The sequence below is a fragment of the Halobacillus sp. Marseille-P3879 genome (assembly GCF_900240285.1).
Taxonomy (GTDB): Bacteria; Bacillota; Bacilli; order Bacillales; family Halobacillaceae; genus Halobacillus_A.
In genome coordinates, this window is the sequence record NZ_OESS01000002.1 from 286,568 (window position 1) to 401,910 (window position 115,343).

Sequence of the window (115,343 nt, forward strand, 5' to 3'; positions counted from 1 at the left end):
GTAGTATGCTTCTATTGTTTGAGCTGTGTGGTCGTGCCTTAATCAAACAATAAATTCCCCTTTTCATGTGGAGTAATAAACGTTACAATGATTGTAGGAAAAAGGAAGAACACTTTTTCCCTAAATAAGAAGTAATAATAAATCAAATGAATTCTAAATTAAATATTATTTGGTAAGAATGAGCTGGACAATAGAGCCGGACATAAGCCAAAAAAGGACAAGAGATTGCTCCTTTTTTGGCTTTTTTTATTGTAAAAATTTTGAAGATAGTTGTGTGCAGGAGGAAAACTGGATGAAAGAGATTAATAAATCAACATTTGACAAGTCTTTATTTGGGTTAACTGGCATTCATTATGCTAAAAAGAGTATGGAAGCCTATCATCATGCTAAGAATATGGTTGAACAGGAATCACCAATCGTTTTGGAAATTTGTGAGGCTTGTGCTCGGATATGCCATGATTGTGTACGGGAATTGCAGGACATGGAAGAAGATAATGATCTCGATGAAATCATCGAGATTTGCTTAGCTAACGCTTTACTGTGTGAAGAATTAATTAAAGATTTGAAGCAATAAAGTTTAGCATCTATAGATTAGTGGAAAAATTCATGAACTACCCGGCGGCCTCAGGAACCGGTATAAAGGATGAATATCTATGGAAAAAAATTCAGTACAAGCAGAAGTAGCCAGTTATACAGGGAAACTGTTCCGGGATAATTTCGGGAAAGGACCCTCGTCAGTTTATGTGTCGATTGAACATCCCTTTATTACGATCTATTTAAGTGATTTTCTAGCGCCCATGGAAAAAGTCTTAGTTGGTCAAAAAAACATTATGAAAGTTGAAGAGACAAGGGATCTTTTAATGAAGGAATTAATCCCGGAGATTAAAGCGACACTTCGCGTAACCGCAGATATTAATGTTGAAAATATTTATTACGACTGGTCGTTGAATAACCGCTCCGGGATCCTTGTCGGGGTGGTTAAGGAAGATAGGAAAGAGGAAGATTTTCTATCCTTAGCTGACTATCCAAAAAAAGATAAAGTTCACGATGAGATTATTAAGGTAAGTGAACAAGCTGAGAAGGTTCCAGAACGTGTGGATTCCCTGCTTTTAAATTCACGCACATTGGTTGTGGATCGTAAAGGAATTCTCGTGAGAATTGAAAAAGAATTAATTAATTCGGGGTTTAGCGAACAGTTACGATTAAGTAAAAGGCAGTTGGAGAAAAGGTTATTAGATCCGTCTGTGTTCGAAGCCATTCTTGAAACAAAAATTCAGGACATTTTCGTGGATTGGGATTTTGCTTTAGACAAGAGTTACATTATATTAATTTTAAAACCGAATAAGAAGTAACGGTGGAAATGAACTGGACAATAGAGCTGGACATAAGCCGAAGAGGAGATATCAGGATCCTTTTCGGCTTTTTTAATGGAAAAAAGTTCATAAACTCTAGTCTGGAAGGATGGCCGATATATAAGGCAAGTCCGAATCCAAAATTGGAATATGAAATTATTTAGTAAAAGGGAGATAATATGACTTATAAACTTATTGCAAAGGATGCGAATGAGACGATTATTGAATTTGCTAAAAATAATGAGGAGCTTACTTTCAGCAGGTTCGAGGAGGCAGAGGCGTTTGCCATTCGTGTGAAAAATGAAAACAGATGGGCGGCTGATTATGAATTCTCAATTATTGAAAATAATTAATCATTAAAACTGGTTTAACAAAATGTTTAGACCAGTTTTTTTATTTGTAAATGGGCAAATAAACTATGATGCTTGTGATACGATAGAATAAATAAAGAGAGCAAGGTGCTGCACTAATCCAGGAATAGAATTCAGGTTAACGACAGGCATTAACGGCATGCTTTTACCAAATCTAATATAGAAAACACAGAGTGATCAGGGAAACAGTCCCTATTGAAAGGATGAGGAAGATGTTTAAAGGTGAGCGGATAAAACTAAGAAAGTTAACTTCAGCAGATACTGAAACTTATCATAGATGGAGAAATAATGATGAGGTTATGAGGTTTACGAACCCTTCACTTGATAAGTATACATATAAAGAAACTGAAGAATATATTGAGAACCTCCTTGAGTCCCCTTCTTCAAAAAGCTACCTGATAGAACTTATTCAATCCAAGAAGCCTCTTGGTGTGACTTCATTAATTAATATTGATTATAAGAACCGCAACGCAGAATGCATCATTGATATTGGTGAGCATGAGTACTGGGGAAGTGGATATGGTACTGAAGCGTTACAGCTGCTGATCAATTACAGCTTTATGGAACTGAATCTCCATAAAGTGTATTTAAGAGTTTTTTCATTTAATGAACGAGCGATTTCTTTATATGAGAAAATGGGTTTTAGAATCGAAGGGGAACAATTAGATCAAATCTATAGAGAAGGAAGCTGGCATAATATTGTTATGATGGCGGTTTTTCAAAAGAATTTTTTGGATAAGGGAAATGATGATTAACGTTCGCTAAAAGGAAAATGTGGAAGAATTTGAGCAGGGGTTACGGTATCAAGAACTTTTTTATGGTTATGTAAATGGCCAACAAAGGTCACGAAGGTTTAATAAATCTTCTCGCTTTAAATTTTATAATGCAGGAGAGTTTTATGTATAACATAACGATCATTGGAGCAGGTGTGAGCAGTATTTTTCTCGCTTATTCATTAATGAAAAGTGACGAGGAGATTTCTATTCATATCATTGATAAGGGAAAGAAACTCGAAGAAAGAGTTTGCGGACTTGATGAAGGCAGAAATTGTACTTGTGAAGAAGGCTGTAGTAAATATTTAGGGTTTGCTGGTCTTGGAAAGTCCGAAGGCAAGTTCAATTACACGAATGACTTTGGAGGAGAGCTGGGACGGAAAATTGGCCATGAAGGAACATTGAGGTACATGGAAGAAGTAGATGATATTCTCTGTCGGTTCGGCGGCGGTAAGGCAGAGCCTTATAATACTGAAAATAAATCGCTTGTTGAAAAAGCAGCCCGGCATTCGCTGCAAGTTCTTTCCACCCGGGTTCGTCATTTAGGTACAGAGTTGGCACAGGAAGTCTTTCAAAATATGTATGAAGCAATGAAAAGCACTATCACGTTTACGTTCGAAGCCGATGTGAACTCTATTCAAAATCGCTCAGGGTTTACCATTTATACGAATAAGGGAACCTTCACCAGTGAAAAAATTGTATTTGCGACGGGTACAAGCGGAAGCCAATGGTTAAAACGTCAAAGCCATTCAATAGGTTTATACCCAGGTAAAACACGGCTTGACCTGGGTCTACGCGTAGAAATGAGAGGAAACCAGCTTGATTCAATTCTACGTGATACATTTGAAACGAAACTTATGCTAAAGGGCAGCGATTATACTGCTACTACTTATTGCATGAATCCCAAAGGGCGGATTATCCGCAAGTTTCAAAATGGACTTGTGATGCCTGACGGCCAGAATAAAGGGGAGAAGGATATCCCGGGTCAAAATTTAAATTTTACTTTATTTGTGCCTCAATATTTCGATAGCCATAGTGCTGCAATGAAAGAAGCTGAAACCATAATAGGGAGAATAAATCGTGCCAGAAATCGAATTGTGGTCCAGAGATTAGCTGATTTAACAAGGAAGAAGTTCTCCATTCGTCCGGTTGCCAGTCCAATCTCCCCTTCCCTTCACGCGGAATTTGGCAGCTTACATGAGGAAGTCCCGGAATTGTACACGAGAGCCTTACTTGATTTTTTTGAAGCATTAGAAGGGTTGCTGGAAGAGGAGATTGATCCGGACACTTTACTTTATGGAATCGACGCTAAGTTTTATGAACCAAAATTATATACTAATGAGCAGTTTGAGACGCAAGTTCCAGGTCTTTATCTTGTTGGTGATTGCTCTGGAGAAACTCATTCCTTGTCTCAGGCTGCAGCAAGTGGCCTATATTTAGGGAGCAGCCTGACAAAATCTCAGGATGAATAAATTCAAGGACTCTACAGGATAATAACAAAAAGTCGAGATTCGTTCAGAGACTTATCCTGAGAGGGGTCCTTGTTTTATGTTTAACAAATTCACTTCTGTGTTTAAAGTATCAGCAAGCATTATGCTTGTCCTCGTTGTTATTGGAGTATCCTGGCCAGATGGATTAGAGAGCGCCACGACGACTATCCAGGGTTTCATTTCAGATAAAATGGGCTGGTATTATTTAATCGTTGTCACTTTATTTGTTTTAGTCTGCCTTGTTTTCTTAATTACACCGTTAGGAAAAATAAAGCTTGGGAAGCAGGGGGAAAAACCCGAATTCTCCAGACCTACCTGGATTGCTATGTTATTTAGTGCGGGCATGGGTATCGGTCTTGTATTCTGGGGAACTGCTGAACCAATCAGTCATTATGCCGTTAGTTCTCCAACGGGGGAAACAGGTACTGATCAAGCTGTCAAAGATGCTTTGCGTTACACATTTTTTCACTGGGGTATTCATGCCTGGGCGATATATGGAATTGTTGCCCTTGTTCTGGCCTACTTTAACTTCAGACATGGCAGACCCGGTCTGATTAGTGCCACCTTATCTCCTATCATAGGTAAGAGTGCTGAAGGTTTAACAGGAAAGGTTATAGACGTGCTCGCTGTCATTGCTACTGTGATAGGCGTGGCCACTACTCTTGGATTTGGGGCTGTGCAGATTAATGGAGGACTGGCCTACTTATTTAATATACCCAATAATTTTCTTATGCAATTGACTATCGTTGTCATCGTTACTGTTCTATTTATGATTTCTGCATGGACTGGACTCGGTAGGGGAATTAAGATTTTAAGCAATGCTAATATGGTGTTGGCTGTTCTATTATTTGGCTTAATATTTGTGGTCGGGCCCACGATGTTTATATTAAATATGTATACAAATTCAATAGGCAGTTATTTACAAAATCTGCCTGCGATGAGTTTTCGGATTGCTCCTTTGGATGACAAAATAAGAGATTGGATAAATGAGTGGACTATCTTTTACTGGGCGTGGTGGATTGCATGGTCTCCGTTTGTCGGTGTATTTATAGCCAGAGTCTCCAGAGGACGAAGTATTAGAGAATTTGTCTTCACTGTATTAGTCGTGCCTTCCATTATAGGCTTCTTGTGGTTTGCCACTTTTGGAGGAACGGCAATCTCCCTGGAACATAACGGGATAGAGGATATTTCTTCTTTAGCAACCGAAGAGTCATTATTTGGAGTTTTTTCCAATTTTCCTTTGAGTATGGTTTCATCCATTGTCGCTATAACTCTGATATGTACGTTCTTTATCACTTCTGCTGACTCAGGCACATTTGTATTAGGAATGATGACTACTGGAGGTTCAGAAACGCCAGGCACCACTATTAAGTTAACCTGGGGAGTTTTACTTTCAGCAACAGCATTAGCCCTTTTATACACGGGCGGGCTTCAAGCTCTGCAGAATACTATGATTATTGCTGCTTTACCTTTTTCTATTATCATGCTGTTGATGACGATCAGTTTTATAAAATCTATCTATAAAGAAGGAAAAGAATTAGGTATTAGTAAAATTGAGAAAAATAATAAGTAACATAACAGTTGAATAACAAAACCTTTTCATTCTGAATCGGAAAAAACCTGAAAAGGAAAGGCATACGATCCTCAAGATCTAAAGCAAAGGTTCCGCCAACACTGAGAATTATTCTTAGGTTCCAGCTAAATATTTTTATGAATGCATCCAAATTCCCCAATATTTGGATGCATTTCTATTTACTTGAATTACGTCCTTTCTACCTATAACATAGTACTTAGAGGCTTTAAGGAGGTAAAGTATGTATAAAAGGATTTTTGGAATATTAGCCGGGTTAATTTCAGTACTTATCATAGGTTTTGGAGTTATTATTTTTCTTGATATTATGAAGGACGATACCCCTGCTAATTCTGCCGAAGAGGAAACGAAGAGTAACGAAGAAGAGGAAGTTGAAACTCAGGAAGTGAGTGAGCTTTCAGATGAAAAGTTCGAGAATGGAGAGGGGGAAGATTTAAATCCGTTCGGAGATACTACGGAAGCTGCGGATCTTCGAGATGCCGAATTTCAGGAATACATCCATAAAATGTCGCATCAAAAGGTAGAAGCCGATGATAAATGGGGGTTTTACCGGATTACTGACGAACGAGTTAATTGGTTAATTGCAGCTCTAGATGAAGCAAGCCCATCTCATAAAGATACGTACGAGCGGATCCTGTTGAAATGGCAGAAATCCGATTTTTCAACCGTAGATGAAGATCATAACGAAATGTGGAATCTGCAGGGAGGAAATGTAGGGAAAGCTACAGGAATACTGACGGAATCCGAAGAAAAGCAGTATATGGAAAGTGCAGAGTAACTATTTACTTAAAAAGGTCCCCTTTTATGGCGGACCTTTTTAATTTCCGGAAACTTATAACAAGGAATATCCTGTATGTTATTAGATCGCAGGAGGGCCAAATTTTCCATTGTGAAAATCACGGTAAGCCTGTTTGATTTCTTCCATTGTATTCATAACAAAAGGTCCGTACGGTACAATTTTCTCTCGAATGGGTGCCCCGGAGTATACAAGAAGTTTAGTTTGACGTTTATTCGATCTAATTGCTAGTTCACTTTGTTCTATATCACTGCCTTCCTCGTTATAGGTGAGGGTGGCCGCACTATGTTTCTTTAAGTTAGTGTGACCCGCAATTTCAACGTCGCCGGCTAACACGTATAAGAACGCATTATGGTTTTCAGGTAATTCAAGTGTGTATTCCGCCCCTTTGGCTAATGTGAGTTCACATAACGTGATGGGTACGACTGATTGAAGGGGGCCTTGAACACCGGCAACGTCTCCAGAGAATATTTTTATCGATCCGCCCTCAAAGGATACTGCTGGAGCATCTTCAGAATATACATTCTGGTAGATAGTTTCTGTATCCCTTTTACTCTTTGGTAAATTCACCCACAATTGTAGAGTGTGCGCAATGTCGTCTCCCACTCCATCTTCCGCATGACGGGCAGCCCGGCCGGCATTCATATACTGAACGTCTCCAGGTTCTAAGATATCACGGCCCCCCGCGTTATCAATATGTTCAAGTCTGCCATCCACCACATACGTCACCGTTTGAAAGCCACGGTGAGGGTGATCCGGGAAGGTCCCCTTTTTGAACCAGTCTTCTGCCATAAGTATGAAAGGGTCGAACTCGTCCCAGCGCTCAGCAGGCAGTACCCAGCCTTTCTGAATGGCCGGGAAGCTCATCTCTTCATACTGGACTTCCCATTGGTCTTTGATCTCACGCTGAAACTTACTCGTCATCGTTCTCATCCTTTCCTTCATATTGATTTTCAAGGTTATTAGTCATTTTCGTAAGAAGGGTATCCAGCTGTTTAAGCTCTTCTAATGATATCCCCTCACACACAATTTCATTAAATTTTTCAGCTACCGGCAGCACTTCTTCTTTTAACTTCTTTCCGGAATCAGTTAGATAAAGCTTAAGTGACCGTCGGTCGGTTGCAGAAGAGCTGCGTATTATAAAACCTTTTTTTTCTAGATTGGAAGCCATTCGAGCTATGTTGGTTTTATCTTTATTTAAGCGGGCGGCAAGCTGATTTTGTGATAACCCGTTTTCTTCCCATAGAAGCATCATGATTAAGTTCTGTTCGGGTGCCAGATTATATGGCTTCAGCTGGGATTTAATATATCCAGTAAGCTTTAAATCGGTTTTATGTATCTTGATGCTTATATAGTCCTGAAAGGCCAAATTCATATACATCCCTCTTTTAAAAAATAGTTGCTACACATACTATTTAACTGTGTTAAAGTATAGGCATTCCCTGCTGAATTGTCAATTATTTTGGAAGTCAACTACGTCTGTAATACGATAAAAATAAACCACATACAAAGGGATTTCATGAGAAAAGGCGAAGTTATCTTATATAGAGATAAGTGACCACTGACGTTAAAGGATGGGTATTCATATGCATAACAATTTGCGTATGTTGATCCCCGCAGTAGAAACACAAGAATCGATAACAACAGAAAAAGGAGGAAGGCAAAGTGATTGAGTGGCAGGAGGAAAGAGTAATAGAAACGAATATCGAGAATGTATGGGAACTTTTTTTAGATGAAAATATAAAACGGATTATGCCAAAGGTGGAGGAGCATACTCTGATTGAAAAAAACGAGGAGCAACCTGGGGCAAAACACCGACAAACGTATCGGGAAGGAAAAAGACTTGAAACCTATATTGTTGATACACTGGCATATGAGAATAAGGATGATGAGAAGTATAAAAAAGTAAGCTTTATTATAGGAAAAGCTTTTGAGATCACAGTTTCTTATCATTTAACAAAGCTTGATGAAAGTCGAACAAAATTTATATATGAAGGAACGAATAAAGGGGTAAACTTCATAGGCAGAGCCATGTTGAAGTTTGCGAACAAAAAAGGCAGTCGTGACGTTGTTGAACAATTCATGGATCGGGTAGAACAGGAGGCAGTACAGCAGGGGATCAAGACATAGTTTTAGTCAATACAGGGAAGAATTGTAGTACTATCGATAATGGAGGCAGACTTAAATGCACGTTAGAATTGAACTGGTCTATAAGACACCAAAACGTACAGAAACCAACTTTGTTTCAGATTTAATGCCTGCAGCACAGGCAATCCTATTAGCTGAAGACCTGGAGAAGACAGGAAGGGCAAAGTCAATCACTTTTACAGATGAAACAAACCGCAGCTGGAGATTAAAGGAATTAAGGCAGTACATGAAAGGGATTGAAACAGAGCCTCACAATATAAAAATATACTTTGATGGCGGATTTGATCATGATACGAAGCATTCCGGCTTAGGGTGTGCTGTTTATTATGACCAAAACGGCAAATCATTCCGCTTACGAAAAAATGCACTGATAGATGAACTGCATTCCAATAACGAAGCTGAATATGCTGCTCTTCACTTTGCATTAAAGGAGCTTGTTCTGCTCGGTGTTCATCATCTGCCTGTTATAATTATTGGCGATTCACAGGTAGTCATTAATCAGCTTAACGGAGAATGGCCCTGTTTAGAGGAAGAATTATCAAATTGGGCAGACCGGATTGAAGATAAGTTAAAAGAGATGGGGATACAGCCAGAATATACGCTTGTGTCGCGTAAATTGAATCGTGAAGCCGATAGACTTGCTACTCAGGCTCTCCAGGAAATAGAAATTACGAGTAACAGTGAAATTACTTAAAAAGGAAACTAGCCCGGGTTGAGAAAACCTTAATCTGTCCCAGGTTACGATATTTCCAAAAAATGATCCACCTTTAAACAAGGATACGGTGGCACTTAGTTTATAGGATAAGAGAGTACGAGAGAGCGGTTAAACCAGCCCCCCTCGTCTAAATGGCTGTAATTAATGGTATAGTTTCTCCGTATGAATCTTGCCCAATTTGTTACCTAACTGTACTTTAGACAAATTATCTGCTTTTGATCGTTGGATTTTCGTGACGATAGTTTTAGGAGAGGCATCCATAGTACAGTCCCCTTCATGCTCTTTGGTTTGATAATGGATCTTTTTTTCCTCAGTACGAAACTCTTCATTAATAATAGCATGGGGGCAGCTGCTTGATTCGTAAGCAGCTATAAACAATAATGAAGATTCTTTCCATTTTATAGGGGGGAGAGCTTCTGATAAGTTATAGTGTTCCCACAATTCTTCAAGTTCGTTTTGATTGAACGCTTTATGAGCAACTAAATCCTCTGTCAATAATTCATTAGGAGCGGTTTTTTCTTCATGAATTACCGCCTCGCTTAGTTTTTCACTGCTGCAGCCGACTAGTAACACAATAATGCTGATCCATAGTGCAGGTTTAATCGCTTAATCTCTCCCTTCATTAAAATTCCTTAATTATATTTTAACCTGAAGATCGTAAGAGAATACTTCTATAATTAATAGAGAAGGAGGGATCTCTTTGAAAGGTCTGGACGTAAAGTTAGCAGAATATTTATTAACGTTTTTCTTCTTTGTATTTTACTGGAGAATTTGTCAATTTATCTTTAATCGCTTTGTTCCTCTTTCTCCCGGTACACAAATATTTTCTTTAACTCTTACTTTTCTTCTAATCCCGGTTTCAATGATTTCCACAGCTGTTCTGGCACGAATATTGAGGAAATCTGCATAAAATTATATGACATTCGCAGGAGTACGGATATATAATTAAGATATTCGTATAGTAGATTTCTGCTTTTTAATATACGAAATAGAGGAGGGAAGAGGTATGGATCCATTAGATATCGTTAGTCATTTACATAAAATAAAACCTGTTTATCAGCCTGTAATAAGCGCAATTAAACATGATGTTATCGGCTATGAAGTACTGGGACGCTTTAAGCATATGGAAGAGTGGAAAAGTCTTGGAGAATTTTTTCATGATGGCGATGTCCCGGAGGAATTTAAAGTTGAAGTGGATCAGCATCTGCTGCAGCTGGCTATTTCAGATATGCTTGCTGACAATAAAGAAGGCTACCTCTTTATCAATCGTAACGCCAAACAACTTATGATTAATGATGGCGAGGATTTACTTGAGACTTTGCTGCTCTATAAACAAAAAGGGTTTGAAATGGACCGAATTGTGATAGAAGTGACGGAACATGATTTTGATGAGGAGTTTGAAGAGCTTAATCATTTGCTTCTTTACTATAAGACGTTCGGCATTCAAGTGGCGATTGATCATGTGGGTGCTAAAAGTTCGAATATTGATCGTATTCGTCAGCTTGAGCCTCACATTTTAAAGATCGATACGAAATCTATACGCAGGCACAATTCAGAGGGGTTTCAAGATATTATGTATTCCTTGTCTATGCTGGCACAGAGAATTGGTGCAGCATTGCTCTTTGAAAATATTGAAGATAATTTTCAACTCCATTTTGCCTGGAAACATGGAGGGCGGTACTATCAAGGGTTTTATTTAGCTAAGCCCGACTTCGATCTTCTATCAAAAACAGACCTTTCCATTAACCTTACGAACAAGGTAGCCAGTTATATTCAAAGGGAAAAGTCTTTAATTGAGCAGCGTCTTGAACTCGTTTCCGCCTGGGAAAATAAAGTGAAGGAGATTCTCTCGAAGTGGGAAGGCCCCAAAAAAGTAGATTTGTTTATAGATTGGGTAACAAGCCAATTTGATAATGAAAGCTTTAGAATGTTTGTGTGCAATAGTGACGGCCAGCAAATCTCTTCCAACTTCAGGAAGCACGAGAAATTATGGGAGCTCGAGCCGCACAAAAAAGGGTCCAACTGGGCATTCCGACCTTATTTCTTAGAAAATGTGATGCAAATGAAAACGGCCGGGAGAGGCATATTGTCGGATATTTATTCTGACATAGAGACAAAAGATATGATTCGGACTTTTAGTTTTCCCTTGACGGACCAACACTTTTTATTTATTGATCTTAAATATTCTTATATGTACAACCATGAGTGTCTGCTCATTTAAAAACATTAATGATAAGCAGGCTGTTTTCACTTGCATTAATTTGAAAGGCAGATAGTGGAAGCATAAGTCTGTTCAGGTAAACCAAAGGTTCAGCCGGAATTGCGGGCTGAACCTTTGTCTATTTAGAACCAGTGAAGCGGAGACGGGTTTGTGTTTTCATAGATATGTTTTACTTCCGTATATTCTTCCAGTCCTTGTTTCCCAAGTTCTCTCCCAATTCCAGAAGATTTATATCCTCCCCAGGGAGCCTGGGCGAAGTAAGGATGGAAGTCATTTATCCAAACAGTACCCATGCGTAGTTCGCCTGCTACTCGTTCAGCTTTTCTTATATTTGTTGTCCATACTGCCCCGGCAAGGCCGTAGATTGTATCATTGGCTAATGTAACGGCTTGTTCTTCTGTATCGAACCTTTCAATCGTCAATATAGGACCAAATGTTTCTTCCTGAACGATGCGCATAGAAGAATCACATTCGGTAAAAATGGTAGGTTCAAAGAAAAAACCTGCTTGTAATTCCTCAGCCTCAGGACGCTTCCCTCCTGTCATAAGACTGGCTCCTTCTTTAATTCCGATAGCTACATAGTTTTCTACTTTTTTAAGGTGGTCGTTTGAAATGAGCGGACCTGATTGAGTCGTGTCGTCGAAACCGCTGCCGAGCTTGATTTGCTTCGTTCGTTTCACGAGTTCTTCAACAAACCGGTCATGAATAGCATCGTGGACGAGCAGCCGTGCTCCAGCTGAACAGACTTGCCCGGCATGGAAGAACACAGCATTAAGTGCCTGGTCTAAGGCTGTATCAAAATCTGCATCTTCAAATACGATGTTTGGATTTTTGCCGCCAAGCTCCAGGGCAACCTTTTTAAAATTGCTTGAAGCAGCGGTCATTATTTTGCGGCCGGTTTCAATTCCACCGGTAAATGATATTAAGTCCACCTCATGGCTTTCAGCAAGGAGCTGTCCTGTTTTTGCCCCCGATCCTAACACTAAGTTAACTACACCCTTAGGTACACCAGCTTCTTCGATAAGCTCGGTCACTTTTATAGTTGTGAGCGGCGTAATTTCGCTCGGCTTGATGATCATTGTGTTCCCTGCAGCTAAAGCAGGTGCTATTTTCCAGGAAGCTTGTAACAGAGGATAATTCCATGGTGTAATCTGCCCGCAGACTCCCACAGGTTCTCTAACCACCTTGCTCCTGGAATCAGGGATGGGGGAAGCAATAACTTCTCCACCATCTTTGTCAGCGAGTCCTCCATAATAACGAAAAACTTCTGCAATATCGTTCATATCATCAATACTTTCAGTAAGGGTTTTACCTGAATCCAGTGTTTCCAGTTCAGCCAGTTCTTGCACATCGCGTTCGATAAGCTCGGCAATTTTTAATACAAGCTTTCCACGTGTAGAAGCCGGGATGTTACGCCATTCTCCCTCATCAAAGGCTTCTCTTGCTGCCTGTATGGCAGAGACTGTATCCGTTTCGTCCCCTTCAGGAACTTGCGCGATAGTCTCCTGATTAAATGGATTAATGATTGTGCGGGTATTTCCAGAAGCTGCTTCAACCCACTCACCATTAATATACATCTTTTCAATTCTCATTACGCTTACCTCCTAAAAATGATAGATGAGTATGCCTGCTATTCCCGATAAGGTGACTACCCAAACAGGCGATACTTTCTTATAAAGCAGGATGAATGCAGCCGCCATAATGATCAGCTGGGAATACTCAACTGAAAGCGAGAATAGTCCGTTCTGCCTCCCCATTCGGATTCCAGCGAATAAAATTAAAGCAGTGATCACAGGATGGATGCCATACATTCCAGAACTTAGTAGACTCGTATTCTGATACCGGGCTATTACTTTAATGAGCAGGAATACAATTATGAGGGAGGGTAGTAAAGTACTGACTCCTGCTATGACGGCCCCTCCAATACCAGAGGTTTGGTAACCTATAAATAAAGCTGAATTCGTTGCGATTGGTCCTGGAGCCGAGCCTGCGACTGCAACGATATCAGCAAACTGCTCAGGAGTAAGCCACTCATGTTTTTCGACGGCACGATCCATAAGCGGTATCATCGCATAGCCGCCCCCGAAACCAAATAATCCTATTTTAAAAAACTCGATGAAAAGTAGAATGGACTGCATATAAACTATCTCCTTTTACAACGATAAGTATAGGAGATCCATCCGATTAAGATGCCCCCGGCAATTAAAAATAGTGGGGAGGTGTCTAGGACGGCGAGTAAACCAATTGCAGATATAAACACCAACACGGTCAATCGATCTTGAAGAGCAATTCTTCCTATTTTAAAAGCAGCGAAGAAAATCAGCCCTACAATAGCGGGTCTAATTCCTTTAAATGCCTCCTGAATAATCGCCAGGTCATGGTAAGTTAGAAACAAGTATGTTAACAAGGTTACGATTAAGGCAGAAGGAAAGAGTAAACCCAGCATTGAAGCTACCGCACCGCTTAACCCTCTTAAACTAAAACCGATATATATCGCGGCATTGATTGCAATTGATCCCGGGGTGGATTGAGCAATTGTAACAATGCGGGGGATATCGTCTTTGACAAACCAGTTTTTCTTTTCCACCATAACTGACTCAATATGAGGAATTATGGCCAAGCCGCCGCCAAATGTAAGCGGACTGATTTTTATAAACGTAACAAAAAGTTCAAATAGAAAACTAAATGAATAATAATATTCTTTTTCCTGTGGATAAACGTTCAAAAGTTATTCTCCACCCAGTACTCTTGTACTGTGGGGCGGCTGCACCCTCGTTTCAGGATCAATGTAATGCTTAGCCTGACTGATTGCAGTTGGCGCTTCACCAAAACCGGTAGCTATTAGTTTGACTTTACCTGGATAAGTGGTAATATCACCAGCTGCATAAATCCCTGAAATGTTGGTTTCCATCTGCTGGTTTACGACAATGGAATTCTTCTCGAGCTCTAATCCCCATTCCTTAATGGCTCCAAGACTTGATAGAAACCCGTGGTTAACAATCAGTGAATCGACTTCGATGTTTTCTGAAACCTCTCCCTTCGGCTCTTTTAACACGACCGAATGAAGCGAGTCTTCCGTACCGATCAGATCTTCAATCGCCATAGGGGTTTTAATTTGCACGTTTGTTTCTTTTAATTGGTTTATACTGTGCTCATGGGCGCGGAATTGATTTCTCCGATGTACAAGAGTGGTTTCTGCTGCAATGTCAGATAGCATTAACGCCCAATCGACTGCAGAATCTCCTCCTCCTGAAATACACACTCTTTTTCCTTTATGAGCCTGCAGGTCGGTTACCGAATAGAATAGGTTTTTACCTTCATATTTAGATGCCGTCTCATGCTTCAGGCGTCTCGGCTGAAAGGCTCCCGCACCACTTGTTATTAATATCGTCTTCGCATAATGGACGGTTTCGGTTGTGGTTACTTTAAATAGGTGGTCGTCCAGCTTTTCTACGTCTTGAACATTCTCCTCAAGGCAGATCTCCGGATTAAATTGGCGGGCCTGTTCTTCTAATTGCTGGACTAAGTCTTTTGCCCGCACTTTTGGCCATCCGGCTACGTCATAAATATATTTTTCAGGATACAAGGCCATCAACTGACCCCCGGTTTGCGGCAGACTGTCTATAACCTTCACAGACATTTCACGCATACCGCCATAAAAGGCAGCAAATAACCCGGTTGGTCCTCCGCCGATAATAATGACATCAGATACGTTTTCTGTATGATTCATCTTTTTCACCTTCTTCATCGATTATTTATAAACAATAACGTTTTCTTCTTCAATTCTTACGTTAAAGCTCGGAATTTTTTTATTAGGATTGGCGAGCATTCTACCTTCATTTTTTATATCGAATTCTCTTCCGTGCCAGGGACACCGGATAATTTCTCCTTTATGACAGTAATCATAATCGCCTGGCTTACTTGAAGAGGTCGTTGCACCGCAGACCATGCCTTTATCAAGAGGGGCGCCCTGGTGTATGCATTGATTCATAAATGCATAGAATTCGCCGTCAGGAGTGCGGCATATTAATACATTTTGTTTTCCGAAATTTGATTTCATCATTCCACCTGGTTCTATATCCGAAGTTTTGCATACGATTTGTTCTCTCATAGCTGCTCCTCCTTAATCATTTGGTAATTTAGGATAAAAATTCTTCGCGTTATCTGAAAAAATCTTTTGCTTTAATTCTGCTTCCATATTTGGTAAAGCTCTGTGTGGAGAGTCATAGTCCCAGTGCGGGTAATCTGTAGAAAAACAGAGCATTTCGTCTGTCCCCATTTGTTCGAGAAGCGACATGAATTCTTTTTTAGTCAGCTCTTCGGCTGGTTGAGTAGTAAATCGTACCTGTTCTCTCATAATCTGGCTTGGTTTTCTTTTCAGCCACGGTACTTCGTGACGCAAATCACGGTATTGCTGATCCATCTTCCACATGAGGTGGGGAATAAAGGTAAACCCGCCTTCGATCATCATAAGCCCAAGGTTTGGGAATTTCTCAAATACTCCATTAAACATCATATTAGTAATCTGTTTCATATGAGCAGTCGGTATTAAAGTGTGCCATTCAATAAAATAACTAGGCCATTTTCCGTAATAAACCGGTGGTTCATTGTGGTGCATGCCGATCATCAAATTATGTTTTTCAGCTGCTTCAAAAATCGGGTGGTAGTAAGGTTGACCCCACATAATGTCATCAATGGGGAGGAGAACCTGCACCATTTTTGGATGAGGACCTACTCTTTCAATCTCTCTAACCGCTGCTTCAGGATCCTGAGCTGCAATGTGCACGGAACCATATAAGCGCTCATCCATCTCTAACCAATTTTCAATTTGCCAGTCGTTATAGGCTGTGGCTAAAGCACCTGCCATTTCATGCCAGCCGTGCATGGAAGAAGGGGAAGGATCAAGAGCACTGGTTAAAATCCCGTACTCATGACCTATCTCATCTAACAGCTGCTCCTGCATAAAAGAAAGATCTGAGCCTGCCGGGCGGCCATCTGGAAGTTTAGCATCTGCACGATCGACCCCTGCCACTGAGGGCTGAGTGTAGGGCATATGTTTTTCCTGGATCCAATGGCAGTTCTCAATGTAATGTCGAAACGGTTCTTCCAGTCTGTCCAGAATGTCTGTGTACTGTACGCGTTCATGAATGTCCGTATCGACAAGTGGGATTTTTTTGTTCGTCATAATTAATGCCTCCTCGAGTTGATGTCGCGAATAACTTAAATCATAGCAGGCTCTTTTTTTCTTCTCCAAATCTGCTGAGTACCACTCAGTGGCATTCAGATCGTTCAGTGAACGTCAGTGAAGCTCAGTGACGTTCAGTGATAACTTTTCATTTTGTATAAAAAGTTTTTTGTTTTATTGATTTTTTTGTCTAAATAGGGGTAAATATTGAAGAAACCTTGAAGAGAGGGGGCTTTTGGCATAGTGGAATAAAAGATAAACATGTCGAAAAATGCGGCATTTTCTCATATTTTAGACTAAGAGCGTTTGCAATAAGGCTGATTCGTATGTAATATATGAAACTGTTATTGCGTTCCATCCATTTAACATTGTTTTTTCTTGGAAATTTATTATTACATAAGAGGTGAATCTATGAAGAAAGTAACGTACGTTTTTTGGTATGGTCTTGCTGTTTGTGTGTTGTTTGTATTGTGGGGAGTAGTAGCACCCGAGAATTTAAAAAATGTCACGGCGGAAGCAACTTCTTTCATTTCTACTAGATTTGGCTGGTATTATTTGTTGATTATCATGATCATGCTGGTATTCTGCATATATTTAATTTTTTCGCGTTTTAACAAAATTAAACTTGGCAGGGAAAATGATACTCCCGAATTTAGTTTACCTGCGTGGTTTGCCATGCTGTTTAGTGCAGGCATGGGAATGGGTTTAGTTTTCTGGACAACTGCAGAACCTATTTCTCATGCTTTCTTAAGCAGTCCCCGTGCGGAAGCAGGAAGCGATCAAGCGATTAAAGAGTCGCTTCAGTTCTCGTTTTTCCACTGGGGAATTCATGCGTGGGCAGTATACGCACTTGTCGCATTAGTTCTCGCCTATTTTAAGTTTCACCGAGGATATCCTGGATTGGTAAGTGCTACACTTGTGCCGATTTTTGGCAAGAAACGGATGGAAGGTTTTGCTGGAAAGCTCGTTGACACTTTAGCCGTTGTCGCCACAGTAGTGGGGGTGGCAGCTACTTTAGGTTTTGGTACGGCACAAATAAATGAAGGGCTTGGTTTCCTGTTTAATACACCCAACAATTATTGGGTACAGCTGCTTATTTTAGTTATTGCCACAGGATTGTTTATATTCTCCGCATGGTCGGGAGTAAGCCGCGGTATTAAATATTTGAGTAATATTAATATGATTCTTGGATTTCTTCTGATGATCCTTTTACTCATTGTCGGGCCGACTTTGTATATTCTGAATATGTTTACTGATTCACTTGGAGGTTATATTACAAACTTTTTTAATATGAGTTTTCGTATCGCTCCATTAGATGAAGAAGGACGTACATGGATTGACAGTTGGACTATCTTTTATTGGGCATGGTGGATATCCTGGTCTCCATTTGTCGGTATTTTTATTGCACGTATTTCAAGAGGTCGTACAATCAAAGAATTCATGATGGGCGTCCTATTCGTGCCTTCTTTAGTATGTTTTATCTTTTTTGCTGTCTTCGGGGTTTCTGCTTTAGATCTCGAACAGCAGGGAGTTGCAACTATTTCAGACTTCCCGATGGAGACGGCCACATTCGCTATGCTTGAGCAATACCCGCTTGGGATGCTTATGTCATTCGTTACGATTGTCGTAATTGCGGTATTCTTTATTACATCTGCAGATTCGGCTACTTTCGTACTGGGTATGCTGTCAACGTCTGGTTCACTCAATCCTTCAGGAATGGTGAAAATTGTCTGGGGCTTAAGTCTTTCAGCTATGGCAGCCATCATTGTTTACTTTGGAGGAACCCAGGGATTGCAAAATGTTTTAATTATAGCTGCTTTCCCATTCTCTGTAGTTGTCTTATTAATGGGGTACTCATTCTTTAAATCAGCCAATCAGGAAATATCAGCGGAGAAAAAGAAACGAAGAAAGCAGGTTTAAAAAAATCAACCAGTCATTCGGCTGGTTGATTTTTTTGGTGAAAAAGCAGATTGGGTTTTTATGTTAAAATGATTACAGGACGTTCCTTCTTTATTGGGTCTCTCCCTGCTAATAAACCTTGAAATTATTGTACTGGGATAATAATTAGGGGAAGGGGTGACTGACCTTAAGAAGTTATTATATTATCAATAGCCAGGACTAACCGCGAAAAATTTAAAAAATTCCGTAACTATTGTAACCGTTGTCTTTTTTTATTTAAATCTAGAGAGAGGAGGGGGAGCGTGGTTATAGTTCAGGAAGTAAAACCCGAGGAAGAATTCATTTTACATAATCTAATGCAGTTTTACTCTTATGAGTTTAGTAAGTTTATACCAGCGATTCAGCTGGAAGAAGACGGGACCTATAAATGGTTTAACCTGGATAAGTACTGGGAGAATGATCACTTTCACGCTTATTTTATTAAACTCTATGATGAGCTGATCGGTTTTGCTTTAATTGAAGCTCAATCTGAAGAGCAGCCGAATACTATTGAAGAGTTCTTTATCGTGGCTAAGTACCATGGACAGGGCTTTGGCAAAACAGCAGCTGTTCAATTATTTAACAGATTTCCCGGGGTATGGACGGTCTATCAGATGGAGAAGAACAAACCATCACAGGCTTTCTGGAAGAAGCTGATTGACCGTCTGACTGATGGTTATTTCGTTCAAAGGATAGAACAAGGGAAGCATGTTCAGGAATTTCATACGAACTCCTTTAAAAAAGTTAAATAGAGGAAGGAGCTTGCACAAATTTTACAAAATGCAGAGTTGATTGAAAAAGGTAAAATAAAAACTCAAGAAGGCTGGAAAAACCAAATTGGTTTACCCTCTTATGCAAGAGAGGTCAACGATGAATAATTGTGGAACTATCTTCCTTTGTGGAGGAGGTAAAGCGGAACAAACTGAAGTGATCCATCAACACTTAGCAGCAAACATAAAGAAAGAGAAACCAGTATTGTATATCCCGCTTGCTGGTAATCCTAAATCCCGGCCCTACGAGGAATGCTGGGAATATGCGTATCAACTTCTTAGAAGAGCCGGTATTGAAAAGACAACGATGTGGACGGACATAAGGAATAGAAGCTTACAAGACTTACAACAGTTTTCTGCTGTATATTTTAGCGGTGGTGATTCTTTAGATTTACTGAAAAAGGTGGAGGAAGCACGATTTGCAAAAGTGTTGAGGTCTTATTTTTATAACGGGGGTATACTTTATGGTCAAAGTGCTGGAGCGATCATATTCGGAAGCTGGATTAGCAGATTAGAAGATCACTATAGTGGTATTAATCTCATAAAGCATATGGAGATTCATTGCCACTATAGACAGGAAGAAGATCCGTTTCTATTTAGACGTGTAAATAGAAACGGTTTTCCTGTACTTGCGATTCCTGAAGGTACCGCTGTGACCTTGCATGGTAATAGATGGAGTGTGGTAGGAGAGCGAACAGCATATGTCTTTAACCTATGTGGAGAAAAAGAGCGGGTCACGAGGAAATGAGCAAATTTAAAATTCGAATAGCGGTAGTAAATGATGCGGAAGGCATAGCCAAGGTAAGTACGAGCAGCTGGAAGACAACTTATAAGGAAATTCTGCCTCAATCCTTTCTTGATTCTCTAAATTCCGAAACAAAAATTGAGAAATGGCGGAGCATTTTAGAAGAGGATAACGAAGTCAGCTTTATTTACGTAGCTGTTAACAAAGCTGAAGAAATTGTGGGGTTTTGTCATTTCGGGAAGGAACGAACCGGGAATTATCCTTATGAGGGAGAATTGTATGCTCTTTATCTTTATAAAGAGGTCCAGGGACAGGGAATAGGCAAAGGTTTAGTTGAATTCTCAGCTGATAAACTAAATAAATCAGGGATCCGTAACTTAATGGTGTGGGTGCTCAAGGATAATCCTTCGTGGAAATTTTATCAACATCTTGGTGCCCGCTTAATAGATAAAAAGCAAATTGCCGTAGCAGGGGAATCCTTCATTGAAGCAGCCTATGCATGGGAAAGTACAGAATCTTTATTAATACGAGGTGAAGATGGATGAATAATGAGAAAGTCAAGCTGGATTTGGAAAAAATTATTTTTATAGGCAGAACCTATGAAGAATATTTGAGCATGTTTGCTTTATCAGAAAACGCACTTAAGAATAAAAGAATTCTCGACTGTCCTGCTGGTGCATGTTCCTTTACTGCAGTGGGAAGACAGAGGGGGCTTGATATTTCAGCAGCTGATATTGCGTACTGCCATTCTGCAGATCAACTTAAAAATAAAGGAATGAAAGATTTTAATCATGCAATGGAGAATATAGACAAAGCCAGGGAGAATTATGTATGGACTTATTTTAGCGGGGTTGAGAATTTACGAGAACATAGGATGAGGGCACTGGAGGAGTCTGTTAAGGATATGAACCGGGCTAAAGAAAACTACATACCAGTTACTCTGCCTGAACTGCCGTTTAAAGACCAAGAGTTTGATATTGTTTTATCTGCACACTTTCTATTTATGTATGCAGATCGGATGAGTGAAGATTTTCATTTGGCTGCGATTGAAGAGATGATCCGAGTCTCAAAAGAAGAAGTGCGTATTTTTCCCACGGTTGATTTAGAAGGAAAACGTTATGAAAATATGGATAGGTTAATCGCATATTTAACAGAAGAAGGTTACATGACACGAGAAGAAGATGTCCCTTATGAATTTCAAAGCAGCGCCAATAGAATGTTAATCATTAAAAAAACTGTATAGGGTAATAATTTGTATGAATCCCCACGGAAGAAATTCCTTTAAATAGGTCTTCCTCTCTATCCCTGAAATGAAAACATTAGGGTATATTAAAAATATCAAGGAATGACCACCTTATATATAACTATCTGGAATGGGCGGATAAGAAATGAAGAGAAAGAACGTTTTACTTATTCTATTACTATTGTTCGCTTTGTTTCCTTTTTCCAGGCTTTCCATATGTAGAGCACTTGTACAATATAACACAAGGTTCACTTCGACTGTTAATGATTCTTTTGCGGCAGTTACAGTGTTTTCTCAATCTACGCCTCTATTATGTAAGCACAAAGACATTCTATTTCTCCCTATAAAAGTGAATCAACAGTTATTCTTTATAAAGAACTATTTTTCTTTTTCCATTAAACCAAGTTCCTTCTATGCTGTTTATTACAAAAGTTCGCCTTGTGTGTTTCCATAATTCCCGGTTTAGTTTCTCAAAAAATTGAAGGAGGATTATGAAAAATAAGGAGAACGATTATGAAAAATAAATGGAATAGGGCCAGCAAACAAGACATAGAATGGATGGGACTTGCTGCTCTCTTAATGAGTGTATTCTTCGGGACAATCCTGCTTACCGGCACCTTGTCTGGAGTGAAATGGATGGAAGTTCTCCCTGACTTCTCGCGGAGCTTTGTCAACGTTGAGGTGTTTCGGGATCTAATTAATTTCCGGGAAGGTTAATTTATGGAGATTATTGCTTTTTTAAAAGTGATCGTTTTAGGAATGGTTGAAGGGCTGACTGAGTTTGCGCCGATCTCCTCAACAGGACATATGATTCTGGTAGATGATTTATGGCTTCATTCCGGGGAATTCCTTACAGAATATGTAGCCAACACATTTAAAATCGTTGTGCAATTAGGTTCAATATGTGCCGTGGTTTTTGTATTTAAAAAAAGGTTTCAAGAATTACTTAGTACCTTTATGAATTCGCATTCTAAACAGGTTAAAGGCTTAAAGGTCAGTCACATTGCAATAGGATTGTTACCAGCAGTTATACTCGGTTTTAGTTTTGAGAATTTTATCGATACCTACTTGTTTTCTGTGTCTACGGTAGTGATCGGTCTTATTCTCGGATCATTATTAATGGTAGCTGCAGACAGATGGCGTTTAAAAGCACCTGTTACTTTAACGGTAGATGATATTACCTATCGTCAGGCCTTTACAGTAGGGTTAATTCAGTGTTTTTCCTTGTGGCCTGGTTTTTCAAGATCTGGGGCCACGATCTCAGGGGGGGTTTTACTGGGTATGAGCTATCGCTCTGCAGCCGACTTTACGTTTATAATGGCTGTTCCTATTATGCTAGGGGCCAGCGGACTTTCCTTAGTTAAGAACTGGTCATATTTTAGTATGGAAGCCCTTCCCTTTTTCATAGCAGGATTTATAACAGCTTTCCTATTTGCTTTATTCTCGATACGTTTCTTCCTTAAAGTGATAGAGAAAGTAAAGCTTATGCCTTTTGCGGTTTACCGGCTTGTATTAGCAGCGGCTGTTTATTTTATTTACTTTTAATTAGTTAGAATTGGGTAGGGGAATGGAAACTACTCTAAATTAAGCTTTACGTAAATTCCTCAGAAAATAAAGAAGAAGCAGCCGGGATTTCAGGCTGCTTCTTCTTTATTAATTTAACTCTTCCTTTAATTGCTCAAGCATTGTAATGTTTTGAGGAGCTGTTCCTTTATAATTTTTTACGTTGTAGCTGGCTGCAACTTTACCTCTGAAAGAAAAACCTGCAGGGTATCCTTTAGATTTCAAATAATCTACTACACTCCACTCATTCCAGCCATTCGCAGGTGTTGCGTAGTTTTTATTGTTTTTGTTTTTCCATGTCATTTGCTTGTCTTTGTTATCCTTTTCGTTGTTCTCTGAGTGGTTTCCCAATTCCACCCCCATAGCGGAAGCCATTTTTTTAGGAATGTCCGTATTGTTGACGAGTCCGCTAAAGTCATTTGAGGCAGGGCCGTACGCATAAATCGGTACGTCCACTCCAGTGTGCACAGAGCTCGTCCAGCCTACAAGTGCGTGGTCGCTGACTGCATTATTTATAGCTTCATTCGGTTTTTCTGAGGAACGGATTGTTTCTATTTCTTCTTCAGATAACTCAACACTTGTATATTCTTCTACTACTTGAGCAACGTTTGAACGATCTTTATTTAATTGTTCAGCCATGTGGTCCCCTGTAGCACTGACACCCTGGATTACATCCTGCTTGACGTCATATTCTCCATTTGATCCTACAGTCATTCCGCCTGTTTCATGATCCCCCGCAATAACGACCAGAGTTTCTTTATCCTCCTTTGCGTATTCTATGGCTTCTTCTACTGCTTTCTCAAAGGCTGCAGTATCATTCATAGCCCATGCTGCATCATGAGCGTGCCCCGCCCAATCAATCTGGCTTCCTTCTACCATTAGGAAAAAGCCGTCTTCATCCTGAGAAAGTGAGTCTATGGCTGTAGAGGTCATATCTGATAAGCTTGGTTCTTCCGTTTCGCTGCGTTCTAATTCAGGACTAAGTGCTTCATCCGCAAAGAGCCCTAATATTCTATCTTTCTTCTTCAGATCCATAAGCTCATCTTTCGTTTCTGCAAAAGCATATCCATCTTCTTCCGCTTGTTGTATTAAGTTCTCAGCCTGCTGGCCACCTTCAGATTCAGGTAAAAACATTTCCTTGCCGCCGCCTAACAGGATGTCCACATCATTTTCAAGCAGCTGAGGAGCAATCCCTGCTTCGTTATCGCGATCCTCAACATGAGAAGCAAATACAGCAGGTGTGGCATGGGTGATCGTTGAGGTGGCTACTAGACCTGATGATTTTCCGGCATTTTCTGAAGCATTAAGTATACTATCTAGTTTTTCTCCGTCGGGCGTTACACCCACCATACCGTTGTTTGTTTTACTTCCGGTTGCCATAGCAGTTCCGGCGGCCGCAGAGTCTGTTACTTCAGTATCTTCTGAGTATGTTTTCATCATCCCTTTCAAATAAGGGTCAAATGAAGAATCCTCCCCTTTAAACCATCGATAATTCGTGGCGTAACCTGCAGAGTAACCATCTGGAATCATGTAGATAACATTTTTTACGTTTTCATTTCCGGAATTCGATTCCTCTGCATAAACAGAGCCTTTATCTCCCAAACTGGCACCTGAAAATAAAATGGTTGAGCTTACTAGTAATGCTGCGGATTTTTTCAACAAATTGATTCCTCCCTTTCTACTAAAAGCTTGTACATCCGCAATATTAATGAACGATTATTAATAGAACTAAAATTTTATGTAAATCTATTGAAAATATAGAAAAACAAGTATTTATGCCTAGTTCATTAGAAGGGTATAAGATTACTTGTTTAGCTGGATAAGAGATAAATAAAGAAGAATTGCAGAAACTTGAAGTAAGGCATAATACCGAGTTCTGATAACCTTTCGTGGAGGATGGATTTTAAGATGATTTTTTAACAAAAAACGAGCGCTTCATGATAAGCTAAGAAAGGAATTGTGCTTTTGAGGAGTGGTGTCATGAAGGAAAATCAAAAAATCTCGGTCAGCGGCAAATTGACATCAGCAGATTATAGAAGGCATAGCAATTATCATATGAAAAAGGTCAAGCTGTTCTATTTTGCAGCTGCATTCGCTTTATTCTTCTTTGTTAGCTTTCAGTCAATGGAAGCTCCGCTTTTGTTTTCTATTATTTTCACTGCTGTTGTTTCCTTTTTGTTAGCAGGGTTTATGGTGTTATTTCTCGTACTAATGATAAATTTAAGAGCTTCGAGAGAGTATAAAAAGAACTCAGCTCTTCAGCAGGAGGTCAATTATGTTTTCCGTCCGGGAATCATTCAGCAGAAAACAAGGAATTCAATGAACCGTTATGCCTGGACAGATATTATCTCTATTTATGAACAGCAGGATTTGTTTCAACTTTATCTTTCCAAGCAAAGTGCTATGATTCTGCCAAAATGGTTTTTCCAATCTAAGGAAGAAATCATTGCTTTTAAAAAAATGATTCAAAAATATGCCGACACTAAACAAATAAAATTAAAAGATTAACAAGTATGCAAAAAAGGCGGGTCTCACATATAGATCTGCCTTTGGTTTTTTAGTCAGGAAAAAAGTCATCTTGTGATTTTATGTGCCACCTCATCATGAGGAGGCAGTTTGAAATATAACCAATAGGTGTTACAATTAATTATAACACCTATTGGTTATATTTTTGAGGAGGAGAATAGCAGATGACACAATCTTCGAATGATAAGGTTCCTGAAATAAAAAAGAAAGCTTTGTTTGATGCTCCGATTGAACGCGTATGGAAAGCTGTAGCTACATCTGAAGGAATTGAGGAGTGGTTTATGCCGAACGATTTCAAACCTGTTGAAGGGTATAAGTTTACAATTAAGTCTCAATTTGAAGATTCGCCTTGTCAGGTGGTTACAGTGAATAAACCATATGAACTTTCCTTTACCTGGGGCGACCGGGGGTGGGTCGTCTCTTTTTATTTGAAAGAAGTAGAGAATAGGAAGACAGAATTTACATTAGTGCATTCCGGCTGGGGTCAGCCAGAAGAAGTTATGAGCGTAACATCAAAAACTCAGTTGGATACACGTAATACCATGAATAAAGGATGGGAAATGATTGTTCATGAGAAACTGAGAAAGGCAGTAGAAGGCTGATGGATGTCCGTCAATCACATGATGTATATCAGGCTATTGCTGATCCTGCGAGGCGAAAAATACTTCAGATGTTAGCCAATGAGGAGTATTCTATTAAGGCAATAAGTAAACATTTTGAATTTACTCGGACGGCCGTGGTAAAGCATTTAAATGTACTTGAAGAGGCACGGCTGGTAAAACCGAGAAAGTCCGGCAGGGAGAAAATTTATTCTCTGCAGCCTGATGAACTTATGGAAGTGAGGGATTGGTTGAGCTTCTTCGACCAATACTGGGATAATAAAATCGATAAACTTAAACATATTGTCGAGGAGGAATAATAATAGTCCAGTATCTGGAGTGAGCAGATACTGGACATTTTTTATTGATCGCTGGTTTCTTTGTGAAATGGCTGATCGCCTTCCCAGGCAATCAATACTTTCCCAATTTCTTTTTCTAAACTTGATAATTTTTCTCTTTCAGTTTCAGTAAGGCGGGCTAAATGATAGTCACCTTTGTTCATTTAAAGGAACCTCCTTATAGATATCTACTTTAAGTATTAACTAAATAAGGAGGTCTATTCGGAATTATTTAGAAACAAATTTATTATTGGTTACCCAGAAACGCCATGGAAAATCACGGGCTTCGCCTGAATTCTCAATCCCAATCCGGGTCCCTTGTGAAATACTGACAGGAGAGAAGCCGGAGGTTAGGTAAAGAGGAGGAGTGAGGTAGGAGCGGCCGTAATCCTCTTTTGTAATTCCCAGAGCTTTGGTTAATTTTCCTGGTCCGTTCGTTAAGTCTTTTTCCTTTTTATCTCCACGCCTTTCATACATGAGTTTGATTCCTTCTACCGGTTCTACGGCTCGTATGAGCACAGCTTCCGGGCTTCCCTCCACACCGCTGACTACGTTGACAAGACAATGAGTATGCATAACATACGTGTAAGCAAAGCCGGCAGGACCAAACATGACTTCTGTCCGTTTTGTTCTTTTATAGTTGTAGCTGTGCGCTGCACGATCAACAGGACCAATATACGCTTCAGTTTCAACTATATAACCTGAAGCTGTTCCTGATGTGGTTTCTTTCACCAGGCGGCACCCTAACAGGGATCTGGCCAGCTCAAGAGTAGGTTGATTATAAAATTCCTTTGGCAGGAGATCCATTACAAAACACACCTCTTTAATCGTTATAGTGTTGTCCCTTGAAATTTCTAAGGAGATCTCGGGTAGATCGTCAGGACGATAAAATAAGAAAAGTTCGTGTTATTCCCTCTTAGAATTCATGATTCATCGTATCATTGTATCATCATAAACTTATTTATGCTTATTTCGGATTGTTTATATTTATCCCATCAGGACCTTTATTCAAAATGAAAATGGTAAGGCAAAAAAGGATTTCCAGACGTCTGGGCTCATTACTAAAAGTGGGGGGGAATTAAGGAAGCTGAATGCAGAAGACATTTACTTTGAGGGAGCTACAGATTCTTCAAGAGAAGGAGCTGCAATTGGTTGAGATCAAGTCTCAGGGAATTAATAAACGTAACATATATAAAAACGGCATCCACAATTGAAGGGATGCCGTTTTTTAGTTTAATGCTCTAATTCCTTTAACTCGTATAGCGGAACTTCCTGGATGATATTAGGCTGATCCATTGGATGAACACGAGCTGTTTCATTTCTTTCAATGACTTCTTCAATATAGACTTCTCTTTCTTCATGCGTAACATTAATCATTTCGGGGGAGTGGAAAATCTCTTTAGCACGTTCCTTATTCATTCAAAAGACCTCCTTTAGAGTATATGTTTAATTTTGGCCCGAAGCTGGAATTATATGCAGGCAAAAAAAAGCACCTCCTATATAGAGGTGCGAGGGATAATTCATTCGTTATTTTCATTATTCTCTTCATTAAACCAAAGGGGATCGTTATTTTCGACTTCGCCATTATAGTTAATGAATATTTCTTCCCCTTCCTTGATGTCTGAGAATGCATAGAAATCAAATGAATCGTTATCAAAATTAATTCTGTAATCAGCATTAGGCTGATAAGAGTGATTAAACATCATTCCATACCCTAGGAGGAATGCTGTGTGGTTGGAACCATATTCAAACGCATAATCAGCAAGATATGTTTTCTCTATATGTTTATGTTCACTATTAGGATAAGGCAGTACTGGAGCTTGGTGAATAAGTTCATTTTTTTGTATGTTTCTGGTAGCAAATACACCTTTATTGGATTCATCTGCTGTGATTGAAGATTTTCTTACTTCGATCATATCCTCACCTGCATTTCTTTTTCAATTTGGTGGTTCCTCTACAGTCTGACATGTGCTTTGTAAGAATGCAATTGATGGAATATTCTATCAAATTAGATATGATAAAATTAATTAAAGCATGTTCTATCAGCTCTTATTAATACATATGGAAGTGAGTAATATGAAGAACTTAATTGAATCGTTGAAAAATTATCAACTTTTTGGCGGACGAACGCTGAAAACAGGCATATCCGTTTTTATTACGGCACTGATTTGCGGGTTTTTTAATTTACCTGTTGTTTTCGCAGTTATAACAGCAATTGTGACGATTGAGCATACAGCTGCTGACTCCATAAAAAAAGCGATGATTCGTTTTCCGGCTTCAGCCATCGGTGCTCTGCTAGCAACTTCCTTCTATGCTATATTTGGAAAAAGTGCAATCACCTTTGCGTTAGCCGCCATGCTGACAATTGCTATTTGTCACAAGTTAAAACTGGATGATGGAATTTTAGTAGCAGCCATAACTGCTACTGCCATGATTCCTGATTTTCAGGATCACCATTTTATCTCTTTTTTCACAAGATTAGGAACGACATCTATTGGAATTGTAGTGTCAACGGCGGTGAATTTTTTCCTGCTTCCCCCTAACTACACCCCCGGGATTTATCGAAATATAAATGCTTTATTTAATCAAGCAGCAAAACTGCTTGAACGTATAGTTATGGGAGGGAAAAAAGATTTAAAAGAAAGGAACTGGAATATAAGCCGCTCCTACCGTCAGTTAACAGCACGTTTAGAGAAGACTTATCAACTTTCTCAATTTCAACGGGAAGAGTGGAAATATCACAAACATACAAAAGACGAAATGCGATCCTTTCAATTTGCTCAAAGAAAGTTGGCCGCTCTACAGCAAATTGCTTATCACCTCGGTAATTTACAATATGTGAAAGTACAGCTTAAAGATTTTAATCAAAAGGAACGTGAATTGATAGAAACAGTGACGGCCTCTTACATTAAAATACTAGTCGATCCGGCGCACAATATAGGTGAAGAACATTTTCAGCTGGTGGAGAAGCTGGACCGTTTATTCTGGGAATGGAAAGAAAACCATGTGGTGAAGGAAGGCCGTTTCCGACAGCACCTGCCCCCTCAAACGATTTTAATCTATGAACTGCTTAGTTTTCATGATGTGCTTGAGGAGTTGACTGAGTTGTGTAAATCTCATCCAAAGACCATCGAACGATGTTATATTAAATCATAAAATCTTGGTTCCTGGGACATTTCCTTTGAGTTGGTCATTGGATCCCTTTAGTTGAATAGGTTTGTAATAATGAAAGTAATTATTCGATCAACGGAGGGGATTAAATGATTCAAATAGGAGGACGGCTTGTTGAACCAGATGAAATAAATGCAGCCAACAGTGAAGAAGAGATGATTGTTAGAATTATGAGCTCCTCCCAGAATGTGTATGCTTTTCATTCGATGGATGCCTTGAAGTTCGAGTTAAGAGTTCGCAGAAGCATTCTGAGAAGCGCAGAGTTAATGAACCAGAGTGAAGTGAAATTTGCTACTTTCGATACCACACGCAGTGATCCTCGGTATTGGATCGTAACGAATTATGGAGCCATTCGATTACGGCCGGGTGTAAAACCATCGGCGGCTATTCAAGATATATATTCCAACAGCCGCGAATATGCATTTGAATGTGCCGGGGCGATGTTGATTATTTATTATCACGCAGTATTAAATGTAATTGGTGAATCGGCTTTTAATTTTTTATTTCCTGATATTTATATTTACAGCTGGCATGCCGATAGTGACCTTGGGTTATATCCAGTGTATACACGGCGTTTCTTACCCGGAGATATCGTCTATTTTGATAATCCCGATTTTGATCCACAAGCACCACAGTGGAGAGGGGAAAATGCTGTATTTCTTGGGAATGACCTTTATTTTGGACATGGGCTGGGAATTTTATCTGCTGAGCAAATGGTGATAACACTTAACGAGCTGAGACGGCCGGATGCGGGCAGGTCTTCTTACTTAACAAATCTTGTCGTTCGTCTGAACTACACTCATATGCAGCAATTTGCCGGAAGTGGGAGAGCTTATCCTCGGCGTAAATACCAGCCGGCTTTGATTTTACACAACGAGAACTCTATTCCTTATGAACGCTACCGGTATTATATGAACAAAATTTTTAAAAGAATATAAAAGCAATAGGGAATGAATGGCTTATTAATGGCAATTCAGGTTGTTGAGAAGGTCTCTACAACCTGTTTTTTGCGTTTGGTATTTTTATGACAGAACTTCTATAATTGATTTAACAAGTCGGAGAGGGGAATCTTGACATGAATTTTACAATGAAGGAATCAGTGGAAGTGCTGGAACGAACGCCTCCCACTCTTAAAAATTTTATAACGGGATTATCTGTCGGCTGGCTGCAGTGTAACGAAGGAGAAGGAACATGGACAATTCGAGAGGTAATTGCTCATTTAATTGAAGCGGAGAAATATAACTGGATCCCTCGAATTTCATTTATTCTCAAGGAAGAAATGACCGTTCCTTTTCCTGCATTTGATCGCTTCTCTCATCTCCATCTTAAAAGAATAGAACCTATTGAGTATAAGTTAGAGGAGTTTGCCTCACTTCGAAAGGATAATCTTCGCAGACTTGAAGAGTTAGTAGATACAGAAGCAAAACTAGAACTTAAAGGAAGTCATCCTGCCTTCGGGGAAGTAAAGGTAAAAGAGTTGATCTCTACCTGGGCCGTACATGATTTAACCCATATTTCACAAATGGTAAGGGTGATGGCTGAAAGGTATCGAGAGGATGTGGGACCCTGGGCCTCATATTTAGGAATTTTACACAGAAAATCTTGAGCAGTGGCAGGGAGAAATGGCATGTGGCCATTGGAAGATCTTTGAGGAAGAGGGAGTAGAGGGGGATTTCTAAAAAAAGAAACCGGACAGGGTAAGGGATCAACCTGTCCGGTTTCTATGTAATAAAGGCTGCAAACTGTTTATTTATGGCGCGGCTGTTGTAGGATTTTGCTTTCACCAAAGTTGTTTAAAGGTGATTCAGAGGGGAAAGGGATGAACTCCTCGCTCTTTTTGGAATCAGAAAGGTTTTGTTTTCCTAAAGATTTGTACCTGATATGAAATTCTTCTTCAAATTCAGGAATCTCTTTTGCAGAGTCTGAGGAAGACTGTTCCATACCAGAAATCCAAGTTTCAAATTTGTACGTTCCCCGGTCAATGATTTCACACAGATCCTCAAGAGATAGAGTTAACTCAATCAGACAGTCCAAACCATTTCTTAAAATAATTCCTCTTTCTTTAGCCTGTTCGATTGAATGTTCTAATCGGTAAGGTTTATCGTGATAATTAAATTCGATAAAGCAGCTGCTGCGATCCCAATTAAAAGTGAAATCCTCAATTTTTAATCGTTTGATCACCTTTACAAGTTTTTTCTCGCAAATATACTGTTCCTTATGGGGCATCCATTTGTACAACGTGTTTTTAAAAAATCCTTTTTTAAACATCACTTTCTCCTTTCTTTTGTGTCTCGCGAAAAGTTGCATAGATTTATTGCTATTTACTCTATAACTTCTACAAAGACTTAAAGATCCCTGCAATAATCGTTTTACACTTATTGCGGTTTTTCTACAAAAATCGGGAAGAAGATGAAACCCTATCAAAGAAAAAGCGTGATACTGAAACACGATATTGCACTCAAAAACCAATACAGTAATTAGATATGATAAAGGAAACGTTTATTTTGATGACTTTATGAGATCCAAGAAAACCAGCAGAGATGCCGTCCGCTTTCGAATAGAAGGAATCGAATAGCAAAATTGAAGTCGGTCTTACCACAGTCTATCTGTTGCACCACAGAGTGCCTTCGAGCCGTATGGGTAACTTTGGATCCTCCACTATAACAGAGACTATTCGCCTTTTACATATATATCTTCATTAATTCTTTCACGAACACGATTGGCAGCTTCAACCATGTTGAGAAGCGCCTCAGTTGTTTCATGAACACCTCTTGTTTTTAGTCCACAATCCGGGTTGACCCAGAATTGGCGTGGATTAAGAACCTTTAATGCCCGCCAAATACTTTTTTCTATTTCTTCTACTGACGGAACTCTGGGGCTGTGGATATCATATACACCAAGCCCGATTTCTTTCCTGTAAGAAGTCTTTTCAAAGTCTGAAACTAATTCGCCGTGACTTCGTGCAGCTTCGATAGATATGACGTCGGCATCCAGTTGATTAATCGTATCCATGATTTCTCCAAATTCCGAATAACACATGTGTGTATGAATTTGGGTTTTATCTTTTACTTTTGAGGTGGCCAGTTTAAAAGCATAGACAGCTTCATTCAAGTACTCTTGTTGTTTATAAGGCTTAAGCGGCAAGCCTTCACGTAATGCTGGTTCATCTACTTGAATCATATGGACGTTATTTTCTTCTAAAGCTTTGATTTCTTTTTGTAAAGCTAAAGCAATTTGTTTAGTAACATCATATTTGCTTATATCTTCTCGAACGAATGACCAATTTAAAATTGTGATCGGCCCGGTGAGCATGCCTTTAACCGGTTTGTCTGTTAGCGATTGAGCAAAGGCGATTTCGTTGACAGTCATTGGCGAGTTTAAAGCGACATCACCGTAAATAACAGGAGGCTTTACACAGCGGGAACCATAGGATTGTACCCAGGCATATCGGGTAAAGGCAAATCCATCTAGTTTCTCACCAAAAAACTCTACCATATCGTTTCGTTCGAATTCCCCGTGAATTAATACATCTAAACCGATCTCTTCCTGACGGTCAATCCACTCTTCCATGCTTGAATTGATGAAATGTTGATATTCCTCATCGGACCACTCGTTTCTTCGCCACTTTAATCTCGCCTGGCGGATTTCAGAAGTTTGAGGCAGACTTCCGATTGTTGTAGTAGGTAAGAGGGGCAGCTTAAAATATGCCTGTTGTTTTTTTTGCCGTGTTTCATATGGGTGATCCCGGTTCGGTTCAACTCCTTTCCAAAACTCAACTTCTTTCTGTACGTTATGTTTATTTCTGCTGTCGGAATTCATAAGTCGATCGAGAGACTGTGCCTGGAGGCTTAATCTTTCTTTAATGATTTCTTCTCCTTTGTGCAAACCTTCCGACAATATTGATATTTCTTCTATTTTTTGATCAGCAAAAGCTAAAGCGTCTTTTAAATGTGGCTCCAGTTCTTTTTCAGTTTCTACAGTTACCGGAACATGCAGGAGACTGCAGGACGGCTGAATCAGAATATTTTTCTTATCTACAATTGAGGAAATGATGTTCAACTTCTCTAAGGCTGCCTGTAAGTCACTTTTCCAAATATTACGGCCATTGACTATGCCGGCGGCAAGTAATTTATTTTCAGGAAAACCATATTCCTTCAAAGAGTGAAGGTTGGCATCCTCATCATGAACAAAATCAAGTCCGATTCCTGCCACGGGAAGATTTACAATTTCTTTATAGTTTTCAATTGACTCAAAGTAGGTCTGAAGAATTACCTTTAGGGATGAAAGCTCCTTATCGAAAGCTTGATATACTTCCTTAAAATAAGAAAGATCTTCCTCGGACAGCGATGTAGATAAAATCGGTTCATCAACTTGTACCCAGTCTGCTCCTTCTCTTTCCAGTTCCTGAAGAACTTGAACATAAAGAGGGAGTAGTTTTCTTAGAATAGCAGGGAATTCTTTTTGTTCGTAACCTTTCGCTAACTTTAAAAAGGTTATAGGTCCTAATAGAACAGGTTTGCTCTTAATCCCTAGCTGTTCAGCTTCTTTAAAATAGGTAAGCAGCCGGTTCTCATCTAAAAATGGTTCGTCTTCAGGCTGTATTTCAGGGACAATATAATGATAATTGGTATTGAACCATTTGGTCATCTCTGAAGCGACTGCATCTTTATTTCCTCTGGCGATATCGAAATAGGTTTGTAAACTACTTTTATTCTCGTCTTTGAATCGTTCAGGGATCAATCCAAACATAAATGAAGTATCAAGAACGTGATCATAAAAGCTGAAATCACCTACAGGAATCAAATCAATTCCCTTGTCCTGCTGCTTTTTTAAGTTAATCAATCTAAGCTTCTTCAATTCCGTTTGAAGTTCGGATTCTGATAGATTTCCTTTCCAGAACTGTTCAAGTGCTTTTTTCCATTCCCGCATTTCTCCAATTCTGGGATAACCAATAGTAGATGTCTTAGGCATACTCATTCCTCCTGTTATTATTAAACAAATAAAAAATCTCTCCTAATAGAAGAGAGATTGTAAAGCCCATCTTTAATAAAGTCTGTAGAGACAGACTGGTCCAAATAAAGCGGCATACACCTCCCTATTCCTCGTAGGTAATAGTGTGAAATCGCCAGGCAGGTCTCCTGACTCAAGTTCTTCACACCCTGCGTCTTCCCATCTGCTTTGATAGTGACGTTCTCTGCAGGATGCTCCCTTTTACAGTGGCGGGACCGTGCCGGATTTTCACCGGTCTTCCCTTTTAAGCTGAATAAGCTGCCTTATGCTTATCCAACACCTGAGCGACTTTCGTTATTTTGTTTTATTCAGGATAGGTATGAAAAAAACCTCTCAAGCTGAGAGGTTTTCATACGCACCTCTCTTATCTTCCAAAGCCATAGCTTTGCTGGAATTAGCACCACAATCATAGATTGATCGGTTGCCGGGCTTCATTGGGCCAGTCCCTCCGCCTCTCTAAATAAGAGAATCTATTGAATTGTTATAAGCCTAGCATGAGAGGGGAAAGCTGTCAACGTAATTTAAGTGATTAAATTCGTTGCATACCATACTTTAAATCGCAACCTCTTTGCCGGACTTTTCCGTTTTTTCTTCGGCAGCTGGTACTTTCTCTTTACTATGTTCTTTGCCGGGCTCGTTTAAGAAGAAACAAGTGATGAAGCAGCAGAATGCCATAATTGATATTCCTAAGAAAAATAAAGATGGATTTAAGAGTCCAAGAATAGCAAGGAATAACACGGAACCGACACTTCCGTACGCACCGACCATTCCAGCCACTTGCCCTGTCAGTCGTTTTTTTACTAATGGAACCATAGAAAAAACAGCACCCTCACCAGCCTGTACAAAGAAAGAACAAGTCATTGTTAATAGGACGGCAGCAGCGATGGGCCAGTTAGATCCTATCTGTGACATACATAAGTAGGCAGCAGAAGTAGCAGCCAGTAGTATAATTAACGTCTTCTTTCTTCCAAATTTATCGCTCAGCCAGCCCCCGCCCGGCCGTGCTACAAGATTCATAAAAGCAAAAGAACTTGCAATCATCCCGGCACCGGCCACTCCCATGCTGAAGGTAGCTTCAAAAAACATGGGAAGCATAGAGATGACGGCCAGTTCGGATCCGAATGTGATAAAGTAAGCGAAATCTAAGATGGCTACTTGTTTAAATGAATACTGTTCTTTGGCAGGAACACCTTTTCTTAAGTGGTCACGGTTAACGGTCCAGATTTTATACAAGTTATATCCATATACAGCTGCTAAAGCTGTATAAACTGCCACAGCTATTTGATTTGAAATAAGAGATGTATTGCTTAACTGCCAGGTAATCAAAGCCAGGGCCGCATAAAGAGGAATTGACATGAGCATTAGGGCTGCCATGCTTTTGTAGCTTGTTACCTCCATAGCACCGCTTCTCCTGGGCTTTTTGAACTCTTTTTGGGACGGTGTGTTTTCTACTGATTTGAAATAAATAAATGAATAGACAATACATAGAACGCCTGTTAATGCTATGGCCATACGCCAGCCATTTTCACCGCCGAACAACAAGGCAAGAAGGGGAAGGGAAAAGGCTGCCGCTGAAGAACCGAAATTGCCCCATCCACCATAAATGCCTTCCGCTAAACCAAGATGTTTAGAAGGAAACCATTCAGATACCATGCGGATTCCTATAACAAAACCGGCTCCTACAACAGAGAGCAGGGCACGAGCCATAAATAACTGCCAAAATGAATCCGCAAACGCGAACCAGAAGCAGGGGATGCTCGCAAAGATAAGCAGCGCAGCGTACACGTGCTTTGGACCGAACCGATCCACAAGCATACCAATAATTATTCTTGCTGGAATCGTCAATGCAACGTTGATCGAGAGTAATACACCAATTTCTTCATTGGATAACTGTAATGCTTTCTGAATCGTTGAAGCAAAAGGAGCCATATTAAACCAGACAACGAAACTTAAAAAGAAAGCAAATGTTGTCATAAATAATATTTTTTTGTTTCCTTTGTAAATATTTTGTTCTTCAACCATAACCAAACCTCCAGTTTTTATAATATACTGATTATTTCAAAAAGAGGACATCATGTCACAGTTTGTGTTAGGTTTTCTTACATATAAAATAAAAATTAAGGCGTTTTTCCCATGACAAAAATGACCGTTTCCTTATGAGGAAACGGTCAGGTCAATTAGGCAGCTGCCTGCTTATATTTTTTTGTTAAAGTGAAAAAAGTAATTGAGCCAATCGCGGCGGTTGTAAACAATACAGTTCCCATTGGAATGGCAGTCGATTCATTAATCCCTACTAAAGGAGAAACCATGGAGCCGAATAAAAGAGGCAGCATTCCTAACACGGCGCTTGCGCTTCCTGCCCGATGACTCTGATGCTCCATTGCTAAAGTGAAAGTACTTGTCAAGACCATTCCCATAGCAGTCATATAAATGAATATCGGGATGACAAGAGTCGGAAGAGGGCCTTCAATGATCGTCATGATGAGAAGGAAGGAGGTTGCTGATACTGCTGTGAGAATCGCGGTTCTCAGCAGAGTCCTTTCATGAATAATACCGCCTAAACGTCCAATGATAAAGCTCCCTGATATAATTGCAAGTCCATTAATCCCAAATAGTATACTAAACACTTGTGGGGAAACCCCATAAATATCCTGATAAACAAAAGGTGTTCCTGAGACATAGGCGAAACTGCCTCCGTGAACAAAACCAATTGTCAAAGCATAGCCGATAAATGATCGATCTTTAAATAAACTGCCTATGGTCCGGATTGAATCTTTTAACGTACTCGGAATTCTTCTTTCTGGAGGCAGGGTTTCTGGTAAACGTAAAGATATGACAAGAACAATTAATAAACCGAGTATACTTAGAAAATAAAAAATTGTATGCCAGCTGGAAAATGGCAGGAGCAGTATACCGCCTCCAGCCATGGGAGCAATCATAGGGGCGGTGGCATTGATCACCATGAGCAGGGCAAAGAACTTAGTCAGTTCTCTACCGCTAAATACATCTCTGACTACAGCCCTTGAAAGTACCACACCCGCCGAAGCTGTAAATCCCTGTAAGAAACGGGCTGCAATCAGGGTGAAAATGTTGGGAGCCAGCGCACAAAGTAAAGAGGAGACGGCGAATAAAAAGATGGATATCATTAATGGTCTCCTTCTTCCTTGCGCATCGCTTATCGTCCCGACTACCAACTGTCCTACTGCCAGCCCGATTAAACAAGTTGTTAAACTAAGCTGTACAAGGGAAGCACTTGCATTTAAGTCACTCGCGATTCCGGGAAAACTCGGCAGGTACATATCGATATTAAGGGGACCGAGTATTCCAAGCATTCCAAGCAGGAAAGCAAGGCCTATACGTTCTTTTCCTGTAGGATTGTGTATCATGTTTATTGGCACCTTTCTAGTATTGTTTTAATAGAGTAGTTTTTAAGTTTGGCAATTTTTCAATCTAATAACTATACAATATTTAGGCCGAAAACAAAAGAACAACGAATTCAATTTTCTCCTGTTATCCTAAAAAAGCCAGTGCGATTTCGCACTGGCTTGCTACTCTATATTTATTATTGAAAGGACTTAACGCCTAAATAATGATCTTGCCAATAGTCGATACTCATATCTGCAACTTCGACCCCATTACTTCCAGAGTGAATCATTTGATTATCCCCAATATAAATTCCGCTGTGAGATGCTCCTTCTGTGTTATAAGTTCCTTCAAAGAATACAACATCTCCAACTTCTGGAGAATCTACTTGGACACCGTCATTTAACCACATGTCGCTTTCTTTACGGTGAAGGTCGACGCCTACCTGTTCAAACACATGAAGAATAAAACCACTGCTGTCCATCCCTTCAGGTGTAGTTCCTCCCCATACATAAGGAGTTCCAATTAAGTCTTCTGCAATGGAGACAACGTCAGATTGAGAAGTGGACTCATCCTTGGATGGCTCTTCAATATCAGCTTCTTGGTCTTCCTCAATGCTGTTTTCTGAGAGCGTGGATAATGCAGATTTTGTTTCCGGTCCTACAATGCCGTCAACAGCTAATCCTTCTTCAGATTGAAAAGATTCAACTGCATCTTCTGTAATAGGTCCGTAGATACCGTCTATGTTCGCTGTGTAATAGCCTTGAGTTTTTAATTCATCCTGGACGGATTCTACTTCTGACCCTCGGTCACCGCTGTGTAATATTTGAGAAGGTTCTGAAGAGCTGCTGGACTCAGAAGAACCCGGATCCGCTTTCGCCGAAACATTTTCTGCTAACACTGGTGTAAGTGCCAAAGAAGTGATTAACGCGGAAGAAACCACATACTTTCGCATTGACTGAGATGACTTTGCCATGATAAATCCTCCTAAGATTTGAGTTTTTCAGTTTGAAAAAATAAAAACATATAGCTCAACTATAGAGGATTATATGTAATCCTAACCTAATTAAAGAAAGGTTGACTAATTCATTCCTATGTTTTTTCAAACTAGATCCTAGTCTAACAGATAAAACTAGATAGAAGGTTTCACTGAGATTAAGCTGATTTTATAATACATTTACAGTAGGATGTTTGACTGCATCCATTAAGGTAGAATTGGTAACGACTTCACAAGTGGTCTATACATTAAATTAATATGATTAAATGGAGAACGGGAGAGAAACGGGATGGTAATAAGAGAAATAAAAAATTCTGATGCAGAAAATTTAGCAAGCCTCACTTACCAGGTTGAGAACAGCTCTCAGTATATGCTTTGGGAGGCGGGAGAAAGAGTGAATCAGGCTGAAAACTATTTGAAGCTGATTGAACGTATTAGAAGGGAAATAAACTCAGTCATATTAGTTGCTGAAAAGGAAAATCAATTGGTTGGTTATGTGTGTGCTTTTGGTGGAAGTGCGAAGAGAAATAAACATTCGGCATACATTGTTATTGGAATTTTAAAGGGATTTAGAGGACAGGGGCTCGGTTCAAAGTTATTTAATGAACTGGAACATTGGGCTAAGCATCACAACATTCGAAGGTTAGAACTGACTGTTGTCACAGAGAATGAACCAGCTTTGTCATTATATAAGAATAAAGGTTTTAAAATAGAAGGAGCTAAAAGGAAGGCCTTGTATATTGAGAGTGAATTTGTTGACGAATATTATATGTCAAAACTTTTATAATCTATCTTCAAAGGTTGGAGTATGGGTGTATGGGGGCTGCATGAAAAGAGGCTGAGCAGAAGTTAAGGATCATTTGGTGGTTATTCCACCAGGGCTCGAGGCTCATCCGGAGCCCTCCCACGAAAAAAGAAAGGGTCCTATAACCCTTCCAGCAGGAAAACAGCTTGTGGAAACAAGCAGTATTTCCACAAGCTGCATCACTTTCCCGATAAGAATTGGCTATCCTCTCCAGGCAGGCAGCATTTGACTGAGTGGTTTATCTTTTCGATACCCAAGTACATATTCAGCCTGCATAATCGTATGAATCTCTCGTGTTCCTTCGTAAATTACAGGGGCTTTTGAATTCCGCAAATAACGTTCGACCGGGTATTCGTTAGAGTAGCCGTATGCCCCGTGAATTTGTACAGCATCATCAGCCGCCTGATTGGCAAAATCACACGCCTGCCATTTAGCAAGGGAGGTTTCGCGTGTGTTTCTTACTCCTTTATTCTTAAGTTCACCAGCTCGATAGACGAGAAGCCGGCTCATTTGCAAGCCTGCTTCCATTTTTGCGATCATTTGCTGCACAAGCTGATGCTTTCCTATCTCTTTACCGAAGGTTTTGCGATTGTGACAGTAATCTACGCAAGATTCAAGGCAGGCCATGATTTGTCCGCATGCCCCCGCTGCTACGGTAAACCGTCCATTATCTAATGCTGCCATTGCAATTTTAAATCCGTCACCTTCATTTCCCAGTAGGTTCTGTTTCGGTACTTTTACTTGATCAAAGAATAGTTCACCAGTGTTTCCCGCTCGGATACCAAGCTTGCCTTTTGTAGCTTTGGAAGAGAAGCCCTCCATTGTCCGTTCGACGATGAAGGCTGATATGCCATTGTGTCTCTTGTTCTTGTCGGTATAAGCAAATACGAGGAAGTGATCAGCATTGTCACACAATGAAATCCAGGTTTTTTGTCCGTTCAATACGTAATAATCGCCTTCTCGTTTAGCGGTTGATTGTAAGGAGGCTACGTCAGATCCAGCACCAGGTTCAGTTAATCCAAATGCTCCGATCTTCTTGCCGGTTGCTTGAGACACTAAATATTTTTGCTTCTGCTCTTCAGTTCCCCATTGCAATAAGGTCATGCTGTTAAGTCCTGTGTGTACAGAAACCGCTGTACGAAAAGCTGTATCTCCTCTCTCCAGCTCTTCACATACAATCGCCAGGGAATTATAATCCATCCCGCTTCCACCGTAGTTCTCTGGAATACAGACGCCCATTAATCCCAAATCTGCAAGCTTAGATAGAATGTTTTTGTCAAAGTATCCTTTTGCATCCCATTCTCCGATGAAAGGCATGATTTCACAATCAACAAAGTCTTTGACCGTTTTTCGGAGTAATATTTGTTCATCGCTAAAATCAAAGTTCATCATTACCACTCCTTAAATAATACACTTTTTTCTTAACTCCTCTATTTCCTTCGCATTATACCCTAACGAGTGGAGAATCTCAGTTGAATGTTCCCCGGGATCTGGTGGATGTTTTTGTGCTTTCACAGGTGTACGGGACAGCTTGATAGGACTTCCGATCATTTTAATTTCTCCAGCTGTAGGATGGGCAGCGTGAATAAACATGTTCCTTGCATTTAACTGCGGATCGCACGCTACATCTTCTAACGTCTGAATAGCTCCGAATGGGACGTTAGCTTCGTGGCATTTATCCCTCCAGTAATCCGTAGGTTTGGATAGGAAGGCCTTTTGTAAAATTTCAGTAAGTGAGTCCCGGTGGGTGACCCGGTCTGGGTTGGTATGAAAACGATGGTCTCCAGCTAGGTCAGGGAGTTGAATTATCTTACACAAGGACCTGAACTGTGTATCATTCCCAACGGCTATTACCATTTCCCCGTCAGAAGATGAGAAAGTTTGATAGGGAACAATGTTGGCGTGATGACTGCCAAGTCTTTTTGGCACGGATCCAGCCATTAAATAATTGCTTCCAATATTAACCAAGGCGCTCACGGCAGAATCATAAAGCGAGAGATCAATCTTTTGACCGCTTCCTGATTGATATCTTTCCAACAAAGCAGCTTGTATGGCAATACCCGCATATAATCCTGTCAGGATGTCTGTTATAGCGACCCCCATTTTTTGAGGTCCTGAGGATTTATCGCCGGTAATACTCATTAATCCGCTCATCGCTTGTATGATGAAGTCGTAGCCAGGCAGATTTTTATAAGGCCCGGTTTCTCCAAACCCCGTAATCGAGCAGTAGATTAGCTTTGGGTTCCGTTTTTTTAATACCGGGTATGAAAGTCCCAGGCGTTCCATTGTCCCGGTTTTAAAGTTATGAATAATCACATCGCTTTTTTCTGATAGTTTCTTAACAATTTCCTTGCCTTTTTCTGTTTTTAAATCGACGGTCAGGCTTTTTTTATTACGGTTGGCACATAAATAGTACGCACTTACTCCTTCTTGAAATGGAGGCCCCCATCTTCTTGTTTCATCACTTCCGCCTGGCGCTTCTATCTTAATTACCTCTGCACCGAGATCACCTAATATCATGGAACAGTAAGGACCTGCCAGCACACGCGTTAAGTCCAGTATCGTAATACCCGAGAGGGCAGTCATGGTTTCATCACTTCCTTTCTGAATAAGGAAAAAGTCAGCCGAACCCATACAATGTATGAATCCAACTGACTTGGGATCTGCTGGGGTCAGGGCATACGGATTAGGTTTGTCCCACACTTTACCCTATTCTCCGTTAGATAAGAGTATGACCGGGATATGCTTTAAAAGCAAAAAGACCTATCATGAAAAAGTTTTTTCCCTAATAGGATAGATTAATGGGACAACCATTAAAAATGATCTTTTAATAAGGGGGTGGATGTGTGAAATATGGTTCGAGCCAGGTAAACCGCTTGCCGCCATATTTATTCTCTGTTTTTCAGCAGAAGAAAAAGGAGCTAGAGGCACGGGGGATGGACATTATCGATTTAGGGATCGGGGCGCCGGATCTTCCGACTCCTCCTTTCATTATAGAAAGGTTAATAGAAGAGGCAAAAAAACCAGAAAATCATAAATATTCTCCATATGGAGGCTGTGCTGAATTTAAACAAGCTGTAGCTTCCTTCTATAAACGCCATTATAACGTAGAATTAGATCCTGATACCGAGGTTCATGCTCTGATTGGTTCAAAGGAAGGAATTGCGCATTTAATCCAGGCCGTGCTGGATCCGGGTGATTATGTACTCCTCCCTGATCCAGGTTATCCAGTTTACCAATCAGCTGTTCATTTAGCTTACGGAGTGGCTTCACCATTTAAGCTTGTAGAAGAACACGGATATATTCCGCAATTCAAGCAAATAAGGGCTTCCGAACTTAACCGGGCAAAGCTCATGCTGCTTAACTATCCGAGTAATCCAACAGGAGCTACCGTGGAAATTGGTGTGTTTACTGAAGCGGTTGATTTTGCCCGAAAAAATAAACTATCTCTCATTCATGACGCAGCTTATGACTTGGTGACTTTTTCAACGTATAAGTCGCCTAGCATCTTACAGGTGCCAGGAGCCAAAGAGGTGGCTGTTGAATTTGGTTCATTGTCAAAGAGCTTTAACATGGCGGGGTGGAGACTCGGATATGTAGTTGGCAATAAAGACTTAATTCAAGCGTTGGCAGTAGTAAAGAGCAATACAGATACGAGCCAATTTCTAGCTATCCAGAAAGCGGGAGCAGAAGCTTTACAAAGTGACCTTACAGCAGTGAAGGAAAATAACCGAATCTATTATGACCGTATGAAACTTATGGTTAATGCTCTACAGGAAATGGGTCTTACAGCCGGTGAACCAAGAGGTACTTTCTTTGTCTGGGCCAAAGTTCCGGCAAGTTTTACCTCTCAATCCTTTGCAGAAAAATTATTAGAGGAGGCCGGGGTGATCGTAACACCGGGGAACGCTTTTGGTGCCGGAGGAGAAGGGTATGTAAGAATTTCTCTTTCAACTCCAGTTCATCGATTAAGAGAAGCAGTAAAACGTATGAAAAAAATGAATGGAGGCGGGGCTCCTTGAAGATCCCAAATCAATCTCAGCTGATGACAAGTGCTCAAGCCATTGTCAAGTGTATTAAGCTTGAAAACATTCAAAAGGTATTTTGTGTGCCTGGTGAAAGTTATTTACCTGTAATGGACGCTATATATGATGAGACGAGCATTGAATTGATTTCTTCGAGGCACGAAGGGGGAGCCTCATTCATGGCTGAGGGGTTTGCGAAAGCCAGTGGCAAACCAGGGGTTGTATTAGCCACGAGAGGCGTTGGTGGATCCAATCTTACCATAGGTGTCCATACCGCCTACCAGGATTCTACACCGATGGTCGTATTCTTAGGCCAAGTCCACAGCTTATTTAGAGGAAGAGAGGGGTTTCAGGAAGTAGAATTGGAAGATTTCTTTGCACCTATTGCTAAATGGACGGTAGAAATCAAGCACCCTTCTAGAGTTCCTGAACTCGTTCAACGGGCTTTTCGCATTGCTAAAACCGGTCGACCGGGCCCTGTAGTGGTGTCGCTGCCAGAGGATCTGCTCAATGAAAAGGCTGAAATGACATTTAAAAAACCAGCTGTCAGACCGAGACCATGTCCTTCTCCTGACGAAGTAAAAGAAATGGAATTATTGCTTCAAAACTCTGAACGCCCTGTCGTTATTGCCGGAGGCGGGGTGAAATGTGCTGGAGCTGAGAATGAGTTGACTGAATTTGCTGAAAAGTTCAATTTGCCTGTAGTATCAGCCTTTCGCCGTCATGACGTCTTTCCCAACCAAAATCGCCTTTATGCGGGGCATCTGGGTTTAGGTGTGAAGCCGCAGATAACGGAAACAGTAAAAAAAGCCGATGTGGTCGTTGCTCTCGGGACAAGGTTGTCAGAAGTCACTACTCAGGACTACTCTATTTTGAACAATGGACAGTCTCTCGTTCACATCGATATTGATTATGAAACATTAGGCAAGGTCTATCCTCCCGACATAGGAATAATAGCTGATGTGAAGGAAGCATTACAATGTCTTATGGCGTTAAAGCTTAGAGCAGGGTGGCAATTATGGACAGAGCAGTGCCGCTCTGCTTATGTTCAAACGTTACATCCACAAAAAAAACAAACGAATTATAACATTATTTCTACGCTTCAAAAACACTTGCCTGCCGATGCTGTTGTGACAAATGATGCTGGAAACTTTGCAGGCTGGCTTCATACCTATTTTCAATTTAATCAAAAGCAAACTTATGTCGGTCCGACTTCGGGAGCGATGGGTTACGGTATGCCTGCTGCCGTAGGAGTGAAACTTGCCACACCTGATAGAACAGTAGTTTCGATTTCGGGGGACGGCGGATTTATGATGACGATGCAGGAGCTGGAGACCGCTGTACGTTATAAGGTCCCGATTATTAGTATTGTTTTTAATAATCAGATGTATGGGACGATCCGTATGCACCAGGAGATTCACTTCCCATATAAAATCATTGGAACACAATTAGGTTACGTGCCGTTTTACAGACTGGCTCAGGATTTAGGAGCTGAAGGATTTTATGTAAAAACACCGGAAGAATTTGAGACAGTATTAATTAAGGCTCTGTCATCCGAGGGTCCAGTAGTTATAGAAATAGAGTATAAGCGGGAAGACATTTCCGTTTCCTCTACAATTGAACAAATTAGAAACAAATCTGGAAAATAATAAAAGTCGCCTTATTAAAGGAGGATCTCGTCTATGAGTTTAAAACTGATAAAAGAGGAGAAGCTGCTTAACTTTATCGATGGAGAATGGAAAGAGCCTTCGAGTGATGAATATACGAAAGTTTACAATCCAGCTAATCTTGAACTCCTCGTTCAAGTCCCTTTGTCGCGTGCACAGGATGTTCAAGACGCAGTACAAACTGCTAAACAAGCCCAGAAAAGCTGGGCGCTCGTGCCAGCTCCTCAGCGTGCTGAAGTGTTATTTAGGGTTGGAACTCTTATGAAGGAGCGGAAAGAGAGATTATCCCAGCTGTTGACGATGGAGAACGGAAAAGTAATTGAGGAAGCACGTGGGGAAGTTCAGGAAGGTATTGACATGGCTTTTTACATGGCAGGAGAAGGTCGGCGCTTATTTGGTCAAACCACCCCGTCTGAGCTGAAGGATAAATTTGCAATGAGTGTCCGCGCACCTGTGGGGGTCGTTGGCATTATTACCCCATGGAATTTCCCGATTGCCATTGCCACATGGAAGTCATTTCCTGCCATTGTAGCTGGAAATGCAGTTGTATGGAAACCGGCAACAGAAACTCCGATTATGGCTTATGAATTAGCCCGCATCTTTCAAGAAGCAGGTTTGCCCAAAGGTGTAGTTAATGTTGTGTTCGGATCAGGTTCAACTGTTGGAGAAGCAATGATTGAACAAGATGACATACGGGTCATTTCTTTCACCGGATCCAATGAAGTAGGACGTGAAATTGCTGGTAAGTGTGGACAGCGACTGAAAAAAGTGTCTCTTGAGATGGGTGGAAAGAATGCAGTTATCGTAATGGAGGATGCTGACTTATCTCTGGCGGTAGAAGGAATTCTATGGAGTGCGTATGGTACCAGTGGTCAGCGCTGTACGGCTTGCAGCCGGGTAATGGTTCACGAAAGTGTAAAAGAAGAATTGGAGGACCGCCTGCAAAGTGAGATTGCGAAACTTACGATTGGAAACGGGTTAGACGAATCAATAAAAGTCGGTCCGATTATCAATAGAAGCGGAATAGAAAAAATAAAAAATTATATTCAAATTGGTAAAGAGGAAGGGGCTGAACTTCTCACGGGGGGATATGTTTTAAACTCAGGGGAGCACAGGAAAGGGAATTATTTTGCTCCAACACTATTTACGAATGTTACTGGGGATATGCGTATAGCGCAGGAGGAGATTTTTGGTCCTGTAGTCTCACTGATTCCGGTAAAGAACATGGAGGAAGCTGTGGCGATTAACAACAGTGTAGAATACGGGTTATCGAGTTCGATTTTCACGCGCGATGTGAATAAAGTATTTGCGGCCCAGCGAGATTTAGACACCGGGATTGTATATGTAAATGCAGGAACTACAGGGGCTGAGATTCATCTGCCGTTTGGGGGAACGAAAGGGACAGGCAATGGGCATCGGGATTCAGGTGTGGCCGCGCTTGATGTGTTTACAGAATGGAAAGCAGTATACGTGGATTTCAGTGGAAAATTACAGCGTGCTCAAATTGATGTGGAATAGCTTTGCTCAGCTGTTGAAAGGAGACAGACTATGAAAGTAGCTGTATTAGGATCTGGTTTAATGGGGAAAGAAGCGGCTCGCGATTTAGTCCAAAGCGCAGGTGTAATTAAGGTCGGACTTGCCGACATTGATATAAACCGGGCAGAAGCTGCGGCTCGAGTGATAAACTCGACTAAGCTGCAAGCCTATAAAGTGGATGCAGGGAACGCAGGTGAATTAGCGGCATTTATTAGGGAATATGACGTAGTGATTAATGCGTTATTTTACTCTTTTAATGAAATGGTTGCTCGTACAGCTATAGATGTGGGAGTCAGTTCCGTTGATTTAGGGGGCCACATTGGGCACATTACTGACCGGGTACTGAGGCTGAATGATAAAGCGAAGTCTGCAAATGTAACCATCGTACCTGATCTAGGGGTAGCACCTGGAATGATCAATATTCTTTCGGGATATGGTGCGGGTAAGCTTGACGAACTACAATCCATTCGATTGTTCGTCGGCGGTATTCCTGTTCAGCCGGAGCCGCCGTTGGAATATAATCACGTCTTCTCGATGGAGGGGTTGTTCGATCATTATACTGATCCATCAACTATCATACGGGATGGCAAAAAGGTGGAAGTGCCTTCGTTATCAGAAGTCGAACGTCTTTATTTTGATCGGTTCGGACCGTTGGAAGCATTTCACACATCCGGGGGAACTTCTACATTATTAGGATCCTACCCTGAGATTAACACGCTGGAATATAAAACGATCCGTTACCCGGGACATGCAGAAAAAATGAAGCTTCTCGTAGATTTGAAATTAACGAGAAATGACTATGAAGTGGACGTAAATGGTATAAAAGTGAAGCCGCGTGAGGTGCTGCTTAAAACCCTTGATCCAATTGTAGATCTAAAGGATAAAGATGATGCTGTTCTGCTGCGCGTATGCGTAGGCGGACAGAAAGATGAGTTAAGCTCGACTTATCAATATGAAATGGTTACGTATAAAGATCGTGTGCATCAAGTCACGGCAATGGCAAGGGCGACAGCTAATACGATCTCCGTTGTTGCTCAAATGATTGCCGGCCGATTTATTACAAAGTCAGGAGTTCTTCCCCCTGAGCAGGTTGTTCCAGGTGACTTGTATATTGCTGAAATGGCGAAAAGAGGAGTGGTTATATCAGAAGAACTTCTGCAGCCATAAAGGCAAAACCAGCCCCAAGTCCTGCTTAGGGGCTGGTTTAATTTTGGGTTGAAAAAAAGGTACCTTACTACTCCGGTATGCCTGTCAGCTGTTTCAATTTCTTATTTCTTGCTACTCTCTCTTCTTTTTCTGTTAAATCGTATTTTTTAAGCAAATGAAAAAGCTCATTTAGTTCATGTTGTGCTGGTCGATTTTTTAAAAATTCGCTTGCCTCGTTGTACATATGGTCCGGCAGAAATTGTTTCTGGCTTTCAAGCTTGTTTCTAGTATCTGCGTTTGTATGATCAATATTACAGGAACTCATAGACTTCACCTCATTTTTTAAATTATTACCCTCTCAGGGTGAGAATAAATGTTAAATGAACCTCCACGGATAAAGCCGATGGCAGTAATGTTCAAATCTTCAGCCAGCTGGACGGCTAAATCTGTAGGAGCAGACTTTGACAATACGATGCCTACACCTATTTTAGCTGCTTTAGTTAATACCTCAGAAGATATACGTCCACTGAATACGAGAACTTTATCCCGTACTGAAATTTGATTTAAGAGACAATAACCATATAGTTTATCTAATGCATTATGGCGGCCGATGTCAGTCCGGTCTACTACCATTTCACGGCTCGTACAAATGGCAGCGTTATGTACGCCGCCTGTGCCTTTAAACAGGTGGCTGTCTTCCTGCATCTGCTGCATTAACTGAATGCACTGATCACTAGAGATGGTGGTAGTGGATGTAGAAGTCTTAGCTGTCTGTACATCATTTTGAAAATAAAATTGACGACTTTTCCCACAACATGATCCGATAAAACGTTTAGAAAAATCACGCTGATTATTTACCGCTTTTTCATCTGTCAGTTCGACGTAAGCAAATCCTTTATCCTCATCAATATTCAGGGATTTGATCTCTCTTCTAAATCGTATGACTCCTTCAGAAGCTAAGAATCCAACGACCATTTCATCGAAGTGGGAAGGTGTACAGACCATGGTAGCAAATTCTACCTGATTTATATAAATCGTCATGGGGAATTCCGTTACAATTTCGTCCTCCACCTGTTGAAAGTTCCCATTTTTAAATCGCACAATAGGATATGTGGCACTCATTCTTTCGTCCACGTGGTTCACCTCCCATGTAAAAGTTACATTACCAAAACTATAACGAATAGAGAACAAGGATGACAAGCTAAAAAATTAATAATTACGTGATCAAAAAAATCATTTGATATTTTTAAAGAAAACAGATAATATCTATAATAGATTCATAAATTTGTAACATTTAAGGTGCGAGACAGCGTTCCTGTCGTCGACTTAAGTGCAGTTGTTGTAAGCGATTACTTTGGTGAGTGAGTAGTGAACCTGCTTTAAACTAAACGTCGCCGCTTTTATTTTGTATGGGAATCTTCTCTACAAAATGAAAGGGCGGCGTTTTTTTAGGTAGCAAAGGAGTGAGAGAATTGAAGAAAACAAAAAACCGCTGGTTGATTGCATTGTCAGCTGTAGGTATCCATATCTCAATTGGTTCAGTTTATGCCTGGAGTGTTTTTACGAATCCGCTTATTGAGCAATATGGATGGGAACTTAGTTATGTATCACTAACATTCAGTATTGCCATTTTATTCCTCGGGCTTTCTGCTGCTTTTATGGGCCACTTTGTAGAAAAGTATGGACCTAGAACTTCGGGAATTGTAGCTGCCGGCTTTTTTGGCATCGGAATGATGGCTTCTGGAGGAGCGGCTGTACTGGAGTCGCTTTGGCTGCTGTATATTACATATGGAATTCTGGCAGGAATTGGCCTGGGAATTGGTTACATTACCCCTGTGTCAACTTTGGTTAAGTGGTTTCCTGACCGGAGAGGACTTGCCACCGGGCTTGCGATTATGGGTTTTGGGTTTTCCGCAATGATTGCAAGCCCGATTATGGCCAATTTAATTGATACAGTCGGGATTCCGGCAACATTCTTTATCTTAGGTTTGATCTATTTCATAGTTATGATGGCATCAGCGTTGTACCTGGAACGTCCTCCTGAAGGCTATATGAATGAGTTTTCTGAAGAGAAAAAGAAAACCCCTGATCTTTCTCAATTGACCGCAAATGAAGCAGTCAAAACGAGAAGGTTTTGGCTGCTTTGGGTGATGCTGTTTATAAATATTACATGTGGAATCGCTATTTTATCAGTAGCTTCACCGATCGCACAGGAAATCGCAGGCCTATCTACAGGGGCAGCTGCGGCGATGGTTGGGATAATGGGATTTTTTAATGGAGCGGGAAGGATTGCCTGGGCGTCGATATCTGACTATATGGGGCGGCCTAACGTATATTCCACATTCTTTTTGATTCAAATCATAGCCTTTTTCACCTTACCTGCGATTACACATGCTTTATTGTTTCAACTCGTTTTGTTCTTAATTATATCGTGTTATGGAGGAGGCTTTGCTTCTGTTCCGGCATACATTGGCGATCTGTTCGGAACGAAGCAGTTAGGTGCTATCCACGGTTATATATTAACAGCATGGGCAGCTGCAGGTTTAGTGGGTCCTCTATTAGTATCCTGGATCCGTGAAGCAACCGAGAGCTATGTACTGACGTTATCCATTTTCGGCATATCACTGGCAGCTGCTTTTATTGTATCTTTATGGATTCGCCTTGATATCAGGCAATTGAAACAGGAAAATGAAGACAGCCAACGAAATACTGCTTAAATCAGTTTAAGTTGACTACTTTAATCGTATAGTTTTATAATCTTGTAATAAACGAAAAAAGGTTGAACCTCTATGAATAAATATGAAGCTGAATTTAGTAATCTAGTGAAATCTTTTAGGAAAAAACATATGGGTAAGGGGCCGAGGAAGATTAGTACCACCTTTTGCAGAAATTGGGCGATCTGTGAAATGGAAGGGAACTTGTCTCCTGTTGAGAAATTTATAGCGAGTGCAGATGATGGCAGGCAGATGCTGCGAGCGGCCCGCACAGAAATGGTAAAAGAGATGTACCGGAAGAATCATCCTGTTGAAATGGAAGAGTTTTTGCAGTGTGAATTTATAGATTTGTTCGTAGATATTGATATCGAAAAAGATTTTGGCATGTCTATCTTTGTATTTAATGAAGACATTGGAGAGAAATTTATAAAATAAATTAAGAGGTTTGGCACTTTGCAGCGTTCCTGCTTAAGACTTAACCACCGTTATATGCCTTTCATTTTTATGGGGAAGGCCTGGCGGTGGTTTTTTTGATTATATAACGAGGAGGACTAAGTGATATGGGAAAGACAAAGCATAACGGACCAATAAAAAAAATAAAGAAACCTGCCCCTGAACATTGGGTAAGCCCGATTCCTTTCGGGTTAGGGAAAGTAAAACCTAAGCACATTCGTGACACGGTGAAGGTTGCCTGGAACAATAAAGATAATCTCAGCTATGCCAAAAATATTATTACAAAAGGTGTTTGTGACGGGTGTGCATTAGGGGTATCCGGTCTGTATGATCAAACGTTAACTGGACCACATATTTGCACGACTCGCTTAAACGTACTTAGGCTGAATACGATGCCGGCTATAGAGGAAACTATCCTGCACTCAGATATTGATGAGCTCAGGAAGTTCACGAGTACGGAACTGAGACAACTGGGAAGAATTCCTTATCCGATGATACGCCGCAAAGGAGAGCGGAAGTTTTCGCGGCTGACATGGGATGAGGCTATGGATATGGTTGCTGATAAAATGAAACACCTGGATCCGAAACAGTATAGTTTTTACTTAACTTCAAGGGGGATTACTAACGAATCCTACTATGTGGCTGGGAAAGTTTCACGTTTTCTCGGTACCAATCATATCGATAATGCATCTCGAATTTGTCATTCACCAAGTAAAACAGCATTGAAACGATCGGTGGGTGTTGGAGCTTCGACGGCGAACTATCAGGATTGGATCGGAACAGACGTGCTGTTATTCTGGGGCAGCGTAGCATCTAATAGCTCTCCTGTTTCTACAAAGTATATGCTGGAAGCAAAGAAAAAGGGGACAAAGATTGTTGTCATCAACCCCTATCGGGAACCTTCCATGGATAAATACTGGATTCCTTCGAATACGGAGTCTGCTTTATTTGGAACAAAAATAGCAGATGATTTTTACCAAATTAATATTGGTGGAGATATTGCCTTTATGCATGGAATTATGAAGCATTGGTTCGACCTCGAAGAAATAAAGCATGGGTCTGCTGTTAATCATGAATTTGTAAAAAAACACGTGAATGGGTTTGATGAGCTGAAAGCAAGCGTACAAGCTCAATCATGGGAACAAATAACGAAATCATCGGGTGTAACACAGGAGAGAATTATTGAATTATCAGAGTTGTTAGCGAACAGTAAAAATGCTGTTTTTGCATGGGCGCTGGGTTTGACCATGCATTCTTTTGCTACAGATAACATTTCTCAAGTTGCAAATTTAGCGTTGCTGCGCGGATTCCTTGGTCGCAAATATAACGGACTGATGCCATTTCGCGGTCATTCGAGTGTTCAAGGAAGTGGTGAAATGGGAGCTGATCCATTCGTGCTGCCCGGAGGAGACTTTAAAGGAGATAATATTAACCGTATTGAAGACCTATGGGGATTTGAACTCCCAAGATGGCAAGGAGATGTGGTGGGAGTCACATTAGAAAATATATTACTTCCTGAAGATCATGAAAGAAAAATTAAACTATATTATTTATCAGGAGGTAATTTCTTAGAAACTATGCCCGACCCTGATTATGTTGAGAAGGCATTGTCTGAACTTGATATACGTGTCCACCAGGACATCATTTTGAATACTTCAACTTTAGTAGATGCGAAAGAAGCGGTGATCGTACTGCCTGCTAAAACACGGTATGAACAGGAGGGAGGCGGCACATCAACCTCGACAGAACGAATGGTTTATTTCTCTCCGCAGATTGAAGGTAATAAAAATAAAATTGAAGAAGCTCGTACTGAGTGGAAAATTTATATCGACTTAGCGAAACGAGTGAAGCCTGATAATGCCCACTTAGTAGAATTCCGTGACGCTCAGGAAGTGCGAGAAGAAATCGCTCAGGCAAACTCCAATTATGATGGGGTGCAGCATTTGAACAAACAAGGAGATGTTTTTCAATGGGGCGGTGCCTGGCTGTGTGAGGGAGGAGTCTGTCCGACACCTGATGGCAGGGGGAACCTCATTCCAGTGGAAATTCCTGATTTAGAGAAAAAACCAGGTGACTTTTATTTAACCACAAGGCGCGGAAAGCAGTTCAACTCTATGATCTATAAAGAAACGGATCCGCTTAATGGAGCCGAGCGATATGATGTCCTGCTCAATTCTGAAGATGCCCGTAGTTTAAGGGTTCAAGATGGAGAAGCAGTTGTACTTCATAACTCGTATGGAATTTTTCAAGGGCAGGCCAGGTTTGCAGACATCGCTAGAGGAAACGTAGGCGTCCATTTTCCTGAAGGCAATTTCCTTCTCCCTAAAGGCAGGTATGAACGGTTTGCTAAAATCCCTGATTATAACGTTGGTGTAAAAATCGAAAAAGCTGAAAAATTTAATGCGAGAAAAGATACGCAGTATTTAGAGAAACGTGTAGATGATCTGGAGGATACCCCTGGAGCATAGATGAAGAGGCTGAGCTCAAAATGAATAAAGCATAAAATAATCCGAACGATTTTGTATAAATCAGTTCGGATTATTTATGGGCCAATAAAGAATTTTATCCTCGCTCCGTCAAAAAACTTCGCTTTTTCGGCACAGCCTCAGATTTCTCTTAAAGCAAAACGTGCTTTCCTGCAGGATACTTGCATCGCGCTATTATCCCACAAGAGTCTTAAACATTTTGACTACGCTGGTAATCTACGTATTTAATTTTTATTGTTTGTGTTTTGACCATGTTGTTTTACTTATGTTTCAGTCTATAGTTTTGTTTTCAATACTCGTTTAATAATAGGGAGAAATCATTAAATATACAATGACTCCGGTGATACTTACATAAAGCCAAATGGGCATTGTCCAGCGCGCAATCCTTCGATGTTTATCCACTTTCATCGCCAGCCCGCGAAAAAGCGTTAATAATGCTAATGGTACAATCGCAGCTGCCAGGACAATATGGGTAATAAGAATGAAATAGTAAACCGCTGCTATAATGCCTTCGCCTCCATAAGAAGTGGAACTAGCCATCGAGTGATAAGTTAAATAAGAAATCAGGAAAAAAGCCGTAGTCGTAAAAGCTGCGAAAATAAACCTTTTATGCCACTTAACGTTTTTTCTTAGAATCATAAATAAAGCAGCGAGCAGAAATACAAACGTAAATGAATTTAGTATCGCATTTAGCAGAGGAAGCAGTTTAATATCAAAGCTTGCTCCGCTTTCAATTTCAGGTATAAAAAGCAGAGCTACGACAATAGCGTTGATAGCAATGGATAGTCCGACAACCCAGGGGACATAATTGTATTCTTTATTAATTTGCACTATTATTCTCCTTCTTTTCTAAAAGATGTTCCATATTTAGTAGTATATCTAAAAAAACTGTCGAATTCATCACCACAGCTGATACAGAGGTGACGAATTTGTTAACTTTAATAAGGAGGAAATCTAAACTTTTTCGCCATGATACGAGGTTTTCATGATGATCCGGGCCGAAGTATTAGAAGGTGAGTTTATTTCAACAAAATAACAATCATTGAAGAGCAGAGACAAACATGAAAAGTATGTGACAAAATTCTAAAAATCTCGACAAACCTTCTATGGATAAGAGATACTAGACTTATTGTTGGTTTATACACTGCAATAACAATTTTCTTTAAGTGAGCAGGAGTAGAATCGCTTCTTGTAAGAGACAAAAAAAGAGACGCTTAGACGACGTAATAACTTAATTAAGGGAGTGAAGGGAGATTCAACACAGAAATACCATCCTCATTTTGATTTTCACAATATTATTTACTTTTACCATCCCCACGCTTTCTCTTGGAGAAACTAAAGAAAAATCACCTGACTTATTGAGTGAGTCAGCGGTTGTAATTGAGGAGCAGTCGGGATTGACACTTTATGAGAAAAACGCTGATAAAGAAATGTATCCAGCCAGCTTAACTAAAATAGCCACAGCTATATATGTAATAGAAAATGAGAATTTAGATGATAAAGTTACCGTCAGTGAGAATGCAAGATCCGTTGAAGGGACCCGTGTGTATTTAGAGGAAGGGGAAGAAGTGTCTCTCGAGAAGCTTGTCCAAGGCTTATTGATTAATTCAGGTAATGATGCCGGGGTAGCAATAGCTGAACATATTAGCGGGTCGGAAAAGGAATTCGCTGAAGATTTAAATAGTTTTTTAGAAGAGGAAGTAGGTATAGAGGACACTCATTTTACCAATCCACACGGGTTGTTTGATGAAGATCATGTCACTACCGCGAAAGACTTAGCCAAATTGACGAGGTATGCGCTGAAGGATCCTGTATTTGATGAATATTTTGGAACAGAGGAACTTGACTGGAAGGGCGATGCATGGGAAACCACCCTCCGCTCTCATCACAAATTATTAATCGATCAGAATGAAACGTCGGTTACAGGCGGGAAAACAGGCTATGTGGACAAGTCTGGTAATACGTTAGCTACTTCCGCAGAGAAAGACGGCCTAGAAGTAATTGTGATAACCTTAAAAAGTGAATCACAGGATATTGCCTATAGAGAAACACGTGAACTGTTAGACTATACTTTTAAAACGTACCACTCTACAGAGCGGTCCTCTGAAACGGATCTTTTCACTATTAAAGGTAAAGATGGGATTTCATATAGGTCCACCTCTTTACTGCAATTAATCAATTAAAGACCTGCAAACTTGCTGACAGCAAGCTGCAGGTTTTTTCTTTGACAAAAAGAGGATATCCCTTCTCCGGATAGAAGATAAATATGAAGGCGTAAAATTATTATTAGAAAGAGGAGATCTTATGGGCAGAGTAGTGGGATTTGAATTAAATAGTCAGGAGCCTGAGAAGGCAGCAGAATTCTATTCCAATGTTTTTGATTGGAAGATTGATGAAGCCCTTTTCGGCTATCGATCCGTGCAAACTGAAGGGATAAACGGAGGTATTGCTGAGGGTTCCTACGATCACCCGCATGGTGTTCGAATCCAAATTGAAGTAGATTCTATCGATGAAGCAGTTGGCAAGGCGAAGAAGTTTGGTGCAAAAGTGGTTAGAGAGAGAATGGAATTTGATGATTTCTATCTAGCCTATCTGGTGGACCCCACCGGCCTGGGATTCGGGGTCATCGAGAAAAAATAAAAAAGCACAAGGCTTTAAGCCTCATGCTAGTTTACTTGCAGTTTCTTCTTTTTACGGGCCTTTTCTTTTTCAATTTGCTTACTACGAAGCTGTCCGCAGGCTGCATCAATATCTGTCCCATGTTCTGTACGAACTCCACACTTGATTCCTCGATCCATAAGTGTCTGATAGAACGTCAGGATGGATTCCTTTTCACTTCGTTCATACGGGTTATCGGCTACCGGATTGTAGGGAATTAAATTAACGTACGATAAATGGCGTTTGTCTTTCAGTAAGTCTGCGAGTTCTTCTGCTTCTTTCTTATGGTCATTCACATCTTTTAATAAAATATATTCAAAGGTAATGCGCCGGTTTGTTTTTTCTAAATAGTAATCAATCGCAGGCATAAGTTTCTCTAATGGGTAGGCCCGGTTAATTTTCATGATTTGCGTGCGGAGCTTGTTATTTGGCGCGTGGATAGACAAAGCCAGGTTAATCTGGATGCCTTCATCCGCAAATTCATACATCTTAGGAGCGATTCCGCTTGTAGACACAGTAATATGGCGGGCCCCGATGGATAATCCCTTTTGGTCATTTACCACTTTTAGAAAATCAATGAGATTATCGTAATTATCAAATGGTTCGCCAATCCCCATAACGACAATATGGCTGACCCGTTCGTCATTTCCCTGCTTGTCAAGGTGCTGCTGTACCTGCATAATCTGCTCGACAATTTCGCCACTTGATAAGTCACGGTTTTTACGCAGAACGCCGCTGGCACAGAACGAGCATCCGATATTACAGCCGACCTGCGTTGTAACACATACGGAAAGCCCGTAGTTGAAGCGCATTAACACAGTCTCAATTACATTACCATCGTGTAATTTAAATAAAAATTTAACGGTTCCGTCCTTTGATTCCTGTTTAATTTCTTCATTAAGAGTTTCTATTGTAAAATGTTCTGTTAAAAGGTCGATACATGATTGATTTACATTCTTCATTTGAGAAAAATCGGTAATACGTTTTTGGTAAAGCCAGTCCCACACTTGTTTAGAGCGGAACTTCTTCTCGCCATGGTACGTAATCCATTCTGTCAGCTGGTCAAAGGTCAATCCGTAAATGGATCGTTTCATAAATACGCTCCTCCGTAAAAAAGTCACTATTTCTATGATAAATGATTTTTTTAAAGGAAACAACCACTCAGTATAATTTGTATTATATGAATATATTGTTAAACCTCATATTAATAACTAAAGGCAGCCTATGTCATAAATTAAACCATTATTAACAGCTGGTAGATTTATCAATAAATAGAGAGAATCTCTTTTATCCATAAAGTTTTTACTCTATTCGGCAGACAAGGTCTCTGTCTTAAGAAATTAGAAGGAGGCCGGGCGCTCGCTCGTACTTTAGAAGGGAAGGACATTAGCTTTCAGAGTCAAGATAAAAACGAGAAAGTGCCCCACAAGCAGAAAACCATCACCCAAATATGGAGTGATGGCTTCTCTTAATGCAATTCTTCCCGTAATTCGGATAAGGAGACCTCGAGTTCATTCTCAGGATGTTCAAGAGAATAAATCCTCGCTGTTTCTGTTTCTTCATTAACATGCTGGATATAAATTGAAGCATTATTGTAGGTAACATTCGCCATTACTGGAGAAGCTGCAATTTCTTGTGCGCGCTGTGTGTTCACATTATAGACCTCCTTTTTCTTAGCATATACAGGAAACCTGGTTTTATCCAGCGCACCCAAGGCGTTACTTTTCGGAGTCTTCATTCTTCTCCTGTCTGCGGCGTCGCTGACGATAACCATAGGTTGCGTTTAGGATCGTTTCTTCACTTTCAAGTCCGGCACCGAGAGAACCTGCCAGCGTAGCAACTGAACTTGCAAGCCATGCTAATAAAACATAAGTAGTCACACTTGGAGAATGCCCTAAGCTTTGTTCCAGTATATTTCCCGGCACAAAGAGAGCAACTGCTAAGAGAAAGAGGACGAAAATAACAAAATAATAAAATAGCACAGCCACCGATAAGGTCAGCAGGGTAGCCGAGTTGTACAGCCTTACTAAAAACTTAGAGCTTCTGCTGGTATGGCTCTCCCATAAATTATGAGCTACCACTATCCAAACAACCATAGCAATCATAGCAGTGAACATTAAAGCTATAAAACGAAGGAGGCTGTATCCGTCGCTAAGCTGCCATAAAGTCGGGAAGATGAGCCCGTAGGATCCGGTTGCAAAAGCTACCGCAATTACACTTTTAAAGGAAGAAAAAATCGTCCATGGGCTGTTTGCAAGAACCATTCCTGATAAAAGTCTGATACGGCCGGTGGTTTTATGCTTATTGTAAAACCTCACCCCATCATCATTTTCATTTTGGTTAAAATGTGTTTTTTCGATAGGTGACATCCGCTCTGTTAAGCTATGACCAATTAACCGTTCAGCAGCCCGCTTCTTCCTCATTTGACTCCTGGTTTTCTGTTTGTCAGCTAGTGGTTCCTCTTGTATGGCTTCCTGCTGATGGATTTCCCGAGTCAATTGAAAAATCGATTCCCGCAGCCGGCGCTGCAATGGAAAGGCCCCTAACGACGGAAAAGAAATGAAACCTGCTTTTCTATCTTTACTGGCTTCAGCAACAACTAAACGATTAGATGAAAGGATAGGTAAGTCTGTAATGCAAATTGCATAATTCCAATCGTGGTCATTTTTAAATGCTTCTGTTTTCTCCATAATTTCAATGGCGTCTTCTGTACCACCTGTTAAAGGGTCAGTTAATACTTTAATCTCCCAATTGATTTGATCGTCAATTTGGTCATTAAGAAGTTGAGGGAGATCTTCTACAAGCTTGTAAGCGAATTTTTCTGCGAGCTCCGGTGCGGGCACTAACCCTAATGTAATCGTCTTGAATTCTGCAGGTGAACTCTCATCTGTGTACGTCTGTTCATTTGTTTCTGTGTCTGAGTAGGTAGTAGTGTGCTGATTAGACAAGAGTCTCTCCTCCTTTTTTAGCTCTCTCGTACTTGTCCATTAAGCAAATCTGTATTATTCATACCCTGTGAGAATGCATCTTACACTTTAAATAGGCCCACCTTAATTTTAAGTTTTTAGTACCTGTGAATTTCTTCTTAATCTACTCATATCCTTTTTTGGGGTGATTCACCGCCGGCCAGCCTTATATTATGCCGTTCACCATTATAAACTATAAAAAGGATTTTCAGCACAATCATAGAATTAGTTTCTAAAAGGAGTGGTTGGATGATTAAAATAAATCAAGTAAAAGAAGATCTGGCTGAGGAAATTGAACAGGTTAAAGGGTTTTCAGGGGCAGTGTATGTCAAGGGGAAGGGAATGACTTATCAAGGTGCTTATGGCTTTAGAAACCGTGAAGAGAACCTGCCTAATAACCCGACTACACGGTTTGGTATTGCGTCGGGTTGTAAGCTTTTTACTGCTGTCGCTATTGCTCAGCTTGTTGATCAGGGTTTATTAAATTTCCACACAAGGTTAGATGAATGTTTAAATCTTAATTTTACTCACTTTGATCCATCGATTACTATTCATCAATTGCTTACTCACTCCTCCGGTATACCTGATTATTTTGATGAAGAGGGAAATGTAAACTTTGAAGAGTTATGGAAAGAACAACCCACATACGAACTGAAGGAATTAAAAAATTTCCTGCCTATGTTTCAACATGAAAGAATGAAGTTTTTACCGGGAGAAAAATTCCACTATAACAACGCGGGATATATCATATTAGGACTGATTATTGAACAACAGACACGGATGAAGTTTACCGATTATGTCGAAGAGCATGTTTTGAAGAAGGCAGGGATGGATCAATCCGGTTACTTTTCAATAAACAAGCTGCCTCGTAATACTGCAAATGGATATATTGACTTGGAGGATGGAAGCTGGAAAACTAATATTTTTTCTATTCCCATTAAAGGTGGAGCGGATGGAGGAGCATTTGTAACAACTCCTGACATGGTTAGATTCTGGGATTCCCTCTTGAATTGTGAGTTAATTAGTGAAGAAAACACCATTGTTTTACTTTCCCCTCATGCTCAAGCAGATAACGAATTGTATTATGGCTATGGAGTATGGATGAATATTGCTCATGATGAAGTGTACAAGTACCATGTGATGGGGTATGATCCCGGGGTCAGCTTTCATTCAGCCTTTTATCCTCAATTAGACCTGACCCTTGCTGCTGCGTGCAATAAAAATGTAGGAGCATACGAGGTGGTTAAAGCCGTGGAGAAGGTTGTTTTTCATTATTGAATGAATAACTTTAACAAAACTATCCGCTGAAGAAGTGAAAGTATATTTAAAGACAAATGAAACTATACAATACGCACATACATTGGAGGAACAGATTCAAGGGCAAATCGAAGCGGGTTTTGTTATTGATGGTTTCTATGAAGACAATTTTGGAGGCAGCCGTCCGCTGGATCCTTATATACATACCTTTATTGCAACTAAAGCTGTAAAGCTTTAGAAGAAAAGAGAAAGCATTCAATGGTAGAAGGAGAGAGGGCTGTAACTTGAAATAAATGTAGAAAAAAACGAAACATTTTTTGTTTAGTTTCGTAATAGGTATAGATATTGATTTTTAGGGGGAGAATCGTGACAAAACAAACAAGAAGCATTAGCCCGGAAACCGCTGGAAAGGTGAAAAAGCTGGGTTCATTTATTGGCAGGATCCTTGGGGTGCTGTTCATCCTGGCTTTTATCGGCTGGTTATCCGTTTACTGGATTACTGATTACATATGGATGGATACTCTCGGATTTCGTAACGTATATACAACGATTTTAGGAAGCAAGGTCTTATTAACCATTATAGGATTCGCTTTATTTTTTATTACGAGTTATTTTACCTTGTCATGGATTAGAAAGTCGTATTTAGGACATTTTGATCCATCGCAGCTTCCTGCCTTTATCCGTGAAAAGAAGTGGAGCCGGATCACAGCCGGAGGTATTGCTCTTTTTGTCGGGGGAGTAGGCAGCATTATTGTCCAGGGAATAGGGTGGGAATTATGGTTGAAGTTTCTGCATCATGCTTCCTTTGGGGAGAATGACCCTCATTTCTCCATGGATCTTTCATTTTATATGTTTGAATTGCCTTTCCTGGAGTTTGCGATAGGGACTTTGCTCGGGTTATCAATTTTTCTATTGCTTATCGAAATAGGCTTTTACTCTTCGTTTCGTATGTACCGCAGGAGCCGTGCTGCTCAAATCCATATGGGGATTACATTAGGAATAATCGGACTGCTTCTGGCAGCTTCCCATCTGCTTGAGCCATACGAAACGTTGTTAACGAATCAAGTGAATATATTCCAGGAAAGTGTCGTTCACGGGTTAAGCTACACAGACAGCGTTGTGAATATTCCAGCTTCTTACGTGATGGCTGGTACTGCTGTCCTTGGTGCGCTCTGGATGATTATTGCTTTAACTAAAGGAAATTTAAGAACTATGATGGTGCCGGTAATTGTTTACGGCAGTCTGGCCTTATTAGCACAGGGAGCATCATTTATTGTCCAGAATTACGTGGTATCTCCAAATGAATTTTCCAAAGAGAGTCCTTATCTGGAACACAATCTGGATTTTACCCGGGCTGCGTATGAATTAAATAGTATTGATGAAAGGGAACATCCAGGGAACCAATCTCTTGATGAGGCTATGGTTGAGCGGAATGAATTAACGATAAATAATGTAAGAATCAATGATGCGCGTCCCATCCTTGATGTTTATAACCAGCTTCAAACGTTTCGGACGTACTATGAGTTTAATGATATTGACATCGATCGATACGAAGTGGATGGAGAATATCAACAAGTCTTTCTTGGAGCAAGAGAACTTAATACCTCAGATCTTCCTTCGCAATCAAAAAATTGGGAGAATCAGAACTTACGATACACCCACGGATATGGCGTGGCGATGAGTGATGTAAATGAAATAACATCACAGGGACAGCCTGAGTATATGCTTCAAAACATTCCGCCAGAAGGGGAGATCGAGGTTGAAAGACCACAAATTTACTTTGGAGAAGAAAATTCCAGGAATGTGATGGTAAACAGTGAAGTTGATGAATTTGATTATCCGGCTGGAGATGAAAACATGTCATCCAGATATGAAGCAGATGCTGGTATTCCGTTAAGTGGTCTGAATCGTTTATTGTTTTCAATAAACGAAGGGTCCTTCCGCATGTTCGTTTCAGACCAGATTACAAGTGATAGTCAGCTGCTTGACACACGCAACATTATGGACCGTGTAGAGCGTATCGCACCGTTTTTTGAATACGATGATGACCCGTACATTTTTATTCGGGATGATGGCAGTTTAGCGTGGTTAATAGATGCATATGTCACAGCAGAGGATTATCCTTACTCAGAGGCCCATAGGGAAAATGAAAATTATATTCGCAATTCTGTTAAGGTTGAAGTAGATGCTTATACTGGAGAAGTAGAGTTTTACGCAGTAGAACCTGATGAACCACTGCTGCAAACGTATGACGCAATGTTCCCTGAGTTGTTTACTAAAGAAATTCCAGAGGATGTTCAAGCTCACTTCCGCTATCCAATCGATTTATTTAAAATCCAGGCTGAGATGTATGGAACCTATCATATGACTAACCTTGAAGTTTTTTATAATCGGGAAGATTATTGGCAATTCCCCACAGAAAAATATTTTAATGAAGACATTGAAATGGAACCTTATTATGTAACAATGCAGCTCCCTGAATACGAGGAAGAGGAATTTGTACTTATGATGCCGTATACCCCAAGAAATCGTCAAAATATGGTGGCATGGATGGGCGTGCGTAACGATGGGGAAAACTACGGAGAAACGTTCGTTTACCAATTCCCGAAACAGCGTAATGTTTATGGTCCCCAGCAAATTGAGAATCGCATTAACCAGGACAGCACGATTTCCCAGCAGCTTAATTTATGGTCTCAGGGAGGATCAGAAGTTATTAGAGGCAATCTGCTGGCCATTCCTATTGAAGATACTGTGATGTATGCTGAACCTATTTACATTGAATCTTCTAACGAAACTTCATTGCCAGAAGTCAAACAAGTTATCTTAGCTTATGGTGATGAAATCGTAATGGAGCCGACGTTTGATCAGGCAGTTGAACGAATGCTTAGTCTGATTGATCCGGATGTAGAAATGGAAGAAGATGAAATTGAAGAGGACCCGCAAGCTGAAGGAGAAGAAGCATTAATTGAATCTGAAGAAATCCTACAGGAAATTTCTTCACTATTTGATGAATACCAAAATGCCCTATCCAGTGGAGACTGGGAAGAAGCGGGAGCAATCATGGGAGAGATTGAGGAACAATTAGCAGAGAATGAATAAGTTTTAAACATGGAGAACGAGATAGCCGAGATTACTGAAAGTAGTTTATCGTGAAGAAGCACGGGTGGTCGTCCGCTAAAAAGGGGAAGAGGCCTTCGTTCCTTGCGGCAAGAAAAAAGCTTGCGGAAAAACGAGGCCACTGAAAAAGTCCTTTCTGATCTAGAAGAGCTTATAAAGTTTGTTGTTGCTTCTCACGAATCGCTTATCGGTGGATGCTTGCCAGGGGCACGGCCTCAGCTAACTTGGTCAAGAAGGTCACTTGACCAAGTAGATCTTCTGCTCGTGCTGTTCCCGCGACGCACCGGACGTGCTAGTGTTGATGTTGGCCACAGGACGTGGACGGTTTTAATCGACCAGGCGTCACCACCGAACGCTCATCGTGGTCTTAACAGAGGTAAAACAATAGAAAAGGAAGTCATTGAATCCAAGTCTGTCATCTTAGATGCCACGCATACCCGATCACGATATAAACAGCTGTCTCCAGAAGAAGTGTTGCGCAATCGATCAAAATCCGTATGCAAGACGATTGACACAGTAGATGAAAGCATGAAAGAGAAGTTCCCAGAGAAGCCGATGGAGAATAACCTTGGTTGCCCTACTCCAAACGTCTAGTCGAGGTTATGGAGAAAGAACCGTTTTCGGCGGTATAAGCTATATTTCCTCTTTCCGAATACGCAGCGTCCGACAGTGCTTCTAACTTGTTAGAGGCACTGTTTTTATTATACAAGGCCTTCTAGGAGCTGAAAAAATCAACACACTTTTCCTTCGTAAATAAGAGTACGATCTTCAAGGATGGATTAAAACAGGAGTACCGATAGGAATGATGCTTGCAAGCTCTTCAACATCATGGTTATACATGCGGATACATCCTAGTGAAACGGCTTGCCCGATGGAGGATGGATCATTTGTGCCATGAATTCCATAATGTTGTTTGGATAAACTCATCCACATCGTTCCATACGGGCCACCTGGGTTTGGCGCTTTATTAATAATGACGAAATCTCCGACTGGCGTTCCGTGAAGCATCCTGCCGACCGCGATAGGGTATTGTTTTTCCATTACGCTGTTTTTAAACAGTGTCAACTGGCGGTTGTTAATCGAAACGTCGATTTGATAAGGGATAGTATCTGGATCGGGGAGACCGGGAATGGTAATTGTTTGTCCGGAATAAATTAAATCAGGATTTAGTGAAGGATTAGCCCCGATAAGCGCAGGGAGGGGAGTACGGTAATCGAGTGAGATTTGAAATAAAGTTTCGCCGGGTTTAACCGTATGAATCATGATAATTCACCTCCTAAATTATTCATGACGTTATTAACCTGGATCACTGCGTAAACACTCATGACCTGATCAACTCCAAAACACGGTGTTCTTTTACCTTTGTGTATAACAGCATTTGAGATCGAACAAACTAGCAGCAAAACCGTACGAGGAGGAACGTTATGAAAATTAAATATTACTGCCGTCAATGTAACCGTCAGGTAGGTCAGTTGGATGCCGCACAGACCGATGTGTCACAATTAGGATCAGATGTATTAAATGATGCGGATCAGCAGCAAACCGTTCAAATGGAAGGGGAGCACGGGCTCGCCATTCGTACGATTTGCGACGACTGTAATGAATCAAAGAGTCAGTCTTCTGTTCGCTATGATCCTAATATTTTCAGTTAATCTCTCCGTCCTTACACAATTTTTTTGTGTGTAAGGACGTTTTTTATTTAATCACATCATAACTTGTATGAAATCCTGTAAGAAAAAGTTATAGTCAAAATCAAGAACAATAGTATGAATGGGATGATTAGCTTTCATATCAGGGACGTGACGAAAATCTGCGTAGGTCAATCCTTTGGAGGCATCAGATTCTACTACAAATATCTGGCGATTCACGGAGTAGAAGCGTTCTTTATTTAACAGGTAGCAGAATAGGGTTACATCATGAAGGGGTGCCCCATTAATATTAGGAATTATATTTTCGTATTGAGAACTATAGTATGACATCATCGGGTGAAAAATTTTTGCGAAAGGTGATTTTGAGTATTTAGTGAGGTAGGTAATAGCTTCATTTGATATGATGGCACGGTTAGTGACGTTTAGAGGGATAAAGGTCAAATCTTTACCATGAGTGGCAACAACCTTTGCCGCATGGGGATCGCCGTAAATATTGGCTTCAGCTAGATGGGTAACATTTCCCGGCACATGAAATGCCCCGCCCATAATCATTATATTCTCTGCGAGTTCAATGTTGCTCTCTTGATGAAGATGCATAAGTGCCAATGTAGAAAGCCTTGAAAGGTTAACAAGGGTGAGTTTACCATTATGTTCTCTTATGAGATCGTAAACTTTCATGAATGGGAACACCGTTATAGAATCCTTTAACCGGGGACGCACAAATCCCAATCCTTCAACCCCGTGAATGTTATAAAAATACTCAGGAGAATTCCCTGTTAAAGGTTGATGTGCTCCAAGGATAATGGGAATCTCCTCTTTACCTGCGATTTTAAGTAAGTACCAGGTATTTCGTACCGCGTCCTCCTGACTGACATTTCCATATTCATTTATAATGCCCGCCACCTCAATATCAGGGTGAAGAAGTGCATAAATAATAGCAAACGCATCATCAACTCCAGGGTCAGCAACTATTAAAACCTTTTCCAATTAGAGGAGCCTCCCTAAGTGAACTATTTTTTGTGAAACCATTTATTTTTTGCAAAAGCTGCCATTTCGAGTTCTTCAATAGTGGCACAATACGTTTTTTCTATTTCACCATCAAGCGGCTTAGCTCCTTTTTTAATAAAATGCAGCATTTTTTTATTGTGACACCAGTCCCCGGGCTCAGCTTGTTCATGTTCCCAATCTTTCCATACAGTGGTTAATGAAGGACTGTAGATTCTTTGCTTATTAGTCTGAAGAGTGCAAGGACTGCTTTGAAGTTCATGGACCTGCTGGGGCGGGGATTCTTTTATATCATTAAATAAGTCTGGCCAATAGTCTTTTCTTGAGCCTGTATGGGGGTGTGTTTTTGCCCATTCAACTGTCTGTTCAAGCCGGCTTTGTATAGAGTAAAGCAAAGCATACAGACCTTTGCCGAAATGTATACGTTCATCTACTGAAGAAAAATGGTGAACAGTCCCTCCGGTAAGTTTCATTTTCTTCTGCAGAGGTGTTTGGTATGGAAATAAAATATGATTAAAGTTTAAAATGTCCTGGAGCTTAAACATTGTCTTGTTAAGTACAGTATCTTTATAAACTGAATTCTGAATAACGCGATTCTCAATATATTGTTGTTCATTAATGATTAAAGCTACCGTTAATTCATTATTTCTTTTGTTTGTCCAGAGACTTTCCCAGAAGGGTTTCATAAACTTGGAAATGTGAAGGTGCGATAGTAAATGAAAGAGAGGGCGAGACTGCTTCTTGCTTTCAGCGTATAATAGCAACTGTGGATAGGCATCCTGAAAAATCAGCCAGTTTCCTCTCTCTAAAAAAGCAAAAAAGTCGATTTGCTCTTGTTGAGTGAGCAGCTTCGGCAAATATTCCCCTTTTAAATCCGTCATGTTCCATCCGGCATTTCTTGATACAAGATGTGCCAGAAGCGCCCAGTGTATCTCGGGATGTTCTACATAAAAATCTAAATAAGCTTGAGTGCGTGTAATGTTATTCTTATTCCGACAAGTCGTTAAATGTTGAATATGTTCAATGATTTCTTTTTCTTTAAGAGTTAAGTCTTGTAGGTTTCTCTTTAACAAGGATGCGGTTATACTACGCTTCAATTGATTGATATGCTCTTTAGTCTGCTTAAACAAGTCCAGTCCTCCTCCTTTCAAAGCTGCTTGTTAATGTATATGGATGAAATTACCTGATGATGTTGTTGGAAAAATAAACTAATATTTAGTTTTTACTTTATTTATAGTGCTATACAACCCAACAAAAAGAAAAGGAAACTCTTAAAAAGTTAAGAGTCCCCCAGTCTGATTTATTGAAATACTTTAGTTGTCCAGCTTTCACAATTCCATGTATCTGTGACTACATCCTGATAAAAATCTGGCTCGTGTGAAATGAGTAACACACTGCCCTTATACTCCTTTAAGGCACGCTTAAGTTCTGCCTTGGCATCGCCATCTAAGTGATTTGTAGGCTCGTCAAGGACGAGTAGGTTTGTTTCATTGTTAATGAGCTTACAAAGCCGGACTTTAGCTTTCTCTCCACCACTTAATACCTGGACTTTGCTTTCGATATGTTTTTTCGTTAAACCGCATTTCGCTAATGAACCACGGACTTCCTGCTGGGTAAAGTGACGGAATTCTTCCCATATTTCTTCAATACAAGTCTGCTGTGATTCTTCTTTCAACTCTTGTTCAAAGTAACCAATATGCAAATGCTCTCCTAATTCCACCGTACCAGCAACAGGGCTGATTTCTCCGAGGATGCTTTTAAGCAGCGTTGTTTTACCAATTCCGTTAGCACCGGAAAGGGCAATTTTCTGTCCTCGTTCCATAGATAAGTTCAACGGCCTGGATAATGGTTCATCGTAACCGATGACAAGATCATTGGTTTCGAACAAATATTTTCCAGGAGTTCTTGCCTGCTTAAATTGAAAAGATGGTTTTGGCTTTTCTGAATCAAGTTCAATTACATCCATCTTATCGAGCTTCTTCTGACGGGACATCGCCATTCTGCTTGTAGCCGCATTGGCTTTATTACGTGCTACGAAATCTTTCAGGCTGGCTATTTCCTTTTGCTGCTTTTTAAATGCAGCTTCTTTCTGTTGTTTCTTCATTTCATATACACGCAAAAACTCGTTATAGTCACCAGGATAGCGGGTCAGTTCCTGGTTTTCCATATGATAGATCAAGTTAGCAACATTGTTCAAAAATGGGATGTCATGAGAGACAAGAATAAATGCGTGATCATATTCGATTAAATAATTTTTCAGCCATTCAATGTGTTCAACATCTAAATAGTTTGTAGGTTCATCAAGCAGGAGGATATCAGGCTTTTCTAACAACAATTTCGCTAATAATACTTTTGTCCGCTGTCCCCCGCTAAGGTCATGCACATCGCGATTAAGACCGATCTCGTCCAGGCCCAGTCCATTTGCGATTTCTTCGACTTTAGCATCAATCGTGTAAAAGTCGTTGTTGGTAAGGGAGTCCTGAAGCAGTCCCGTTTCTTCCAGTAATTCCTCTAACTTATCAGGTTCTACTTCGCCCATTTTCGCAAATAATTCGTTCATTTCCTTCTCGATATCAAACAAATATTGAAAGGCGGTACGCAGGACATCACGTATATCCATGCCCTGTTGCAAATCTGCATGCTGATCCAGATATCCAACACGAACGTTTTTTGCCCACGTTACGCTTCCTGCATCAGGTTCCAGTTGTCCGTTTATAATATTCATAAAAGTTGATTTACCTTCTCCATTCGCTCCGATTAAACCAATGTGTTCTCCTTGAAGCAATCGGAAGGACACATCGTCAAAGATGGCGCGATCACCGAACCCATGACTTAACTGCTGAACTGTGAGTAAACTCATCTAATCCACCTATTCCTTTTTAAAATTCCGCTTCTCCCATTATATAGGGGAATAACAGGACAATAAAGCATTAGTTTGGGAAAAAATTCGTATGGTATAATAAGGTAACATCAATAATTTGCCTTTACTCCCTTTCAGGGAATGCCAAGTATAAAACAACATTATTAGAGGAAAGTACTTTTGTATGTTTTAAGCCAAAATAATTGTCTGTTAAAAAGCATGAAATGTTAATAAAGAATTACCAAATACATACCTGTATCAACTATTCTTAACTGTGAAAGATAAGACAGAGGGAGGTGAATGTCGTGGCCAAAGATGTATTATGTGAAGTAAACAACTGTAAATATTGGGATAAGGGCAATAAATGTACTGCCGATGCCATATATGTGGTCAGTCATACAGGAGACCAAGCTTCAAAGAAAGAGGAAACAGATTGTAAAACATTCGATCCTAAAATTTAAATACTCACGGGCAGTCATTTTAAATGGCTGCTCTCCGACAAAAAGAGTGTAACTATGTGGATTAAGTGAAATCCGGGGGCTTTTGAAACAACACTGTTTGAACAAAGCAGAACAATTATGCCCTTTTAAATAGAAAAAAGCAGGAAACAAGGGGCGTTGTAAAGAAATAAACTACTAGGAATAGCAGGTGGTACATTGATTAGAGCTGTACTGTTTGATTTAGATGGAACAATGCTAAACAGAGAGCAATCTTTGAAAAAGTTTGCGCGAAGCCAATATTATAAATACATACAGAGTCCTTGTATATAGCCCGGTTAATGGAATTGGACGACAGAGGGTACGTGGCCAAGGAAGTGGTTTATGACACATTGATGGAGGAACTTAAATTAAAGGAACTGACAGCAGGAATGTTAGTTGAAGATTATTTTACTCGCTTTCAGCAATTTTGTACCCCTTTTCCTCAGTTGAATGAGACATTAACGAATTTAAAACAACAAGGATATAAACTCGGAATAATAACGAATGGCAAATATCCTTTTCAACACGACAACATAAGAGCTCTTCATATTGATCACTTTTTTAATGTTATTTTAACTTCTGAATATGAAGGAATAAAAAAACCGGACCCGCTGATCTTTCAAAGAGCGCTGAATCGCTTACGCGTAACAGCAGAAGAAAGTGTATTCGTTGGTGATCACCCTGAGAAAGACGTACAGGCAGCTGTTTCTGTAGGGATGCACGGTGTTTTAAAAAGGGATGATTACTGGGGTGATGTAAATACTGAACACGAGGTTTTAGAGCTGGATGAAGTTCCTGACCTCCTAGAGCGATTAAAACTGGAGGGAAGCTCAAGAGGTGAAAATGAAGAGAGGTAGTGTAAATTGGTTATTACATATATTCCCCCGAAAATTAAAGCCTCTACAAGAGAGATTGCTATCCAGAAAGGTAAATATATCGTTGGTTATATGGCTCACTATTTTCATGAAGATGTTCAGACCTTAAAAGAGTACCCTGTTAATTTAGAAGTACAAAGTGAGGAAACGAATAACACTTATATTATTCAGCAGGATATTGAAACCAAAAACAAATGGACCATTTTTCAAGCGGGGAAACAAATTGGCGAGATTGCAGCAAATCGTACTAAAAAATTTAAATTAGAAGCATCGATAATTAATAATGAAGTAATAAAAGTCGAAGCAGGCTTTAAGGGAACCGGGAGAATTAATAAGAATGGGGTCACTGCTGTCAAAGGTCTTTTTCAGCATAAAATTAAAATCGATACCATTGAGGAATTAAGAGAAATCGATTCCGCCTTGTTAACAAGTATAGTCCATGTTTTCTGGTGCTCTCACACTGCAAAATAAACTGCGGACTTGAACAGTAAGTCCGCAGTTAAGAAATATGGACTTTTTGCTTGTTTGCTGAACTCCTGTTTATGAGACTTTCCGCTTTTGCAGTGAAAGGCATAAAGAAGTGAATAACTATGCCGCTGAATAGAGTGATGATCACTGTCCCCACTCCAATCGGCCCATTAAAAAGAAAGGCTATGGCTGCAAGGACCAGACTTACTAATGCCCGGGATATGGATACATTTAATCCTGTCAATTTCTTTACGACCAGCATCGTCCGGTCAAATGGATTAGGGGCAAAGTCAGCCTGCAGATTCACAGCAATGCCTAAGCCTGCAAAAAAGAGCCCGAAAAGAAGACACGTCAGCTGCATACCAGCGGTTTCCGGTTCAATCCAGGCTTCAGTAGAGAAGACCCACACATCAATAAAAAAACCGGTCACAAGTGCCGTGATGATCGCGAAAAATTCAGGCTTCTTTCTTTCTGCCAGGGCATTAAAAAGAATTAGAGAAAAAGCGACCACAACTTCCCAGCTTCCAATTGTGAGTCCGAATGTTCGATAAAGTCCAACTAGGAGGGCGTCAAAAGGAGAAGTCCCGAGATGGGAATGAATGGTAAGTGCAATACCGAACGTCATAATAATAATGCCGATTATATAAAAGAAAATCCGATTCTTCGTACGTAACGTCATGATATCACCCTCTTAAAGAACTTCTTTACACTCCTTCTATCATAAAGGTAATTCGAATTTTTTCCAATCATTTAATGTTAAATTTCAATCGAGGTCCCAACTTTAGAAATGGCTGAAAAGTGTTAATTATATGATTATCGTATTTGGGATATCTATCTCTTGTCACACTCCTTGCTTTGCTGTACAGTTATCCTGTATTTCAAATAGCTATAGCTTTTATTTTTATGAAAGTGGATTTTATGGGTGAAAAATAAATTTTTGTGACAAAAAGTCTTCTCAACTGTGAGAAGATTTTTCATTTGTGTGGCCATGATAGGAGGATGCTATATGAATCAAGGGATAAAATCAAACCCGCTTGCACTTATTCCGTTCGGAGTATTTATTTTATTATTTATCGGTTCTGGAATAATTACGGGTGATTTTTATCAAATGCCGGTCTTAGTAGCCGTTTTTTCAGCTATTTTAACAGCCTTATTTATGAATAGAAAAACCGATTTTAATACGAAAGTTCATCAGCTAACAGAAGGGGGAGGCCATCCGAATATCATTTTAATGGTGGTCATCTTCCTTCTGGCAGGGGCTTTTGCTTCAGTTGCTGAAGGAGTAGGGGCAGTCGATTCTACTGTTAACTTAGGGTTAAGTATTCTTCCGGAAAACTTGCTGCTCGTAGGCTTGTTTATGATCTGCTGTTTTATATCAATTTCTATGGGAACCTCTACCGGAACGATCGCAGCCTTAGCTCCTATTGGACTGGGTATAGCAGAGCAAACAGATATAGGACTTGCTTTAACAATGGGTGCTATCGTAAGTGGTTCGATGTTTGGTGATAACTTATCAATAATTTCAGATACTACCATTGCTGCAGTTCGAACTCAGGGGACAGCGATGAAAGATAAATTTAAGGCGAACTTTTTTATTGTATTACCTGCTGCTATCATCACTGCTATTCTTTTTAGTGTATTGACGCTGGAGGCTTCAACTGCTGTTGGAGAGGATCAGAACTTTCACTTGATGAAGGTGCTGCCTTACTTAGGGGTTCTCGTGTTTGCGTTGGCTGGTGTAAACGTAATATTTGTGCTTATTGGCGGAATTATTTTCGCCGGGATCGTAGGTTTTATTATAGATGGCTTATCTATATCTAAGTACGTCACTTTAATAGGGGATGGGTTTGCAAATATGCAGGAGCTGGCTATGCTTGCGATCCTGTTAGGAGGATTAGTAGAACTGATACGCCAAAACGGCGGGATCGCTTTCTTGCTTCAGTTAATAAGCACAAGGCTTTCATCATATAAAGGAGGAGAATTAGGGATTGCAGGATTGGTGAGTTTGGTTAACTTCTCAACAGCAAATAATACGATTTCTATTATTACAGCTGGGCCGCTAGCTAAACAGATGGCGGAGCGATTTAATATTGACCCACGTCGCTCAGCTAGTCTGCTTGATATCTTTGCCAGCTCTGTACAGGGTATCATCCCTTATGGGGCACAACTTCTGGCTGTAGCGGGGGTGGCACAAATCTCACCACTTGAAATAACGCCGTATTGTTTTTACCCAATGTTAATTGCTATATCAGGAATATGTGCTATAACCTTTGGACTGCCTAAATTTACGATACAAAATAGAAGTTGATTTCACTATGAATTATCAGGCGATCTAAAAACTCAAAGTGAGAGAACGGAGGATAAAAACAGCTTGCTTTTTAAGAGGCCACTGAAAAAGTCCTTTCTGCTTTTAAAGTTTGTTGTTGCTTCTCACGAATCGCCTATCGGTGGATGCTTGTCGCGGGCACAGCCTCGGCTAACTTGGTCAAGAAGATCACTTGACCAAGTGGATCTTCGGCTCGCGCTGTTCCCGCGACGCACCGGACGTGACCGGTTTTAATCGACCAGGCGTCACCACCGAACGCTCATCGTGGCAAAACGAAAAAGAGTGATTTTCTTTGATGGAGAAAAGAAAGTCACTCTTTTTTCTTATACAATGAAAGGAATACATAAAAGGGAGGGGTTGGATGTTAGATCGACAATTATCCATGAACTTCAGTCAATTGGAGGGACTACACTCTAGAAAACATGAAAATGGTTGCCCTTCGCCTAGACAGGGTTAGCTAGGTGAAGGAGAGTCTTTTTCGGTACGGGTGGGCGAATACTGCGAGATTCCTGCGGAAAACCGGGCGTTCGTCCGCGGAAAGCTAGGGGTATTCGCCCGCCCGAGCACACAAAAAAGTTTGCAGTAAAACACGGGATTTCTCCACAAGCGGACAGCTGGTGGGGCGGCTGTTTTTTATTTTGTTCCGGATAATTGCTCTGCTGCTCCTACATGTTCCAGCCCTTTTTCAAAATCACGAATTAAATCATCAGGATTTTCCAGTCCGACGGATAGTCGAAGCAGTCCCCCGGTGATGCCCCGGTTTAGCCGTTCCTGCTCCGGCATTGCAGCGTGCGACATTTTAGCTGGATACGATAGAATGGATTCTACTGCGCCAAGACTAACTGCGAATACCGGGAGTTCGATATGCTGACTAAAGGTTCGAACTGCTGCTTCATCTTTTAATTTAAAAGATAATACTGCACCGGCCCCCTTAGCCTGATAGGCATGAATAGAGGAGCCAGGGTGGCAGTTAAAGCCAGGATAATAAACCTCCTCAATAACAGGATGATCTGTTAGGTACTCTGCGATCTTATAAGCCGAATCAGATGATTGCTTAAGTCGGCAGTCAAGAGTTTTCAGCCCTCTTAGTACGAGCCAGCAATCATGAGCTCCTAATATCGAACCGAATGAATTCTGCAAAAAGCCGAGCTTCTCTCCAATTTCAGGGTCATTGGTTGCGGCAAGTCCAGCAACGACATCACTATGCCCGGCAATGAATTTAGTGGCGCTGTGTAATACAAGATCGGCCCCTAGTTCAAGAGGCTGCTGCAAAGCTGGAGTCATAAATGTGTTATCTACGAAGGTCATGCATTGATTAGCTTTGGCAAGCTTACTGACGGCTTGAATATCTGTAATGTTTAACAAGGGGTTTGAAGGTGTTTCAATATATAATAAACGGGTGTTCGGTTTAATAGCGGTAGCTACCTCGTGAAGATCGGTCATATTAACGAATGTATGCTCAATTCCGAACCTTCCAAGCACATCATTAATCATGCGAAACGTACCACCATAAACATCTTCTGAAATCACCACATGATCACCTTTAGACAACAACATGAAGGAAGTTGAAATCGCGGCCATTCCCGAAGCAAAAGCAAATCCGTGAGTACCGTTTTCAAGGTTTGCAATTGTATCTTCAAGAGCTTCACGTGTTGGATTACCGGATCGGCTGTAGTCATATATACCAGGGTTGTCAAAATCAGCCTGGTGAAATGTAGAAGCCTGTTGAATCGGAACACTTACCGCTCCTGTTTCCCGATCAAATTTATGGTCGTTGTGTAACAGCCTCGTTTGAAAAGTATGATTAGTCATGGTAAATTTCCTCCTTCGTTAAACTTTCCAGTGCTTGTGTTAAATCATTTTTTAAATCTTCTACGTGTTCAATTCCTACAGAAAACCGTAATAACCGGTTGCATACCCCGTAACGCTGGCGGGTTTCTTCAGGGATGTCTGCATGCGTTTGAGTTGTAGGATAGGTAATGAAGCTCTCGACTCCCCCAAGGCTTTCAGCGAATGTAATTATTTTTAAGCTTCGCAGAAATGGATCCACACAATATTCATCCTGAAGTCTAAATGACAACATGCCTCCGCGCCCGGGATAAAAAACGTCCGTGATCCCCTCATGATTTCGCAAAAATTCTACAAGTGAAATTGCGTTGGACTCATGTTTTTCCATCCGAAGTGATAAAGTTTTCATGCCCCTCATAAGAAGCCAGGAGTCAAAAGGCGATAAAACTCCTCCAGCTGTGTTCTGAAAGTACCCCAATTTCTCACTAATCTCCTCATCCTTGGCTACGAGCAGACCGGCCAGAACATCATTATGCCCTCCCAAGTACTTTGTAGCACTGTGGATCACGATATCGGCTCCTTCTGTGAGCGGCTGCTGAAGTAAAGGGGTATAAAGTGTGTTATCGACCAGCAGTAAAGCTCCGTGTTTTTTTGCAATTTTCGAGATTGCAGCAATATCAGCAGTATGCATTAAAGGGTTGGTTGGCGATTCAATATAAAGGGCCTTTGTATCCTTTGTTATGTAATTTTCAATTTCCATTAGCCGTTTACTGTCACAATAAACAAATTTAATACCATATTGATTGGATAAATAGTCGAAGAAACGGTAGCTGCCTCCGTAGACATCTTCAGAGACAATGATTTGATCTCCAGTTTTAAAAATTGATAAGGCACCTTGAATAGCAGCCATACCAGAACTAAAAGCAAATGCAGATGTTCCTTTTTCAAGCTCGGCTACGGACTGTTCCAGCAACTGACGGGTAGGATTGCCGGTTCTTGTGTAATCAAACCCGGTGGATTCACCTAAACCCGGATGCTCATACGCCGTAGAAAAATGGACGGGGGCGTTAATCGCACCTGAAGCATCTCCGTTATTCTTTCCTGTATGAACTAGTTTCGTTTCGGTTTTTCTACAACACATGGTCATTCCCCTTTTTAAATAAAAATAAAAAAAGCCTTCTTATAAGAAGAAGACTTTGTGGTTTACATTCTTCTTCTTATCTTTCAAGTTGGTCTAATCGTCAACTTGCTGGAGTTAGCACCTTACTGGTTATACCAGTGGTTGCTGAGGCTTCAACGGGCCAGTCCCTCTGCCTCTCTAGATAAGAGATTACGTTTTACTATTTAATTCCTTCACCTTAATGTACACTACACACTTTCTTTTGACAAGAGTATTAAACGAATTTTTTGAAATTTATACTCAAATGATTTGTTTATTAATGTTTGTGATATGGTTAATAGACAAGTAAATGAAATGACCAGTAACAGCACTGCAGTCAAAACAAAAGGGGACATGAATATGAACGTTGAATTATTCATTGACAGTCGATCAACCTTAGGGGAGGGACCTTGCTATAATCAAATGAAGGATGAATTTTACTGGGTTGATATACTTGAGAAAAAAATAGGTATTTACAGCTTTAAGACAAAGCAAATATCTTATATTACTCTTAATTCTTATGTAGGAACAGTAGCTCCAAGAGAAAAAGGAGGGTTAATTGCTGCATTGCAGGACGGACTGTATTTTATAGATGAATATACTAAAGAGGTTCATCAAATAACAGATCCGGAACCAGAGCAGCATTCCAACCGATTTAATGATGGGAAATGTGATCCGGAAGGAAGGTTCTGGGCAGGGACAATGGATGGGGAGGAAAAAAAGACTACAGGTTCATTGTACTGTCTTGACACTGATCTAAATGTTGAACGTAAAATTGACAACGTAGGTATATCAAATGGGCTTGCCTGGTACAACGATTGGATGTATTTCATTGATACACCCACCATGAAAGTTTTACGTTATGATTATGATTCTTCTACTTCAAAAATTTCTAATCCTAAAACAGCTGTAGAATTTCCGCAAGGAGTCGGTTTCCCTGACGGAATGACCGTAGACGAAGACGGAATGTTGTGGATTGCTCATTTTGCAGGATTTGGCGTGTCAAGGTGGAACCCTTATACGAACGAGCAACTTGAATTTATTGAGGTCCCTGCTCCGAATGCTACTTCTTGCACATTTGGGGGTAAAGACCATGCAGATTTATTCATCACTACGGCTAGAAAAGGAATGAGTAAAGAAGAGTTAGAAAAGTACCCGAATTCTGGCGGCGTTTTCAAAGTAAATACAGGGGTGAAAGGAGTTCTCAATCATGCTTTTAAGGGGTGAACTAAAAAGGCTTTAAGAATCAACATATATAATAGGTAGAAACTCGGAAAAAAATATAGAAACTATTAGAAGAAGCTTGCTTGACTTTGTGCAAGCTTCTTTCTAGTTTCTACTATTATAATGGAACTTCTATAAATGGGGGGACTTGGAATTTGTGATTCATGCAAATTTATCAGCCAATAAGAATGTTACATTTAAGTTCCTTTCATTTTTTTAGTTTTATATTGCAGATTCACATAAAATCAACCATGCAAATTTTTGCATGGTTATTTGTCGAATGAATAACCGTTCTGGTTAATTCTTTCACTTTATATTGAGTTTTAGTATGTCGAATGGGTCGACAACTTTACTTACCAAACATAGCTGGATCAGTGTGAATTTGAATGTCGTTAAATGTTATTAGAAGTATTGACGCTTTACAGAGCCTGTCTTGCTTATAGAAATCGACATTATGTAAAAATGGGCGCAAAATAGGCAGTTTTATAGGATTTTCCAGGACATTCCTGTTTCATTTTTAAGATAAAAAAGAAAAAAATAAACTTTTCCTGACTGCTGAGAATTCATATATGGTCTGAATGAAAACGCTTTCTTAATTGATTCAATAATCGAACTAGTCAGAAAACTTACAAAAAAGCTGTTGACCTTTTTCTGAAATGGCGTTAAAGTAGTCCTCAATCAACTATATCGCTACCGAAACCAGTGGCCGCGCAAGTTGATTCATGTGGAAAGATTGACCTTTGACCTGTACGTGCAGGAGTGCATGCCTGCACGGGGTCACCCCAACTTTAATAACTATGTTAAACAAAATCTAAAAAGAAAGGAGTGCTTTAAATGAGCAACCAGTGGATTTATTTAAGCGGCGAATTCGTGGATAAAAACGAGGCTGTTGTGAGCGTCTATGACCATGGGTTCTTATATGGTGATGGGGTGTTCGAAGGCATTCGTGTCTACGAAGGGAATATATTTAAACTAGATGAACACTTAAAACGCCTTTACGATTCAGCAAAGTCAATCATGCTTCATATCCCATATGAAAAGGAGGAATTGGAGCAGATTATTGCTGAAACCGTCCGCAAGAATCAGCTGGAAACGGCTTACATCCGTGTCGTTGTATCCAGAGGTTCCGGCAATTTAGGCTTAGACCCGTCCAGCTGTGCAAATCCGCGAGTGGTTGTCATTGCTGAAGCACTTGCTTTATTTCCTAAAGAATTATATGAACGCGGCGTAAGGCTAGCATCGGTTTCAAGCAGAAGAAACCGCCCGGATGTATTGCCCCCGCAAGTTAAATCATTAAACTATCTCAATAATATCTTAGTGAAACTTGAAGCAAACCAGGCAGGCGTTGATGAGGCGCTGATGTTAAACGACCAAGGATATGTAACAGAAGGCTCAGCAGACAACATTTTCATAGTGAAAAACGGTACGATTTATACCCCTCCTGTATATTTAGGGGCTTTAGAAGGAATTACACGTAATGCGATTATTGATCTTGCAAAAGAACATGGTTATGAAATTAAACAGGAACCATTCACAAGGCATGATGTGTACGTAGCAGACGAAGTATTTTTAACTGGAACTGCAGCTGAAGTTATTGCTGTTGTAGAAGTAGATCAACGAAAAGTAGGCGATGGAAGTCCGGGTGCAGTTACGAACCACTTGTTATCTGAATTTAGAAAGATTACTACAACAGATGGCTGCCAGGTTTACCCTTCAAAAGGCAAAGCCCAGGTCAGCTAACGAATTATACAATTAAATCTGTTAACTCGAAGACAGGAATAAAGGAATAAGTTCAGGCATTTACAGAGAGCCGGGGTTGCTGGAAGCCCGGAATTGCTCCTTATCTCCGACATCATCCTTGAGTGTCCCGACTGAACGAGAAATCAAGTAGGTGGGATCAGGTGTACTTAAGAATACACCTGTTATCAAAATGGAGCTTACGTTTTAATTAAGCTCCCTGAGGCGTATTTCTTTTTACGCAAATGAGGGTGGTACCGTGGAAAATAACCAAGACCTTTTCACCCCTCCATTCTTTCTACAAGTGTCTATTTGTAGAGGAATAGAGGATGAAAAGGTCTTTTTATATGTAATTTAGGAGGGATTAAAAAATGAAGGCTGAAGCAGCTCAAGAAGTTAAGACAGCACCACGTACGGGAGCAGATTTGTTGGTAGATTCATTGATCGAACAGGGTGTTGACACTTTATTTGGGTATCCTGGAGGAGCGGTTCTCCCAATCTATGACGCAATTTATCGTGCGGAAGGCTCTTTTGATCATGTACTTCCCCGTCACGAACAGGGAGCTATACATGCAGCAGAAGGATATGCCAGAGTGTCCGGACGACCAGGGGTTGTAATCGGAACTTCTGGACCTGGTGCAACAAACCTAATTACAGGTATTGCAGATGCGATGATGGACTCGTTACCAGTTGTTATTTTCACTGGGCAGGTAGCCAAAGGAGTAATCGGCACAGATGCATTTCAGGAGTCGGACGTTATGGGTATTACTACCCCGATTACAAAGCATAATTATCAAATCCAGCATATTGAAGAACTGCCTAGAGTGGTGAAAGAAGCTTTTCATATTGCGACAACCGGCCGTCCAGGACCTGTAGTTGTCGATATCCCTAAAGATATTTCTTCTACGGTGCATGAGAAAGATGTGGAATCTGATTTTCATCTGCCGGGATATCAGCCGACAGTTCATCCGAATCCACTGCAAATTAATAAACTTCACGATGCGCTGTTACAGGCTAAGAAGCCGGTGATTCTGGCTGGAGCTGGTGTTATCCACTCTAAAGGCTCGGAGGAACTACAGCGTTTCGCTAAGAATTATAACCTTCCCGTAGTAACTACTTTGCTTGGACTGGGCAGCTTCCCGGGAAGCGACGAACTCTCATTAGGTATGGGAGGGATGCACGGCACGTATTCAGCAAATATGGCCCTTTACGAATGCGATTTGCTCATTAACATCGGTGCTCGATTTGATGATAGGCTGACAGGGAATCTGGAACACTTCGCACCAAACGCGAAGGTAGCACATGTGGACATCGATCCTGCTGAAATTGGTAAAAACGTTCCGACTTCTATACCAATCGTGTCGGATGCAAAAGCAGCTCTGGAAGCCCTGAATAAGCGGGGAATCTCCCAGCTGGATCATCAGGAATGGCTTGATAAAACAAATACGAATAAAAAAGAGTATCCGCTTTGGCATGATGATTTCGAAGGACAAATTTCACCACAGTGGCTGATGAAAAAAGTTCATGCATATACCCAGGGAGAGTCCATCGTTACCACAGATGTTGGGCAGCATCAAATGTGGGCAGCACAGTATTACAGCTTCCATCAGCCTAACAAATGGGTAACCTCCGGAGGGCTGGGCACTATGGGATTTGGCTTCCCTGCCGCAATTGGCGCTCAGTTAGCTTCCCCGGATGCGAATGTTGTAGCCATCGTAGGGGATGGCGGATTTCAAATGACGATGCAGGAACTCTCGTTACTTCAGGAAAGAAACATTCCTGTCAAAGTAGTAATCGTTAATAATCAGGCTCTTGGTATGGTAAGGCAGTGGCAGGAGAAGTTTTATGAAGAGCGTTATTCTCATTCACTTGTTCAATCTCAGCCTGACTTCGTTAAATTGGCGGAGAGCTACGACATTCCTGGTTTTAAGATCGAAACGAAGGAAGAATTGGAAAAGACACTGCCAGAAGTATTGAGTAACAATAAGCCGGCAGTGATCGACTGCCGAGTTATGCAAATGGAAAATGTATATCCTATGATCGCTCCAGGCAAGGGACTTCATGAAATGATTGGGGTGACACGATGAAACGTATAGTAACTGCTACTGTTCATAACCGAAGTGGAGTGTTAAACCGGGTGACAGGGCTGCTGTCAAAAAGACAGTTTAATATTGAAAGCATCTCAGTCGGCCGTACCGAGACTGAAGGCGTTTCGAAGATGACTTTCGTCGTAGAAGTTGAGGATGAGCGTAAATTAGAACAGCTGACAAAACAGCTTAATAAACAAATCGATGTTTTGAAAGTATCTGATATTACCGATAAAGCGATTGTGGCGCGGGAGCTGGCAATGGTAAAAGTAATCAGCAACCCGCAAATTCGCAGCGAGATTCAAGGGATTGTGGAACCATTCAGGGCAACAGTGATTGATGTCAGTCGAGAAAGCATGACTGTTCAAGTTACAGGAAATTCGGATAAGGTAGATGCATTAATTGATCTGCTTAGACCATATGGCATTAAAGAACTTGCAAGAACAGGCTTAACGGCTTTTACAAGAGGTCATCAGCCGCAAGTAGCAGAAATCAAATCTTATTCACTACTAAAATAACTTACAAACGAAAGGGAGATTAAAATGGCACAAGTTTATTATCACAACGACATTCAAGATGAGGTACTAAAAAATAAAAAGGTAGCAGTAGTTGGTTATGGCTCCCAAGGGCATGCTCATGCACAAAACTTAAAAGAGAGCGGATACGATGTAGTTGTAGGCCTTAGACAAGGTAAATCATGGGATAAAGCAGAACAGGACGGTCTTGAAGTAAAAGAGGTAGCCGACGCAGTAGCAGAATCCGACGTTGTAATGGTTTTGCTGCCGGATGAATATCAGCCGACAGTATATGAGGAACAAATTAAACCAAATCTTAAAGCTGGAGCAGCACTCGCATTTGCTCATGGGTTCAACGTTCATTTTGATCAGGTTGTTCCTCCAAGCAATGTAGATGTATTCCTTGTAGCACCTAAAGGGCCTGGACACCTTGTCCGCCGTACTTTTGAAGAAGGTGCAGGGGTGCCGGCACTATTTGGTGTAGAACAAAATGTAACTGGGGAAGCTCGTGAAATCGCTCTTGCTTATGCGAAAGGCATCGGCGGCGGCCGTGCAGGTGTTCTTGAAACTTCTTTCCAGGAAGAAACAGAAACTGACTTGTTTGGTGAGCAGGCTGTACTTTGCGGAGGACTATCAAGCCTTGTTAAAGCAGGATTTGAAACTCTTACAGAAGCAGGGTACCAGCCGGAAGTTGCTTACTTCGAATGTATGCATGAATTAAAATTGATTGTCGATTTGATGTACGAAGGCGGTCTTGAAGGTATGCGCTACTCAATCTCTGACACTGCACAATGGGGTGACTTCGTTTCCGGACCGCGCGTGATTAACGAAGAAACGAAAAGCCGGATGAAAGATGTACTTTCCGATATTCAAACGGGTAAATTCGCAAAAGGGTGGATCCTTGAGAATCAGGTGAACCGTGCAGAATTTAACGCAATTAATAATTTAGAAAACAATCATCAGATCGAGAAGGTGGGTAGAGAGTTACGAGAGTTAATGCCTTTTGTTAAAAAATCTCAATCTAAAGAAAAGGAAGTGGTCAATCATGGCTCGCGTTAATGTCTTTGACACTACACTACGAGACGGGGAACAGTCAGCAGGAGTTAACTTAAATCGTCTTGAAAAGATTGAGATTGCTAAGCAGCTGGAACGATTTGGTGTAGATATAATGGAGGCGGGTTTTCCCGCTTCCTCTCAAGAAGACTTTGATGCCGTTAAAGAAATTGCCGATACGGTTCGTAACTGTTCAGTTACCGGGTTAGCCCGTTCCTTCAAAAGTGATATTGATGCGGCCTGGGATGCCTTAAAAGGAGGCGCAGAGCCAAGACTGCATATCTTCCTTGCGACTTCACCGATTCATATGACTCATAAGTTGAAGAAGACACCGAATGAGGTTGTAGAAACTGCTGTAGAGTCCGTAGCCTACGCAAAGCAGAAAGGTTTTTCTAAGGTGCAGTGGTCGGCAGAAGATGCCACTCGCTCAGATTATGATTTTCTCATTCACGTGATTGAGAAAGTAATCAATGCAGGTGCAGATGTTATCAACCTTCCAGACACAGTAGGTTACACAACTCCTGATGAATATGCGAAGCTTTTTAAATATGTAAGGGAAAATGTTCCTAATATAGATGGAGTAATATTGTCTGCTCATTGTCACGATGACCTCGGGATGGCGGTAAGTAATTCGCTCTCAGCTATTGAAGCAGGAGCCGGTCAGATCGAAGGCACTATTAATGGAATAGGTGAGCGTGCTGGTAATGCGGCTCTGGAGGAAGTATCAGTTGCATTGGAAATTAGGAAAGATCGATACGATTACCAGACGGGTCTGGTTTTAAAAGAAATCAAGCGTACAAGTGACCTGGTCAGCAAACTAACTGGAATGCAAGTACCAGGTAACAAGGCAGTAGTGGGACGTAATGCGTTTGCCCACGAATCTGGTATTCACCAGGACGGAGTACTGAAAGAGGCCACCACGTACGAAATCATTACACCAAAAATGGTAGGTATTGATTCTAATAATCTAGTCCTTGGAAAACATTCCGGCCGACATGCCTTTAAACAAAAAGCTGAATCCTTCGGCTTTGAATTATCAGAATCAAAGTTGAAAGAAGCATTTCGTGCTTTTAAAGAATTAACCGGTAAAAAGAAAGAAGTTACAGATGAAGATTTGTTTGCTATCTTGGCGGATAAGCAGACCGAGAACGAAGATGTTCCCAAGTATGATTTGAAAGCATTTCAAGTGCAATATGGCAGTATTAACCGCCCAACAGCCACCATACTGCTTACACGTCCTGATGGAGAAGAAGTTGAGAAAGCTAGTACCGGTGAAGGAAGTGTAGAAGCGATCTATAATACCTTAGATGAGCTGCTGGATGAAGAGGTCCATCTTCAAGATTATCAATTAAGTTCTATCGGAAAAGGCAGAGACGCCCTGGCCGAGGTTTATGTTCAATTAACGGTTAACGGTCAGAAAGCATCTGGACGCGGTTCTGCTCAGGACGTGCTCGAAGCTTCTGCCCACGCATTCTTAAATGCTGTGAACCGTACATTGCATACTAAACAATCTAACGTGGTAAAGGAAGCTCAACTATAGGAGGGGAAAGAAATGGAAAAGCATATCGTCATACTGCCTGGAGATGGCATTGGTCAAGAAGTTACAAAAGCAGCAAAAGGTGTTCTTGAGACTTTAGCTGCTCAATTTGGTCATAGTTTTACTTTTGAAACTCACGACATTGGCGGTGCTGCTATTGATAACCATGGTACCCCTTTACCTGAAGATACAGTAGCTGCTTGTAAAAAGGCAGATGGTATTTTGTTAGGAGCAGTTGGAGGTCCTAAGTGGGATAATCTTCCCGGACATATGCGCCCTGAAAAGGGATTGCTCGGAATTCGTAAACAGCTGGGACTTTTTGCCAACCTTCGGCCTGTAAAAGGTTTTGAATCCTTATTGCATGCTTCTCCTTTAAAACCGGAAGTAGTGGGGGGAAGTGACCTGTTAATTGTCCGTGAACTTACTGGCGGTTTATATTTTGGGGAACCAAGAGAACGTCGTAACAACGGGCAGGATGTAGTGGATACTTTGGCTTATTCAAGACATGAAATGGAACGAATTGTAGATCAGGCCTTTCAAAGTGCACAAGTCCGCCGCAACAAGCTGACTTCAGTAGATAAAGCCAACGTACTTGAATCAAGCCGTATGTGGCGTGAAGTGGTTGAGGAGAAGAAAGAGAATTATCCTGATGTAGAAGTGGAACATATGCTCGTGGATGCTGCGGCTATGAAGCTTGTTACAAATCCGGGTTATTTTGATGTGATTGTCACAGAGAATATGTTCGGAGATATTTTGAGTGATGAAGCATCAGTATTGACGGGGTCACTGGGAATGCTTCCCTCAGCAAGCATTCGAGAGGACGGTTTAGGTTTATACGAACCTGTCCATGGTTCAGCTCCTGATATAGCCGGTGAGGATAAGGCAAATCCGCTGGCAACTATCCTCTCGGCAGCGATGATGCTCCGCTATTCTTTTCATATGAATGTGGAAGCGGATGAAATTGAAGCAGCGGTTCATGCGGTGCTTAATGATAAATATCACACAGCTGATTTGAAAATCGAAGGCGGTACTGAGGTGAGCGGAAGCGAACTTGCGAAAAAGGTATCAGAACAAATGAATTCCAATGAAACTACTGAAAACATTATGAGGTGTTACGCATAAAGAAAGAAAGGAGCGACCATTATGGGGCGACCTAAAACGATTGTTGAAAAAATTTGGGATCAGCATGTCATTCATCAGGAAGAGGGTAAGCCTGAGTTAATCTATATTGATCTGCATTTAGTTCACGAAGTTACTTCCCCTCAAGCGTTTGAAGGACTGAGAATGAAAGATCGCAAAGTACGTCGTCCTGATCGCACGTACGCAACCATGGATCACAACGTGCCGACTTTGCACAGGCACATTATTAAAGACCAAATTTCTAAGAAGCAAATGGATACACTGAAGCAAAACTGTGATGAGTTTGGCATTAGACTAGCTGATATTGATCACCCTGACCAGGGGATTGTCCACATTATTGGACCTCAGCTTGGTCTTACACAGCCAGGAAAAACGATTGTCTGCGGAGACAGCCACACGTCCACTCATGGAGCATTCGGCGCACTGGCCTTTGGAATTGGAACAAGTGAAGTAGAGCATGTACTTGCGACACAGTCATTGTGGCAGTCAACTCCAAAAACTCTCCAGGTAAACGTGGATGGAGAGCTTGGAACCGGGGTGACCGCCAAGGATTTAATATTGGCGATCATCGCAAAATTCGGGGTACGCTTTGGAACCGGCTATGTTGTGGAATATACTGGAGAAGCGATCCGCAAGCTTTCGATGGAAGAGCGGATGACAATATGTAATATGTCAATTGAAGCAGGAGCTCGTGCCGGCCTGATCAGCCCGGACGAAACTACGGTGGAATATTTAAGAGGTAAACGACACGTTCCTAAAGATGAAGAATTTGAAGCTGCAGCTCAAGAGTGGCTTTCCCTTGCCACTGACTCGGGTGCTGAATATGATGCCGCTGTTGAAATAAATGCGTCAGAGATTGAGCCTCAAGTAACATGGGGAACAAACCCATCTCAGTGTGTGCCTGTGGGTGCAACTACCCCGGATCCATCAGTACTTGAAGATGCTCAAGAACAGGACAGCATTCAAAGGGCGCTTGATTACATGGGATTAGAACCCAATCAAGAAATTCAATCGATACCGATTGAACATGTTTTTATTGGGTCCTGTACGAACTCAAGAATCAGTGATCTCCGCAAAGCTGCCGAGATTGTTAAAGGCGGCAAGGTTCACCAGGGAGTAAGAGCCATGGTGGTACCAGGTTCATTCTCTGTGAAACAGCAGGCTGAAGCAGAAGGGTTGGATACGATTTTTCTCACAGCAGGATTTGAATGGAGAGATGCGGGATGCAGTATGTGTCTGGCCATGAATGATGACATTGTTCCTCCAGGTGAACGCTGTGCCTCTACCTCTAATCGTAATTTCGAAGGCAGACAGGGCAACGGAGCACGTACTCACCTTGTGAGTCCGGAAATGGCGGCAGCAGCAGCTTTGGAAGGTTCATTTGTAGATGTAAGAAAATTTGGCGCGACGGTAGGAGGGTAAATGATGGAACCTATTAAACAGCATACTGGATTGATTTACCCGCTTGATCGATCGAATGTAGATACCGATCAAATTATACCCAAGCAATTTTTAAAACGAATTGAGCGTCAGGGTTTCGGTCAGTTTCTATTTTATAACTGGCGCTTTAACGATGACGGTTCCAAGCGGGAGGATTTTTCTTTAAACTATCCGATGTATAAGGATGCCACTGTACTGGTAGCTGGTGAGAATTTCGGATGTGGATCTTCTCGGGAGCACGCCCCCTGGGCGATTCAGGATTTCGGTTTTAAGGTTGTCATAGCCACCAGCTTTGCAGATATTTTTTATAATAACTGCTTTAAAAATGGTATTCTTCCAATTGTGCTGCCTCGAAATGAAGTAAATGATCTTCTTGAACAGGCAAAGGATGAAAAAATAACTATTAGTGTTGATCTCGTCAATCAACAAGTAAAAAGTGATCATGGTTTAGTATCAGCATTTGATATTCAACCTTATCATAAAGATATGTTGTTAAATGGCTGGGACGAAATATCTGTTACGTTGAATTATGCTGACGCCATTGATCAGTATGAAACAGAGAAAGCCAAATAATTAAAACAAGGAGTGAAGACGTTGGGAATTTCTTAACGCTAGCTAAAGTCTTTGAAGCCAAAGAACAATTAAACGATGTGGTTCATCAAACACCGTTTAAAACCTCTGAAACATTTAATCAGCACACAGGTCAACAGGTGTATCTGAAAATGGAGAATCAGCAAAAGACAGGAGCATTTAAAGTGAGAGGAGCTTCTTTTAAAGTCTCCCAGCTGACGAGTGAAGAAGCTGAATGCGGAGTCATTGCTGCCTCGGCAGGGAACCATGCGCAAGGTGTAGCGCTTGCTGCCGCAAAACGCGGCATTCCTGCTCAAATCTTTATGCCAGAGGGAACTCCTCAAGCTAAAGTGCAGGCGACAGAAGCTTATGGTGCCAAGACTGTTTTAACAGGAGAATCTTTTCAAGAAGCTTATGCAGCAGCAATGGAAGAGCAAAAACGCTGCGGCGCCACATTTGTTCATCCATTTGATGATGTAGATGTTATGGCCGGGCAGGCTACGGTTGCAGTTGAAATGCTTCAGGAGCAGCCCGACCTGGATACGATCGTTGTACCGATCGGTGGCGGAGGACTTATTGCTGGTATAGCTTACGCGGCCAAGCAATTAAAGCCCGACATTAAAGTAGTGGGGGTTCAATCTGAAAAAGCACCTTCTACGTATAACTCATTTTATAAATGCGGGCCGAGAAAACTGACCTCCGTTTCTACAATTGCAGATGGGATTGCTGTAAAGCAGCATGGGACGAAAACATTCCATTATATCCGTAAATACGTGGATGCGATTGTGACCGTTGAAGAACAGCAGATTGCGAGTACCATTTTAAAGCTGCTTGAGCGTGAGAAGACACTCGTGGAAGGGGCGGGAGCAACAGCCCTTGCCGCAGTATTAGCCCACAAGGAAGCTTTAGCCGGGAGAAAGTGCGGTGTTGTAGTAAGTGGTGGAAACATGGATGTTTCGAGATTACCACACGTTCAACAGCTAGCATTAACAAAAAGAATGGTCATGGTATAAGAAATGAGGAATGGGACGCCAATCATATGGATTGGCGTTCTTTTTTACCAAAAAAGTGGTAGTTAGTATAGACGTAGCCGTAGACTAATTATGAAAAGATTGTTAGGAATTTAGTAATCTTCAGGAAAACAAAAAATCTCCTATCCATAGTCAGACTGGATAGGAGATAAGTTATTGCTTCATTTTTTTATAATCTACTTTTTCAACGTTTAACCCATTACCCAGGGAGCCGTACAAGTGCCCTTGATTAGGATCAATCAATTCCCGATTGTCAAAGTAGACTCGTGGTGTTTTCCATAAGGCAAGGAGTGCTTTACTCATAGGCATTTCGTGGTAACGCTCCGGCCAGAGTGTTTTAATCTTCTCCTTCACCAGCGGATAATGCTTTGAACTCATCCCCGGGAATAAGTGGTGCTCTGTGTGATGGGAGAAGTTAAAGTGAATATAATCCACCCACTTGGGTACTGTCACAGTTAAACTGTTTGCTAAAGGGTCGTTCACGGGAACTAACGGGTTTAACCGATGATTGGTAGAGATATACCCCATTACAATTAAATTTGCGACTAAAAGGGGGATGAAAAAAGCAAACAGCCATTTCTCCCATCCAATTAAGAACAGAAGACCAATCCAGCTTGTCCAGGGCAAAATCATTTGAAGACAAACTTCAGGCTGTTTTTTTGGCTTGAAATCCTTTATATAAGCAAAAAACATTTTTAGTGAGTGGGCAGTAAATTGAATGGCCAGGGAAGAGAAAGCAAAGAATGAACGCACAACTAAAGGCAGCTTGTAGATCCATCTAAAAAACTTCGATTTGCTTAATCGTTCAAGTGTTGGCCAGGAATCTGGATCATTTTCTTCATGCTGAGTATGAATATGATGATTGAGATTATGCCATTTACGCCATAGTTTTGGGCCTGTACTCAATGGCCAGAAAGCAATCGCACCTAATAAATCTCGTATCCATGGTTTCTTAACTACTGTTCCATGAAGAATTTCGTGTCCTAAGAACCCCATACCGGCAAAGCTGGCACCTAGAATCAAAGCTATGGGCAGATAGAAGAGTGGATGCCAATTAGTTAAACTGATTATAAGCAAACCTGCAATTACGATGGAAAGATATGCGAGGCCGCCCCACAGTCGTACAGGAACGGGTTTGAAAACACCCTTAGGCATATATTTAGCCACACGCTTGGCATACCAGCCGTAAGAATGTAGGTCTTCCATAAATGATCTCCCTTTCAATAAATCATGTAAGTAAAGGTTCAGTTCTATACACATCGTAGCAACCGTTAATATACAAAGTCAATGGAAGTTTAATACCAGGTATTAATATTAAGTGTTATATCTCTAATTGAGAAAAGTTTTCATTGACATTTTTACTAATGAACCTTATGATAGAATGTATGACAATGAGAATCTTTATCAGTTGTGATTATTGTTTCTTTATATAATGTACATAAATACCAAAAAATATAAAGGAATGTTAATATAACAAAGAAAGGAAGAAAATGGATGAAGAAAGTTTTTTTATTATTACTTATTTTATTTACGGCTCTTTTAGCAGCCTGCAATGGAAACAATAAAGAAGAATCAGGCGAGGAGTCACCCGAGAGTGAGTCACGCTCTGTAACAGTTGAGGATGCGACGGGTGAAAAAACCATCGAAGGGACCCCTGAGAATGTTGTGGTTCTTGAGTGGGCATATGCAGAAGAATTACAAGCTCTTGGAATGGAGCCGACAGGGGTAGCTGATCTTGATTCTTATGGAGACTGGGTAGATGTAGGAGAGCCTTTAAGTGATGAAGTTAAAGATGTAGGTACACGTCAGGAGCCAAATCTTGAGGCTATTTCACGACTTGAGCCTGACTTAATTATAGGCGTAGATTACAGGCACGAAGGAATTGCTGAGGACTTAGAAGAAATTGCGCCGACACTTATGTTTGCTCCTTATTCTGAAGAGAGTGCGGAGAACCAGTTTGACAGCATGCTTGAGGAGTTCAACACGGTTGCAGAAGCAGTAGATCGAGAAGATGAAGCGGAGCAGGCTGTAAACGATATGGATCAGACCTTTGAAGAGCAGAGGGCACGGCTTGAAGAGGCTGGTAAAGAGGGAATGAACTACGTAATGACTCAGGCTTTTACAGCTCAAAACACACCAACTCTGCGTTTGTTTACTGATAATTCAATTGTAGCCAATGTAATGAGTGAATTAGGGATGGAAAATGATTATGAATCTGACGAGTTAGAAGTTTACGGTTATACTGAGACAACCGTGGAAACTTTACAAAATTACCAGGATTCTAATCTCTTTTACATCGTTCAGGACGAAGACAATATATTTAATGAGCAGCTTGCCGGAAATCCTGTCTGGGAAGAGTTAGAGTTTGTGCAGGATGACCGCTTATATCAAATGCCTGGAAGTACCTGGACATTTGGAGGCCCTCTATCTGCGGAAGTATTAGCCGAACAAGTGGTTAATTCAGTAGTAGAGAAAGAAGAAGAGGACGAATAAAAGGTCGTGAACGTAAATGAATTTATCTTTTAAAAAAGTTCTAATAGGAGCTCTCACCTTTGGAGGTGGGAGCATCTTATTATGTTTGTTAACTTTCATACATATTAATCAAGGTAATGTTTCACTGTCTGTAACTACGGTGGTACAGGCAATCATAAATCCAATGGATACCATAGAGCATCATACCGTACGTATGATGCGGCTTCCGCGTGCGGTAATAGGGATTCTAGCTGGGGGGGCGCTTGCTGTATCTGGTGTTATTCTCCAAACTGTCACTAAAAACCCGCTCTCTTCAGCAAGTACGCTTGGTATTCATTCCGGAACATATTTTGCAGTTGTATTAACAACAGTTCTTCTTCCTTCTGCATTGGTAGGGAACGGAGTCATAACTGCTTTTGCCGGAGGGTTACTGACTTTTTTATTCGTTTACTTCCTATCCGGCGGTGGAGATGCTACTCCTGTCCGCATGGTGCTCGCAGGAATGATCGTTACATTTTTGTTTTCATCACTGACCTCCCTGCTTCAGATCTTTTATGAAAACGAAACTCAAGGTTTATTTTTATGGGGTTCCGGTACTCTGGTTCAGAATGACTGGAGTGGTGTAAAGTTTTCTTTGCCTTTTGTGATGGCTGCAGTTATTGTTTTACTTTTTTACTCACTGAAACTGGACACTTTAACGTTAGGTGATGAAGTAGCTACCGCATTAGGCCAAAATGTACGATCAGTTAAACTTATTACCATTATATCTGCTGTTCTATTAACCTCTGTGACTGTTAGTGTTGTCGGACCGATAGGATTTGTCGGACTCGTTGCCCCTCATATAGTAAAACTAATTGGATATCGGACGCATAAACTGCTTATAACGGGCTCTTTTTTGTGGGGGGCTAATGTCTTACTATTTGCTGATGTAATTGCCCGGGTGATTGATCCTTCTTTTTCTGAACTTCCTGTTGGGGCTGTCACCGCTTTAGTCGGTTCCCCGTGGTTGATTTGGCTTGTCCTACGCATGAAACAGGAGGGAAACACGAAGGATACAGGCTCTATATTGGCAGGAAGACTTGCGGTCAATCTTCCGTTAAGAAAAATTGTCCCGATCCTTCTAATCGTGATATTCGTAACGGTAGCGATCAGCATGTCATCAGGCAATTATGGGTTTGAACCTGTAGCTACTTATGAAGCGTTAATGGGGCTGACAAATGAATTTATGCGAAATTATATTTTAGAACTGCGTTTACCTCGTTCCCTTGTAGCTTTGTTAGCAGGGGCTATATTGGCTGTCAGTGGACTGATTTTCCAGGGTGTCCTTCGCAACCCATTGGCTGACCCTTCGGTTATAGGGATCACTTCCGGGGCTGGAGTTGGGGCCCTAACGACGATATATTTCTTCAGTGTGTCCACCTTCTGGGTTCCTATCGGAGCGATGGCTGGTGCATTTATTTTCTTTATTATCATTATGAGTCTTGGAGTTAAAGCTGAGTTCCATCCTACGACTCTTGCTTTGCTCGGAATTGGTGTCTCTGCGTTTGGATCTGCTTTTATTCAAATTATGGTCGTACAGGCCGAGTTAGGAGTAGCATCAGCACTTACCTGGTTATCTGGTACGACGTACGCCAAAGGCTGGTCAGAAATTCTTAAGTTTCTTCTTTGGCCTGTCTTATTGTTTATACCTCTGCTTGCAGTTCACATAAAGAATTTAGATGTTCTTTCTTTAGGAGATGACGCTGCAAAAGGGCTTGGCCTCGGGGTCGTTTCTATAAGATTCCAGATGGCCTTATTAGCAACTCTTTTAGCTGCCTGCAGCGTAGCCGCAGTAGGTTCGATTGGGTTCGTCGGGCTTATTGCACCCCATTTTTCACGACTGCTTGTCGGTAGTGCCAATCAGAAGCTTCTGCCTGTCACGATGCTTATTGGAGGGTTCTTATTAGTGGTTGCAGATTTGTTCAGCCGAACGCTGCTGGCTCCTAATGAGATTCCTTCAGGTATCCTGGTGGCATTGATCGGTGCGCCTTATTTTCTTTGGCTGATGAAACGCCGTTCTGTATAATAGTGTAGTATATGCTATGATGTTGATAAAAAATGGGGGCGTAAGAATGAAGATTGAATTTATTAAATGCCATGGATCAGGAAATGATTTTATCCTAATTGACGAAATAACTAATAACTATACCTTTTCTGAGGAAGAACGAAAAGATCTTTCTGTACTGTTATGTAACCGTGAATACGGAGTAGGTTCTGACGGAATTCTCTTTGTTATGAAGAGCAGCACAGAGGAAGCGGAAGCACGGATGAGAATGTTTAATTCAGATGGTACAGAAGCTGAAATGTGCGGAAATGGTTTGCGCTGCGTAGCCCGTCATGTTATCGAACAAGCTGGAAAACAAAGGGTTAACATTGAAACAGAAAAAGCTGCACTGGCCGTAGAACAGGTAGAAGAAATTTATACAGGCATTGAAACTTTTTCAGTAGCTATTGAACCTGTTTCATTTGAAGTGGAATCGCTGCCTATGAACTTTAAAAAAAGTGAAGCACTTGACGAGATCATTCCTGAACTCTCAAATACGCTCTCCTTTACAGCATTGAGTGTGCCCAATCCTCATATCGTCACGCTTGTTGATGAAGTAGATCAAGACCTGCTAAAAGAAGTCGGTGAGAAAGCAAACAAGCTCCCTGCCGTTTTTCCAAGAGGAGTGAATGTTAGTTTTGTACAGATTCTAGAAAAGAACAAAATCTTCGTGCAGACATATGAACGTGGTGTAGGTCTAACCAATGCTTGTGGAACGGCAATGTCAGCTTCCACATTAGTATCAACGATTCTTGGGCCCAATGATATAGAGGTCCCGATTGTGGTTATTAATAAAGGCGGACTTGTAAACTGTGTAGTTGAAAAAGCAGATCGACGTTATACTATTCAGTTAAGAGGGAATGCAACGAATGTCTACACCGCATCCATAGATGTTGATCTCAATGCGAATAGTTGGAAATGGATAAATTCTACGGTGCATCAAAATGAGATTGATGTTTATGAAAGCTTAAAAGACTATGCGGCTTCTCAAGTTTAAAGGAAAGGAGAGAGATCATGTTTACCACATTTCCAGTTAAAACGAACCACCACGATGAAATGGTTGACATTACAGAAATGGTTCAAAACTGGATAAAAGATCAGGGCATAAAAAGTGGCGCAGTAATCGTATCTTCGGCGCATACTACCGCAGGGATCACGATTAATGAAAATGCAGATCCCGATGTTAAAACAGATATGCTGCGCCGTTTTCGAGAAGTGTACCCATGGGACCACCCTCAAGACCGGCATATGGAGGGGAATACAGCTGCCCATATGAAAACGAGTACTGTAGGTCACGCCCAAACAATTATCATAGAAAATGGTAATCTAGTGCTCGGAACATGGCAGGGGATATATTTCTGTGAGTTCGATGGACCACGATCACGTAAAGTTCATGCGAAAATTATCCAATAAAAAAGTAAGCGGCAGTCCTAATCTGCCTGTCGCTTACTTTTTTCTTATGTCTCACTGCCGAGCTTATTCTAAATTTTGCAACCTGCCCCATGGTTAATCCCCAGGGTATCAAAAAGGTTTTAAGTATAATTTTTTCATGTAAAGGACTCGTGCGTACATTTATTTCTTAAAAATGGATATATTAAAAACGTTCATTTTAGATTTTTAAAATTGGGAGGTTATGAAAAGGTGAAATAGGGAAAAGGACGTTATGAATACATAAAGGAAGGTGAATAGAATGGCTGGAAAGAAAAAAGAATGGCACGTAATATTTTTATTGGACAGTAAACGAGTAGTTACCCATGATCTTGATCTAAGTGAAGAAATGGATGAGCGGGAAACTATGGAGTTTATCGTTAAACAGTTAGACCGGGGTGATTGGTGGTTCCTTGAAGAAGGAGTTGCAGTGCACACCTCTAGTGTAGAGAGTTTTTATTTAGATAAGCGTGCTCACCGCACCCGCTTTTCCAGAGAATAAAGTAAAGGTCAGTCCACATTAGGACTGACCTTTTTTCATGATTCCAGAATCTCTACCTCTACTTGCTTCCTTCCGTAATCCATAGCGTCATCATTCTCTTCCATAAACAGATCAATTCGGTGACCCTGGATGGCTCCTCCGGTATCTCCAGCAATAGCTTCTCCGTAACCAGGTACTCTTACCTTAGAGCCTAGAGGAATAATTTCAGGATCCACAGCAATCACCTTTTGGTCTGGTTCTTCTCTTAAATCGATCCCAGTTTTGGTAATACCACTGCACCCTTCGCAAAATGCGGTATAGGCTGTAGCTTCAACTGCTACTGTTTTTTTAACGTCATCTTTTTTATTTGAATTGGAATGCTCCGATTCAGCAAAGCGTTTTAAATCTGCTGTTTTTTCGGCGACTGTAATTGTTTTGACTCTCTCTTCCTCGTCTGCCGATAGGGTTCCAGGGTTAATACTTACGAAAGCAAAGAATGAAATAATTGATAAAAGAATAAGTGCTTTTTTCATGACTTTTGACCCCTTTCTTTGACGCGCTGAAAGGATTTTACCAAGTCATAAGGATTAAAACAAGTACAAAAACACTACAAAAGTATTACATTTATATGACTTCGTTTATAAGAAATTAGTATTGTTGCTCTAATGGAAATTAATTCATATTAAAGTTAAGGGCTTTCATAAGTTTTTCCTCTTCACAAATGATGTAAAGATGCGTTAATGTGTAAAAAGATCATTTCTGCATCGCTTTAATATATTAAATAACCAGGAAGGAAGAGGAAAAATGAATCGTATCCCCTTGCTTGTCAGAATCATTCTGGCCATTATCTCAGGTATATTCATAGGAGTCATCGTACCGGAAGAAGCAATAGAGTTATTTGCTACCTTCACAGGATTATTTGATAACTTCCTCAGTTTTGTTATACCTCTAATTATCATTGGTTTTATTGCGCCGGGAATCGCTTCTATTGGCAAAGGCGCGGGTAAAATGCTGGGCTTGACCGCAGGACTTGCGTACTTGTCAACAATCCTGGCTGGAATCGCTGCCTATTTGGTGGCTCGAAATTTGTATCCAGTCATACTGGAGAGGCAGAATGCCGGTGGGATGGAAAATCCGGAGGAATCCTTAACTGAGGCCGCATTTTCTGTTGAGATGACGCCAATTATGGATGTCATGGCTGCATTAATCTTTTCTTTTTTACTAGGAGTAGGGATGGCGTCAATTACTAATGGCACACTGATTAACGTCATGACAGACTTTCGTTCGATCATTCATAAAGTCATTGAAAAAATTATTATTCCGCTGCTTCCTTTTCACATTTTCGGTATTTTTGCAAATATGGCCCATTCAGGACAGGTGGCCACTATTTTAAGTGTTTTTGCCAAAGTATTTGTGATGATTATTGTCTTGCATTTAGTTTATTTAGTCGCTGTTTATGGAATTGCCGGTGCTCTTCATAAGGCTAACCCTGTTTTGTTGTTGAAAAATCTGGCCCCTGCTTATTTCACAGCTTTAGGAACTCAATCCTCTGCAGCGACGATTCCTGTTACTTTAAAACAAACTAAATCTATAGGTGTTAAAGAAAAAGTTGCTGATTTCGCAGTACCATTATTAGCAAATGTACACCTTGCAGGAAGTACAATCACCATTACCAGCTGTGCCATGGCAGTTTTATATATGCAAGACCAAGCTGTCAGTTTTATGAGTATGCTTCCTTTTATTCTTATGCTTGGGATAACTATGATTGCTGCTCCTGGAGTTCCGGGTGGTGCAGTAATGGCAGCGGTAGGACTACTGGAAAGCATGCTTGGGTTCAGTTCCATTATGGTCTCACTGATGATTGCTTTATATTTAGCACAGGACAGTTTTGGAACAGCAGCGAACGTTACGGGTGATGGTGCAATCACTACTATTGCCAACCGTTTAATTGGAAGCAGCAAGAAATCGCCCAATTTAAAAAATAAACAAGCCGGATAAATAAAATCAGCCGCAACTTTACAGGTGCGGCTTTTTTGTATTGTATTATGACTCTTTATTCTCTCTTTTTTTTCCGCAGCAGGGTTTACGTTTCGGACGCGAAGCATTCGGATCTTTTTTCTTGTTGTTCAGACGTTCTCTCACCTTTTACGCTCCTCTCCTCATTTTTTACTATATTATGCGGCAGTTCTCAGAGTGGCCGTGCGTTTACATAGATAAATCAAAATTGATAATCTGTTCATAATTAAATCGTGATATAATGAAGAATGGATGGTTACAAACCATTAATTTTCCAATTTTAATATATAGAAGGAGGAGGGGCCCCATGGTCATTTGTCGTGAATGTGGAAGTGAAAATAATTCGGGCTCCCGTTTTTGCTCCCACTGTGGTGAAAAGTTAACTGAAGAAACATTAGAAGAATTAGAAAGTGAAAACATCTCTTCTGAACAAAGAAATAAAAAAAAGTTAATATATATAATGCCTGCTGCAGTATTAATCGTTATTGCTGCGGCTCTGGGATTTTTCTATAATCATGCCAAACAGGTTAATCAAACCGTTTTAGAAGATAAGAAAAAAGCAGAAGAGCTGGCTCTGGACGGAGCATATAAAGAAGCCGAAAAGATTTTGGACAAAGCTTCAACGCAAAGGCCTGATTATCAGGCATTGCAAAGGAGTTTATCTACTTTACATAGTGTGCAGGGCATGGAGGACGATTTAGACACCGTAGAGAAGTTAATTGAAGAAAATGAATTGGATAAGGCTCTTGAGGAGCTAGCTCACGTTAATAAACAAATGAGGGATCAGGGAAACCGGCTGGTTGTAACTTTAACACCCCGGTTAAACCAGCTTGATTCAAGGATTACTGTAGGGAAGATTAATAATGAGGTCAAAGAGTTAACCAAAATTGACGAACTTGCTGATAAGCTTAATACTCTCTCTGGTCTTGATTTGGAGGAAGCAGCAAGGGCACGGGAAAAAATTACTGAGAAAATTGTCTCTATAAGTACTAAGCAGGCAGAAGAAGCGATGACAGAAAAAAATTATAACGAAGCCATTGCCTCAGTAGATGAAGGTTTGCAATATGTGATTAACCATGAAAAGCTTTTACAATTAAAAGAACGAGTGGAACAGGAGAAGAAAGCATTTGAGCAAGAGAAGCAGGATCGGATGGAGCGGGCAATGGAACAACAGGCTATGGAAGAAATGAAAAATAGAAGGGAAGCAATAGAAGTGCTTGGTATAAGTGCTTCCAAGGATGAATTTGGAGATGTCACTATTGAAGGAGAGGTCCAAAGTGAAGCGACCAGTATTATCAGCTCCATCGAGATTACGTATGACATCCTAAATGAAGATGATGAAGTGCTTGAATCAGATACTGCTCAGGTTTATCCGATGTATTTAAACCCAGAAGACAAGGGCAGCTTTGAACAAATTTATTACGATTTTGAGAAAGAAGAAAAGATATCCGTTGAAGTAACAAATGTGCAATGGTTTGTAGAGTAGGAGGGACAACATGAAACGTGCCTGGTTGACAAGTTCAATTCTAACTGTCCTTGTCTTAATGGCTGGAATAGGAGTATTTATTTATATCCAGCAGCAGGTTCCTTCCCAGCTGGCAGCAAGTTCTGTGCTCGATGAGCCGGTACCTGAGGAGGAAGAAGAAGCAGTAACCAAGAATACACAGGAGATTATTTATGAATCTCAAAAGCTTGTTGTACAACTAGAACTTGATAACGGGACAATTGGTTCAGGTTTTTTATATAACAATAAGGGGGACGTCATCACTAACGCACATGTAGTGGCTAACGCTGAGGACGTGAAAGTCATCAATGTGGATTCAAAAGAAATGGATGGTAAAGTGATTGGTGCAAGCAGGAGTACGGATGTAGCAGTTGTCAGAGTCCCTGAGTTAGAAGGGGAAGAACCGCTCCCTATTATAGAAGAGGAAGATACGGAACTTCTAACGGAGGTATTGGCTTTAGGAAGCCCGCTCGGTTTGCAGAATACGGTTACCAGAGGAGAAATAAGCGGGTTGGAACGTAATTTTGAATTAGAGCCTTTCGATTACGAGGATGTGTATCAAATATCGGCTCCCATCTCTCCAGGTAACAGCGGCGGTCCCCTTATCAGTGCGGAAACAGGAGAAGTAATCGGTATAAATTCTGCTAAATTAGGGGATGAGTCCATTGGCTTCAGCATACCTGTGTTGGATATCCTTCCAATGGTAAAACAATGGTCCAAATCTCCAATGAAAGAGCTGCCTGAATATCCTGAGCTAAATGCAGGGACGGATGCCTCCAACGAGCAAACAGATGCAGATCAGGCGACATATTTAATTCAATACTTTTATGAAAGTGTGAATCAAGGAGATTTCGTGACCGCCTATTCATTACTTGCCAACTCGTGGCAGAAGAATAAAACCTTTGAAGAGTTTAGAGAAGGATATTATAACACTCTGTCTGTTTCCATTGATAACATTGTGGCTGACCCAGAAGGAGAGGAAGTCAATGTTACTTGTGTGATCTCCACCGAAGAAACGGTGGATGGAGAAATTGAAATGAAAAAATACAAATTAACCTACACGTTAGGATATGAAAACGACCAGATGATGATTTTGTCAGGGGAAGGTGAAGAAATTGACTAATACCCTTCACCTCAGACGGGCACAAAAGACTTTATTTTCGAATGTATTATTCGAAAATAAAGTTTTTTTTGGGTCAAAACTTCCCCTTACACATAAAATATAACTAACACAAAAAAAGTTGCATAAAGGAAAGTTTTAAATTAGACTATGGATAGACAGAGAAAAGTGAGAAGGAGAGAGAAATAATGGAAAATGTTCTGATGGCTTTTGGGTTAACATTAATGGCCGGATTAGCCACGGGGATCGGCAGTATTCTTGCCTTTTTTACCTCAACGACGAATACGAGGTTCTTATCGGTTGCACTAGGTTTCTCAGCTGGAGTAATGATTTACGTTTCCATGGTAGAAATTTTCTTTAAAGCTCAGGAATCATTAGTCAGCGCACTAGGCGAAGGGTTGGGAAATTGGATTAATGTAGCCAGCTTCTTTGGCGGGATGCTTGTAATTGCCTTAATAGATAAACTTATTCCTCAGCAGGGGAACCCTCATGAACCGAAGAAAGTGGAAGACATGAGTAAGCCAGCTGCAGAAGTGAAAGACAATCATCTTTTAAAAATGGGAACATTTACTGCTTTAGCAATCGCTATCCATAACTTTCCAGAGGGTATTGCAACTTTTACCTCAGCGTTACAGGACCCTTCACTAGGAATTGCGATAGCTGTAGCGATCGCTATTCATAATATTCCAGAAGGTATTGCTGTTTCAGTCCCTATTTACTTTGCGACCGGAGATAAGAAAAAAGCTTTTAATCTATCCTTTTTATCTGGCTTATCTGAGCCTGTAGGCGCTATTGCAGCGTATTTAATCTTAATGCCATTTCTTAATGACGTAATGTTCGGGGTATTATTTGCTGGTGTGGCTGGTATTATGGTGTTCATTTCACTCGATGAACTCCTTCCTGCATCACGAAAGTACGGAGAAGCCCATTTATCGATCTATGGAGTTGTTGCCGGAATGGCAGTTATGGCAGTCAGCTTACTCTTATTTATTTAAATAACCCCAATTAAAATTGAGTAGTTTAAACTCAGATCATTAGCGTAGTTAAAGTTCTTAAGACTCCTGTGGGAACAGCGAAGTATTTTGACGAAGCGATGGTGAAAATAATCCGAACGATTTCAATAGAATCGTTCGGATTATTTTATGATTTATTCCGTTTTTCACCAGTCCTTTAATACATCTTCTCGTTTCTTAAGTCGTCAATAATAGTTTGAATTTGATTTTTATTCCTCTTTATGAGTCTCCAATTCAAGTAAATCGCAGCTTTATCTTTGTATCCGAGTCTGTAATTGTCTTCACAGCTAATGGCAGTCAGCTCTTTTAACTTTTGTTCCGCTCTATTTTTTAACCAATTTTCCTCCTGTTGGAGAAAAGCTGTTTCTTGATCTTTAGTGGAATAATGAGACGGGTATGTAAAAATAAATTTACCTTTGTTAAATAGTAAAGAAGCAGCAGGTTCCTCTGTTGCATAGGAAATAACTTTATAGTTTCGCCCTAGATACATAATCGTTTTTTCCTCCGGGGAGGTTTGCTTATATAGGTCATTGTGGAGTTTTTTCCACTTTTGGTCGATCCACTGCTTTTTTTTCATTAAAAATCCTTCGATTTCTTGCTGTGTTTTACGAACTGGTGCACTAACATAAATTCCGTTTAAGTCATCTAAATAAATCTTTAGGAACGGATAATCTTCTGATCTTGTTAACTGGTATGGGATCTCTTCCAGTCCTATTTGTAAATTCGCCATAATGTTCTCCTTTCTACCTTCGATCTTTACTATTGTATATAAGGCCAACAGGCTCGTCAAAACGAAAGTAAAAGACCAGGGGGGTGAAAAAGACCTGGTCTATAGGAGAGAAGAATTATTTATAAACCGTAGCACCTACAATGATCAGGAGAATGAACAATACAACGATAAGGGCGAAACCGCCGCCATAGCGTCTCCTCGGATACCCACATCCATAACCTCCATAGTAGTTCACGTCACTCACCACCTTTTTACTTATACATTAATCTATGAACGGGCGTTTTAATTGGAAGGGCACGAGTCTACGAGGAGAAATGTTATTTAATTGGATTAAAAGGGCATATAAACAGGGTATTGAACCCTGAGTAAAGAAGTTCTATTTATAGAAATGGAGGGGAGGAAATGAAGCCAACCGTCATTATTACTGGAGCTTCCAGCGGTTTTGGATATTATACAGCTGTAAAATGTGCGGAGAGAAATATGAATGTAATCGCAGCGATAAGAAACCCGGCAAAAATGAATGTATTTAAAAAAGCCGGGATCAAAGATAGTATAGCAGAAAACATTACTGTTTGGCCGCTCGATGTAACACAGGAAGATTCTTTGAAATTTTTTGAGAAGCAAGTTAACCAATTGAAAAGAGTAGATGTATTGGTGAATAATGCTGGATATGCAGTTGGAGGATTTCTTGAACAAGTATCAATTAAGGACTATAGGCGCCAGTTTGAAACAAATGTATTCGGTGTCATTCAAGTCACTCAAGCTGTACTTCCCAAAATGAGAGAGCGGCGATGTGGAAAAATTCTTAATGTCAGCAGCATTAGCGGAATGATAGGGTTTCCAGGTCTTTCAGCTTATGTCAGTTCTAAACATGCTTTAGAGGGACTCTCTGAAAGTCTGCGATTTGAGATGAAGCCTTTTGGCATTGATGTAGCCCTTGTTGAGCCGGGATCTTATGAGACAAACATTTGGACCTCTGGTCTGGATCTGCCCCAGGCCGTATATGACCCAGAATCTCCCTATCATGAATATACTAAAGGCCTTTGGAAGGCTTTAAATAGAGAGGCTCATGAAGATCCTTTAAAGGTCTCAGAACTCATGGCTAAACTCTCCGAAAGTATTAAACTAAAAAAATTAAGATACCCAATAGGTCCAGGGGTGAGAATGAATCTGCTGCTGAAACGCATATTGCCATGGTCTCTTTTAGAACGAAATGTAATTAAAAAAATTATTGGAAAAAAGGAGTTATGATAATGGAAGAATATCCTGTAATGGAAGGTGCTCAACCGATCTTCTTTGAAGGAAATGAAGTAGGGGTTCTAGTGTCGCATGGGTTCACAGGTACACCTCAGAGCGTGAAGCCGCTTGCTGAAGCTTATGGAAAAGAAGGTTATAGTGTTGCCTGTCCCCGCTTAAGAGGACATGGAACCGCCCCGGAAGAAATGGAAACCACAACAGCACAAGATTGGGTTAATTCTGTAGAGCAGGCTTATCTTTGGTTACAAGAGCGTTGTACAAAAATATTCATAGCCGGTTTATCTATGGGAGGGACACTAGCTCTTCATTTGGCTGCTAAATATGAAGATGTGGCTGGTGTTATTCCTATTAATGCTGCCATAGATATTCCCGCAATGGAAAATATAGTGGAAACGACAGACGATCGATATATTGCTGCAATTGGATCGGATATAAAAAACGAAGGCATTAAAGAGCTCGCCTATGACAAAACCCCGGTTGCTTCTATTGAACACCTTATAGGAATGATGAGCCGGGTGCATGATCAACTGTCCCAAATTCGCTGTCCGATCTTAATCTTTGTATCAGAAGAGGATCATATCGTCCCGCCGGAGAACTCTGAAATGATTTTTAATACCGTGTTATCTGAACGTAAAGAACTTGTTCACCTTGAAAACAGTTATCATGTGGCTACACTTGATGCAGACTTTGATATTATTACAGAACGAAGTTTAGAATTCATTGTTGCTCATTCAAATGCTATATGATTTTTTTCAGCAACGGGATAACTACTTTGAAAGTATGTCCTGGCATGTATGAGCCTTAACTTTTTATGCCCTGCAGTCAATGCAGCTTAGTACCCTGTCCTGCTGGTTGTGTGTAGTTTTAAATCTTAAACTGAAAATTTACTGATTTTTCAGTATACTGGGGGTAAGGAGGGGGTTATTGTGAAAAAGAAATTATTAGTGCCTTTTGATGCATCACCCAGCTCTACACGTGCGCTTACGTATGCTGTTCAATTTGCTGAAGAGGTGGGGTATGAACTCGTTATTTTAAATGTACAGCTTGAATTCAACACGAGAAATGTTCGTAAATTTGCGGGTGAAAATCAAATTAAATATTATCAGGAAGAAGCGGCGAGTCAGGCATTTGAATCGGCGAAAGAATATTTAGAGCATCATGAAGTTACTTATACCCTCAGGAAAAGAATTGGAGTTCCGGATCAGGTTATTTTGGAGGAATCAGGTGACGAAGGTATCAGCTTAATCGTAATGGGAACTAGAGGAGTAGGACGAGTAAAAGGAGCAATTCTAGGAAGTGTAAGCTATAACGTACTACAATCAACCAAAATTCCGGTGACGATTGTTCCATAAAGTGATTTGTCAGGATTGTTACTTTAATTTATAATTATTTAATGCGAGAAAAGCAACGATAATAGAAGCCTTCAAGGGGAGCCTGTGTGCTGAGAGTGAACATGATGTTCTGACCCTTCGAACCTGTCAGTTAGTACTGATGCAGGGATGGTGGTTTTTTTGATGGCGATGCACGGGATTCCTCCATCAGGAAGCTTCCCTGGGGCATTGCTTTTTTTGTACTTATTAAAGATCTAAAGTACAAGAAAAACTACGACTACCGTCATTGGGCCTGGCGATCAGCCAAGTTTTTCTAATGTCTTTACTTAAGGGGGGAGATGTAAGTGAGAAACAACCGTGTATTATTTCTGGTAGAAGCGGCTATTTTCTCTGCGCTGGCCATTCTTTTAGACGTTCTGCCGTTCTTATCATTTAAGCTATGGGCTCAAGGCGGGTCAGTATCGTTTTCTATGGTTCCTGTTTTTATCATGGCCTTTCGGTGGGGAATAAAAGGAGGAGTTGTGACTGGACTGTTATTAGGGTTTTACCAAATCCTTGCAGGAGCATATATTGTAACCCCGGTTCAAACTTTTCTTGACTATATAGTCGCTTTTGGTGTGATCGGTATAGCCGGCATTGTGACAAAGCAGGTATGGGAAGCGGCAGCAGCCCGTGATAACAAAAGTTTGTTGATCTGGATTGTGACAGGAGTCTTTGTGGGTAGTCTGCTTCGCTTTTTAAGCCACTTTATTGCTGGTATCATATTTTATGGTACGCTTGCTCCTGAAGGAATGTCTGTGTGGTTTTATTCTCTGACTTATAATGGAGGATATATGCTTCCGACATTTGTTCTGTGTTCGATTATATTAGGATTATTATTCATTCAGCGCCCGGCACTGTTGACTCAAAAAGGGTCGTAAAAGATAAAAGGTGTTCATGTTCCTTTGACATGTAAACTAACTTAATAATTTGAGAAAATATAAAACAATTAGGCTGCTTTACTCCATATTTAATAGGAGAAAGGTAGCCTAATTTTTCTTGAATTCTTTCTTCATAATAATGTTTTAGATATTGATCAACACGGAGAATAACCTCTGAGTTGGTTAGGGAATTGGGTTTGGTATACGCAAATTCCTCAGATTTTGAACTTGATTGAAAAGATGCAATGACCGTTTTATCCCAACAACTGCCTAATTGTCTCTTCTTGACATACTGCTGACTAAGTTTTGTCCGGTCATTTACCCTTGGAAAGCATATGAACTATAAATGTTCCCTTGGTCGGAACGCATGATTACTCCTTCCGGTTGTTCCATCGGCAGAAAGAAGCAGGAGCAGCCAGCTTATGGAAGGATTCTCCCTTGTTATGTCGAAAAAGATATAACAGAGAGGGGTGTAAAAGTGAACCGGATTATTGCTACGTTTTCAATTGCTGCAGTTGATCCAGCTACAGGAGAAGCTGGAGTCGCAGTTCAATCTAAATTTTTGGGAGTGGGATCTGTGGTCCCCTGGGCGAAAGCTGGAGTGGGAGCTGTAGCTACACAGGCTTTTGCCAACCCGGCTTATGGACCAGAAGGTTTGTACTATTTAAGTCAAGGCAAATCGGCTCAGGAAACACTTAATGAATTGATTGCAAATGATGAAAGTGCAGCGGATCGCCAGGTAGGTGTTGTGGACAATCAGGGCTGTGCAGCAACTTATACAGGGGACCGGTGCTACGAGTGGGCTGGGGGGATAACCGGCAGGAATTATGCCGCTCAAGGAAATATTTTAGTAAACAGAGAAACTGTAACAGAAATGGGGAAAGCCTTTGAAGAGAGTGAAGGAACGCTGGCAGACCGGCTTCTTTCTGGTCTGCAGGCAGCTCAGCGTGCTGGGGGAGACAAGCGAGGCAAGCAATCAGCAGCCATTTATATAGAGAAAGAAAAAGGGGGATATGGAGGGTTAAGTAATGTATTTGTGGACCTGCGTGTGGACGACCACCCTGATCCGATTGATGAGTTAACTCGTATTTATCACCTTCATCAGTTGTACTTTGCTCAATCTAAGCCGGAGCAGATTAAACCTTTAGAAGGTGCATTAAAAAATGAAGTCAGTCAGGAACTCAAAAGAATTGGGTATTTATCATCATCAGATAATAATGAAAATGAATTTTATAATGCGTTGAAAACATTTCTTCATACAGAGAATTTTGAAGAAAGGGAACAGGAAAAAGGACTGATTGATTTAGAGGTAGTCAAGTATCTCAAGAATATGAAAAACTGATTAACCAAAACTGTCCGGGTAGGGCAGTTTTTTTGACATCGACAGTAAATTAGATTAATATCTAATTAGATACTCATTAAATTCAGGGGGGTGAAATTTTATGCAGTTAGACAAAATGGTGGTCTTTTATAAAGCGATTGGCGATCCAACCAGACTCAGAATCGTTTCCTTACTAAAAAATGGCCCTCTCCATGGACAGGCCATCGCTCATAAGCTTGGTTTGAGAGCTCCAACAATTACTCATCATTTAAAAAAATTAAAAGATACAGGTATGTTGTATTCGAGAAGAGAAAAGAATACTGTCTACTTTTATTTAGATGAAAAGAAACTGGAGGCTATGGCAACTGCAATTCTAAGGCTGGGAGCGGATGAGATGAAGAAACAGGACTTTTTTATGAATGATTCCGAGCAAATGAAAATCTTGCGGAACTATATACGTAAAGATGGTACGTTGATTCAATTACCGAGTCAGTTAAAAAAGAAACTTGTTATTCTCTCTTATTATGTCCAGGGGTTTGAAACGGGAAAAGTGTATAAGGAAAGTGAAATTAACAGTTATGTGAAGCAGTTTTTTGATGATTATGCCACGTTAAGACGTGAATGGATTATGCATCAATTTATGTATCGTGAGAATAATCTATATGAATTAAACCCAGAAGAAATGTGGCCTTTAGTTGTAAAAAGGTAAACCGCGAATCAGCCGGGCAGGCTGTCGAGAAAGTCTCGACAGCCTGATTTTTTCTGATCTCTTTTATTTTTCACCGGGGGATAATTATTAAGAGGCTTAGTAAATAAGAAAATTTCATCAGAAAATATGTAAAAATCTATAAATAATACGGAAAAATCAACCGATAAAGAGAGGAGCAGGTTCAATAAAGGGGGAGTAAATTTGAAAAGAAAGCGAACAGGTTTGAAAGGTTTTTTTACGAAAAGAATTCAGCGTCAGTTTCTGTTTCCGTTTTTATTATTGATATTATTAACAGGAGTGATTGTAGCTGGCACTAGTTATTGGTTTAGTCTTAACAATACCACTTCTGCCATGACGGATAATGTTGAACAGCAAATGGAATCAATGAGTGATTCATTTGATACTCTGTTCGACAGTATAAGTCACAACGCTGACCGCTATTCAGAAGATAATGCATTAGTAAATGCGGAAGCCAATAGAGAGGAAATATTGGATCGATTTGGGGAAACTCAATCTTCAAACCCATATATATTAAATATTTATATGGGAGAAAAAGAATCCCAAAATATGTATATTTACCCTGAGGCTGATTTAGGAGAGGATTATGATCCGACTGACCGTCCCTGGTTTACTGAGGCTGAAGCAAGTCCCGGTGAAGTAATATGGACAGAGCCGTATGAAGATGCAGCCACCGGAGATATGATTGTCAGTGCAGCCCGGGTGATTGAAGATGGAAGTGACATATCTGGTGTATTTGCTATTGATTTTACAGTTAATACACTATTTGAAATGATTGATGAGGTGGAAGTTGGAGAAACAGGTAATGCCATGCTGCTGAGTGACTCCGGTATTTATCTTGCGCACCCCAACGAGGAACTAATAGGAACAAGTGCTGAGGACGAACCATTTTTTGAAGAAGTTATGGAAAACGAATCGGGCTCCTATCGATTTGACGATGGAGAGGAAAAGACTATAGCCTATGCTACCAATGAAAAGACTGGATGGAAAATGGCTGGGACTGTGCAAGTCACAGATTTTGTGTCCCAGGCTAATACGATCATCCTGCCTATCGTTCTTGTCCTGGCTGGTGTTATTCTTCTTTCATTAGTTATTGCTGTATTTTTAACGCGTTACCTGACAAAACCAATTAAAGAGCTGCAGGAAGCCATGAATGAAGCAGGAAAAGGTAACTTTGCTATCCAGGCAGAGATGGACCGCAATGATGAAATTGGAGAACTTTCTCGAGATTTTGATCAAATGATTCAATCGATTCGTTCACTTATTCATCAGGTGAAACATTCGTCCAATCAAGTAAGCAGTTCAGCAGAAAATGTAGTTGCCAACTCAGAAGAGAATGCAGCAGCTGCTCAGGAAATATCCAGAGCCATTCAGGAAATTGCCTCAGGAGCTCAGAACCAGACAGAAATGATGGATGAAAGCGTGCAATCCTCTCAAACGCTTGCTGATACGATACAGGACGTGGTTGACCAAAGTGAAACCATTAAATTAAAGTCGGATCAGCTGTTAAATCAATCGGAAGAAGCGAAGCAAATTGTCGGGAATTTGCGTAATCACTCCAATCAAACAAATTCAATGACAAGTGAGATGCGTGAGTCAATAGAGGATCTGCAAAGCAGTTCGGACAACATTAATCAGGTAGTAAGTACCATTTCCGGAATTGCGGGGCAGACGAATTTGTTAGCTCTTAATGCAGCGATCGAAGCTGCACGTGCCGGTGAAGCAGGAAAAGGATTTGCTGTTGTTGCCGAAGAAGTACGTAAGCTCGCTGAACAATCAGAAAAAGCCTTGACTGATGTAGCTTCTATGATTGAGCACATGCAGATGCGTACAAAAGAAATTGTTAGTCTTATTGAAAAAACCGGGCAAGTTGTTTCTGATCAGGAAGAGTCGGTTAATGAAACCGAGAAATCTTTTAACGGAGTGTTTCAAAATGTTGCCGAGAACGTAGAAGCTATAAACGGCATTATTCACTCAATGAAGCAGATGGACTATCAAAAAGACCAGCTGGTTCAAAACATCGACGGCATCAGCAATGTGACAGAAGAAACAGCTGCCGCTGCTCAGCAAGTGTCCGCTTCGGTCCAGGAAAGTAATTCGGCGATGGATCAATTGAATCATCTTGCTGAAAACCTGGAGAATGTGGCAGCCTCAATGGAAAAGGAATTAGAAAACTTTCAACTAAGTGAGCAATCAGACCGCTTAGTTCAAACTTTAAATTTTGAACGTGAAAATTCTACTGAGCAGAAAACCGGATAATTAAAAAATTACAGTCCATTTAACTTCAGACTGTCGAGAAAGTCTCGACAGTCTTAATTTTATTTTGGACCTTTCATTTTTTACCGCGTTAATTTGGTACATTATAAGAACTATCTAAGGCGGCGTTAGTCATGTTTCACTCTAGAAAAGAACTAAAGTGAAATCGAAATAGTGATCGTTGAAGAACTGGCACCCGAAGAGCACTTGCTTCGTAAGATTGATCAATACATAGATTTTTCCTTTATCCCTGAAAGAGTACGTGCTTACTCGGAAGACAATGGCCGTCCTTCTCTTGATCCTCATGTGTTATTCAAAATGATGTTTATTGGCTATTTCTATGGGATTCGTTCGGAACGGGAATTGGAAAGACAAAATGAAAATAACGCAGCCCGTGCACACAAAAAAGTTACAGTCTATTTATTAGACTGTAACTTTTTTGTTTCAGTAACGTTTGAGTAGTCTGAATAAAGGTTAAATATTATTATACCTCTAAAACACAGAGGAGCGCTCGGTGAGAGATTAGTTACATATAAGGATGATTCTTTTACTGTTTGTTAGCAATCAGGCCTCTTTTAACAGGTCAACCGTCTAACAATTTAAGGAGCTAATTAAAAAGAGTGTTATAACAGGAGGGGTTAGTTTTGTTAGAAAGAGACCATACCGTTGTAACTATTAACGGCAGGGAATACTTAGCAGACCCTGGACAGAATTTAATAGATCTTATTAATTCTGCAGGGGAAAATGTTCCGCAGATTTGTTATAACGAATCTCTAGGACCAATACAAACATGTGATACATGTGTTGTTCAAGTAAACGGGAATATGCAAAGGGCGTGTGGTACGAAGGTGGAAGCAGGAATGAAGGTACAAACCCAACTTCCTCAGGTCCAAATGGCACAAAAAGAAGCCCTTGACCGCATCCTGGAAAATCACGAGCTGTATTGTACAGTCTGTGACTATAATAATGGAGACTGTGAAATTCACAATACAATGGCTGAGTTTGGGTTAGAACACCAATCTCGTCCTTTTCAGGAAAAACCTTATAATCGCGATGAGTCTGGATCATTCTACCGTTATGATCCGGATCAGTGTATTTTGTGCGGACGTTGTGTGGAAGTTTGTCAGGACGTTCAAGTTAATGAAACCTTAACCATTGATTGGGAACGAAAACAACCACGTGTTATCTGGGATAACGATGTACCAATTGACCAATCGTCGTGTGTAAACTGTGGTCAATGCTCCACTGTGTGTCCGTGTAACGCCATGATGGAAAAAGGAATGGAAGGGGAAGCAGGTTTTTTGACTGACCAGGAACCTGGAATGTTAAAGTCCATGATTGAGTTGACTAAAAAAGTAGAAACCGGTTATGGTCCCTTGTTCGCAGTCTCGGATTCTGAAGCGGCTATGCGTGAGGAGAGAATTAAAAAAACAAAAACGGTGTGTACGTATTGTGGAGTTGGATGTTCTTTTGATGTATGGACCAAAGACCGGCAGATTTTAAAGGTGGAGCCAAATGCCGAATCTCCAGCGAATGGCATTGCTACATGCGTCAAAGGTAAATTTGGTTGGGATTACGTAAATAGCGAGAAACGACTGACCAAACCATTAATCCGGCGTGGAGAGACATTTGAAGAGGTTGAGTGGGACGAAGCAATTTCATACGTGGCTAAACGACTGACTGAAATTAAGGAGAAAAGAGGAGCAGACGATTTAGGGTTTATTTCCTCTTCTAAAGCTACAAATGAAGAGTCTTATCTAATGCAAAAGCTCTCCCGCCAAATTATAGGAACAAACAATGTAGATAATTGTTCCAGGTATTGTCAATCGCCTGCAACAAAAGGTTTGTTCCGAACAGTGGGTCATGGAGGGGATTCTGGAACAATTGATGATATTGCTAAAGCAAATTTAGTACTCACTATTGGTTCTAATACAGACGAATCTCATCCTGTATTAGCTTCTCGTATTAAGCGGTCTCAAAAGCTATTTGGCCAGAAACTGTTCGTATTTGACCTCCGAAAGCACGAGATGGCCAGACGGGCTGATCGTTTCTATCAACCTAAATCAGGAACAGATTTAGTATGGATCTCAGCCATATCGAAGTATATTCTGGACCAAGGCCTTGAGGACAAATCCTTTATCGAGAAATGGGTGAATGACTTCGAAGCTTATCGTGAAAGTCTACAGCCTTTTACGATGGAATATGCTTCAGAACTTACAGGCATTCCTAAAGAAGAGCTTATCGAAGTTGCTGAAGAAATTGTTAAAGCTGATAAAGTCTCTATCTGTTGGGCTATGGGCGTAACCCAGCACATGCGGGGCAGTGACACGAGTACCGCTATATCCAATTTACTTCTCCTTACGGGGAATTATCGAAAAGAGGGGTGTGGGGCTTATCCTTTAAGAGGACATAATAACGTACAGGGATGCAGTGATTTTGGAAGTATGCCTAACTTCTTTCCAGGTTACGAGGAAACAACGAATGATGAGGTACGGGAAAGATATGAGAAAGCCTGGAACTGCACGATTCCTAAAGAACCCGGTAAGGATAACCACCAGATGATCGAAGCGATTCATGCTGGCAATCTGAGTGCCATGTACGTTATTGGAGAAGATACGGGCATTGTTGATGCTAACATTAACTATGTTACTGAAGCTTTTGAGAAACTGGATTTATTTATTGTACAAGATTTATTTTTAACAAAAACAGCTGAATATGCTGACATTGTCCTGCCAGCGGTACCCAGCCTGGAAAAGGAAGGGACATTTACGAATACCGAGCGTCGAATTCAGCGTTTGTATAAAGCTCTGGATCCTTTGCCGGGAGCAAAACCTGATTGGGAAATCCTTCAACTAGTTGCTCGAGAGCTTGGTGGTGACTGGGACTATGATCATCCATCCGAGATTATGGCAGAGGCAGCAAGCTTAGCACCTTTATTTGCAGGGGTGACTTATGAACGACTTGAAGGATATAACTCTTTACAATGGCCCGTAGCCGAAGATGGTACAGATGAACCGCTTCTTTTCCAGGAAGGATTTCCGTTCGAAGACGGTAAAGCTAAGTTTTTCCCGCTTGAATACGAATTGCAGTATGATACTACTGAAAAATACGATCTTCACGTCAACAATGGACGACTGCTTGAACATTTTCATGAAGGTAACATGACTTATAAGGTTGAAGGTATTGCTAGAAAAACGCCAAATCCATTTGTGGAAGTTTCACCTGAGCTTGCAGATGAGCGTGGAATACGTGAAGGGGCAGAAGTGAAACTGATATCCGAAGCCGGAGAAGCTAATGGATGGGTAACTGTTACCGAGCGTGTAAGAGGTAAAGAATTATTTATTCCTATGAGTGCAAATGGAAAGTCTGCTGTCAATCTTTTAACGGATAATCGTGTCGACAAAGATACAAATACACCTGCTTACAAAGAAATTGCAGTACGGATGGAAGTCTTGAAAGAAGAAGGGAAGTCACCGATCCCTTCGAATAATCATCGTAAAGGGAATCCCGTGCCGCAATACAGTGTGAATGTAGAAAATAAATGGGAACGTGATGATTATGTTTTCCCAGGGGATCAGGTGAATAAAGATGGCTAAATCAATTACGAATATTAAACGTATGGAAATTCCTAGAGAGAAGCAGCATGAACGGGATTTGCAGGAAGTAAAAGAGGCTGTAACAGAGAATAAAGAAGCTATTTTACAAGGAATAAAGCTCTTAAAGTCTTTAAATGAAACAGGTACATTAGATACAGCATACGCTTTCTCTCAATCGAAGCACAAAGCAATGAAATATCTCGTGGAAGAAATAAGTAAGGATCACTATGCACAAATGCTTGAAAACCTGCCCGAGATCGTATTTATGCTCGGAGATGTGGATATGAAATCCGTTCGGGAGGCAACAGTTCGACTAAATGAAGGGATACAGGAAATGAACAGCACGGATCCTGAGCAGAAAACTTCCATACTTGATTTGGCAAAGGCTCTAAAAGACCCAGAGATCAATCGAAGTGTTACATTAATGATGCAGTTTCTAAAAGGTATGGGCCGACAATAATCAAGAAACTGGACATAAGTAAAACAATGATGTTCAAAAATGAACAGTAAAAGGTTGAATCGTATGAACCGCAGATTAACAGCGTAGTTAAAATGCTTAAGAGTCCTGAGGGAGCAGTGTAAGTCGAAGAGAATGCAGGAAAGCGCGCTTTTTGTTACCCATGGAAGCTGAGGATCTCGAGGAAAAAGCGAAGTGGTTTGACGGAGCGAAGGTAAAAATCATTACTGGCCCATAAATAATCCGAACTGATTCATTAGAATCGTTCGGATTATTTTTTGTTTTATAAAGTTCCAGTCTCTTCTCAATGAAATAACCACACTTCTATGATGAACCATATAATCATAAACAGCTGGATGATAATTTTTGCCAGGCTTCCGCTTAAGAATCCAAATAAAGAACCAACAGCGGCTTTTCCCGCTTCCTCGGCAGATTTTTTTTGTAATAACTCGACAATTAATACTGTAGTAAATGGGATAATTATAATGCCGAACGGTGGTATTATAAATGATCCAATGATTACACCAACCGCAGCCGCACGTTCCCCCCATTTGCTTCCGCCATATTTTTTTACAAAATAGCTGTTCGCAATGATATCAGAAACAATCAACAAAATTGTTAACACAATCATCGCTAACCAAAATACAAGGCTTAAACGCTCCCCATCAATTAGGAACTGGTAAGCTAAAAAACCACCCCAAATGACTAAAGGTCCAGGAATAATGGGGAAAATCAAACTGGCGAAGCTTGCGATAAACAGCAGGATAATAACAATCCATACGAGCAAATCCAATACAGTTTCCTCCTTCTCATCGAACGCTACAATTAAGTACATATAGTTTATCAGAAAGGAAAAGCCCGAGCTTGGCAAACAGCCCGGGCTTTCTCAGTTTAAATATCTTGTTTGGTCGGAGGAGCCATGAATTCAGGTCCTACAGGGTCTTTAATATTATTCGTGAGAATGGTGTCAATTTCCTGCATTGTATCCTGGTCGATTGTAAAGTCGGTTACTTCTTCTACAGGATCCAGTTGGTCCGGGCGTCTCCCTCCCAAGAGAGCGATCCCTGAACCGGGCTGTTCAAGCACCCACTTAATAGCTAAATGAATAACTCGTTTACCAAATCGATTCTGGGCTAAATGATCTAATTGTTCAACCGCATTTAAATACTGAGCAAAACGCGGCTGTTGAAATTTAGGATCATTATTTCTTAGGTCGTCGCCTTCAAAGGAGCTGTTGGATGACATTTTGCCAGATAGTAATCCTCTGCATAGCGAACCGTAAGAGATTGTAGTAATATTATGCTTCTGGGTATAAGGTAGAATATCTTTTTCGATTTCACGCTCAAACAAATTATAAGGAGGCTGCAGGGTATGAATCGGGGCAGCTTCTCTAAAAATGTCCATTTGTTCTGGTGAGAAATTGCTGACTCCTATGGCTCTGATTTTCCCTTGTTTGTATAAATACTGAAGAGCCTCTGCGGTTTCATGCAATGGAGTTAACGGGTCCGGCCAATGGACTTGATAGACATCTATATAATCTACTTGTAGTCGTCTAAGGGAATCCTCGATTTCTTGATGAATTCTTTCTTTTGTTCCGTTTCGAAAAGGCTGTTCGTTTTCCCAGTCAATTGCAACCTTGGTCGCAAGGAGAATATTTTCTCGATTTCCGTATTGTTGTATTGCTTTCCCGATAATTTCTTCTGCTTGTCCAAATCCATATACAGGGGCAGTATCAATAAAGTTTATTCCTTTATCTAAAGCTGTGTGAATTGTTTTAATAGATTGGTTCTCGTCTGTACCGCCCCACATCCAGCCGCCGATTGCCCAGGTGCCCAGGCCAATGCGACTGGCGTTTAAGTCGGATTGACGGATGTTTAGATGTTCCACTTACAAAACCTCCAAGTTTAAATAGTTTCATAAGGACTCTACCCTGAACAATAAACACTTAACCTT

The 115,343-nt window shown here is 40.7% G+C and carries 108 protein-coding genes, 3 pseudogenes and 4 riboswitches; of the genes and pseudogenes, 71 read left to right on the forward strand and 40 right to left on the reverse strand.

Annotated elements, in window-relative coordinates; all coding sequences use genetic code 11:
- The first annotated feature begins 292 nt into the window (after nucleotides 1-292).
- From C1A12_RS09225 to C1A12_RS09250, 7 genes are all read left to right on the forward strand, one after another.
- Complete coding sequence (locus C1A12_RS09225; RefSeq protein WP_101843586.1) at nucleotides 293-574, forward strand: hypothetical protein; 282 nt, start codon at nucleotides 293-295, stop codon at nucleotides 572-574.
- 79 nt (nucleotides 575-653) lie between these two features.
- Nucleotides 654-1,352, forward strand: a complete 699-nt coding sequence (locus C1A12_RS09230; RefSeq protein ID WP_101843587.1) for a DUF2294 domain-containing protein — start codon at nucleotides 654-656, stop codon at nucleotides 1,350-1,352.
- Between the two features lie 179 nt (nucleotides 1,353-1,531).
- The gene (locus C1A12_RS21090; RefSeq protein ID WP_159462174.1) at nucleotides 1,532-1,705 is read left to right on the forward strand and encodes a hypothetical protein; all 174 of its coding nucleotides are present in this window, start codon (nucleotides 1,532-1,534) and stop codon (nucleotides 1,703-1,705) included.
- A 230-nt stretch (nucleotides 1,706-1,935) separates the two neighbouring features.
- The gene (locus C1A12_RS09235) at nucleotides 1,936-2,478 is read left to right on the forward strand and encodes a GNAT family N-acetyltransferase (RefSeq protein ID WP_101843588.1); all 543 of its coding nucleotides are present in this window, start codon (nucleotides 1,936-1,938) and stop codon (nucleotides 2,476-2,478) included.
- Nucleotides 2,479-2,621: 143 nt separating this feature from the next.
- Nucleotides 2,622-3,968, forward strand: a complete 1,347-nt coding sequence (locus C1A12_RS09240; RefSeq protein ID WP_101843589.1) for an NAD(FAD)-utilizing dehydrogenase — start codon at nucleotides 2,622-2,624, stop codon at nucleotides 3,966-3,968.
- 76 nt (nucleotides 3,969-4,044) lie between these two features.
- Nucleotides 4,045-5,559, forward strand: coding sequence for a BCCT family transporter (locus C1A12_RS09245; protein ID WP_101843590.1), 1,515 nt, complete (start codon nucleotides 4,045-4,047; stop codon nucleotides 5,557-5,559).
- 241 nt (nucleotides 5,560-5,800) lie between these two features.
- Nucleotides 5,801-6,355, forward strand: a complete 555-nt coding sequence (locus C1A12_RS09250; protein WP_101843591.1) for a DUF6241 domain-containing protein — start codon at nucleotides 5,801-5,803, stop codon at nucleotides 6,353-6,355.
- Nucleotides 6,356-6,436: 81 nt separating this feature from the next.
- On the opposite strand, the gene C1A12_RS09255 is transcribed toward C1A12_RS09250, so the two are convergent.
- Nucleotides 6,437-7,306: a pirin family protein gene (locus C1A12_RS09255; RefSeq protein WP_373420434.1), complete on the reverse strand. Its 870-nt coding sequence runs from the start codon at nucleotides 7,304-7,306 to the stop codon at nucleotides 6,437-6,439.
- Nucleotides 7,287-7,748, reverse strand: a complete 462-nt coding sequence (locus C1A12_RS09260) for a MarR family winged helix-turn-helix transcriptional regulator (RefSeq protein ID WP_101843593.1) — start codon at nucleotides 7,746-7,748, stop codon at nucleotides 7,287-7,289. The genes C1A12_RS09255 and C1A12_RS09260 overlap by 20 nt, the downstream gene beginning before the upstream one ends.
- A gap of 290 nt (nucleotides 7,749-8,038) precedes the next feature.
- On the opposite strand from C1A12_RS09260, the gene C1A12_RS09265 reads away from it, so the two are divergent.
- A complete protein-coding gene (locus C1A12_RS09265; RefSeq protein WP_101843594.1) occupies nucleotides 8,039-8,503 on the forward strand; it encodes an SRPBCC family protein in 465 nt (154 codons plus the stop codon).
- 55 nt (nucleotides 8,504-8,558) lie between these two features.
- A complete protein-coding gene (locus C1A12_RS09270) occupies nucleotides 8,559-9,215 on the forward strand; it encodes a ribonuclease H family protein (RefSeq protein WP_101843595.1) in 657 nt (218 codons plus the stop codon).
- 162 nt (nucleotides 9,216-9,377) lie between these two features.
- Here the strand turns inward: C1A12_RS09270 and C1A12_RS09275 are convergent, their stop codons facing one another.
- Complete coding sequence (locus tag C1A12_RS09275) at nucleotides 9,378-9,809, reverse strand: hypothetical protein (protein ID WP_101843596.1); 432 nt, start codon at nucleotides 9,807-9,809, stop codon at nucleotides 9,378-9,380.
- 433 nt (nucleotides 9,810-10,242) lie between these two features.
- Between C1A12_RS09275 and C1A12_RS09285 the strand changes: the two genes are divergently transcribed.
- Nucleotides 10,243-11,457 carry an EAL domain-containing protein gene (locus C1A12_RS09285; protein ID WP_101843598.1) on the forward strand — a complete coding sequence of 405 codons (1,215 nt, stop codon included), beginning with the start codon at nucleotides 10,243-10,245 and terminating at the stop codon, nucleotides 11,455-11,457.
- A 122-nt stretch (nucleotides 11,458-11,579) separates the two neighbouring features.
- Here C1A12_RS09285 and betB read toward each other — a convergent pair whose 3' ends face one another.
- The 6 genes from betB to C1A12_RS09315 are packed head-to-tail and all read right to left on the reverse strand — an operon-like array spanning nucleotide 11,580 to nucleotide 16,642.
- The gene (gene betB, locus C1A12_RS09290; RefSeq protein ID WP_101843599.1) at nucleotides 11,580-13,049 is read right to left on the reverse strand and encodes a betaine-aldehyde dehydrogenase; all 1,470 of its coding nucleotides are present in this window, start codon (nucleotides 13,047-13,049) and stop codon (nucleotides 11,580-11,582) included.
- Nucleotides 13,050-13,061: 12 nt separating this feature from the next.
- A complete protein-coding gene (locus C1A12_RS09295) occupies nucleotides 13,062-13,595 on the reverse strand; it encodes a chromate transporter (protein WP_101843600.1) in 534 nt (177 codons plus the stop codon).
- A 5-nt stretch (nucleotides 13,596-13,600) separates the two neighbouring features.
- The gene (locus C1A12_RS09300) at nucleotides 13,601-14,182 is read right to left on the reverse strand and encodes a chromate transporter (RefSeq protein ID WP_101843601.1); all 582 of its coding nucleotides are present in this window, start codon (nucleotides 14,180-14,182) and stop codon (nucleotides 13,601-13,603) included.
- A 3-nt stretch (nucleotides 14,183-14,185) separates the two neighbouring features.
- Nucleotides 14,186-15,187, reverse strand: a complete 1,002-nt coding sequence (locus C1A12_RS09305) for an NAD(P)/FAD-dependent oxidoreductase (RefSeq protein WP_101843602.1) — start codon at nucleotides 15,185-15,187, stop codon at nucleotides 14,186-14,188.
- A 21-nt stretch (nucleotides 15,188-15,208) separates the two neighbouring features.
- On the reverse strand, nucleotides 15,209-15,568 hold the full coding sequence (locus tag C1A12_RS09310) for a Rieske (2Fe-2S) protein (RefSeq protein WP_101843603.1): 360 nt from the start codon (nucleotides 15,566-15,568) through the stop codon (nucleotides 15,209-15,211).
- Nucleotides 15,569-15,580: 12 nt separating this feature from the next.
- Nucleotides 15,581-16,642: an amidohydrolase family protein gene (locus tag C1A12_RS09315; protein WP_101843604.1), complete on the reverse strand. Its 1,062-nt coding sequence runs from the start codon at nucleotides 16,640-16,642 to the stop codon at nucleotides 15,581-15,583.
- Between the two features lie 411 nt (nucleotides 16,643-17,053).
- Between C1A12_RS09315 and C1A12_RS09320 the strand changes: the two genes are divergently transcribed.
- The 7 genes from C1A12_RS09320 to C1A12_RS09350 all read left to right on the forward strand — a co-directional run bounded on the left by C1A12_RS09320 (nucleotide 17,054) and on the right by C1A12_RS09350 (nucleotide 22,883).
- Nucleotides 17,054-18,562, forward strand: a complete 1,509-nt coding sequence (locus C1A12_RS09320; RefSeq protein WP_101843605.1) for a BCCT family transporter — start codon at nucleotides 17,054-17,056, stop codon at nucleotides 18,560-18,562.
- Nucleotides 18,563-18,843: 281 nt separating this feature from the next.
- Nucleotides 18,844-19,332 carry a GNAT family N-acetyltransferase gene (locus C1A12_RS09325; RefSeq protein WP_101843606.1) on the forward strand — a complete coding sequence of 163 codons (489 nt, stop codon included), beginning with the start codon at nucleotides 18,844-18,846 and terminating at the stop codon, nucleotides 19,330-19,332.
- Nucleotides 19,333-19,450: 118 nt separating this feature from the next.
- Entirely contained in the window at nucleotides 19,451-20,098 is a 648-nt protein-coding gene (locus C1A12_RS09330) for a Type 1 glutamine amidotransferase-like domain-containing protein (protein WP_159462175.1), read from the forward strand.
- Complete coding sequence (locus C1A12_RS09335; RefSeq protein WP_159462176.1) at nucleotides 20,095-20,640, forward strand: GNAT family N-acetyltransferase; 546 nt, start codon at nucleotides 20,095-20,097, stop codon at nucleotides 20,638-20,640. The genes C1A12_RS09330 and C1A12_RS09335 overlap by 4 nt, the downstream gene beginning before the upstream one ends.
- Nucleotides 20,637-21,338: an SAM-dependent methyltransferase gene (locus C1A12_RS09340; protein WP_101843610.1), complete on the forward strand. Its 702-nt coding sequence runs from the start codon at nucleotides 20,637-20,639 to the stop codon at nucleotides 21,336-21,338. The genes C1A12_RS09335 and C1A12_RS09340 overlap by 4 nt, the downstream gene beginning before the upstream one ends.
- A 513-nt stretch (nucleotides 21,339-21,851) precedes the next feature.
- Nucleotides 21,852-22,055 (forward strand): hypothetical protein, encoded by a 204-nt coding sequence (locus tag C1A12_RS09345; RefSeq protein ID WP_101843611.1) that lies wholly within the window; start codon nucleotides 21,852-21,854, stop codon nucleotides 22,053-22,055.
- Between the two features lie 3 nt (nucleotides 22,056-22,058).
- Complete coding sequence (locus C1A12_RS09350; RefSeq protein WP_101843612.1) at nucleotides 22,059-22,883, forward strand: undecaprenyl-diphosphate phosphatase; 825 nt, start codon at nucleotides 22,059-22,061, stop codon at nucleotides 22,881-22,883.
- A gap of 108 nt (nucleotides 22,884-22,991) precedes the next feature.
- Here the strand turns inward: C1A12_RS09350 and C1A12_RS09355 are convergent, their stop codons facing one another.
- Nucleotides 22,992-24,563 carry an alkaline phosphatase gene (locus C1A12_RS09355; RefSeq protein WP_101843614.1) on the reverse strand — a complete coding sequence of 524 codons (1,572 nt, stop codon included), beginning with the start codon at nucleotides 24,561-24,563 and terminating at the stop codon, nucleotides 22,992-22,994.
- A 318-nt stretch (nucleotides 24,564-24,881) separates the two neighbouring features.
- On the opposite strand from C1A12_RS09355, the gene C1A12_RS09360 reads away from it, so the two are divergent.
- From C1A12_RS09360 to C1A12_RS09370, 3 genes are all read left to right on the forward strand, one after another.
- The gene (locus tag C1A12_RS09360) at nucleotides 24,882-25,409 is read left to right on the forward strand and encodes a YcxB family protein (RefSeq protein ID WP_101843615.1); all 528 of its coding nucleotides are present in this window, start codon (nucleotides 24,882-24,884) and stop codon (nucleotides 25,407-25,409) included.
- A 182-nt stretch (nucleotides 25,410-25,591) separates the two neighbouring features.
- Entirely contained in the window at nucleotides 25,592-26,029 is a 438-nt protein-coding gene (locus C1A12_RS09365; RefSeq protein WP_101843616.1) for an SRPBCC domain-containing protein, read from the forward strand.
- The gene (locus tag C1A12_RS09370) at nucleotides 26,029-26,346 is read left to right on the forward strand and encodes a helix-turn-helix transcriptional regulator (protein ID WP_101843617.1); all 318 of its coding nucleotides are present in this window, start codon (nucleotides 26,029-26,031) and stop codon (nucleotides 26,344-26,346) included. The genes C1A12_RS09365 and C1A12_RS09370 overlap by 1 nt, the downstream gene beginning before the upstream one ends.
- 41 nt (nucleotides 26,347-26,387) lie before the next feature.
- Here C1A12_RS09370 and C1A12_RS21095 read toward each other — a convergent pair whose 3' ends face one another.
- The 4 genes from C1A12_RS21095 to C1A12_RS09385 form a co-directional block, all read right to left on the reverse strand.
- On the reverse strand, nucleotides 26,388-26,528 hold the full coding sequence (locus C1A12_RS21095) for a hypothetical protein (RefSeq protein WP_159462177.1): 141 nt from the start codon (nucleotides 26,526-26,528) through the stop codon (nucleotides 26,388-26,390).
- Nucleotides 26,529-26,592: 64 nt separating this feature from the next.
- Nucleotides 26,593-27,171 (reverse strand): DNA-3-methyladenine glycosylase, encoded by a 579-nt coding sequence (locus tag C1A12_RS09375; protein WP_101843618.1) that lies wholly within the window; start codon nucleotides 27,169-27,171, stop codon nucleotides 26,593-26,595.
- Nucleotides 27,172-27,597: 426 nt separating this feature from the next.
- Nucleotides 27,598-27,783: an H-type small acid-soluble spore protein gene (locus C1A12_RS09380; RefSeq protein ID WP_101843619.1), complete on the reverse strand. Its 186-nt coding sequence runs from the start codon at nucleotides 27,781-27,783 to the stop codon at nucleotides 27,598-27,600.
- Nucleotides 27,784-27,884: 101 nt separating this feature from the next.
- Nucleotides 27,885-28,280, reverse strand: coding sequence for an SET domain-containing protein (locus C1A12_RS09385; protein ID WP_101843620.1), 396 nt, complete (start codon nucleotides 28,278-28,280; stop codon nucleotides 27,885-27,887).
- Between the two features lie 160 nt (nucleotides 28,281-28,440).
- Between C1A12_RS09385 and C1A12_RS09390 the strand changes: the two genes are divergently transcribed.
- From C1A12_RS09390 to C1A12_RS09400, 3 genes are all read left to right on the forward strand, one after another.
- Entirely contained in the window at nucleotides 28,441-29,520 is a 1,080-nt protein-coding gene (locus tag C1A12_RS09390) for an aromatic acid exporter family protein (protein WP_101843621.1), read from the forward strand.
- Between the two features lie 104 nt (nucleotides 29,521-29,624).
- Nucleotides 29,625-30,473 carry a protein-glutamine gamma-glutamyltransferase gene (locus C1A12_RS09395; RefSeq protein WP_101843622.1) on the forward strand — a complete coding sequence of 283 codons (849 nt, stop codon included), beginning with the start codon at nucleotides 29,625-29,627 and terminating at the stop codon, nucleotides 30,471-30,473.
- 137 nt (nucleotides 30,474-30,610) lie between these two features.
- On the forward strand, nucleotides 30,611-31,141 hold the full coding sequence (locus tag C1A12_RS09400) for a DinB family protein (protein ID WP_101843623.1): 531 nt from the start codon (nucleotides 30,611-30,613) through the stop codon (nucleotides 31,139-31,141).
- 140 nt (nucleotides 31,142-31,281) lie between these two features.
- On the opposite strand, the gene C1A12_RS09405 is transcribed toward C1A12_RS09400, so the two are convergent.
- The 5 genes from C1A12_RS09405 to C1A12_RS09425 form a co-directional block, all read right to left on the reverse strand.
- Nucleotides 31,282-31,803, reverse strand: coding sequence for a hypothetical protein (locus C1A12_RS09405; protein ID WP_101843624.1), 522 nt, complete (start codon nucleotides 31,801-31,803; stop codon nucleotides 31,282-31,284).
- Between the two features lie 402 nt (nucleotides 31,804-32,205).
- A complete protein-coding gene (gene metE / locus C1A12_RS09410; RefSeq protein ID WP_101843625.1) occupies nucleotides 32,206-34,512 on the reverse strand; it encodes a 5-methyltetrahydropteroyltriglutamate--homocysteine S-methyltransferase in 2,307 nt (768 codons plus the stop codon).
- A 133-nt stretch (nucleotides 34,513-34,645) separates the two neighbouring features.
- A riboswitch (cobalamin riboswitch) is annotated at nucleotides 34,646-34,844 on the reverse strand.
- A gap of 62 nt (nucleotides 34,845-34,906) precedes the next feature.
- Nucleotides 34,907-35,012, reverse strand: a riboswitch (SAM riboswitch).
- 85 nt (nucleotides 35,013-35,097) lie between these two features.
- The gene (locus tag C1A12_RS09415; protein WP_101843627.1) at nucleotides 35,098-36,567 is read right to left on the reverse strand and encodes a NarK family nitrate/nitrite MFS transporter; all 1,470 of its coding nucleotides are present in this window, start codon (nucleotides 36,565-36,567) and stop codon (nucleotides 35,098-35,100) included.
- A 155-nt stretch (nucleotides 36,568-36,722) separates the two neighbouring features.
- Nucleotides 36,723-37,931, reverse strand: a complete 1,209-nt coding sequence (locus C1A12_RS09420) for a Bcr/CflA family efflux MFS transporter (RefSeq protein WP_101843628.1) — start codon at nucleotides 37,929-37,931, stop codon at nucleotides 36,723-36,725.
- A gap of 176 nt (nucleotides 37,932-38,107) precedes the next feature.
- Entirely contained in the window at nucleotides 38,108-38,884 is a 777-nt protein-coding gene (locus C1A12_RS09425) for a C40 family peptidase (RefSeq protein ID WP_101843629.1), read from the reverse strand.
- Between the two features lie 310 nt (nucleotides 38,885-39,194).
- Here C1A12_RS09425 and C1A12_RS09430 point away from each other — a divergent pair, with 310 nt between their 5' ends.
- Nucleotides 39,195-39,692 (forward strand): GNAT family N-acetyltransferase, encoded by a 498-nt coding sequence (locus C1A12_RS09430; RefSeq protein WP_101843631.1) that lies wholly within the window; start codon nucleotides 39,195-39,197, stop codon nucleotides 39,690-39,692.
- 219 nt (nucleotides 39,693-39,911) lie between these two features.
- On the opposite strand, the gene C1A12_RS09435 is transcribed toward C1A12_RS09430, so the two are convergent.
- Both C1A12_RS09435 and C1A12_RS09440 read right to left on the reverse strand, forming a co-directional pair.
- Nucleotides 39,912-41,099 (reverse strand): acyl-CoA dehydrogenase family protein, encoded by a 1,188-nt coding sequence (locus C1A12_RS09435; RefSeq protein ID WP_101843632.1) that lies wholly within the window; start codon nucleotides 41,097-41,099, stop codon nucleotides 39,912-39,914.
- Nucleotides 41,100-41,111: 12 nt separating this feature from the next.
- Nucleotides 41,112-42,296 (reverse strand): CaiB/BaiF CoA-transferase family protein, encoded by a 1,185-nt coding sequence (locus C1A12_RS09440; RefSeq protein WP_101844840.1) that lies wholly within the window; start codon nucleotides 42,294-42,296, stop codon nucleotides 41,112-41,114.
- A 260-nt stretch (nucleotides 42,297-42,556) separates the two neighbouring features.
- On the opposite strand from C1A12_RS09440, the gene C1A12_RS09445 reads away from it, so the two are divergent.
- The 4 genes from C1A12_RS09445 to C1A12_RS09460 are packed head-to-tail and all read left to right on the forward strand — an operon-like array spanning nucleotide 42,557 to nucleotide 48,105.
- Nucleotides 42,557-43,732 (forward strand): aminotransferase class I/II-fold pyridoxal phosphate-dependent enzyme, encoded by a 1,176-nt coding sequence (locus tag C1A12_RS09445; RefSeq protein WP_235001579.1) that lies wholly within the window; start codon nucleotides 42,557-42,559, stop codon nucleotides 43,730-43,732.
- 23 nt (nucleotides 43,733-43,755) lie between these two features.
- Complete coding sequence (locus C1A12_RS09450) at nucleotides 43,756-45,384, forward strand: thiamine pyrophosphate-dependent enzyme (protein ID WP_101844844.1); 1,629 nt, start codon at nucleotides 43,756-43,758, stop codon at nucleotides 45,382-45,384.
- 33 nt (nucleotides 45,385-45,417) lie between these two features.
- On the forward strand, nucleotides 45,418-46,920 hold the full coding sequence (locus C1A12_RS09455) for an aldehyde dehydrogenase family protein (protein ID WP_101843633.1): 1,503 nt from the start codon (nucleotides 45,418-45,420) through the stop codon (nucleotides 46,918-46,920).
- 30 nt (nucleotides 46,921-46,950) lie between these two features.
- Nucleotides 46,951-48,105 (forward strand): saccharopine dehydrogenase family protein, encoded by a 1,155-nt coding sequence (locus C1A12_RS09460; RefSeq protein ID WP_101843634.1) that lies wholly within the window; start codon nucleotides 46,951-46,953, stop codon nucleotides 48,103-48,105.
- A 67-nt stretch (nucleotides 48,106-48,172) separates the two neighbouring features.
- Here C1A12_RS09460 and C1A12_RS09465 read toward each other — a convergent pair whose 3' ends face one another.
- Both C1A12_RS09465 and fdhD read right to left on the reverse strand, forming a co-directional pair.
- Nucleotides 48,173-48,409, reverse strand: coding sequence for a group-specific protein (locus C1A12_RS09465; RefSeq protein ID WP_101843635.1), 237 nt, complete (start codon nucleotides 48,407-48,409; stop codon nucleotides 48,173-48,175).
- Between the two features lie 17 nt (nucleotides 48,410-48,426).
- Nucleotides 48,427-49,206, reverse strand: a complete 780-nt coding sequence (gene fdhD, locus C1A12_RS09470) for a formate dehydrogenase accessory sulfurtransferase FdhD (RefSeq protein WP_373420464.1) — start codon at nucleotides 49,204-49,206, stop codon at nucleotides 48,427-48,429.
- Nucleotides 49,207-49,556: 350 nt separating this feature from the next.
- Between fdhD and C1A12_RS09475 the strand changes: the two genes are divergently transcribed.
- The 3 genes from C1A12_RS09475 (at nucleotide 49,557) to C1A12_RS09485 (ending at nucleotide 53,719) form a co-directional block, all read left to right on the forward strand.
- Nucleotides 49,557-50,801, forward strand: coding sequence for an OFA family MFS transporter (locus C1A12_RS09475; protein ID WP_101843637.1), 1,245 nt, complete (start codon nucleotides 49,557-49,559; stop codon nucleotides 50,799-50,801).
- Nucleotides 50,802-50,873: 72 nt separating this feature from the next.
- On the forward strand, nucleotides 50,874-51,233 hold the full coding sequence (locus C1A12_RS09480; protein ID WP_101843638.1) for a DUF2294 domain-containing protein: 360 nt from the start codon (nucleotides 50,874-50,876) through the stop codon (nucleotides 51,231-51,233).
- Between the two features lie 125 nt (nucleotides 51,234-51,358).
- Complete coding sequence (locus C1A12_RS09485; protein ID WP_101843639.1) at nucleotides 51,359-53,719, forward strand: FdhF/YdeP family oxidoreductase; 2,361 nt, start codon at nucleotides 51,359-51,361, stop codon at nucleotides 53,717-53,719.
- Nucleotides 53,720-54,037: 318 nt separating this feature from the next.
- On the opposite strand, the gene C1A12_RS09490 is transcribed toward C1A12_RS09485, so the two are convergent.
- Nucleotides 54,038-54,571 carry a DUF420 domain-containing protein gene (locus C1A12_RS09490; RefSeq protein WP_373420465.1) on the reverse strand — a complete coding sequence of 178 codons (534 nt, stop codon included), beginning with the start codon at nucleotides 54,569-54,571 and terminating at the stop codon, nucleotides 54,038-54,040.
- Nucleotides 54,572-55,017: 446 nt separating this feature from the next.
- Here C1A12_RS09490 and C1A12_RS09495 point away from each other — a divergent pair, with 446 nt between their 5' ends.
- Together C1A12_RS09495 and C1A12_RS09500 are read left to right on the forward strand one after the other, a co-directional pair.
- Complete coding sequence (locus C1A12_RS09495; protein WP_255408406.1) at nucleotides 55,018-55,920, forward strand: D-alanyl-D-alanine carboxypeptidase family protein; 903 nt, start codon at nucleotides 55,018-55,020, stop codon at nucleotides 55,918-55,920.
- 121 nt (nucleotides 55,921-56,041) lie between these two features.
- Nucleotides 56,042-56,377, forward strand: coding sequence for a VOC family protein (locus C1A12_RS09500; RefSeq protein WP_101843642.1), 336 nt, complete (start codon nucleotides 56,042-56,044; stop codon nucleotides 56,375-56,377).
- 26 nt (nucleotides 56,378-56,403) lie between these two features.
- Here the strand turns inward: C1A12_RS09500 and rlmN are convergent, their stop codons facing one another.
- The 3 genes from rlmN to C1A12_RS09515 form a co-directional block, all read right to left on the reverse strand.
- Nucleotides 56,404-57,489 (reverse strand): 23S rRNA (adenine(2503)-C(2))-methyltransferase RlmN, encoded by a 1,086-nt coding sequence (gene rlmN, locus C1A12_RS09505; protein ID WP_101843643.1) that lies wholly within the window; start codon nucleotides 57,487-57,489, stop codon nucleotides 56,404-56,406.
- Between the two features lie 374 nt (nucleotides 57,490-57,863).
- Complete coding sequence (locus tag C1A12_RS09510; RefSeq protein WP_101844846.1) at nucleotides 57,864-58,049, reverse strand: small acid-soluble spore protein H; 186 nt, start codon at nucleotides 58,047-58,049, stop codon at nucleotides 57,864-57,866.
- Nucleotides 58,050-58,113: 64 nt separating this feature from the next.
- The gene (locus C1A12_RS09515; RefSeq protein WP_101843644.1) at nucleotides 58,114-59,343 is read right to left on the reverse strand and encodes a hypothetical protein; all 1,230 of its coding nucleotides are present in this window, start codon (nucleotides 59,341-59,343) and stop codon (nucleotides 58,114-58,116) included.
- A gap of 267 nt (nucleotides 59,344-59,610) precedes the next feature.
- Between C1A12_RS09515 and C1A12_RS09520 the strand changes: the two genes are divergently transcribed.
- From C1A12_RS09520 to C1A12_RS09535, 4 genes and pseudogenes are all read left to right on the forward strand, one after another.
- A complete protein-coding gene (locus tag C1A12_RS09520; protein WP_101843645.1) occupies nucleotides 59,611-60,639 on the forward strand; it encodes a serine hydrolase in 1,029 nt (342 codons plus the stop codon).
- Nucleotides 60,640-60,691: 52 nt separating this feature from the next.
- Nucleotides 60,692-60,856, forward strand: a pseudogene (locus C1A12_RS09525) (methyltransferase); the annotation flags it as partial.
- A gap of 128 nt (nucleotides 60,857-60,984) precedes the next feature.
- Nucleotides 60,985-63,717, forward strand: a complete 2,733-nt coding sequence (locus C1A12_RS09530; RefSeq protein ID WP_101843646.1) for a UPF0182 family protein — start codon at nucleotides 60,985-60,987, stop codon at nucleotides 63,715-63,717.
- Between the two features lie 120 nt (nucleotides 63,718-63,837).
- Nucleotides 63,838-64,329, forward strand: coding sequence for a hypothetical protein (locus tag C1A12_RS09535; RefSeq protein WP_145997043.1), 492 nt, complete (start codon nucleotides 63,838-63,840; stop codon nucleotides 64,327-64,329).
- Between the two features lie 174 nt (nucleotides 64,330-64,503).
- Here C1A12_RS09535 and C1A12_RS09540 read toward each other — a convergent pair whose 3' ends face one another.
- Nucleotides 64,504-64,998, reverse strand: coding sequence for a L,D-transpeptidase family protein (locus C1A12_RS09540; RefSeq protein ID WP_101843648.1), 495 nt, complete (start codon nucleotides 64,996-64,998; stop codon nucleotides 64,504-64,506).
- Between the two features lie 161 nt (nucleotides 64,999-65,159).
- Here C1A12_RS09540 and C1A12_RS09545 point away from each other — a divergent pair, with 161 nt between their 5' ends.
- The gene (locus C1A12_RS09545) at nucleotides 65,160-65,387 is read left to right on the forward strand and encodes an anti-sigma-F factor Fin (protein ID WP_101843649.1); all 228 of its coding nucleotides are present in this window, start codon (nucleotides 65,160-65,162) and stop codon (nucleotides 65,385-65,387) included.
- Between the two features lie 51 nt (nucleotides 65,388-65,438).
- Here C1A12_RS09545 and C1A12_RS09550 read toward each other — a convergent pair whose 3' ends face one another.
- The 3 genes from C1A12_RS09550 to C1A12_RS09560 form a co-directional block, all read right to left on the reverse strand.
- Nucleotides 65,439-66,371: a nucleoside hydrolase gene (locus C1A12_RS09550; RefSeq protein ID WP_101843650.1), complete on the reverse strand. Its 933-nt coding sequence runs from the start codon at nucleotides 66,369-66,371 to the stop codon at nucleotides 65,439-65,441.
- A gap of 23 nt (nucleotides 66,372-66,394) precedes the next feature.
- Entirely contained in the window at nucleotides 66,395-67,519 is a 1,125-nt protein-coding gene (locus C1A12_RS09555) for a DUF2515 family protein (protein WP_235001580.1), read from the reverse strand.
- A gap of 170 nt (nucleotides 67,520-67,689) precedes the next feature.
- Nucleotides 67,690-69,249 (reverse strand): ABC-F family ATP-binding cassette domain-containing protein, encoded by a 1,560-nt coding sequence (locus C1A12_RS09560; RefSeq protein ID WP_101843651.1) that lies wholly within the window; start codon nucleotides 69,247-69,249, stop codon nucleotides 67,690-67,692.
- A gap of 305 nt (nucleotides 69,250-69,554) precedes the next feature.
- Here C1A12_RS09560 and C1A12_RS09565 point away from each other — a divergent pair, with 305 nt between their 5' ends.
- From C1A12_RS09565 to C1A12_RS09575, 3 genes and pseudogenes are all read left to right on the forward strand, one after another.
- On the forward strand, nucleotides 69,555-69,710 hold the full coding sequence (locus C1A12_RS09565; RefSeq protein WP_101843652.1) for a DUF1540 domain-containing protein: 156 nt from the start codon (nucleotides 69,555-69,557) through the stop codon (nucleotides 69,708-69,710).
- 195 nt (nucleotides 69,711-69,905) lie between these two features.
- Nucleotides 69,906-70,585: pseudogene (locus tag C1A12_RS09570) on the forward strand (HAD family hydrolase).
- Between the two features lie 6 nt (nucleotides 70,586-70,591).
- Nucleotides 70,592-71,074, forward strand: coding sequence for a hypothetical protein (locus C1A12_RS09575; protein ID WP_101843653.1), 483 nt, complete (start codon nucleotides 70,592-70,594; stop codon nucleotides 71,072-71,074).
- A 28-nt stretch (nucleotides 71,075-71,102) separates the two neighbouring features.
- Here C1A12_RS09575 and C1A12_RS09580 read toward each other — a convergent pair whose 3' ends face one another.
- Nucleotides 71,103-71,750, reverse strand: a complete 648-nt coding sequence (locus tag C1A12_RS09580; RefSeq protein ID WP_101843654.1) for a YitT family protein — start codon at nucleotides 71,748-71,750, stop codon at nucleotides 71,103-71,105.
- Nucleotides 71,751-72,077: 327 nt separating this feature from the next.
- Between C1A12_RS09580 and C1A12_RS09585 the strand changes: the two genes are divergently transcribed.
- Nucleotides 72,078-73,379 carry a Na+/H+ antiporter NhaC family protein gene (locus C1A12_RS09585; RefSeq protein ID WP_101843655.1) on the forward strand — a complete coding sequence of 434 codons (1,302 nt, stop codon included), beginning with the start codon at nucleotides 72,078-72,080 and terminating at the stop codon, nucleotides 73,377-73,379.
- A 651-nt stretch (nucleotides 73,380-74,030) separates the two neighbouring features.
- On the opposite strand, the gene metC is transcribed toward C1A12_RS09585, so the two are convergent.
- Nucleotides 74,031-75,209, reverse strand: a complete 1,179-nt coding sequence (gene metC / locus C1A12_RS09590; protein ID WP_101843656.1) for a cystathionine beta-lyase — start codon at nucleotides 75,207-75,209, stop codon at nucleotides 74,031-74,033.
- Complete coding sequence (locus C1A12_RS09595; protein WP_101843657.1) at nucleotides 75,202-76,326, reverse strand: methionine biosynthesis PLP-dependent protein; 1,125 nt, start codon at nucleotides 76,324-76,326, stop codon at nucleotides 75,202-75,204. The genes metC and C1A12_RS09595 overlap by 8 nt, the downstream gene beginning before the upstream one ends.
- 73 nt (nucleotides 76,327-76,399) lie before the next feature.
- A riboswitch (SAM riboswitch) is annotated at nucleotides 76,400-76,514 on the reverse strand.
- A gap of 190 nt (nucleotides 76,515-76,704) precedes the next feature.
- On the opposite strand from C1A12_RS09595, the gene C1A12_RS09600 reads away from it, so the two are divergent.
- The 10 genes from C1A12_RS09600 (at nucleotide 76,705) to ilvA (ending at nucleotide 88,660) form a co-directional block, all read left to right on the forward strand.
- Nucleotides 76,705-77,571 carry an SMP-30/gluconolactonase/LRE family protein gene (locus C1A12_RS09600; protein WP_235001581.1) on the forward strand — a complete coding sequence of 289 codons (867 nt, stop codon included), beginning with the start codon at nucleotides 76,705-76,707 and terminating at the stop codon, nucleotides 77,569-77,571.
- Between the two features lie 831 nt (nucleotides 77,572-78,402).
- A complete protein-coding gene (gene ilvE / locus C1A12_RS09605; protein WP_101843659.1) occupies nucleotides 78,403-79,308 on the forward strand; it encodes a branched-chain-amino-acid transaminase in 906 nt (301 codons plus the stop codon).
- 368 nt (nucleotides 79,309-79,676) lie between these two features.
- Nucleotides 79,677-81,392, forward strand: coding sequence for a biosynthetic-type acetolactate synthase large subunit (gene ilvB, locus C1A12_RS09610; protein WP_101843660.1), 1,716 nt, complete (start codon nucleotides 79,677-79,679; stop codon nucleotides 81,390-81,392).
- Complete coding sequence (ilvN, locus tag C1A12_RS09615; RefSeq protein WP_101843661.1) at nucleotides 81,389-81,910, forward strand: acetolactate synthase small subunit; 522 nt, start codon at nucleotides 81,389-81,391, stop codon at nucleotides 81,908-81,910. Before ilvB ends, ilvN begins: the two co-directional genes overlap by 4 nt.
- Before the next feature lie 24 nt (nucleotides 81,911-81,934).
- On the forward strand, nucleotides 81,935-82,966 hold the full coding sequence (gene ilvC, locus C1A12_RS09620) for a ketol-acid reductoisomerase (protein ID WP_101843662.1): 1,032 nt from the start codon (nucleotides 81,935-81,937) through the stop codon (nucleotides 82,964-82,966).
- Complete coding sequence (locus C1A12_RS09625) at nucleotides 82,953-84,500, forward strand: 2-isopropylmalate synthase (RefSeq protein ID WP_101843663.1); 1,548 nt, start codon at nucleotides 82,953-82,955, stop codon at nucleotides 84,498-84,500. Before ilvC ends, C1A12_RS09625 begins: the two co-directional genes overlap by 14 nt.
- A gap of 12 nt (nucleotides 84,501-84,512) precedes the next feature.
- Nucleotides 84,513-85,619 carry a 3-isopropylmalate dehydrogenase gene (leuB, locus tag C1A12_RS09630; RefSeq protein WP_101843664.1) on the forward strand — a complete coding sequence of 369 codons (1,107 nt, stop codon included), beginning with the start codon at nucleotides 84,513-84,515 and terminating at the stop codon, nucleotides 85,617-85,619.
- A gap of 21 nt (nucleotides 85,620-85,640) precedes the next feature.
- Nucleotides 85,641-87,059: a 3-isopropylmalate dehydratase large subunit gene (gene leuC, locus C1A12_RS09635; RefSeq protein WP_101843665.1), complete on the forward strand. Its 1,419-nt coding sequence runs from the start codon at nucleotides 85,641-85,643 to the stop codon at nucleotides 87,057-87,059.
- A 3-nt stretch (nucleotides 87,060-87,062) separates the two neighbouring features.
- Nucleotides 87,063-87,650, forward strand: a complete 588-nt coding sequence (gene leuD, locus C1A12_RS09640) for a 3-isopropylmalate dehydratase small subunit (protein ID WP_101843666.1) — start codon at nucleotides 87,063-87,065, stop codon at nucleotides 87,648-87,650.
- On the forward strand, nucleotides 87,647-88,660 hold the full coding sequence (ilvA, locus tag C1A12_RS09645; protein WP_235001610.1) for a threonine ammonia-lyase: 1,014 nt from the start codon (nucleotides 87,647-87,649) through the stop codon (nucleotides 88,658-88,660). Before leuD ends, ilvA begins: the two co-directional genes overlap by 4 nt.
- A gap of 171 nt (nucleotides 88,661-88,831) precedes the next feature.
- On the opposite strand, the gene C1A12_RS09650 is transcribed toward ilvA, so the two are convergent.
- Nucleotides 88,832-89,884 carry an acyl-CoA desaturase gene (locus C1A12_RS09650; protein ID WP_101843668.1) on the reverse strand — a complete coding sequence of 351 codons (1,053 nt, stop codon included), beginning with the start codon at nucleotides 89,882-89,884 and terminating at the stop codon, nucleotides 88,832-88,834.
- A 288-nt stretch (nucleotides 89,885-90,172) separates the two neighbouring features.
- Here C1A12_RS09650 and C1A12_RS09655 point away from each other — a divergent pair, with 288 nt between their 5' ends.
- The 5 genes from C1A12_RS09655 to C1A12_RS09675 all read left to right on the forward strand — a co-directional run bounded on the left by C1A12_RS09655 (nucleotide 90,173) and on the right by C1A12_RS09675 (nucleotide 95,163).
- Nucleotides 90,173-91,171 (forward strand): ABC transporter substrate-binding protein, encoded by a 999-nt coding sequence (locus C1A12_RS09655; protein ID WP_101843669.1) that lies wholly within the window; start codon nucleotides 90,173-90,175, stop codon nucleotides 91,169-91,171.
- Nucleotides 91,172-91,187: 16 nt separating this feature from the next.
- The gene (locus C1A12_RS09660) at nucleotides 91,188-93,215 is read left to right on the forward strand and encodes an iron ABC transporter permease (protein WP_101843670.1); all 2,028 of its coding nucleotides are present in this window, start codon (nucleotides 91,188-91,190) and stop codon (nucleotides 93,213-93,215) included.
- 46 nt (nucleotides 93,216-93,261) lie between these two features.
- A complete protein-coding gene (gene dapF / locus C1A12_RS09665; RefSeq protein ID WP_101843671.1) occupies nucleotides 93,262-94,230 on the forward strand; it encodes a diaminopimelate epimerase in 969 nt (322 codons plus the stop codon).
- A gap of 17 nt (nucleotides 94,231-94,247) precedes the next feature.
- A complete protein-coding gene (locus C1A12_RS09670; protein ID WP_101843672.1) occupies nucleotides 94,248-94,646 on the forward strand; it encodes a secondary thiamine-phosphate synthase enzyme YjbQ in 399 nt (132 codons plus the stop codon).
- A gap of 277 nt (nucleotides 94,647-94,923) precedes the next feature.
- Nucleotides 94,924-95,163, forward strand: a complete 240-nt coding sequence (locus C1A12_RS09675; protein ID WP_101843673.1) for a hypothetical protein — start codon at nucleotides 94,924-94,926, stop codon at nucleotides 95,161-95,163.
- Nucleotides 95,164-95,198: 35 nt separating this feature from the next.
- Here C1A12_RS09675 and C1A12_RS21660 read toward each other — a convergent pair whose 3' ends face one another.
- On the reverse strand, nucleotides 95,199-95,675 hold the full coding sequence (locus C1A12_RS21660) for a 3D domain-containing protein (RefSeq protein WP_101843674.1): 477 nt from the start codon (nucleotides 95,673-95,675) through the stop codon (nucleotides 95,199-95,201).
- A 271-nt stretch (nucleotides 95,676-95,946) separates the two neighbouring features.
- On the opposite strand from C1A12_RS21660, the gene C1A12_RS09685 reads away from it, so the two are divergent.
- The 4 genes from C1A12_RS09685 to zupT all read left to right on the forward strand — a co-directional run bounded on the left by C1A12_RS09685 (nucleotide 95,947) and on the right by zupT (nucleotide 100,777).
- The gene (locus C1A12_RS09685; protein ID WP_101843675.1) at nucleotides 95,947-97,140 is read left to right on the forward strand and encodes a dicarboxylate/amino acid:cation symporter; all 1,194 of its coding nucleotides are present in this window, start codon (nucleotides 95,947-95,949) and stop codon (nucleotides 97,138-97,140) included.
- A gap of 325 nt (nucleotides 97,141-97,465) precedes the next feature.
- Complete coding sequence (locus tag C1A12_RS09690; protein ID WP_101843676.1) at nucleotides 97,466-98,644, forward strand: FxLYD domain-containing protein; 1,179 nt, start codon at nucleotides 97,466-97,468, stop codon at nucleotides 98,642-98,644.
- Nucleotides 98,645-98,654: 10 nt separating this feature from the next.
- Nucleotides 98,655-99,785 carry a S1C family serine protease gene (locus tag C1A12_RS09695; protein ID WP_101843677.1) on the forward strand — a complete coding sequence of 377 codons (1,131 nt, stop codon included), beginning with the start codon at nucleotides 98,655-98,657 and terminating at the stop codon, nucleotides 99,783-99,785.
- Between the two features lie 185 nt (nucleotides 99,786-99,970).
- Entirely contained in the window at nucleotides 99,971-100,777 is an 807-nt protein-coding gene (gene zupT / locus C1A12_RS09700; RefSeq protein WP_373420437.1) for a zinc transporter ZupT, read from the forward strand.
- A 175-nt stretch (nucleotides 100,778-100,952) separates the two neighbouring features.
- On the opposite strand, the gene C1A12_RS09705 is transcribed toward zupT, so the two are convergent.
- Both C1A12_RS09705 and C1A12_RS09710 read right to left on the reverse strand, forming a co-directional pair.
- The gene (locus C1A12_RS09705; protein WP_101843679.1) at nucleotides 100,953-101,525 is read right to left on the reverse strand and encodes a YgjP-like metallopeptidase domain-containing protein; all 573 of its coding nucleotides are present in this window, start codon (nucleotides 101,523-101,525) and stop codon (nucleotides 100,953-100,955) included.
- A gap of 115 nt (nucleotides 101,526-101,640) precedes the next feature.
- Nucleotides 101,641-101,760, reverse strand: a complete 120-nt coding sequence (locus C1A12_RS09710; protein ID WP_101843680.1) for a YjcZ family sporulation protein — start codon at nucleotides 101,758-101,760, stop codon at nucleotides 101,641-101,643.
- A 167-nt stretch (nucleotides 101,761-101,927) separates the two neighbouring features.
- Between C1A12_RS09710 and C1A12_RS09715 the strand changes: the two genes are divergently transcribed.
- From C1A12_RS09715 to C1A12_RS09760, 10 genes and pseudogenes are all read left to right on the forward strand, one after another.
- Nucleotides 101,928-102,776, forward strand: a complete 849-nt coding sequence (locus C1A12_RS09715) for an SDR family oxidoreductase (protein ID WP_101843681.1) — start codon at nucleotides 101,928-101,930, stop codon at nucleotides 102,774-102,776.
- Nucleotides 102,776-103,528 carry a carboxylesterase gene (locus C1A12_RS09720; protein WP_200816598.1) on the forward strand — a complete coding sequence of 251 codons (753 nt, stop codon included), beginning with the start codon at nucleotides 102,776-102,778 and terminating at the stop codon, nucleotides 103,526-103,528. Before C1A12_RS09715 ends, C1A12_RS09720 begins: the two co-directional genes overlap by 1 nt.
- A gap of 180 nt (nucleotides 103,529-103,708) precedes the next feature.
- Nucleotides 103,709-104,134 (forward strand): universal stress protein, encoded by a 426-nt coding sequence (locus tag C1A12_RS09725; RefSeq protein WP_159462178.1) that lies wholly within the window; start codon nucleotides 103,709-103,711, stop codon nucleotides 104,132-104,134.
- A gap of 64 nt (nucleotides 104,135-104,198) precedes the next feature.
- Nucleotides 104,199-104,299, forward strand: a riboswitch (TPP riboswitch).
- 158 nt (nucleotides 104,300-104,457) lie between these two features.
- Entirely contained in the window at nucleotides 104,458-105,033 is a 576-nt protein-coding gene (thiT, locus tag C1A12_RS09730) for an energy-coupled thiamine transporter ThiT (RefSeq protein ID WP_101843684.1), read from the forward strand.
- A 478-nt stretch (nucleotides 105,034-105,511) separates the two neighbouring features.
- On the forward strand, nucleotides 105,512-106,375 hold the full coding sequence (locus tag C1A12_RS09735; protein ID WP_235001582.1) for a DUF1028 domain-containing protein: 864 nt from the start codon (nucleotides 105,512-105,514) through the stop codon (nucleotides 106,373-106,375).
- A 100-nt stretch (nucleotides 106,376-106,475) separates the two neighbouring features.
- Complete coding sequence (locus tag C1A12_RS09740; protein ID WP_101843685.1) at nucleotides 106,476-107,063, forward strand: metalloregulator ArsR/SmtB family transcription factor; 588 nt, start codon at nucleotides 106,476-106,478, stop codon at nucleotides 107,061-107,063.
- 201 nt (nucleotides 107,064-107,264) lie between these two features.
- Entirely contained in the window at nucleotides 107,265-109,340 is a 2,076-nt protein-coding gene (locus C1A12_RS09745) for a methyl-accepting chemotaxis protein (RefSeq protein ID WP_101843686.1), read from the forward strand.
- A gap of 131 nt (nucleotides 109,341-109,471) precedes the next feature.
- Nucleotides 109,472-109,730: pseudogene (locus C1A12_RS09750) on the forward strand (transposase); the annotation flags it as partial.
- A gap of 251 nt (nucleotides 109,731-109,981) precedes the next feature.
- Nucleotides 109,982-112,933, forward strand: coding sequence for a formate dehydrogenase subunit alpha (fdhF, locus tag C1A12_RS09755; RefSeq protein ID WP_101843688.1), 2,952 nt, complete (start codon nucleotides 109,982-109,984; stop codon nucleotides 112,931-112,933).
- Nucleotides 112,926-113,393 (forward strand): DUF1641 domain-containing protein, encoded by a 468-nt coding sequence (locus C1A12_RS09760; RefSeq protein ID WP_101843689.1) that lies wholly within the window; start codon nucleotides 112,926-112,928, stop codon nucleotides 113,391-113,393. Before fdhF ends, C1A12_RS09760 begins: the two co-directional genes overlap by 8 nt.
- 301 nt (nucleotides 113,394-113,694) lie before the next feature.
- On the opposite strand, the gene C1A12_RS09765 is transcribed toward C1A12_RS09760, so the two are convergent.
- Nucleotides 113,695-114,183 carry a DUF456 domain-containing protein gene (locus C1A12_RS09765; RefSeq protein WP_101843690.1) on the reverse strand — a complete coding sequence of 163 codons (489 nt, stop codon included), beginning with the start codon at nucleotides 114,181-114,183 and terminating at the stop codon, nucleotides 113,695-113,697.
- A 98-nt stretch (nucleotides 114,184-114,281) separates the two neighbouring features.
- Nucleotides 114,282-115,277 (reverse strand): aldo/keto reductase, encoded by a 996-nt coding sequence (locus tag C1A12_RS09770; protein WP_101843691.1) that lies wholly within the window; start codon nucleotides 115,275-115,277, stop codon nucleotides 114,282-114,284.
- Between the last annotated feature and the right edge of the window lie 66 nt (nucleotides 115,278-115,343).

What these genes read in the sequence shown, in the direction of transcription:
- C1A12_RS09225 (WP_101843586.1), top strand. Translation starts at nt 293, where the DNA reads ATGAAAGAGATTAATAAATCAACATTTGACAAGTCTTTATTTGGGTTA.
- C1A12_RS09230 (WP_101843587.1), top strand. Translation starts at nt 654, where the DNA reads ATGGAAAAAAATTCAGTACAAGCAGAAGTAGCCAGTTATACAGGGAAA.
- C1A12_RS21090 (WP_159462174.1), top strand. Translation starts at nt 1,532, where the DNA reads ATGACTTATAAACTTATTGCAAAGGATGCGAATGAGACGATTATTGAA.
- C1A12_RS09235 (WP_101843588.1), top strand. Translation starts at nt 1,936, where the DNA reads ATGTTTAAAGGTGAGCGGATAAAACTAAGAAAGTTAACTTCAGCAGAT.
- C1A12_RS09240 (WP_101843589.1), top strand. Translation starts at nt 2,622, where the DNA reads ATGTATAACATAACGATCATTGGAGCAGGTGTGAGCAGTATTTTTCTC.
- C1A12_RS09245 (WP_101843590.1), top strand. Translation starts at nt 4,045, where the DNA reads ATGTTTAACAAATTCACTTCTGTGTTTAAAGTATCAGCAAGCATTATG.
- C1A12_RS09250 (WP_101843591.1), top strand. Translation starts at nt 5,801, where the DNA reads ATGTATAAAAGGATTTTTGGAATATTAGCCGGGTTAATTTCAGTACTT.
- C1A12_RS09255 (WP_373420434.1), bottom strand. Translation starts at nt 7,306, where the DNA reads ATGAGAACGATGACGAGTAAGTTTCAGCGTGAGATCAAAGACCAATGG.
- C1A12_RS09260 (WP_101843593.1), bottom strand. Translation starts at nt 7,748, where the DNA reads ATGAATTTGGCCTTTCAGGACTATATAAGCATCAAGATACATAAAACC.
- C1A12_RS09270 (WP_101843595.1), top strand. Translation starts at nt 8,559, where the DNA reads ATGCACGTTAGAATTGAACTGGTCTATAAGACACCAAAACGTACAGAA.
- C1A12_RS09285 (WP_101843598.1), top strand. Translation starts at nt 10,243, where the DNA reads ATGGATCCATTAGATATCGTTAGTCATTTACATAAAATAAAACCTGTT.
- betB (WP_101843599.1), bottom strand. Translation starts at nt 13,049, where the DNA reads ATGAGAATTGAAAAGATGTATATTAATGGTGAGTGGGTTGAAGCAGCT.
- C1A12_RS09295 (WP_101843600.1), bottom strand. Translation starts at nt 13,595, where the DNA reads ATGCAGTCCATTCTACTTTTCATCGAGTTTTTTAAAATAGGATTATTT.
- C1A12_RS09305 (WP_101843602.1), bottom strand. Translation starts at nt 15,187, where the DNA reads ATGAATCATACAGAAAACGTATCTGATGTCATTATTATCGGCGGAGGA.
- C1A12_RS09310 (WP_101843603.1), bottom strand. Translation starts at nt 15,568, where the DNA reads ATGAGAGAACAAATCGTATGCAAAACTTCGGATATAGAACCAGGTGGA.
- C1A12_RS09315 (WP_101843604.1), bottom strand. Translation starts at nt 16,642, where the DNA reads ATGACGAACAAAAAAATCCCACTTGTCGATACGGACATTCATGAACGC.
- C1A12_RS09320 (WP_101843605.1), top strand. Translation starts at nt 17,054, where the DNA reads ATGAAGAAAGTAACGTACGTTTTTTGGTATGGTCTTGCTGTTTGTGTG.
- C1A12_RS09330 (WP_159462175.1), top strand. Translation starts at nt 19,451, where the DNA reads ATGAATAATTGTGGAACTATCTTCCTTTGTGGAGGAGGTAAAGCGGAA.
- C1A12_RS09335 (WP_159462176.1), top strand. Translation starts at nt 20,095, where the DNA reads ATGAGCAAATTTAAAATTCGAATAGCGGTAGTAAATGATGCGGAAGGC.
- C1A12_RS09340 (WP_101843610.1), top strand. Translation starts at nt 20,637, where the DNA reads ATGAATAATGAGAAAGTCAAGCTGGATTTGGAAAAAATTATTTTTATA.
- C1A12_RS09345 (WP_101843611.1), top strand. Translation starts at nt 21,852, where the DNA reads ATGAAAAATAAATGGAATAGGGCCAGCAAACAAGACATAGAATGGATG.
- C1A12_RS09350 (WP_101843612.1), top strand. Translation starts at nt 22,059, where the DNA reads ATGGAGATTATTGCTTTTTTAAAAGTGATCGTTTTAGGAATGGTTGAA.
- C1A12_RS09360 (WP_101843615.1), top strand. Translation starts at nt 24,882, where the DNA reads ATGAAGGAAAATCAAAAAATCTCGGTCAGCGGCAAATTGACATCAGCA.
- C1A12_RS09365 (WP_101843616.1), top strand. Translation starts at nt 25,592, where the DNA reads ATGACACAATCTTCGAATGATAAGGTTCCTGAAATAAAAAAGAAAGCT.
- C1A12_RS09370 (WP_101843617.1), top strand. Translation starts at nt 26,029, where the DNA reads ATGGATGTCCGTCAATCACATGATGTATATCAGGCTATTGCTGATCCT.
- C1A12_RS21095 (WP_159462177.1), bottom strand. Translation starts at nt 26,528, where the DNA reads ATGAACAAAGGTGACTATCATTTAGCCCGCCTTACTGAAACTGAAAGA.
- C1A12_RS09375 (WP_101843618.1), bottom strand. Translation starts at nt 27,171, where the DNA reads ATGGATCTCCTGCCAAAGGAATTTTATAATCAACCTACTCTTGAGCTG.
- C1A12_RS09380 (WP_101843619.1), bottom strand. Translation starts at nt 27,783, where the DNA reads ATGAATAAGGAACGTGCTAAAGAGATTTTCCACTCCCCCGAAATGATT.
- C1A12_RS09385 (WP_101843620.1), bottom strand. Translation starts at nt 28,280, where the DNA reads ATGATCGAAGTAAGAAAATCTTCAATCACAGCAGATGAATCCAATAAA.
- C1A12_RS09390 (WP_101843621.1), top strand. Translation starts at nt 28,441, where the DNA reads ATGAAGAACTTAATTGAATCGTTGAAAAATTATCAACTTTTTGGCGGA.
- C1A12_RS09395 (WP_101843622.1), top strand. Translation starts at nt 29,625, where the DNA reads ATGATTCAAATAGGAGGACGGCTTGTTGAACCAGATGAAATAAATGCA.
- C1A12_RS09400 (WP_101843623.1), top strand. Translation starts at nt 30,611, where the DNA reads ATGAATTTTACAATGAAGGAATCAGTGGAAGTGCTGGAACGAACGCCT.
- C1A12_RS09405 (WP_101843624.1), bottom strand. Translation starts at nt 31,803, where the DNA reads ATGTTTAAAAAAGGATTTTTTAAAAACACGTTGTACAAATGGATGCCC.
- metE (WP_101843625.1), bottom strand. Translation starts at nt 34,512, where the DNA reads ATGAGTATGCCTAAGACATCTACTATTGGTTATCCCAGAATTGGAGAA.
- C1A12_RS09415 (WP_101843627.1), bottom strand. Translation starts at nt 36,567, where the DNA reads ATGGTTGAAGAACAAAATATTTACAAAGGAAACAAAAAAATATTATTT.
- C1A12_RS09420 (WP_101843628.1), bottom strand. Translation starts at nt 37,931, where the DNA reads ATGATACACAATCCTACAGGAAAAGAACGTATAGGCCTTGCTTTCCTG.
- C1A12_RS09425 (WP_101843629.1), bottom strand. Translation starts at nt 38,884, where the DNA reads ATGGCAAAGTCATCTCAGTCAATGCGAAAGTATGTGGTTTCTTCCGCG.
- C1A12_RS09430 (WP_101843631.1), top strand. Translation starts at nt 39,195, where the DNA reads ATGGTAATAAGAGAAATAAAAAATTCTGATGCAGAAAATTTAGCAAGC.
- C1A12_RS09435 (WP_101843632.1), bottom strand. Translation starts at nt 41,099, where the DNA reads ATGAACTTTGATTTTAGCGATGAACAAATATTACTCCGAAAAACGGTC.
- C1A12_RS09440 (WP_101844840.1), bottom strand. Translation starts at nt 42,296, where the DNA reads ATGACTGCCCTCTCGGGTATTACGATACTGGACTTAACGCGTGTGCTG.
- C1A12_RS09450 (WP_101844844.1), top strand. Translation starts at nt 43,756, where the DNA reads ATGACAAGTGCTCAAGCCATTGTCAAGTGTATTAAGCTTGAAAACATT.
- C1A12_RS09455 (WP_101843633.1), top strand. Translation starts at nt 45,418, where the DNA reads ATGAGTTTAAAACTGATAAAAGAGGAGAAGCTGCTTAACTTTATCGAT.
- C1A12_RS09460 (WP_101843634.1), top strand. Translation starts at nt 46,951, where the DNA reads ATGAAAGTAGCTGTATTAGGATCTGGTTTAATGGGGAAAGAAGCGGCT.
- C1A12_RS09465 (WP_101843635.1), bottom strand. Translation starts at nt 48,409, where the DNA reads ATGAGTTCCTGTAATATTGATCATACAAACGCAGATACTAGAAACAAG.
- fdhD (WP_373420464.1), bottom strand. Translation starts at nt 49,206, where the DNA reads ATGAGTGCCACATATCCTATTGTGCGATTTAAAAATGGGAACTTTCAA.
- C1A12_RS09480 (WP_101843638.1), top strand. Translation starts at nt 50,874, where the DNA reads ATGAATAAATATGAAGCTGAATTTAGTAATCTAGTGAAATCTTTTAGG.
- C1A12_RS09485 (WP_101843639.1), top strand. Translation starts at nt 51,359, where the DNA reads ATGGGAAAGACAAAGCATAACGGACCAATAAAAAAAATAAAGAAACCT.
- C1A12_RS09500 (WP_101843642.1), top strand. Translation starts at nt 56,042, where the DNA reads ATGGGCAGAGTAGTGGGATTTGAATTAAATAGTCAGGAGCCTGAGAAG.
- rlmN (WP_101843643.1), bottom strand. Translation starts at nt 57,489, where the DNA reads ATGAAACGATCCATTTACGGATTGACCTTTGACCAGCTGACAGAATGG.
- C1A12_RS09520 (WP_101843645.1), top strand. Translation starts at nt 59,611, where the DNA reads ATGATTAAAATAAATCAAGTAAAAGAAGATCTGGCTGAGGAAATTGAA.
- C1A12_RS09540 (WP_101843648.1), bottom strand. Translation starts at nt 64,998, where the DNA reads ATGATTCATACGGTTAAACCCGGCGAAACTTTATTTCAAATCTCACTC.
- C1A12_RS09545 (WP_101843649.1), top strand. Translation starts at nt 65,160, where the DNA reads ATGAAAATTAAATATTACTGCCGTCAATGTAACCGTCAGGTAGGTCAG.
- C1A12_RS09560 (WP_101843651.1), bottom strand. Translation starts at nt 69,249, where the DNA reads ATGAGTTTACTCACAGTTCAGCAGTTAAGTCATGGGTTCGGTGATCGC.
- C1A12_RS09580 (WP_101843654.1), bottom strand. Translation starts at nt 71,750, where the DNA reads ATGACGTTACGTACGAAGAATCGGATTTTCTTTTATATAATCGGCATT.
- C1A12_RS09585 (WP_101843655.1), top strand. Translation starts at nt 72,078, where the DNA reads ATGAATCAAGGGATAAAATCAAACCCGCTTGCACTTATTCCGTTCGGA.
- metC (WP_101843656.1), bottom strand. Translation starts at nt 75,209, where the DNA reads ATGACTAATCATACTTTTCAAACGAGGCTGTTACACAACGACCATAAA.
- C1A12_RS09595 (WP_101843657.1), bottom strand. Translation starts at nt 76,326, where the DNA reads ATGTGTTGTAGAAAAACCGAAACGAAACTAGTTCATACAGGAAAGAAT.
- C1A12_RS09600 (WP_235001581.1), top strand. Translation starts at nt 76,705, where the DNA reads ATGAACGTTGAATTATTCATTGACAGTCGATCAACCTTAGGGGAGGGA.
- ilvE (WP_101843659.1), top strand. Translation starts at nt 78,403, where the DNA reads ATGAGCAACCAGTGGATTTATTTAAGCGGCGAATTCGTGGATAAAAAC.
- ilvB (WP_101843660.1), top strand. Translation starts at nt 79,677, where the DNA reads ATGAAGGCTGAAGCAGCTCAAGAAGTTAAGACAGCACCACGTACGGGA.
- ilvN (WP_101843661.1), top strand. Translation starts at nt 81,389, where the DNA reads ATGAAACGTATAGTAACTGCTACTGTTCATAACCGAAGTGGAGTGTTA.
- ilvC (WP_101843662.1), top strand. Translation starts at nt 81,935, where the DNA reads ATGGCACAAGTTTATTATCACAACGACATTCAAGATGAGGTACTAAAA.
- C1A12_RS09625 (WP_101843663.1), top strand. Translation starts at nt 82,953, where the DNA reads ATGGCTCGCGTTAATGTCTTTGACACTACACTACGAGACGGGGAACAG.
- leuB (WP_101843664.1), top strand. Translation starts at nt 84,513, where the DNA reads ATGGAAAAGCATATCGTCATACTGCCTGGAGATGGCATTGGTCAAGAA.
- leuC (WP_101843665.1), top strand. Translation starts at nt 85,641, where the DNA reads ATGGGGCGACCTAAAACGATTGTTGAAAAAATTTGGGATCAGCATGTC.
- leuD (WP_101843666.1), top strand. Translation starts at nt 87,063, where the DNA reads ATGGAACCTATTAAACAGCATACTGGATTGATTTACCCGCTTGATCGA.
- C1A12_RS09650 (WP_101843668.1), bottom strand. Translation starts at nt 89,884, where the DNA reads ATGGAAGACCTACATTCTTACGGCTGGTATGCCAAGCGTGTGGCTAAA.
- C1A12_RS09655 (WP_101843669.1), top strand. Translation starts at nt 90,173, where the DNA reads ATGAAGAAAGTTTTTTTATTATTACTTATTTTATTTACGGCTCTTTTA.
- C1A12_RS09660 (WP_101843670.1), top strand. Translation starts at nt 91,188, where the DNA reads ATGAATTTATCTTTTAAAAAAGTTCTAATAGGAGCTCTCACCTTTGGA.
- dapF (WP_101843671.1), top strand. Translation starts at nt 93,262, where the DNA reads ATGAAGATTGAATTTATTAAATGCCATGGATCAGGAAATGATTTTATC.
- C1A12_RS09670 (WP_101843672.1), top strand. Translation starts at nt 94,248, where the DNA reads ATGTTTACCACATTTCCAGTTAAAACGAACCACCACGATGAAATGGTT.
- C1A12_RS09675 (WP_101843673.1), top strand. Translation starts at nt 94,924, where the DNA reads ATGGCTGGAAAGAAAAAAGAATGGCACGTAATATTTTTATTGGACAGT.
- C1A12_RS21660 (WP_101843674.1), bottom strand. Translation starts at nt 95,675, where the DNA reads ATGAAAAAAGCACTTATTCTTTTATCAATTATTTCATTCTTTGCTTTC.
- C1A12_RS09685 (WP_101843675.1), top strand. Translation starts at nt 95,947, where the DNA reads ATGAATCGTATCCCCTTGCTTGTCAGAATCATTCTGGCCATTATCTCA.
- C1A12_RS09690 (WP_101843676.1), top strand. Translation starts at nt 97,466, where the DNA reads ATGGTCATTTGTCGTGAATGTGGAAGTGAAAATAATTCGGGCTCCCGT.
- C1A12_RS09695 (WP_101843677.1), top strand. Translation starts at nt 98,655, where the DNA reads ATGAAACGTGCCTGGTTGACAAGTTCAATTCTAACTGTCCTTGTCTTA.
- zupT (WP_373420437.1), top strand. Translation starts at nt 99,971, where the DNA reads ATGGAAAATGTTCTGATGGCTTTTGGGTTAACATTAATGGCCGGATTA.
- C1A12_RS09705 (WP_101843679.1), bottom strand. Translation starts at nt 101,525, where the DNA reads ATGGCGAATTTACAAATAGGACTGGAAGAGATCCCATACCAGTTAACA.
- C1A12_RS09715 (WP_101843681.1), top strand. Translation starts at nt 101,928, where the DNA reads ATGAAGCCAACCGTCATTATTACTGGAGCTTCCAGCGGTTTTGGATAT.
- C1A12_RS09740 (WP_101843685.1), top strand. Translation starts at nt 106,476, where the DNA reads ATGCAGTTAGACAAAATGGTGGTCTTTTATAAAGCGATTGGCGATCCA.
- C1A12_RS09760 (WP_101843689.1), top strand. Translation starts at nt 112,926, where the DNA reads ATGGCTAAATCAATTACGAATATTAAACGTATGGAAATTCCTAGAGAG.